This window comes from Mesorhizobium sp. B2-1-3A (assembly GCF_006442655.1).
Classification (GTDB): Bacteria; Pseudomonadota; Alphaproteobacteria; order Rhizobiales; family Rhizobiaceae; genus Mesorhizobium.
Window position 1 is genome coordinate 390522 of sequence record NZ_VFWK01000005.1, and the last position, 115343, is coordinate 505864.

At 62.4% G+C, this 115343-nt stretch carries 108 protein-coding genes and 2 pseudogenes (2 of these 110 cut by a window edge); 61 read left to right on the forward strand and 49 right to left on the reverse strand.

What is annotated here, in order from left to right; translation table 11 throughout:
* The 5 genes in view from FJ977_RS22145 to FJ977_RS22165 are tightly spaced (at most 17 nt apart) and all read left to right on the forward strand, a layout consistent with a single transcriptional unit that may run on beyond the window.
* Positions 1–1172 carry the 3' portion of an ABC transporter substrate-binding protein gene (locus tag FJ977_RS22145; protein ID WP_140774316.1) on the forward strand. It extends 376 nt beyond the left edge of the window, so the window shows 1172 of its 1548 coding nt (coding positions 377–1548); the start codon falls outside the window, past its left edge; it ends in the stop codon at positions 1170–1172.
* A 17-nt stretch (positions 1173–1189) separates the two neighbouring features.
* Positions 1190–2206, forward strand: coding sequence for an ABC transporter permease (locus FJ977_RS22150; RefSeq protein WP_140774317.1), 1017 nt, complete (start codon positions 1190–1192; stop codon positions 2204–2206).
* Complete coding sequence (ddpC, locus tag FJ977_RS22155) at positions 2206–3090, forward strand: D,D-dipeptide ABC transporter permease (RefSeq protein WP_140774318.1); 885 nt, start codon at positions 2206–2208, stop codon at positions 3088–3090. Before FJ977_RS22150 ends, ddpC begins: the two co-directional genes overlap by 1 nt.
* Positions 3087–4082 carry an ABC transporter ATP-binding protein gene (locus FJ977_RS22160; RefSeq protein WP_140774319.1) on the forward strand — a complete coding sequence of 332 codons (996 nt, stop codon included), beginning with the start codon at positions 3087–3089 and terminating at the stop codon, positions 4080–4082. The genes ddpC and FJ977_RS22160 overlap by 4 nt, the downstream gene beginning before the upstream one ends.
* Positions 4079–5089 carry an ABC transporter ATP-binding protein gene (locus FJ977_RS22165; RefSeq protein WP_140774320.1) on the forward strand — a complete coding sequence of 337 codons (1011 nt, stop codon included), beginning with the start codon at positions 4079–4081 and terminating at the stop codon, positions 5087–5089. Before FJ977_RS22160 ends, FJ977_RS22165 begins: the two co-directional genes overlap by 4 nt.
* Here the strand turns inward: FJ977_RS22165 and FJ977_RS22170 are convergent.
* Entirely contained in the window at positions 5086–6555 is a 1470-nt protein-coding gene (locus FJ977_RS22170) for a M81 family metallopeptidase (protein WP_140774321.1), read from the reverse strand. The two genes, FJ977_RS22165 and FJ977_RS22170, sit on opposite strands and share 4 nt — an antisense overlap.
* 151 nt (positions 6556–6706) lie before the next feature.
* Between FJ977_RS22170 and FJ977_RS22175 the strand changes: the two genes are divergently transcribed.
* Positions 6707–7966: an amino acid deaminase gene (locus FJ977_RS22175; RefSeq protein ID WP_140774322.1), complete on the forward strand. Its 1260-nt coding sequence runs from the start codon at positions 6707–6709 to the stop codon at positions 7964–7966.
* 239 nt (positions 7967–8205) lie between these two features.
* Here the strand turns inward: FJ977_RS22175 and FJ977_RS22180 are convergent, their stop codons facing one another.
* The 5 genes from FJ977_RS22180 to FJ977_RS22200 form a co-directional block, all read right to left on the reverse strand.
* Positions 8206–9003 carry a M55 family metallopeptidase gene (locus FJ977_RS22180; RefSeq protein WP_065005242.1) on the reverse strand — a complete coding sequence of 266 codons (798 nt, stop codon included), beginning with the start codon at positions 9001–9003 and terminating at the stop codon, positions 8206–8208.
* Positions 9004–9114: 111 nt separating this feature from the next.
* Positions 9115–10785: a serine hydrolase domain-containing protein gene (locus FJ977_RS22185; protein WP_140774323.1), complete on the reverse strand. Its 1671-nt coding sequence runs from the start codon at positions 10783–10785 to the stop codon at positions 9115–9117.
* 18 nt (positions 10786–10803) lie between these two features.
* On the reverse strand, positions 10804–11676 hold the full coding sequence (locus FJ977_RS22190; RefSeq protein WP_140774324.1) for an ABC transporter permease: 873 nt from the start codon (positions 11674–11676) through the stop codon (positions 10804–10806).
* Complete coding sequence (locus tag FJ977_RS22195; protein ID WP_244735417.1) at positions 11673–12680, reverse strand: ABC transporter permease; 1008 nt, start codon at positions 12678–12680, stop codon at positions 11673–11675. Before FJ977_RS22195 ends, FJ977_RS22190 begins: the two co-directional genes overlap by 4 nt.
* 101 nt (positions 12681–12781) lie before the next feature.
* A complete protein-coding gene (locus tag FJ977_RS22200) occupies positions 12782–14620 on the reverse strand; it encodes an ABC transporter substrate-binding protein (RefSeq protein WP_246683253.1) in 1839 nt (612 codons plus the stop codon).
* A gap of 207 nt (positions 14621–14827) precedes the next feature.
* On the opposite strand from FJ977_RS22200, the gene FJ977_RS22205 reads away from it, so the two are divergent.
* The 3 genes from FJ977_RS22205 to FJ977_RS22215 all read left to right on the forward strand — a co-directional run bounded on the left by FJ977_RS22205 (position 14828) and on the right by FJ977_RS22215 (position 17911).
* Complete coding sequence (locus tag FJ977_RS22205) at positions 14828–15793, forward strand: LysR substrate-binding domain-containing protein (protein ID WP_244735412.1); 966 nt, start codon at positions 14828–14830, stop codon at positions 15791–15793.
* 241 nt (positions 15794–16034) lie between these two features.
* Positions 16035–16961, forward strand: coding sequence for an ABC transporter ATP-binding protein (locus FJ977_RS22210; RefSeq protein WP_140774325.1), 927 nt, complete (start codon positions 16035–16037; stop codon positions 16959–16961).
* Entirely contained in the window at positions 16958–17911 is a 954-nt protein-coding gene (locus FJ977_RS22215) for an ATP-binding cassette domain-containing protein (protein WP_140774326.1), read from the forward strand. The genes FJ977_RS22210 and FJ977_RS22215 overlap by 4 nt, the downstream gene beginning before the upstream one ends.
* 266 nt (positions 17912–18177) lie before the next feature.
* Here FJ977_RS22215 and FJ977_RS22220 read toward each other — a convergent pair whose 3' ends face one another.
* A complete protein-coding gene (locus FJ977_RS22220) occupies positions 18178–19782 on the reverse strand; it encodes an FAD-dependent oxidoreductase (protein ID WP_140774327.1) in 1605 nt (534 codons plus the stop codon).
* Positions 19783–19932: 150 nt separating this feature from the next.
* On the opposite strand from FJ977_RS22220, the gene FJ977_RS22225 reads away from it, so the two are divergent.
* From FJ977_RS22225 to FJ977_RS22240, 4 genes are read left to right on the forward strand one after another with little or no spacing between them, the layout of a single operon-like run.
* Positions 19933–20469, forward strand: a complete 537-nt coding sequence (locus FJ977_RS22225) for a cupin domain-containing protein (RefSeq protein ID WP_140774328.1) — start codon at positions 19933–19935, stop codon at positions 20467–20469.
* An 11-nt stretch (positions 20470–20480) separates the two neighbouring features.
* Positions 20481–21257 carry an aspartate dehydrogenase gene (locus FJ977_RS22230; RefSeq protein ID WP_140774329.1) on the forward strand — a complete coding sequence of 259 codons (777 nt, stop codon included), beginning with the start codon at positions 20481–20483 and terminating at the stop codon, positions 21255–21257.
* A complete protein-coding gene (locus FJ977_RS22235; RefSeq protein ID WP_140774330.1) occupies positions 21257–22069 on the forward strand; it encodes an alpha/beta fold hydrolase in 813 nt (270 codons plus the stop codon). The genes FJ977_RS22230 and FJ977_RS22235 overlap by 1 nt, the downstream gene beginning before the upstream one ends.
* The gene (locus FJ977_RS22240) at positions 22059–23798 is read left to right on the forward strand and encodes a hypothetical protein (protein ID WP_140774331.1); all 1740 of its coding nucleotides are present in this window, start codon (positions 22059–22061) and stop codon (positions 23796–23798) included. The genes FJ977_RS22235 and FJ977_RS22240 overlap by 11 nt, the downstream gene beginning before the upstream one ends.
* 30 nt (positions 23799–23828) lie before the next feature.
* On the opposite strand, the gene FJ977_RS22245 is transcribed toward FJ977_RS22240, so the two are convergent.
* Positions 23829–24575: an SDR family oxidoreductase gene (locus FJ977_RS22245; protein WP_140774332.1), complete on the reverse strand. Its 747-nt coding sequence runs from the start codon at positions 24573–24575 to the stop codon at positions 23829–23831.
* A 102-nt stretch (positions 24576–24677) separates the two neighbouring features.
* Between FJ977_RS22245 and FJ977_RS22250 the strand changes: the two genes are divergently transcribed.
* The 7 genes from FJ977_RS22250 (at position 24678) to FJ977_RS22280 (ending at position 30903) form a co-directional block, all read left to right on the forward strand.
* On the forward strand, positions 24678–25649 hold the full coding sequence (locus FJ977_RS22250) for a thiamine pyrophosphate-dependent dehydrogenase E1 component subunit alpha (RefSeq protein ID WP_140774333.1): 972 nt from the start codon (positions 24678–24680) through the stop codon (positions 25647–25649).
* A gap of 1 nt (position 25650) precedes the next feature.
* Complete coding sequence (locus tag FJ977_RS22255; protein WP_140774334.1) at positions 25651–26625, forward strand: alpha-ketoacid dehydrogenase subunit beta; 975 nt, start codon at positions 25651–25653, stop codon at positions 26623–26625.
* Between the two features lie 11 nt (positions 26626–26636).
* The gene (locus FJ977_RS22260) at positions 26637–27935 is read left to right on the forward strand and encodes an alpha/beta fold hydrolase (RefSeq protein WP_140774335.1); all 1299 of its coding nucleotides are present in this window, start codon (positions 26637–26639) and stop codon (positions 27933–27935) included.
* 79 nt (positions 27936–28014) lie between these two features.
* Positions 28015–28338: an NIPSNAP family protein gene (locus FJ977_RS22265; RefSeq protein WP_140774336.1), complete on the forward strand. Its 324-nt coding sequence runs from the start codon at positions 28015–28017 to the stop codon at positions 28336–28338.
* 1 nt (position 28339) lies between these two features.
* A complete protein-coding gene (locus FJ977_RS22270; protein WP_140774337.1) occupies positions 28340–29206 on the forward strand; it encodes a hypothetical protein in 867 nt (288 codons plus the stop codon).
* Positions 29206–30129, forward strand: a complete 924-nt coding sequence (locus tag FJ977_RS22275; RefSeq protein WP_140774338.1) for a 3-hydroxyacyl-CoA dehydrogenase NAD-binding domain-containing protein — start codon at positions 29206–29208, stop codon at positions 30127–30129. Before FJ977_RS22270 ends, FJ977_RS22275 begins: the two co-directional genes overlap by 1 nt.
* Positions 30130–30153: 24 nt before the next feature.
* Positions 30154–30903 carry an SDR family oxidoreductase gene (locus tag FJ977_RS22280; RefSeq protein ID WP_140774339.1) on the forward strand — a complete coding sequence of 250 codons (750 nt, stop codon included), beginning with the start codon at positions 30154–30156 and terminating at the stop codon, positions 30901–30903.
* Positions 30904–30910: 7 nt separating this feature from the next.
* Here FJ977_RS22280 and FJ977_RS22285 read toward each other — a convergent pair whose 3' ends face one another.
* Complete coding sequence (locus FJ977_RS22285; protein ID WP_181180013.1) at positions 30911–31663, reverse strand: NAD(P)-binding domain-containing protein; 753 nt, start codon at positions 31661–31663, stop codon at positions 30911–30913.
* A gap of 139 nt (positions 31664–31802) precedes the next feature.
* Between FJ977_RS22285 and FJ977_RS22290 the strand changes: the two genes are divergently transcribed.
* The 7 genes from FJ977_RS22290 to FJ977_RS22320 all read left to right on the forward strand — a co-directional run bounded on the left by FJ977_RS22290 (position 31803) and on the right by FJ977_RS22320 (position 38708).
* A complete protein-coding gene (locus tag FJ977_RS22290) occupies positions 31803–32576 on the forward strand; it encodes a GntR family transcriptional regulator (RefSeq protein WP_181180014.1) in 774 nt (257 codons plus the stop codon).
* A gap of 141 nt (positions 32577–32717) precedes the next feature.
* A complete protein-coding gene (locus FJ977_RS22295) occupies positions 32718–33830 on the forward strand; it encodes a branched-chain amino acid ABC transporter substrate-binding protein (protein ID WP_181180015.1) in 1113 nt (370 codons plus the stop codon).
* 150 nt (positions 33831–33980) lie between these two features.
* The gene (locus tag FJ977_RS22300) at positions 33981–34931 is read left to right on the forward strand and encodes a branched-chain amino acid ABC transporter permease (RefSeq protein ID WP_224620706.1); all 951 of its coding nucleotides are present in this window, start codon (positions 33981–33983) and stop codon (positions 34929–34931) included.
* Positions 34931–35926 carry a branched-chain amino acid ABC transporter permease gene (locus tag FJ977_RS22305; protein WP_140774343.1) on the forward strand — a complete coding sequence of 332 codons (996 nt, stop codon included), beginning with the start codon at positions 34931–34933 and terminating at the stop codon, positions 35924–35926. Before FJ977_RS22300 ends, FJ977_RS22305 begins: the two co-directional genes overlap by 1 nt.
* A complete protein-coding gene (locus tag FJ977_RS22310) occupies positions 35923–36753 on the forward strand; it encodes an ABC transporter ATP-binding protein (protein ID WP_140774344.1) in 831 nt (276 codons plus the stop codon). The genes FJ977_RS22305 and FJ977_RS22310 overlap by 4 nt, the downstream gene beginning before the upstream one ends.
* Complete coding sequence (locus tag FJ977_RS22315; protein WP_140774345.1) at positions 36677–37426, forward strand: ABC transporter ATP-binding protein; 750 nt, start codon at positions 36677–36679, stop codon at positions 37424–37426. The genes FJ977_RS22310 and FJ977_RS22315 overlap by 77 nt, the downstream gene beginning before the upstream one ends.
* Complete coding sequence (locus FJ977_RS22320; protein ID WP_140774346.1) at positions 37419–38708, forward strand: FAD-dependent oxidoreductase; 1290 nt, start codon at positions 37419–37421, stop codon at positions 38706–38708. Before FJ977_RS22315 ends, FJ977_RS22320 begins: the two co-directional genes overlap by 8 nt.
* 414 nt (positions 38709–39122) lie before the next feature.
* Here FJ977_RS22320 and FJ977_RS22325 read toward each other — a convergent pair whose 3' ends face one another.
* Together FJ977_RS22325 and FJ977_RS22330 are read right to left on the reverse strand one after the other, a co-directional pair.
* Positions 39123–39473, reverse strand: a complete 351-nt coding sequence (locus FJ977_RS22325) for a RidA family protein (protein WP_140774347.1) — start codon at positions 39471–39473, stop codon at positions 39123–39125.
* A gap of 24 nt (positions 39474–39497) precedes the next feature.
* The gene (locus FJ977_RS22330) at positions 39498–40634 is read right to left on the reverse strand and encodes an FAD-dependent oxidoreductase (RefSeq protein WP_140774348.1); all 1137 of its coding nucleotides are present in this window, start codon (positions 40632–40634) and stop codon (positions 39498–39500) included.
* 436 nt (positions 40635–41070) lie between these two features.
* On the opposite strand from FJ977_RS22330, the gene FJ977_RS22335 reads away from it, so the two are divergent.
* Both FJ977_RS22335 and FJ977_RS22340 read left to right on the forward strand, forming a co-directional pair.
* Complete coding sequence (locus tag FJ977_RS22335) at positions 41071–42072, forward strand: ornithine cyclodeaminase family protein (protein WP_246683254.1); 1002 nt, start codon at positions 41071–41073, stop codon at positions 42070–42072.
* A 4-nt stretch (positions 42073–42076) separates the two neighbouring features.
* Complete coding sequence (locus FJ977_RS22340) at positions 42077–43219, forward strand: aminotransferase class V-fold PLP-dependent enzyme (RefSeq protein ID WP_140774349.1); 1143 nt, start codon at positions 42077–42079, stop codon at positions 43217–43219.
* Between the two features lie 8 nt (positions 43220–43227).
* On the opposite strand, the gene FJ977_RS22345 is transcribed toward FJ977_RS22340, so the two are convergent.
* Positions 43228–44205, reverse strand: a complete 978-nt coding sequence (locus FJ977_RS22345) for a LysR substrate-binding domain-containing protein (RefSeq protein WP_140774350.1) — start codon at positions 44203–44205, stop codon at positions 43228–43230.
* Positions 44206–44357: 152 nt separating this feature from the next.
* On the reverse strand, positions 44358–45620 hold the full coding sequence (locus FJ977_RS22350; protein ID WP_181180016.1) for an amidase: 1263 nt from the start codon (positions 45618–45620) through the stop codon (positions 44358–44360).
* Positions 45621–46040: 420 nt separating this feature from the next.
* Here FJ977_RS22350 and FJ977_RS22355 point away from each other — a divergent pair, with 420 nt between their 5' ends.
* From FJ977_RS22355 to FJ977_RS22365, 3 genes are all read left to right on the forward strand, one after another.
* Entirely contained in the window at positions 46041–46829 is a 789-nt protein-coding gene (locus FJ977_RS22355) for a transporter substrate-binding domain-containing protein (protein ID WP_246683255.1), read from the forward strand.
* Between the two features lie 226 nt (positions 46830–47055).
* A complete protein-coding gene (locus tag FJ977_RS22360; RefSeq protein ID WP_140774352.1) occupies positions 47056–47778 on the forward strand; it encodes an ABC transporter permease subunit in 723 nt (240 codons plus the stop codon).
* A gap of 1 nt (position 47779) precedes the next feature.
* On the forward strand, positions 47780–48466 hold the full coding sequence (locus FJ977_RS22365) for an ABC transporter permease subunit (protein WP_140774353.1): 687 nt from the start codon (positions 47780–47782) through the stop codon (positions 48464–48466).
* 225 nt (positions 48467–48691) lie between these two features.
* Here the strand turns inward: FJ977_RS22365 and FJ977_RS22370 are convergent, their stop codons facing one another.
* The 4 genes from FJ977_RS22370 to FJ977_RS22385 form a co-directional block, all read right to left on the reverse strand.
* Entirely contained in the window at positions 48692–49108 is a 417-nt protein-coding gene (locus FJ977_RS22370) for a hypothetical protein (RefSeq protein WP_140774354.1), read from the reverse strand.
* A 61-nt stretch (positions 49109–49169) separates the two neighbouring features.
* A complete protein-coding gene (locus FJ977_RS22375; protein WP_246683256.1) occupies positions 49170–50165 on the reverse strand; it encodes an HAD family hydrolase in 996 nt (331 codons plus the stop codon).
* Positions 50166–50177: 12 nt separating this feature from the next.
* Positions 50178–50510: a hypothetical protein gene (locus FJ977_RS36340; protein WP_140774356.1), complete on the reverse strand. Its 333-nt coding sequence runs from the start codon at positions 50508–50510 to the stop codon at positions 50178–50180.
* Positions 50507–51298 (reverse strand): DUF2092 domain-containing protein, encoded by a 792-nt coding sequence (locus FJ977_RS22385; RefSeq protein WP_140774357.1) that lies wholly within the window; start codon positions 51296–51298, stop codon positions 50507–50509. Before FJ977_RS22385 ends, FJ977_RS36340 begins: the two co-directional genes overlap by 4 nt.
* 392 nt (positions 51299–51690) lie before the next feature.
* Here FJ977_RS22385 and FJ977_RS22390 point away from each other — a divergent pair, with 392 nt between their 5' ends.
* From FJ977_RS22390 to FJ977_RS22465, 17 genes are all read left to right on the forward strand, one after another.
* Complete coding sequence (locus FJ977_RS22390) at positions 51691–51951, forward strand: hypothetical protein (RefSeq protein WP_140774358.1); 261 nt, start codon at positions 51691–51693, stop codon at positions 51949–51951.
* 161 nt (positions 51952–52112) lie between these two features.
* Positions 52113–52961 carry a hypothetical protein gene (locus tag FJ977_RS35915; protein ID WP_181180017.1) on the forward strand — a complete coding sequence of 283 codons (849 nt, stop codon included), beginning with the start codon at positions 52113–52115 and terminating at the stop codon, positions 52959–52961.
* Between the two features lie 35 nt (positions 52962–52996).
* On the forward strand, positions 52997–53956 hold the full coding sequence (locus tag FJ977_RS22395) for a transporter (RefSeq protein ID WP_181180018.1): 960 nt from the start codon (positions 52997–52999) through the stop codon (positions 53954–53956).
* A gap of 25 nt (positions 53957–53981) precedes the next feature.
* Positions 53982–55193 carry an alpha/beta hydrolase gene (locus FJ977_RS22400; RefSeq protein WP_140774360.1) on the forward strand — a complete coding sequence of 404 codons (1212 nt, stop codon included), beginning with the start codon at positions 53982–53984 and terminating at the stop codon, positions 55191–55193.
* A gap of 134 nt (positions 55194–55327) precedes the next feature.
* On the forward strand, positions 55328–55807 hold the full coding sequence (locus tag FJ977_RS22405) for a DUF202 domain-containing protein (RefSeq protein ID WP_244735399.1): 480 nt from the start codon (positions 55328–55330) through the stop codon (positions 55805–55807).
* 68 nt (positions 55808–55875) lie between these two features.
* A complete protein-coding gene (locus FJ977_RS22410; protein ID WP_140774361.1) occupies positions 55876–57420 on the forward strand; it encodes an arylsulfatase in 1545 nt (514 codons plus the stop codon).
* 83 nt (positions 57421–57503) lie between these two features.
* On the forward strand, positions 57504–58931 hold the full coding sequence (locus tag FJ977_RS22415) for a DUF1254 domain-containing protein (protein WP_140774362.1): 1428 nt from the start codon (positions 57504–57506) through the stop codon (positions 58929–58931).
* A complete protein-coding gene (locus tag FJ977_RS22420) occupies positions 58928–59962 on the forward strand; it encodes a DUF1254 domain-containing protein (protein ID WP_140774363.1) in 1035 nt (344 codons plus the stop codon). Before FJ977_RS22415 ends, FJ977_RS22420 begins: the two co-directional genes overlap by 4 nt.
* Before the next feature lie 39 nt (positions 59963–60001).
* Positions 60002–61513, forward strand: coding sequence for a DUF1254 domain-containing protein (locus tag FJ977_RS22425; RefSeq protein ID WP_246683257.1), 1512 nt, complete (start codon positions 60002–60004; stop codon positions 61511–61513).
* A 34-nt stretch (positions 61514–61547) separates the two neighbouring features.
* On the forward strand, positions 61548–63866 hold the full coding sequence (locus tag FJ977_RS22430) for an arylsulfatase (RefSeq protein WP_140774364.1): 2319 nt from the start codon (positions 61548–61550) through the stop codon (positions 63864–63866).
* 9 nt (positions 63867–63875) lie between these two features.
* Positions 63876–64748 carry a Na+-dependent transporter gene (locus tag FJ977_RS22435; RefSeq protein ID WP_140774365.1) on the forward strand — a complete coding sequence of 291 codons (873 nt, stop codon included), beginning with the start codon at positions 63876–63878 and terminating at the stop codon, positions 64746–64748.
* 334 nt (positions 64749–65082) lie between these two features.
* The gene (locus tag FJ977_RS22440) at positions 65083–66000 is read left to right on the forward strand and encodes a formylglycine-generating enzyme family protein (RefSeq protein WP_140774748.1); all 918 of its coding nucleotides are present in this window, start codon (positions 65083–65085) and stop codon (positions 65998–66000) included.
* A complete protein-coding gene (locus FJ977_RS22445; RefSeq protein ID WP_244735394.1) occupies positions 65993–66376 on the forward strand; it encodes a DUF1622 domain-containing protein in 384 nt (127 codons plus the stop codon). The genes FJ977_RS22440 and FJ977_RS22445 overlap by 8 nt, the downstream gene beginning before the upstream one ends.
* Before the next feature lie 545 nt (positions 66377–66921).
* The gene (locus FJ977_RS22450; RefSeq protein WP_140774366.1) at positions 66922–68499 is read left to right on the forward strand and encodes an ATP-binding protein; all 1578 of its coding nucleotides are present in this window, start codon (positions 66922–66924) and stop codon (positions 68497–68499) included.
* Positions 68500–68522: 23 nt separating this feature from the next.
* Complete coding sequence (locus FJ977_RS22455; protein WP_246683259.1) at positions 68523–69128, forward strand: response regulator; 606 nt, start codon at positions 68523–68525, stop codon at positions 69126–69128.
* Between the two features lie 79 nt (positions 69129–69207).
* A complete protein-coding gene (locus FJ977_RS22460; protein WP_181180019.1) occupies positions 69208–69585 on the forward strand; it encodes a response regulator in 378 nt (125 codons plus the stop codon).
* Between the two features lie 183 nt (positions 69586–69768).
* Positions 69769–71466, forward strand: a complete 1698-nt coding sequence (locus FJ977_RS22465; protein ID WP_140774369.1) for a hypothetical protein — start codon at positions 69769–69771, stop codon at positions 71464–71466.
* Positions 71467–71793: 327 nt separating this feature from the next.
* Here the strand turns inward: FJ977_RS22465 and FJ977_RS36345 are convergent.
* Positions 71794–72099: pseudogene (locus FJ977_RS36345) on the reverse strand (hypothetical protein); the annotation flags it as partial.
* 347 nt (positions 72100–72446) lie between these two features.
* Here FJ977_RS36345 and FJ977_RS22475 point away from each other — a divergent pair.
* The 4 genes from FJ977_RS22475 to FJ977_RS35920 all read left to right on the forward strand — a co-directional run bounded on the left by FJ977_RS22475 (position 72447) and on the right by FJ977_RS35920 (position 75285).
* Positions 72447–73112 carry a response regulator transcription factor gene (locus tag FJ977_RS22475; RefSeq protein ID WP_140774370.1) on the forward strand — a complete coding sequence of 222 codons (666 nt, stop codon included), beginning with the start codon at positions 72447–72449 and terminating at the stop codon, positions 73110–73112.
* Positions 73109–74527, forward strand: coding sequence for a HAMP domain-containing sensor histidine kinase (locus FJ977_RS22480; protein ID WP_140774371.1), 1419 nt, complete (start codon positions 73109–73111; stop codon positions 74525–74527). The genes FJ977_RS22475 and FJ977_RS22480 overlap by 4 nt, the downstream gene beginning before the upstream one ends.
* Before the next feature lie 147 nt (positions 74528–74674).
* Entirely contained in the window at positions 74675–75118 is a 444-nt protein-coding gene (locus FJ977_RS22485) for an FCD domain-containing protein (protein ID WP_181180020.1), read from the forward strand.
* A gap of 29 nt (positions 75119–75147) precedes the next feature.
* Positions 75148–75285 (forward strand): FCD domain-containing protein, encoded by a 138-nt coding sequence (locus FJ977_RS35920; RefSeq protein WP_181180021.1) that lies wholly within the window; start codon positions 75148–75150, stop codon positions 75283–75285.
* 84 nt (positions 75286–75369) lie between these two features.
* Here FJ977_RS35920 and FJ977_RS22490 read toward each other — a convergent pair whose 3' ends face one another.
* The 9 genes from FJ977_RS22490 to FJ977_RS22530 form a co-directional block, all read right to left on the reverse strand.
* Positions 75370–75690 carry a DUF1330 domain-containing protein gene (locus FJ977_RS22490; RefSeq protein WP_140774372.1) on the reverse strand — a complete coding sequence of 107 codons (321 nt, stop codon included), beginning with the start codon at positions 75688–75690 and terminating at the stop codon, positions 75370–75372.
* A gap of 11 nt (positions 75691–75701) precedes the next feature.
* A complete protein-coding gene (locus FJ977_RS22495) occupies positions 75702–77075 on the reverse strand; it encodes an FAD-binding oxidoreductase (RefSeq protein WP_140774373.1) in 1374 nt (457 codons plus the stop codon).
* Positions 77076–77078: 3 nt separating this feature from the next.
* Positions 77079–77858, reverse strand: coding sequence for an aldolase/citrate lyase family protein (locus tag FJ977_RS22500; RefSeq protein WP_140774374.1), 780 nt, complete (start codon positions 77856–77858; stop codon positions 77079–77081).
* Positions 77859–77905: 47 nt separating this feature from the next.
* Complete coding sequence (locus tag FJ977_RS22505) at positions 77906–79357, reverse strand: aldehyde dehydrogenase family protein (protein ID WP_140774375.1); 1452 nt, start codon at positions 79355–79357, stop codon at positions 77906–77908.
* A 46-nt stretch (positions 79358–79403) separates the two neighbouring features.
* Positions 79404–81023, reverse strand: a complete 1620-nt coding sequence (locus FJ977_RS22510) for a choline dehydrogenase (protein ID WP_140774376.1) — start codon at positions 81021–81023, stop codon at positions 79404–79406.
* Between the two features lie 204 nt (positions 81024–81227).
* The gene (locus FJ977_RS22515; protein WP_181180022.1) at positions 81228–82232 is read right to left on the reverse strand and encodes a glycine betaine ABC transporter substrate-binding protein; all 1005 of its coding nucleotides are present in this window, start codon (positions 82230–82232) and stop codon (positions 81228–81230) included.
* 68 nt (positions 82233–82300) lie between these two features.
* Entirely contained in the window at positions 82301–83560 is a 1260-nt protein-coding gene (locus FJ977_RS22520) for a proline/glycine betaine ABC transporter permease (protein ID WP_210243853.1), read from the reverse strand.
* Positions 83553–84524, reverse strand: a complete 972-nt coding sequence (locus tag FJ977_RS22525) for a betaine/proline/choline family ABC transporter ATP-binding protein (RefSeq protein WP_140774752.1) — start codon at positions 84522–84524, stop codon at positions 83553–83555. Before FJ977_RS22525 ends, FJ977_RS22520 begins: the two co-directional genes overlap by 8 nt.
* Before the next feature lie 86 nt (positions 84525–84610).
* A complete protein-coding gene (locus FJ977_RS22530; protein ID WP_140774378.1) occupies positions 84611–85432 on the reverse strand; it encodes an SDR family oxidoreductase in 822 nt (273 codons plus the stop codon).
* Positions 85433–85692: 260 nt separating this feature from the next.
* Between FJ977_RS22530 and FJ977_RS22535 the strand changes: the two genes are divergently transcribed.
* The 5 genes from FJ977_RS22535 to FJ977_RS22555 all read left to right on the forward strand — a co-directional run bounded on the left by FJ977_RS22535 (position 85693) and on the right by FJ977_RS22555 (position 90811).
* Positions 85693–87189 carry an NAD(P)/FAD-dependent oxidoreductase gene (locus tag FJ977_RS22535; protein ID WP_140774379.1) on the forward strand — a complete coding sequence of 499 codons (1497 nt, stop codon included), beginning with the start codon at positions 85693–85695 and terminating at the stop codon, positions 87187–87189.
* 2 nt (positions 87190–87191) lie between these two features.
* Positions 87192–87950 (forward strand): SDR family oxidoreductase, encoded by a 759-nt coding sequence (locus FJ977_RS22540; protein WP_140774380.1) that lies wholly within the window; start codon positions 87192–87194, stop codon positions 87948–87950.
* A 137-nt stretch (positions 87951–88087) separates the two neighbouring features.
* Positions 88088–88798 carry an SDR family oxidoreductase gene (locus FJ977_RS22545; protein WP_181180024.1) on the forward strand — a complete coding sequence of 237 codons (711 nt, stop codon included), beginning with the start codon at positions 88088–88090 and terminating at the stop codon, positions 88796–88798.
* Positions 88799–88820: 22 nt separating this feature from the next.
* Positions 88821–89558: a TetR family transcriptional regulator C-terminal domain-containing protein gene (locus FJ977_RS22550; protein ID WP_140774382.1), complete on the forward strand. Its 738-nt coding sequence runs from the start codon at positions 88821–88823 to the stop codon at positions 89556–89558.
* Positions 89559–89605: 47 nt separating this feature from the next.
* Entirely contained in the window at positions 89606–90811 is a 1206-nt protein-coding gene (locus tag FJ977_RS22555) for an alpha-hydroxy acid oxidase (protein ID WP_140774383.1), read from the forward strand.
* An 89-nt stretch (positions 90812–90900) separates the two neighbouring features.
* On the opposite strand, the gene FJ977_RS22560 is transcribed toward FJ977_RS22555, so the two are convergent.
* The 10 genes from FJ977_RS22560 to FJ977_RS22605 all read right to left on the reverse strand — a co-directional run bounded on the left by FJ977_RS22560 (position 90901) and on the right by FJ977_RS22605 (position 101078).
* Entirely contained in the window at positions 90901–91155 is a 255-nt protein-coding gene (locus FJ977_RS22560) for a hypothetical protein (protein ID WP_140774384.1), read from the reverse strand.
* Positions 91156–91318: 163 nt separating this feature from the next.
* A complete protein-coding gene (gene ugpC / locus FJ977_RS22565) occupies positions 91319–92470 on the reverse strand; it encodes a sn-glycerol-3-phosphate ABC transporter ATP-binding protein UgpC (RefSeq protein ID WP_140774385.1) in 1152 nt (383 codons plus the stop codon).
* 40 nt (positions 92471–92510) lie between these two features.
* On the reverse strand, positions 92511–93914 hold the full coding sequence (locus tag FJ977_RS22570) for an FAD-dependent oxidoreductase (RefSeq protein ID WP_140774386.1): 1404 nt from the start codon (positions 93912–93914) through the stop codon (positions 92511–92513).
* Positions 93911–94780 carry a PfkB family carbohydrate kinase gene (locus tag FJ977_RS22575; protein WP_140774387.1) on the reverse strand — a complete coding sequence of 290 codons (870 nt, stop codon included), beginning with the start codon at positions 94778–94780 and terminating at the stop codon, positions 93911–93913. The genes FJ977_RS22570 and FJ977_RS22575 overlap by 4 nt, the downstream gene beginning before the upstream one ends.
* Positions 94777–95622: a TIM barrel protein gene (locus FJ977_RS22580; RefSeq protein WP_140774388.1), complete on the reverse strand. Its 846-nt coding sequence runs from the start codon at positions 95620–95622 to the stop codon at positions 94777–94779. Before FJ977_RS22580 ends, FJ977_RS22575 begins: the two co-directional genes overlap by 4 nt.
* A 4-nt stretch (positions 95623–95626) precedes the next feature.
* Entirely contained in the window at positions 95627–96487 is an 861-nt protein-coding gene (locus tag FJ977_RS22585; RefSeq protein WP_140774389.1) for a carbohydrate ABC transporter permease, read from the reverse strand.
* Positions 96484–97449 (reverse strand): sugar ABC transporter permease, encoded by a 966-nt coding sequence (locus FJ977_RS22590; RefSeq protein ID WP_140774390.1) that lies wholly within the window; start codon positions 97447–97449, stop codon positions 96484–96486. The genes FJ977_RS22585 and FJ977_RS22590 overlap by 4 nt, the downstream gene beginning before the upstream one ends.
* A gap of 14 nt (positions 97450–97463) precedes the next feature.
* Positions 97464–98789 carry an extracellular solute-binding protein gene (locus FJ977_RS22595; RefSeq protein WP_140774391.1) on the reverse strand — a complete coding sequence of 442 codons (1326 nt, stop codon included), beginning with the start codon at positions 98787–98789 and terminating at the stop codon, positions 97464–97466.
* A gap of 81 nt (positions 98790–98870) precedes the next feature.
* Positions 98871–99884: an SIS domain-containing protein gene (locus tag FJ977_RS22600; RefSeq protein ID WP_140774392.1), complete on the reverse strand. Its 1014-nt coding sequence runs from the start codon at positions 99882–99884 to the stop codon at positions 98871–98873.
* 171 nt (positions 99885–100055) lie between these two features.
* Positions 100056–101078 (reverse strand): LacI family DNA-binding transcriptional regulator, encoded by a 1023-nt coding sequence (locus FJ977_RS22605; RefSeq protein ID WP_140774393.1) that lies wholly within the window; start codon positions 101076–101078, stop codon positions 100056–100058.
* A gap of 156 nt (positions 101079–101234) precedes the next feature.
* Here FJ977_RS22605 and FJ977_RS22610 point away from each other — a divergent pair.
* Positions 101235–101817 (forward strand): annotated as a pseudogene (locus FJ977_RS22610) (tyrosine-type recombinase/integrase); the annotation flags it as partial.
* A gap of 536 nt (positions 101818–102353) precedes the next feature.
* Here FJ977_RS22610 and FJ977_RS22615 read toward each other — a convergent pair.
* Together FJ977_RS22615 and FJ977_RS22620 are read right to left on the reverse strand one after the other, a co-directional pair.
* Positions 102354–102638: a DUF982 domain-containing protein gene (locus tag FJ977_RS22615; protein WP_140774394.1), complete on the reverse strand. Its 285-nt coding sequence runs from the start codon at positions 102636–102638 to the stop codon at positions 102354–102356.
* Between the two features lie 22 nt (positions 102639–102660).
* Positions 102661–102966 (reverse strand): DUF982 domain-containing protein, encoded by a 306-nt coding sequence (locus tag FJ977_RS22620; RefSeq protein ID WP_140774395.1) that lies wholly within the window; start codon positions 102964–102966, stop codon positions 102661–102663.
* A gap of 79 nt (positions 102967–103045) precedes the next feature.
* On the opposite strand from FJ977_RS22620, the gene FJ977_RS22625 reads away from it, so the two are divergent.
* On the forward strand, positions 103046–103252 hold the full coding sequence (locus tag FJ977_RS22625) for a hypothetical protein (protein ID WP_140774396.1): 207 nt from the start codon (positions 103046–103048) through the stop codon (positions 103250–103252).
* A 1249-nt stretch (positions 103253–104501) separates the two neighbouring features.
* Here the strand turns inward: FJ977_RS22625 and ugpC (FJ977_RS22630) are convergent.
* From ugpC (FJ977_RS22630) to FJ977_RS22660, 7 genes are all read right to left on the reverse strand, one after another.
* Positions 104502–105572: a sn-glycerol-3-phosphate ABC transporter ATP-binding protein UgpC gene (ugpC, locus tag FJ977_RS22630; RefSeq protein WP_140774397.1), complete on the reverse strand. Its 1071-nt coding sequence runs from the start codon at positions 105570–105572 to the stop codon at positions 104502–104504.
* A gap of 34 nt (positions 105573–105606) precedes the next feature.
* Positions 105607–106446, reverse strand: coding sequence for a BtpA/SgcQ family protein (locus tag FJ977_RS22635; RefSeq protein ID WP_140774398.1), 840 nt, complete (start codon positions 106444–106446; stop codon positions 105607–105609).
* A gap of 81 nt (positions 106447–106527) precedes the next feature.
* On the reverse strand, positions 106528–107310 hold the full coding sequence (locus tag FJ977_RS22640; protein ID WP_181180025.1) for an amidohydrolase family protein: 783 nt from the start codon (positions 107308–107310) through the stop codon (positions 106528–106530).
* Positions 107307–108251, reverse strand: a complete 945-nt coding sequence (locus FJ977_RS22645) for a carbohydrate kinase family protein (RefSeq protein WP_140774400.1) — start codon at positions 108249–108251, stop codon at positions 107307–107309. The genes FJ977_RS22640 and FJ977_RS22645 overlap by 4 nt, the downstream gene beginning before the upstream one ends.
* Entirely contained in the window at positions 108248–109102 is an 855-nt protein-coding gene (locus FJ977_RS22650) for a carbohydrate ABC transporter permease (RefSeq protein ID WP_140774401.1), read from the reverse strand. The genes FJ977_RS22645 and FJ977_RS22650 overlap by 4 nt, the downstream gene beginning before the upstream one ends.
* A 1-nt stretch (position 109103) precedes the next feature.
* Positions 109104–109973, reverse strand: coding sequence for a sugar ABC transporter permease (locus FJ977_RS22655; protein ID WP_181180026.1), 870 nt, complete (start codon positions 109971–109973; stop codon positions 109104–109106).
* A gap of 198 nt (positions 109974–110171) precedes the next feature.
* Positions 110172–111557, reverse strand: a complete 1386-nt coding sequence (locus tag FJ977_RS22660; RefSeq protein ID WP_140774403.1) for a sugar ABC transporter substrate-binding protein — start codon at positions 111555–111557, stop codon at positions 110172–110174.
* A 153-nt stretch (positions 111558–111710) separates the two neighbouring features.
* On the opposite strand from FJ977_RS22660, the gene FJ977_RS22665 reads away from it, so the two are divergent.
* Positions 111711–112685, forward strand: a complete 975-nt coding sequence (locus FJ977_RS22665) for a sugar-binding transcriptional regulator (protein ID WP_140774404.1) — start codon at positions 111711–111713, stop codon at positions 112683–112685.
* 198 nt (positions 112686–112883) lie between these two features.
* Here the strand turns inward: FJ977_RS22665 and FJ977_RS22670 are convergent, their stop codons facing one another.
* The 3 genes in view from FJ977_RS22670 to argE are tightly spaced (at most 45 nt apart) and all read right to left on the reverse strand, a layout consistent with a single transcriptional unit that may run on beyond the window.
* The gene (locus FJ977_RS22670) at positions 112884–113549 is read right to left on the reverse strand and encodes a dimethylmenaquinone methyltransferase (protein ID WP_140774405.1); all 666 of its coding nucleotides are present in this window, start codon (positions 113547–113549) and stop codon (positions 112884–112886) included.
* Positions 113550–113594: 45 nt separating this feature from the next.
* A complete protein-coding gene (locus FJ977_RS22675; RefSeq protein ID WP_181180027.1) occupies positions 113595–114794 on the reverse strand; it encodes an FAD-dependent oxidoreductase in 1200 nt (399 codons plus the stop codon).
* Positions 114785–115343: the 3' end of an acetylornithine deacetylase gene (gene argE / locus FJ977_RS22680; RefSeq protein ID WP_210243854.1), read on the reverse strand. 635 nt of this gene lie beyond the right edge of the window; the window shows 559 of its 1194 coding nt (coding positions 636–1194); its start codon lies off the right edge, out of view; it ends in the stop codon at positions 114785–114787. Before argE ends, FJ977_RS22675 begins: the two co-directional genes overlap by 10 nt.

A 115343-nucleotide genomic window follows, 5' to 3' on the forward strand; every position in this document is an offset into this window, starting at 1 on the left:
CGGGCGACATGTTCCCGACCGTCAAGGACGTCGTCATTGTCGACCCGCAGACCGTGAAGTTCGAACTGTCGGCGCCATTCGCACCGTTCCTGTCGGCGCTCGCCACGTCGGCCGGGTCGATCATCAATCCGAAGGCGCAAGAGCACGCGGTCAACGGCGACGACGCGAAAGCCTGGCTCGCCGAGCACACCGCCGGCAGCGGCGCTTTCAAGATCTCGGCCTGGGAGCGCAACCAGCAGATCACGCTCGATCCCAATCCCCACTATGCCGGCAAAAAGCCGGCTTTCAAGCAGGTCATCTTCAAGATCGTACGCGAGATGTCATCGCGTCGCTTGCAACTGGAAAACGGAGACGCCGACCTGATCGACCAGGTTCCGGTCGACCAGGCCGAGGCCATGAAATCGAGCGCGGGGGTGACCATCGAGAGCAATCCCAGCCTCTATGTCGTCTATCTCTATTTGAACAACAAGAAAGCGCCGTTCGACAATCCGAAGGTCCGTCAGGCCATATCCTATGCAGCCGACTACAAGGGGCTGGTCGATGGCGTCATGCAGGGCCAGGCCGAACAGATGCGCGGGGCTGTCCCGGACGGCATGTGGGGCCATGACCCGCAGGGCATGCAGTACAGCTACGATCTGGAGAAGGCCAAGCAGTTGCTTGCCGAAGCCGGCGTCTCCAATCTGCACATCAGCTTCACCTATTCGCAGGCTGACTCAGCCTGGGAGCCGGTGGGTCTTGCGCTGCAGGCTTCGCTCGCTGAAATCGGCGTCACCATGGATATGAAGAATGTCGCCGACACGACCAAGCGCGAGCTGGTCGCCAAGGGCGACTACGACATCGCGACCGGCGCCTGGACGCCCGATTTCGCCGATCCGTTCATGTTCATGAACATCTGGTTCGACCCGACCAAGATGGGCGCCCCCGGCAACCGGGCCTTCTATGAAAACCCGAAAGTGACCGATTTGATCACCCAGGCGCTCGCGACCGTCGACCAGAAGAAGCGTGAGCAGCTCTATATCGACGCGCAGAAGATCACCAACGAGGATGCGCCATACGTCCTTCTGTTCCAGAAGAACGACATCTTTGCCATGCGATCCTCGGTGAAAGGGTACGTTTACAATCCGATGCTGATCCAGGTCTACAACATCGCCGATATGTCCAAGTCCGAATAGAAATCGGCGCCGAAGGTATGTCGCTAATTTCAACGATCCTTCGGCGCCTCGTCTTGCTGGTGTTCGTCGTGGCTGGTGTCGCGATCATCACCTTCACGATTTCGCATTTGATCCCCGGCGATCCGGCGCAGCTGATCGCGGGGGACAAGGCTTCAGCCCAGACATTGGCGCATGTGCGGCAAGAGCTTGGCCTGGACAAACCCGTTACCCAGCAGTTCGTCATCTACGTCAAGCAGCTCCTGTCGGGCGATCTCGGCCAGTCCTTGCGGACACGGCGCCCGGTGGCCGGCGATATTGCCCTGTTCCTGCCCGCCACGCTTGAACTCGGCATCGCCGCGCTGGTGATGGCGATCATGATTGGCGTGCCGCTCGGCGTGCTTTCGGCGATCTACAAGGACGGACCGGTCGACCAGGCAGCGCGTGTCGTATCGGTCGCCGGCATTTCAATGCCGGTGTTCTGGTTCGGGCTGGCGCTCATCCTCCTGTTCTATGTCAAGATACCGATCCTGCCGGGCAGCGGCCGCATCACGCTTGGCATCGCCGCGCCGCCGCGCATCACCGGCTTCTTCCTGGTCGACTCGCTTGCCGCCGGCGACCTGAAAGCCTTCTGGTCGTCGCTCTATCACCTCGTCCTGCCGGCCTTTGTCCTGGCCTTCGCCAATCTCGGCATCATCACGCGCCAGATCCGGGCCTCGATGCTGGACGTCCTGCAGGAGGATTATGTGCGCACCGCGCGTGCGAACGGTTTGTCGCGGTCGGCGGTCATCCTGCGGCACGCCTTGCCCAATGCCCTGATCCCGTCGGTGACGCTGCTTGGCCTCGCCTTCGGCGATCTGCTCTACGGCGCGGTGCTGACCGAAACGATCTTCGCGTGGCCAGGCATGGGGAGTTATGTGGTGTCATCGATCCAGACGCTGGATTTTCCCGCGATCATGGGCTTCACCATTGTCGCTTCGCTGGGGTACGTGCTGATCAACCTCGCGGTCGATCTGACCTACATGGTGCTCGACCCACAGATCAGGGAACTCGGCTGATGGCGGCGGATGGCATCGCCACATCGCCCCGGCCGGCATCGCGGCTTCGCATGGGACGGTTGTGGTATCGCGTGAAGGGAAGCCCCCTCACCCTGGTCGGCGCCGCGATCGCGCTGCTGGTGCTGTTTGTGATCGTGGCCGCCCCCCTTCTGGCGCCCTACCCGCCCGACAAGATCTCGCTTTCGGCAAGGCTTGCCGCCCCCAGCCTGCAGCACCTCTTCGGCACCGATGAGGTTGGGCGCGATCTGTTCTCGCGGGTGCTCTTCGGCGCGCGCGCGTCCTGCGGCATCGCCTTTGCCATCGTCATCATCTCGACCGTCATCGGCTCGATCATCGGCTGCCTGTCCGGCGTGGTCGGCGGCATCGTCGATACCGCGATCATGCGGCTGATGGATGTCTTCCTGGCGCTGCCGGCACTCATCCTCGCCATGGCGCTGGCCGCCGCGTTGGGACCGAGCCTGTTCAACGCCATGCTGGCCGTCGCCGTGGTGCGGGTGCCCGCCTATGTGCGGCTGGCGCGTGGGCAGACGCTGTCGCTGCGCAACCGCACCTATGTGAAGGCATCGCGCAGCTTCGGGGCTTCGCCTGCCTACATGCTGCGCTGGCACATACTGCCCAACGCCCTGTCACCCATCATCGTTCAGGCAACGCTGGACCTTGGCGGCACCATACTGACGGCCGCCGCCTTGAGCTTCATCGGCCTCGGCGCCCAGCCGCCGACGTCTGAATGGGGCTCGATGGTGTCGAGCGGGCGCAACTATTTCCTCGACCAGTGGTGGTATGTCACCTTTCCCGGCCTGGCCATTCTGATCAGCGCGATGGGTTTCAACCTGCTGGGTGACGGATTGCGCGACATGCTCGATCCGCGGCTGGGTGGCCGATGACCGAACCCTCCGGCGATGTCCTGCTCGAAATCACCGACCTTTCGCTCGAGTTCCGCACCTATCGCGGGCCGATCAAGGCGCTGAACGGGGTCAGCCTCAATGTCCGTGCCGGCGAGATCGTCGGCATCGTGGGAGAATCCGGGTGCGGCAAATCGGTGACCATGATGGCGGCGACGCGGCTTTTGCCCAAGGGAAGCGCGCACATCACCGGCGGCGGCATCCGCCTGTTCGGCAGCGATCCGATGAAGCTCAGCGAGCGCGAACTCCAGCATGTGCGCGGGCGGCAGGTGTCGACCATCTTCCAGGAGCCGATGAACGCCCTCAACCCGACCCGACGGATCGGCGAGCAGATCGTCGAGGTCATCCGCCGTCACCAGCGCCTCGACAACGCGGCAGCGACGAGCAAAGCCTCGGGCCTGCTGCGCGACATGCTGATCAGCGAGCCGGAGCGGATCATGCAGGCCTATCCGTTCGAGCTGTCCGGAGGCATGCGGCAGCGTGTGCTGATTGCCATGGCCTTCTCCTGCGAACCCAAGCTCATCATCGCCGACGAACCGACGACGGCACTCGATGTGACGGTGCAGGCGCTGATCCTGGGCCTCATCAAGCACAAGGCGATGAGCACGGGAACGGCCGTCGTTTTCATATCGCATGACATGGCCGTGGTGTCGCAGCTTTGCGACCGGTTGTACGTGCTTTATGCGGGACGGGTCGCGGAAGCCGGAACGACCGCGTCTGTGCTGGCAGCGCCAGCCCATCCTTATACACGCGCCTTGATACGCTGCCTGCCGGGACTGGCACCACCCAAGCAGCCACTGGAACAGATCCCCGGTACCTTGCCCGACCTGCTTGACCCGCCTGCCGGCTGCCTCTTTCGGGCGCGCTGCCGCGAGGCGGATGATCGTTGCGTCTCGGTGCCACCGCTGGCTGCCATGGAGCCTACCCGCCGCGCCGCCTGCTGGCGCCGTATCGAGGAGACGCAAGCCGCGTGACCGAGCCTCCGCTCATCTCCGTCGAGAACCTGGAAGTCCGCTACCGCGTCACCTCGGGCTGGTTCGGTGGCGCCGACGTCCATGCCGTCAACGGCGTGTCGTTCAGCGTCGCCGAAGGCGAGACCATCGGCATTGTCGGGGAATCCGGCTGCGGAAAAACCACGCTTGGACAGGCGATCCTCGGCCTGACCGACATTTCCGCGGGTGCGATCAAACTCAGGGGAACCGAACGGGACCGCGCACGGCGCACCCAGTTGCAGATCATCTTCCAGGACCCACAATCGTCGCTCGATCCGCGTCTTCCGGTCTGGCGCCTGATCACCGAACCTCTGCACATTCGCGGCGGCTACACCCGCAAGCAACTGATCGAGCGCGCAACCGAACTGGCCGTCTCGGTCGGCTTGCGGCCGGAGCATGTCGATCGCTATCCGCATGAGTTCTCGGGCGGCCAGCGCCAGCGCATCGCGATTGCCAGGGCGCTCGCCGTCGAACCGGCGCTGCTGGTCCTCGATGAGCCGACCTCGGCGCTGGACGTGTCGGTGCAGGCGCAGATTGTCAATCTGCTGCTGTCGCTGCAGGCGGAGCGCAAACTATCCTATGTGCTCATCTCGCATGACGTGTCGCTGGTGCGCCACGTGGCCGATCGTGTCGCCGTCATGTATCTCGGCCAGATCGTCGAAGAAGGCCCGACGCTCGACGTGCTTGACGCTCCCAGGCATCCCTACACCAGGACGCTCCTCGATGCCGTTCCGAGTTTTGATCGTCCACTGAACTCGATCGCACCGCGCGCCGGCGAATTGCCGAGCAACCGGACACTGCCGACCGGCTGCTTCTTCCGGGAGCGCTGCCCTTCCGCGACGACCGGCTGCGAACTGCCGCAGGTTCTGGTAGCCGCCGACGGATCGCGAACAGTCCGCTGTCATCTGGTCACGCGCGCAAACGACGCGGCCTTACCGCGCACGGCGCCGCGACCGGTGTTTTCCTCCCCGAATGATGCGATTGCTTAAGCCGCGTCGGCCGCGAATGGGTCTTCCACTTTCGGCCAATAGGGCGTCTTGAGCTTCGTGTAGGGGATCGCGGCGAAGTTGGGCTGCGTCGCACCGGGCGGGGCGCAGAACAGGATGCGCTTGGCGATCGGCGCGAAACCAGCCTGGAAATGGTAGTTGGATTTGACGATGACGATGCGTCGCTCGCGTGGATTGAGACCGAGCGCGGTCATGCAGTCGGGATGGAAGACCTGGGTGCGTACCGTGTTGATGATCAGGTCGATGCCGCCGTCGGTGGTGACCCATGCCGCATCCCCGAGCGGCCAGGGCATGGTGCCGAACAGCTGCGTCAGTTCGCGGCCGAGGCCCTTTACTGTAACGCGCAGGTCGACAGGCATACCCGAGAACACGCCACACTTGCCGCCGACCCGCAGGTCTATGGTACCGCCGATCCCGGCCTCGACGCAGAAGCGATAGGCGATCGGGTCCCAGTACATGGCGCTGGCCACGTTCCCTATGCCGCGCTCGATCAGCCGGCGCAGGATGTAGGTGGAGTCCCCCGGCGCGCCGCCGCCGGCATTGTCCGAAACATCCGCGATGACGACCGGCCCGTGCGGCTCGGCGAGCGCGATATCGAGCGCCTCGTCGATGCCCAGGAATTTCGGGATCAGGTCGTTGCGCAAGGCGAAAAGCTGCTTGCCGAACCTTTCGGCGGTCCGTTTGGCAAGCGGCTTGTCATCGTCGGTGACGACCAGCATGCGGGCTCCGACATCCTCGACGTCGCCATGCGGAAAGCCATGTCCAAGCGACACCGACAGTATGCCAGGCTCGGCTTCGGCGGCGGTCATGCCGTCAACGAAGCCGCGCATCGGCTGCTCCTGCACCCGGAAGGTGCTGATCATGCGGCAGTCGTAAAGCGCCATCACCGGCCTGACCTTGCCCTCCACCGCGTCGACGATAATGCGGTAGAGCTCGCCGGCCCGGTCCATGATGTCGGTGTGAGGATATTCCTTGTAGGCGACGATGGCGGTGGCGTTGTCGACCATCTTCTGGGTTGTGTGGCAGTGCAGATCGAGCTCCGCCCCGATCGGGATGTCGGGTCCGACGACAGCTCTGACATGCGCGAGAAGATCACCCTCGGTATCGTCATAGCCTTCGGCGACGAAAGCGCCATGCAGCGCCAGAAGCACACAGTCGACCGGCATGGCGGCCTTGAGCTCGTCGAGGATCTCGTCGCGGAACTGCTCGTAGACATTGCGGATGGTTATGCCTCCGGGCTCGGCGCAAACGCACAGGCTTTCCACGATCTCGTGGCCGTCGGCCTCGCCGCGCTGACGCCACACGAACAGCTGGCAGGACGGCTCGTTCAAAGCCTTGGAGGTGGCGTCGCCCCGCGCGATGCCCATTTCCTCGAAACTATGGTAGCCGGTCGGGATAGGCGCGAACGTGTTGGTCTCGGTGTCCATGCCCGCTATGAAAATGCGCATTCTTTCGCCCTCAACTCGTCTTTCGTTTAAGAAAAAACTTTTCTCATCATCAAACTATTATATAATTTCCGCAAGCACCTGGACCATGTAACAGCTGCGCCAAGCCGCATTCACGCGGCCTCCGGCGGGTGGCAGAAAATCGGAAATTCACATGCATCTTCACCCGCTCGACGATCTGGTGCTCGACGAAACCACCAAGGCCATTCCGCCTGGCGTCGCGGTCCGTCTTCATGATGTCGGTTCGATGGGCTGGAACCTGCTGCGTGGAGATGTGCCGCTGCCCGCAGCGGTCATCAGGGAGTCCGCGCTCGACCACAATTCGCGTTGGATGCAGCGTTTCCTCGCGAAGCGCAACGCGGTCATCGCGCCGCATGTCAAGACCACGATGTGCCCTCAGATCATGCAGAGGCAATTGCGCGACGGCGCCTGGGGCGTGACCGTCGCCACACTGCACCAGATAAAGGTTTGCCGTCGGTTCGGCATCGATCGCATCGTGCTCGCCAACCAGCTTGTCGGACGGCTGGAACTGGACGCTCTGGTCGCCGAGCTGAACGCCTCGCCCGGCCTCGACTTCTACATGCTGATCGACAGCGTCGATGCCGTGCGCCTGGCGAGCGAGGCGGTCGGACGCGCCGGACCGGCCTCGCGGCCGATCCAGGTGCTGGTCGAGCGCGGATATCCGGGCGGCCGGACCGGTTGCCGCGACAACGACACGGCGCTCGAGGTCGCGCGCGCCGCGCATGCGGCGCCGCAACTGCGGCTCTGCGGCGTCGAGGCTTTCGAGGGACTGATCAAGCCGAAGGACGGTGGCCCGGCACAGGCGGTTGCGGATTTCGTCGACGAGATCGGCGCGCTCTACGAAGCATGCGCCGGCGAAAACCTGTTCGAGCGTGCGCCACCGATCGTGACGGCCGGCGGTTCGTCGTTCTACGACATCGTGCTCGATCGCCTCTCCGGCAGCGGCGCGCAGGTGATGACGCGCAGCGGCTGCTATGTCAGCCATGACAGCGGCATCTACCAGGCCGAGCAGAAGCGCATCCTCGCCGCGACCGGCGAGAACGAGGGCCTGGTCAACGCGCTGGAAGTATGGACCCATGTCCAGTCCTGCCCCGAACCGGGGCTGGCCATCCTGACCGCCGGCAAGCGGGATTTCGGAACCGACGCCGGACTGCCGGTACCGCTTCTCGTGTCGCGCGATGGCGGGGCGCCCGAAACGCTGGCGGGCTGCGAAATCTTCGCCAGCAACGACCAGCACGCCTATATGCGCGTTCCGGCGACGGTTTCGGTAAAAGTCGGCGATCGCATCGGACTGGGCGTGTCGCATCCCTGCACAACCTTCGACAAATGGCAGATTCTTTTCCTGGTCGATGATGCCTATGAAATCGTCGGCGCGCTGAAGACCTACTTCTGATCGGAAGCCAGCGATGGCGTCGCGATCATCGCGCCGCCGAAACGATTTCACCCTACTCTGACGACCTGCCCGAACAGCCCGTCGACGATCGAACGGGCCGCGTCGGAGACAAGTCGATCTCACACTGGCGGGCTAGAGCGTTTCGCCGTTTCAGGGAAACGGCGAAACGCTCCATCTCTTTGTTTTTGAGGCAATTCCGGACGGAAAACCGCTCACACTTTTCCTGGAATTGCCCTAACTCATACGACAAACCGTATCGCGCGCTGGATATCGAAGAAATTGTCTGCCTCGAAGCGAAGCGTGCGCGCGGCGGGATGTTCGATGCCCGGGTACCAGCTTCCCCTGTAGGCCTCGATAGGCGTGGTGTATTCGACGATGAGCTCGAACCGGTCAGCCAGCTTCGGCAGGCATTTCGACAGATCGCGCGAAAGCGAGGCCTCCACGGTCTCGCGTATGGCCTTGACCGAGCCTTGCGGCGAGAGGGACGACGTCGCCGGCCCGAAGCCTTCGCTGGTTGCAACGGTTGCGATCTCTGGCACCAGTGCCCTCGCCTCGCCGCACATGCCGGCATCGCCAGACAGAAAGACCGAAGGCACGCCGTAACGGGCGGCGCAGTGCGCGTTCAGCGTATATTCGGATGCCACCTCCCCGTTGATCAGCATCCTGGACACGGTGCCGGTCAACGTGTGTGCCAGCGGATTGGTGTCGGTGCCGGCCTTGTTGTGGTAGCCGGTGTAGAGAGCGGCATCGAAGGTGTCGTCGATGCCGAACATCATCGCATCCGGATGGCCGCTCCAGCCGCGCACGATGCGGACATAGGCTGGAAGCTTGGACAGGATGAGGTTGCGCGCCGTCGAATGGGCGTCCTTTACGACGATTTCGGTGGCACCCGCCGCTTTGGCGCCTTCGCAGGCCGCGACCAGTTCGTCGGTCATGTATTCCCGGAACTCGGCGTAGTCGGGATTGCCCTTGCGCGCCTCGTCCCAATTGGTGATGCCCGCCGTGCCTTCGATGTCGGCGCTGATAAAGACTTTCATGTGCTTGCCTTTCGATTTCAGAGAAGGTCACCGCGCAGGCGGCCTCAATGGCGTCCTGGCTCGTGCGGTGGAGGCGGCCCGCGCAGCGATGGCTGCCCGGGCCGAGGCGTCTCAGGCCGCCATTTCAGCCCGCCGCCGCTCCAGGAACATGGGACCGACGCGAATGCCGCGGCGTCCATTGTCGTCGACGGCATCCAGCTCGAGAATCTCCTCCTCGTAGAGCAGCCCGTGCATGCGGAACCGGCCGGCATCCACCGGCTCGCAGGTATGGGTGCAGAAATACTCGATCAGGCATTTCAGCTGGCCGTGGCTGTAGGTCAGATAGGTGATGTTGAAATCCGGCCCGTACTCGCCCAGATGCGGCGCGATCTCCGGCGGCACCTTCTCGACAGGCAGACTATCGACACGCGACCAGTTCGCCCCTTTCCAGGTCAACTGGTTGGCCTTGGAGAAGGAGAGGTTCATATGCGCGTAGTCGGCACCGCGACCGTAGATGCGCCCGTCGATGACGAAGTCGTTCCCCGAGACCGGGCGGATCTGCAGCGGCACGCCCTCCCCCATCAGATAGAGTTTGCCGTCCTTGTTCTTCACCTCGACGACCTCGCCGCCCACCTCATGACGATAGAGGCCGGGCAGGCTTGCGAACTGGTCCTCGGTGATGCGCGGCGGGGTCTGGCTGCGAAGCGGCATGCGCCCCATGCCGCTATCGGCAAGGGCGATGCGCAAGCCATCGCCCGCGAGCCGGGAGGCTATCTGGTTGGCGAAATCAAGCGTGGCGAAGATCAGGACGCCGAAGCCTGCCCTCGGCAGGAGCATCATCTGCGACGCATAGCCATAAACCGCGCCGCCATGGCCGACGGAGGTCCAACCGTCCATGTCGCCGACGCCGAAGCACAGCCCATACCCGTTGAGGTCCTTGTTGTGACCTTCGGGGCGTTTGCCGATCGGGGTCCACATCTTGCGCAGCGATGCCGGGCTGACAATGGAATCGCCGTTGGGCGCGAAGCCGCCCCGCAGCAGGCACCGCGTATAGCTGGCCATGTCGGAAGTGGTCGAGAAGATGTTGCCGGCGGGCGATCCGCCCAGATTGAACACCGGCGCGGGGCTATCCCCGTCCAGCGTCCACATGTCGGCCGGCGCCAGCCTTTCACGGATGCCGGGGGCCATGCCTGACGACGTGTCGTTCATGCCCAGCGGTTTCAGGATGTTCTCGGTGATGTAGTCGGAGTAGCTCTTTCGCGTCACCCGCTCGATCACCATGCCGACCACGGCAATGCCGGCATTGGAATAATGCATGATGCCGGCGCTGGGATCCTGCTTCAACGTGGATGTGGCAAGCTCGGCGACAGTGTCGGCCAGCGGCGGCTTGTGTGAATCCAGATAGTGTCCGCTCTTGGGTTCGCGCACGATCCCGGCGGTGTGGCTCATGAGCTTGCCCAGGCTGACATGCGAGCCGTGGGGTCCGCTTTCACGGCCGGCGAACGGATTGACCGGGTGAAAACCGGGCAGATACTCCGAGACATCGACATCAAGGTCGACCAGTCCCTTCTCCACGAGTTGCATGATGGCAACCGATGTGAAGGTCTTCGTGATCGAGCCGATGCGGAAACAGGTGTCATCCTTCATGTCGAAGTGGCGATCGTGCCGCTGTATGTGGCCGTGCGTCATGAGGCCGTCCCTGTCGACCAGGGCATAGGAGATCGATGGGATCGCCTTGTCCTCCACCTCGTGGCGGATAAGGTCTTCAAGAAGCTCGATGGCGTGGGGGGAAAGCGAAGACACGGGGGATACTCCCTGATTTCAGTTTGTATGGCGGGGATCGAGAATGTCGCGCAGTGCGTCGCCGACGAGGTTCCACGCCAGCACGAACAGGAAGATCGCGGCTCCGGGAAAGGCGAGCGTGTACCAGTACTGGAACGGATTGCCGGGCTGGCCGACGATCCAATTGCGCGCATAGGCGATGAACTGCCCCCAATCGGCGTAGCCTTCCTCCGTGCCCACTCCGAGGAAGCTCAGGGCGGACGCGGTCAGCACCATCGAACCCGTGGCCATGGTAGCCAGAACCAGCACGGGGAAGAAGGCGTTGGGCAGGATGTGGAACACGATCAGCCTGAAGTCGCCGGCGCCGTAGCTTCTCGCCGCATTCACGAAATCCATCTCGCGGATCCGCAGGATTTCACTGCGCACCACGCGCGCATAACCCATCCAACCGAAAGTCGTCAGCGCGACGGTTATCGGCCCGAGCCCCTTGCCGAGCAGGGCGGTCAGCACCATGGCGGCGATGAGGAAGGGAACCGCCATGAAGACGTCGACGATACGCATCAGCACTTCGTCCACGATGCCGCCGTAAAAGGCCGCGAGCGATCCGACGATCGTGCCGATCAGCACGGAGATGGCGACGACGCCGAGGCCGATCTTGAATGCCGTGCGGGTGCCCCAGATCACGGCGTAGTAGATGTCGTACTGGCCTTCGGTCGTTCCGAAGATCGCCTCGGGCGACGGCGGTTGCGGCGTTGCCAGAAAGCCCGCTCTCGGCGTGTCGTATACCGACATCTGGAATTCCTGCGGCGGTGCGAGCACCGGCGCGAAAATCGCGATCAGCACGAATGCCAGCAACAGCAGCACCCCGACCAGCGAGATCGGATTACGCTTCAGATAGCCAAGCGCTCTCATCGCGTCTTTACCCTCGGATCGAGCAGCGGATAGATCATGTCGACGGCCAGGTTCAGCACCACGAGAACGACCGCGAAGTAGAGCCCGAAGCCCAGCACGGCCGGAAAATCCAGGTTGGCGGCCGTCTTGGCCGCGAACTGGCCGAGGCCCGCATAATCGAAGATGGTTTCGGTAATGACGACGCCACCCATCATGGCGGCAAGTTCCATTCCGGCGATCGTCGTGACCGGAAGCAGCGCGTTGCGCCTGGCATGGTGCAGTTCCACCACGCGCCGGGGCATGCCCTTTGCGCGTGCCGTGCGGACATAGTCCTGGCGCAGCGTTTCCAGCATCGACGTGCGCATGACACGCGTCATGTTGGCAAGATTGACGTAGGTCAGGGTAATGACGGGGGCGGCGAGATGCCTGAGCGAATCCCAGAAAATGGCCAGATTGCCGTTCAGCAGCGCATCGATCGTGTTCGCGCCGGTGTAGCGGGTGAAGCCGGGCGCGGTGACGGCGGCCTGAGCCCACTGGCTGAGGCGCCCGGGCGGGAACCAGTCAAGCGCGGAGTAGAAGATCAGCAGCATCAGCAGTCCGAAGACATAGACCGGGAATGACCAGCCCAGGATGGTGAAGATGCGGATCACATGATCCGGCCAACGGTTGAGATGAATGCCGGCCCGCGAACCCAGGTAGATGGCGAGCAGAAAGCCGGGAATGAACGCCAGCAGGACCAGTTCGAGCGTCGCCGGCAGCAGGGAAGCCAGCGCGTGGGCAACAGGCTGGCGCGCGGTCTCGGACCAGCCCAGATTGCCGGTCAGGATGTTGCCGATCCAGCGTCCGTATTGAATGTAGAAGGGATCGTTCAGCCCATACTGCTCGATCATCCTGCGAATGCTGTCCTGGCCGCCCTTGAGGAAGTCCGGGGACGGCGCGTACGCCGCCAGGCGCTGTGTCGGCGACAGCGACATCTGCAGCGCGAAAAGCATCAGCGACAGGGCGAAGAGAACGACGGGCAACATCAGGAGCCGCCGCAAAGCGTAGTTCAGCACATCAGCATCCGCACCATGAGGAATAGCCGTTTCGCCGGGCGACGATGGCGCCCGGCGAAACCCGAAGCTCTCTAGTCGGCCTTCTTGGTGACGGGATAGAAATCCCAGGCGCCGTAGAGGATCATGTTGTGCACGTAGCCGTCGATGTTGCTGCGGGTGACGATGTACCCGAAGTCCTCCCAGAGGAACTGCGTGGTGGCATAGTCGTAGGACATTTCCTGCAGCTTGGCATAGATCGGCTCACGCACGGCGGGATCGCTCGAGGCCCAGGCCTGGTCGAGAAGCGGCTTGAACTTCTCCGCCATCAGGTCGCGGTAGCCTTGGCCGAGCATGCCACCGACAAGACCGGTCGGGGACAGATAGTAGGTCGCGGCACCCAGCGGGCCACCCGGGTCGGAATAGTCCGGTCCCCAGCCCATGTAGGTGAGCGGCGAGGCAGGCTTCTCACGATTGTTGAGCTTGTCCGAGATGGAGGCCCAGGGCAGCGACTGGATCTTCATCTTGAACTTCGGGTTGATCCGCTGCAGTCCCTGCTGGAGCGCGGAAAGTGCGGCCGTGCCTTGCGGCGTTCCTTCCTGCACATAGGCCGTGAAGGTGAAGCCGGTATCCCACAGCTTGCCGTCGAGGGCCTTCTTGAAATGCTCCGCGGCCTTCTTCGGATCGTAGCTGTAGATCGGCGAGTCCGCGCGGTAGCCCATGATGCCGCGAACGGTCGGGCCCCGCGCCTGCACGGTCTTGCCGAGCAGCGCCTGCTTTATCAGCGCATCGTAGTTCTGGGCATAGTTGAAGCCCTGACGAACATCGATGTCGGAGAAGAAGTCCGGCGGGATGCCGTTGCCGTCCAGCTTGCCGCTGCCGATGGCGGGGTTGTCGGCATCATCCAGTGGCCACGCGAAATAGAGGCCACGGCTGAACACCTTGGGCAAGCCGTCGACGACCTTGACACCGTCCGTCTTGCTGAGCTCGTCCAGGAACTCGACGGGCGTCGTCACGAAGTCGGCATCGCCGGAGAGCAACTGCAGGCGACGCGTGGTCCATTCCGGAACCGTGCGCATGACCACGCGCTCGAGCGAGGCCTTGCCCATGAAGTAATTGTCGAAACGCTTCAGCGTGATGCGGCGATCGGTACGATCCCATTCGTCGAGCATGAACGGACCGGTCCCGTTTTCCTGGGCGAACAGCGGATCGTCGCCGAGCTCGGGACGATAGTACTTCTTCCAGGTATTCCCGTCGCCATCCCAGCCCCCGACGGAGGCGACCCATTCCTTGTCGACGATCGAGGCACCGAACGGCAGCGCCAGGACGCCAAGCGTGGCGGGGAAGGATTTCGGCAGCTTCAGCGTGACATTGTCGCCCTCGACGGTGATCTGCGACGCGAGTTCGTCATATACCTTGCGCAGCGCTTCGGGGCTGGCATCCTTGATGTCCGACACCTTGCCTTCGGCCTCGACCCATTTGGCGACGTCGGTGTACTTGCTCGCCGTCACCACCTCGGTGATGGCGTTGGACATCCACGACTGGCCCATCAGGATGGCGCGCAGCAGCGAGTAACGCACGTCTTCGGCCGTGATCTCGCCATAGCCGGGCTCGATCTTGGCCTTCTGCTCGTCGCTCAGCCCGTCATAGTACTGCCAGGTGATCTTGCCGTCGTCGCCCTTGATGCCGACCTTGTGGGCGTGGACGCCCTTCCGGATCGGGAAGGTGTAGCTGACCGAACCGTCCGCGTTCTGCTTGATCAGGCCGTTTTCGAGGCTCGGCACTTCCGCGGACAATGAGGGCACGAATTCGGAAATCTGGGAGCCGTTGTAATTCAACAGGCGGCTGTAGACGTTGAGCACGCCGTAGGAGCTCGGCGTGTTTGCAATGTAGGCCGGATCAAAGGACTGAACATCGTCAGTCCAAAGAAACACAAACGTTCCGGGATTCTTGGTTTCTGCCACGGCAGGCGACGCAAAAGCGCCTATGCCCATGCAGAACGCTAGTGCCAAGGCACGTTTCATTTTCATGAGTATGTTCCCACAATTGACTCGAGGTCTTTTTATCGTTGCGTGTGAAAGCTAGGAGGAGGCTTGCGCCACTGTCCAATGCGTAGATAGGATCAGTTATGCGAATAATGCATGAGGTCGACCGTGGAGCTGGCGTGGTTTGAAGACTTCCTCGAGATCGCCGCGACGCGGAATTTCTCGACCGCCGCGGCGTCCCGGAATATCTCGCAGCCGGCCTTCAGCCGTCGCATCAAGGCGCTGGAGGCCTGGGTCGGCGCCGAACTCATCGACCGCAGTACATATCCGGTGCACCTCACCAGCGCGGGCAACATCTTCGTTCCGCGCTGCCAGGAAATGCTTCGCGACATGTACCGCCTGCGGACCGACTGCCGCAACGCCGCCGGCGCCAGCTCACGGCTTCTCACTTTCGCCGCGCTTCATACGCTGGCTATCTATTTTTTTCCCAGGTGGATCAGCCAGCCCGAACTGCCAAATGCGCCGGTCCGCAGCAGCATGCACACTGGCGACTTCCTGGAATGCGTCGAGCACCTGTCGTCCGGCAAATGCGATTTCGCCATCACTTACGATCACCCCGACGGACCGCCGGTCCTTGAGGGCGGACCGTTCGAATCGCTTCAAATCGGCAGGGATCGCCTCGTTCTGGTGTCTGGTGTCGACCAGACCGGAGCGCCGCTCTTCGATGTCGATGTGCCGGAGGGTACCAGGATTCCCTACCTCGCCTACTCCTGGAGCGACGGCTATCTCGGCAAGCTGATCTCGCTCATCCAGTCACGCTGGCGGCGTCCTCTCAATCTCAGCATCGTCTACCAGTCCTCGCTTGCCGAAGGCCTGAAGCAGATGGCGATCGCCGGGCAAGGCGTGGTCTGGCTGCCGCAGATCTGCGTTCAGAAATCGATCGCCCAGGGCGAGCTCATCCAGATTGGCGGGCAACAGCTGTCCCTGGAGATCGAGATCAGGATTTTCCGCCGTGTGGGCGCGCGCAGCCGTGACGGCGAAGCGCTGTGGAAATATCTCTCGCGAACCGCCGAGCAGACGCGCGGACGCAACCTGGTTGATCCGACACTGACCATGCGCTGAGCGGACCGAAGGCCCATTCGCGCGTTTAATGCGAAATCCGACAGGGCGATGCAGAGATTGCATAACTCTGGTGGAGCGACCGGGAAGCCTGACAATCGCAGGGAAGATACCGTCCGGCGAGGCATTCCGGGGCATTCCAAGGCACGGCTTCCAGGGGACTTGGCGATGGGCCCCTATTGACAGCCCACATGCTCGCTGCGTTCGATACCCGGTGTCGCGACCATTGCGCCTGGAGTGCCTTTTGACCCTCAAGTCCATCGCCACCGCGAGCCTTCCCGACGATGTGATCCTGTCGGTCGAGAACCTTGAAGTCTGCTTCGGGTCGACGGCGACAAAAGCGGTGCGGGCCGTTCAGGGCGTGTCGTTCCAGATCAGGCGCGGCGAGACGGTGGCATTGGTGGGCGAGTCGGGTTCGGGCAAATCGGTCACGGCCATGACCGTAATGCGCCTGACGGAATATGACGGCGCCAGGATCACGGGCGGCCGCATCCTGATGAGGCTCAAGGACGGCGGCGTGGCCGACCTGGCAAAGCTTTCCGAAAAGCGCATGGAGGGGCTGCGTGGCTTTGAGTTCTCGATCGTGTTCCAGGACCCGATGTCGAGCCTCAATCCGGTGTTCACCGTCGGCGACCAGATTGCGGAGGTGGTCACGAGACACCAGGGCAAGTCGCCGCGCGAGGCGCGCGACATCGCCCTGAATGTGCTCAAGCTCGTGCGCGTGCCCGACGCCGCCCTCAGGCTCGACCAATACCCTCACCAGTTGTCCGGCGGCATGCGCCAGCGCGTCATGATCGCCATTGCATTGGCGTGCCGCCCCTCTTTGATGATCCTCGATGAGCCGACCACCGCGCTCGACGTCACCATCCAGGCGCAGATTCTGGATCTTGTCCGCGCACTGCAGCGCGATATCGGCATGTCCGTTCTTTTCATCACCCATGACATGGGTGTGGTCGCGGAAATCGCCGATCGCGTCTGTGTCATGCTGAAGGGCGAGATCGTCGAATCAGGCTCGGTGCACCAGATCCTCGTGGATCCCCGACACCGCTACACACGCGCGCTGATCTCGGCGGTGCCGAGGCTGGGCAGCATGGCCGACAAGGATGGGCCCGAGAAATTCCCGCTCGTCATATACAATGCCGAAGTCTCGCAGCCGGAGGTTTCGGCATGAGCGTCGCACCGCCCGCAACGGACAGAAAGCCCTTGGTCGAAGTCCGCGAGCTCGTTACGCGTTTCGACCTGAGAGGCGGTCTCTTCGGCGGCATCGCCGGCCGGGTTCATGCGGTGGAGGGCGTTTCCTTCGATATTTTCCCGGGTGAGACCCTGGCGCTGGTGGGGGAATCTGGCTGCGGCAAGTCGACCGTGGCGCGCAGCATCATGCAATTGGACAAGCCCTTGTCCGGCGCCATTCGCTATGACGGCAAGGAGATGATCGGCGCAGGACGGGCAACCCTCGCGGGCTTCCGTCGCGAGGTGCAGATGGTCTTCCAGGACCCGTTCTCCTCGCTCAATCCGCGGATGACGGTCGGGCAGGCCCTGACCGACCCGATGCGCGTCCACCGCATCGCGCGCGGCAGTGAGCTGCGGAAACGGGCGGCGGACCTGCTGGCAAAAGTGCATCTGCCGCCGGAATATCTCGAACGCTACCCTCATGCCTTCTCGGGCGGTCAGCGGCAGCGCATCTGCATCGCCAGGGCTCTGGCCCTCGATCCCCGCCTGCTCATCGCGGATGAAGCGGTCGCCTCGCTCGACGTTACGATCCAGGCCCAGGTCATCAACCTGTTGATGGACCTGCAGCGCGACATGGGCATCGCCATTCTGTTCATCAGCCATGACATGGCCGTGGTCGAGCGCATCGCGCATCGCGTTGCCGTCATGTATCTTGGCGAGATCGTGGAGATCGGCGACCGCCGATCGGTCTTCGGCAATCCTCAACACCCTTATACGCGCAAGCTGCTTTCGGCGGTTCCCGTCGCGGATCCGGCGCGACGAACGGTTGGACGCGAACCGATGTCGGATGAGATCCCCAGCGCGGTACGCGGCGTCGACTTTGTTCCGGTCCGCCTGCCGATGAATGCCGTTTCGCCTAACCATTTCGTGCGCGAGACATCACCGGCCTGATCGGACCATCACGGCTCACATCAGTCACGCGCTACGGCACCGATGCTGCCATCACCACCGACGGCACTATCACCGGCGGTGCCGCCAAGTCGCCTCCCACTCGACGGGGCTTGCTTCCGAAGCAACTGGTCAGCCGAACGATCAGCAAGAAACGCAGTAAGCGGCGGGCACCTGGCGCACAGTGCAAAGAGGAGAGCGTGCGGCGAAACCTGATCCTGTTGTTTTTAAAGGACGACGGTCGGAGATCCGTCTTGTTCGCTACGCGATCACCTGTTCTGATGCAGGATCGTCTCGGCGGCGATGAAGCCCCAGGTCAGGTTGGGGCCGAGCGTGGTGCCGGCCCCCACGGCGCGCGTGCCGATCGGGTTGGCCATCGCAAGCCCCGCCGCGTAGAGGCCGGGGATGATCGAGCCGTCCGGTCTGACCACCTGCGCCCGCTCGTTGGTGCGGGCGCCGCCCTTGGTGCCGAGAATAGAGCGATTGATCGTCATGCCGACATAGGGAGGCTTGTCTATCGGCTTCAGACGGTTCTCCGGGCCATGCGCCTTGTATGCCTCCCAACCGTTTTCGCCGCGTTGGAAATCCGCATCGTGCCCCTTGGCGCAGAAGCCATTCCAGCGGGCAATCGTCTCCTCGAGCGCTGCCGGCGGCAGCCCGAGCTTTGCGGCAAGGCCGGCAATCGTATCCGCCTTCTTCACCCAGTCCCGCTCATAGGAGGCGTACCACCGGAACGGCAACGACGTCCGCGGGAAACGATGGTCGCCCACGAGGTAGCATGGCAGATGGATGGGCGCGCCGTCCGGCCCGCGCGCATCGATCGCCTCGCCGATGTTGAAGGCGTTTTCACTGACAAAGCGCTTTGCGTGACGGTCAACCACGATCGAATGCGGCTCGGCCTGGAAGGTCATCGGCAGACCGTGGGGCTGTCCCTGGTAGCGTGTCGGCAAGCAGGGATAGACGTTCGCCTGGTCCATGCGGTCCAGTTGCGCGCCGACGGACGCCGCAAGTTTCTGGCCGTCGCCCTCGTTGCCGCGCGGACTGCCGATCCGGTCGAATGCACCGGGGAAATGGTGCTTGCGCATCTCGTTGTCCCATTCGAACCCACCGGTGGCGATCACGACGCCTCGGCGCGCGACAATCTTCTTTCGTTGGCCCTCGTTTTCCACCTCAGCGCCGGTGATACGTGAGTCCAGATCCTGCAGCAGGGTGACGGCGCGCGTTCCCAGCCTGAAGGTGACGCCGGCATCAAGGCAGCCCCTGATCAGCCCGGTCATCAGTGCCGTGCCTTGCCCCCCGGAATTGGTCAGCCATCGCCAAAGAAGCTTCGGCCAGAGTTTGAATCCCGCGCGGATCGGGTGATGATAAAGATCCAGGTCGACGATCTCCTGGTAGGTGAAACTGTGCGGCAAGGTGGATCGGCGCAGGCTGGATGCGAACCTGCCCAGGATGCGGCGGCTGACCGGCCTGGGCGAGAGCATGCGGCCGTAGAGCTTGCCACCCGGCGCCTCGGCAAAAGGGTCGGGCTCGTTGATCAGGCGGAAGTCGAGCGGCGTGTTGCCGGAGAGGAAGCGCAGCATATCCGGCGCCGCCTGGGCGAAGGCAGTCCAGAGCGCGTCTTCCTTGCGCTCCCACCCTTCGGGCGCGACGGCGCGCAGATAGGCGAGCGCGTCCTCGCGGCTGTCGGCGATGCCGGCTTCGGCCGCGACATGATTGGCCGGTATCCATACACCGGCTCCGGACATGGCCGATGTACCGCCCAGCCATTCGGTCTTCTCGATGACCAGCACTTTGAGACCGCCCTTGGCGGCCCTCAGGGCCGCTGAGCAGGCCGCCGAGCCCGAACCGATGACCAGAACGTCGAATTCGTCCATTGGCGTTCCCCTGCTTTTCGTAGCCGCGTCACTATAGGAACAGGAAATTAGATCTGTCTACTCTTGTGTCGACACTTTTTGCATTGTAGCTTCCCTGTGGTTGCCAGCGTCCCCGGCATGATCCCGCAGCTCTTTCGACAGGCAGAAACCATGGACGATACCCGCCTCCCAACCGCTCCGTCCGGCATCCATGTTTCCGGATCCGAATCCCGCGAAAGCTACTGGCAGCCGGTACCGGCAAACGGCCATATCGACGTGGCGTTGGCACCGCATATCGTCGGCATGGAGCACCCCTTCGCACTTGGCACGCAATCGGTCGCGCCCGGCGGCTATGTGCGCGAGCACACGCATGACCGAAACGAGGAGACGGTCTATGTCATCGAAGGCCATGGCCGTGCCGTCATCGACGGCAAGGAATATCCGCTGACCCCGGACAGCGTGGTGTTCCTGCCGAAAAATGTCAGGCACATGTTCATCAACGATGGCGAGACGCGGCTGCGCTGGATCTGGCTGATCGTTCCCAATGGTCTGGAGGACTTCTTCCGCCTGATCGGCAAACCGCGCAAGCCAGGCGAGCGCGTGCCGTCCAACTTTCCGCGTCCGGAAAACGTGCTGGAGATCGAGCGCAAGACGGTGTTCGGGGCTGACCTCGCCGACAAGTTCGATCCCACGAAACAGACCTCCTGAAGCAGGCCAGGATGCTGACGATTGGCCTCATCGGCTACGGTGCGATCGCGCACGAGATCGTCCGCGCCTTCCCGCCGGATGCGGTTCGCTGGGTGGCGCTGTTGCGCGAAGGCGCCAGCCGCGCATTGCCGGCACATGTCAGCGCGGTGACGCGGCTTGACGCATTGATCGACGCACGGCCCACGGCGGTGGTGGAGGCCGCGAGCCAGCAAGCGGTGGCCGCCTGCGTGCCCGCGCTTCTTGAAGCCGGCATCCCGGCCATCATCGCTTCGGTCGGCGCGCTGTCCGATCCGGCGCTTGCCGCCCGACTGACTGATGCCGAGCGCATCGGAAGCGCGCGGCTGGTCTTGCCGTCGGGCGCCCTGGGAGGCCTCGACTATTTGCGGGCGATAGCGGTACTTCCCGATGCGCGCGTCCGCTACACCTCGCGCAAGCCGCCGGCCGCCTGGGCGGCGGAGCTGGCTTCCGTCGGCCGTACAACCGACAATGGCGCCGTAACCCTCTTCGAGGGCACGCCCACCGAGGCGGCAAGGCGCTATCCAAAAAACCTCAATGCCGCTTTCGCCGTGGCGCTGGCGGCGGGCGCCGACAAGGTGACGGTGCGTGTGGTTGCCGATCCGGCGGCTGCCGGCAACACCCACGAAATCGAAGTCGAGAGTGCCGCCGGCACGGCCTCCTTCCATCTCGTCAACGCGCCCTCGCCCGACAATCCCAAGACTTCGGCGCTCACCGCGCTCAGCCTCGTCGCGGCCCTTCGCGAATTGCTCGACCGGGAAGGCCATCGCTGATGCCGTTCTTCGCCGCCGCCGATGGTTGCCGCATCCACTACGAGACATCAGGCGGCCATGGCCCGCGCCTGATGCTCATCCCCGGGCTCGGCGGTGATGGGAGGTTCTGGGCCGGCGTCGTTCGGCTGCTCGAGGCCCACCATCGCATCATCGTCACCGACCATCGCGGCGCGGGTCGCAGCGATCGCCCGAACAGCCTCTATTCCATTCCCCTGATCGCCAGCGACATTGCCGGCCTGCTGGCGCAGACGGGCGGTCCCGCTCATATTGTTGGGCATTCGACCGGTGGCGCCATCGCGCAGGTGCTGGCGCTCGATCATGCCGAGATCGGCTTGAGCTATACGATCAGCAGCTCCTGGGCGCGGGCCGACGTCCGCTTCCGCACGCTCTTTGGCGCCCGTGCCGAACTGCTTGATGCCGGCATGGCCGAAACCTTTCAGCGCCTTGGCCATGTGCTGTGCCACGAACCATCCTACCTCGAGACACATGCCGGGCAACTCGACGCGGCGGCGGCAAGCGCCCCGCATACGCTGGCGCCGCTCGCAGTCGCCGCGGCGCGCGTGCGCATGCTGCTCGACCACGATCGCCTTGCCGACCTGCCGCGCATCGCCGCCCCGGTGCAGGTGATTGCGGCCGCTGGCGATATCCTGACGCCGCCCGCCCTTTCGCAGGCTATCGCCAGGGCAATACCGGGTGCCGACCATGTAACTGTTCCCGGCGCGCATTTTCATCCTCTCGCCGATCCCGAGGGTTTTGCCGCCATCCTTCGCCGTTTCATCGCCGGAGCCGAGAGCAAATATCATGACCGCTGAAATCGCCGCAGCTCTCGTCGATCCGCGCCTGAAGCCAGGCGCCGACCTCCTCGCCGAAGGCCGCGCCATGGCGCGCGACTGGCGACTCGGCAGCTGCCTCTTCCTCACCGAAACCGGCATGCCTTCGGAGGCCGCCTGGAAGCGCAAGGCAGCGGCCGAGAAGCGCGTCATGCAGCACGCCCATATCGGCTTCAGAAGCGTCGACCGCACCATCGCGGCGATCGCGGAGGTGCACGGGCAATGCCGCAAGGCTAGGGTGACGGTCGACCGTTTCGGCATCACCCTCGACTGGTCGATGGGCTATCCGCAAGCCATGCGCGCCAAGGCGGCGCGCGGCACCGGCATCGTGCTCACCGGTCCCGAGGATTTTGCCCGCATCACCAATGCCGCACCCGCCGCCGCCCATTTCGGCGACTTCATGCTCGGCCTGCCGGGTGCGCTGGAAAATACCCGCTCGGCCATCGCCGCCGGGGCGACGGCGGTCGGCAATCTGGGGCAGTATTTCACTTTCCGGCTGCCCTATTGGGACGACGATGTGGCGACCACCGAGGCGACCGTCACCGCGCTCGGCCTGATCGCAGCGCAGGATGCCGAGATCCTCGTCCATTCCAATCTCGACGACGGATTTGCCGGGCTGTTCATCGACATGGCCTGCGCGCTGGGCATGGTGCTGATCGAAAAGCACATCGTCGAGGAGCTGATCGGCGCGCGCCTCGCCCATTGCTACGGCCACCATTTCAGCGATCCGCTGTCGCGCACCGCCTTCCATGCCGCGCTGGTGCGGGTCAACGACACGCCGGGCACCATGATCTTCGGCAACACCGTCTCCTACCAGTCGACCCCGGCGGGCAACTACGCCAGCCTTGCCAGCTATCTCCTGGCCGACATACTGGCGGTCGGGCGGTGGCCGTCCGGCCATGCGATCAATCCCGTGCCGGTGACCGAGAACCAGCGCATTCCCGATGTCGACGAGATCATCGACGCGCAGACCTTCGCGCATCGGCTGACGCTGCACGCCCCTTTCTACGACCCGGTCTTCGATTGGACCAAGGCGGAGGCAATGGCCGATGTGCTGGTCGAAGGCGGACGCCGTTTTGCCGACGCCGTCATGAAGGGACTGGCCGAGCGGGGGGTGGATACCCAAGACCCGGCCGCGCTGATGCTCGCCATCCGCCGCATGGGACCGAAGCGCCTGGAGGACCTTTTCGGCCCGGGCGCGGCGAGCGGGCGCGGACGCACGCCACTGATCCATGCCGAATGGGCCCGCGAGCTCAACCACAAGGCGGCAGACTGGGTCTCGACGCAGACACCGTTGGCAAGCCGGGAACCCCTGATCGTCTGCATCGGTACGACCGATGTGCACGAGCACGGCAAGTATCTCGTCGAGCAGGCGCTGGCTGGCCTGGGCGTTGCCATTGCCGATGCCGGCGTGGCCGTTGATCCCGAAGCGCTTGTCGCCCACGCGGCTGAGACCGGGGCCAATGCCATCGCCGTCAGCACCTACAACGGCGTGGCGCTTCGCTACGCGCAGGCGGTGAAGGCAGCGATGTCGGCGCGCGGACTTGTCCTGCCGGTGCTTATCGGCGGACGGCTGAACGAAGTGCCGAAGGACTCCAATTCCGGCCTGCCGGTGGATGTGACCGAGGACATCGCAAAGCTCGGCTGCGTGCCATGCGCCGATCTCGATGCGATGCTTGTCGCCCTGCGCTCCATCCCGAACGGTCGGTGACGCCCGCCATGGTCCGGACGGGCGCGCATCTCACCAGGCTGTCATGCCGCCGTCGACAGTCAGGATCGAGCCGGTCGCAAAGGAGGATTCGTCGCTGGCAAGCCACAGGATCGCCTGCGCGATCTCGACCGGCTGGGCGACGCGGTTCATCGGCGCGCGTGCATTCAACGCCGTGACGAAGCCCTGGGGGTCGGAATGGGTTTCGAGAATCTTGTCGAAATAGCTCGACCAGGTGGTGCCGGGCGCCACGGCATTGACGCGAATCTTCTCCGCCGCGTGGTCGAGCGCCATGGCGCGTGTCAGCGCCGCGACGCCGCCCTTCGACGCGACATAGGCCGCGCGATCGGCAATCCCGACATGGGCGACGTTGGAGGCGGTGTTCACGATCGCGCCGCCGCCGCCCTCGGCCATGACCGGAACGGCATATTTGGAGCAGAGGAAAACGCCCTTGAGGTTGACGGCCATCAGCGCGTCCCAGTCCTGCGCCGCGGTGGTGACGACGGAGCCGCGTATGCCGTAGCCGGCATTGTTGACGAGCACGTCTATGCGCCCGAACGCCTCCCGCGCGCGCGCCACCATCGCCATGACGGAACTCTCGTCCGAGACATCGGCCTCCATCGCCAGCTGACCCGTTCTATGCGCAACCTCCCGTGCTTTGGCGCCGTCCCGGTCAACGACCAGGACACGCGCGCCCTGCTGCGCGAACAGTTCCGCCACGGCCGCGCCGATGCCGGCCCCCGCGCCTGTCACGATCGCCATCTTGTCCTTCAAACGCATTGTTGATCCTGTTTTCCAGATTGTTTCGTCTCCATCTTGCAGAACCCCTTGCAAAGTGTCGACACTTTTGTATTTAATTTCGACACGAGATCGGAGATATCAGTGAAAAACACTCCTTCCGTCGAACAGCACCTGGAAATCTATCGCCGCATGCTGCTGGTGCGGCATCTGGAAGAGAGCCTTGGCGCGCTCCACAAGGAAGGCCGCACGCGCGGTCCCATCCATCGCTGCGACGGCCAGGAAGCCGTCGGTGTCGCGGCAACGGCGGTGCTGGAGGCGGGTGACAAGGTCGCCACCACCCATCGCGGCCACGCGGTCTATATCGGCAAGGGCATGGCCATGCGCCCCGTGGTCGCCGAAATCCTCGGCCGCGCCACCGGCGCCTGCGGTGGACGCGCCGGCCACATGCTGATCGCCGATGCCGAGAAGGGCGTCATCGGCGGCAATGCCATTGTCGGCGCGGGCATCCCGGCGGCAACCGGCATGGCGCTTTCAATGCAGATCCTCGGCACCGGCAACGTCGCCATGTGCATCTTCGGCGACGGCGCCGCCCAGACCGGCATCTGCCACGAGGCGATGAACATGGCCGGGCTGTGGAAGCTGCCTGTCGTCTTCGTGCTCGAGCACAACCAGTTCGGCCTGACCGTCCCGTCCGACGTTCAGTCGCCGGTCGAGGATCTGTCGATCCGCGCCGCCGGCTACGCGATGCCGGCCGAGATCGTCGACGGCAACGATGCAGTCGCCGTCTACCGCGCCGTGTCAGCCATGACCGAGCGTGCCCGGCGCGGCGAAGGCCCCGGCATGGTCGAATGCAAGACTTATCGCATCGAAGGCTTTTCCACCTCCGACATGGGCGGCTACCAGAAGCCGCAGGACATCGCCGCCTGGAAGGCACGCGACCCGCTGCTGGTTTCGCGCAAGGCACTTCTTGGCGATGTCGACGAGACCAAGCTCGCCGACATCGAGGCGGCGGCCAAGGCCGAGGTGGCCGAGGCCTTCGAGACCGCGCTGTCGGATCCCCTGCCGGAATTTTCCGTCGACGAAGCCTGCAATCCCTACAGCGGAGCGCACTGACATGGCCATGATGCGGTATGCCGAGGCGCTCAACGCGGCGCTGCGCGAAGAGATGCAGGCCGATCCTTCCGTCTTCCTCTTCGGCGAGGACATCAGCCGCTATGGCGGCGTCTTCAAGGTGACGAAAGGGTTGATGGAGGAGTTCGGCGAGACGCGCGTGCGCGACACCCCGATCTCCGAACAAGCGATGACCGCCATGGCGGTGACCGCGGCAATGACCGGCACCCGTCCGGTGCTGGAAATCATGTATGCGGACTTCATACCGCTGACGCTCGATGCGCTGGTCAACCAGGCCTCGATCTACAACTACATCTGGAACGGCCAGGTGAAGATGCCTTTCGTGCTGCGCACGCAGGGCGGCGGCGGCGCCGGTGCCGGCGCGCAGCATTCCAAGGCGCTCGATTCCATGCTTGCCCACATACCCGGCATCAAGGTCGTCGCGCCGTCGACGCCCGCTGACGCCAAGGGCATGCTGAAGGCCGCGATCCGCGACGACCAGCCGGTGGTCTTCCTCGAGCACAAGCTGCTCTACAACATTCGCGGCGAGGTGCCGGACGGCGATGTGACTGTGCCGCTCGGCAAGGCCGCGACCATGCGCGAGGGCAGCGACATTTCGATCTTCGCCACCTCCAAGATGGTGGTCGAGGCACTGAAGGCCGCCGACCTGCTCGCCGCTGACGGCGTTTCGGCCGAAATCGTCGACCTGCGGTCGCTGCGCCCGCTCGACGTCGACGCCATCGTCGCCTCCATCTCGAAAACGCACCATGCCGTGGTGGTCAATGAAGGCTGGCGCTTCTGCGGCTATGCCGCCGAGCTTTCGGCAACGATCATGGACCACGCCTTTGACGAGCTCGACGCGCCGGTCGCACGCGTCACCCTGCCGGACATGCCGATCCCCTACTCCGAACCGCTGGAAACGGCGATGCTGCCGAATGCCGAAAAGATCCGCACTGCCGCGCTGAAGACGCTGAAGTGACGGAGGCGGCGATGACAACCCATCCGATCACGATCGACAGCGCCGGTGGCGAATACATGGAAGCCGTGCTCGTGATCGCCTGGGCGGTGAAGCCAGGCGATCCAGTCAAGGCCGGTGATCTGGTCGTCACCGTCGAGACGGCCAAGGCCGCGACCGAAATCGAAGCCGACCGCGACGGCTGGCTGGCTGACGTCTTCTTCGCCGAAGGACAGGAAGCGCCGGTGGGCGCCGTGCTCGGCACGATCGCGGACGAGAAGCCCGTAGCTGGAGAGACAGCCTCGCGCGGGCCGGCGGCAGCAGCCGCCACGGCAGCCAACCCGCGCGAGCTTGTGGCTGACGAAGCCTCTGCCTCCATCCGGCAGCCCGGCAGCCGCCCGATCGCCAGCCCGCTAGCAAGGCGGCTTGCCGCCGCGGCCGGGCTCGACCTTGCCGCCATTTCGGGAAGCGGGCCGCGCGGACGCATCAAGAAGCGCGACATCGATGCCACCCTTGCCGCTCGCACGAACCAACAGGATGCCGCGGTCCAACGGACGCCGGCCCCGGGTCGGACATCGTCTGTTGCCGCGCCGACGGTGGCCAGACAAGCCATGCCTGTGGTTTTCATCCATGGCTTCGGGGCGGATCGCTCCGTGTGGCGGCAGGTCGTTCCGCTGCTCGGGTCGGGGATCGAGACAATCAGCCTCGACCTGCCCGGCCACGGCGGTGAAGCCTCCACGACGGCGGGCAGCATCGAAGAGATCGCTTTCCTCCTTTCCGATCGGCTGGAGGAAATGGGCGTGGGCAATGCCCATCTCGTCGGCCATTCGCTCGGCGGCGCGGCGGCTCTCGCGCTCACCCGGCTTGGCCGCCTTGCGGTCCGCTCTGTCACGCTTCTCGCTCCCGGCGGGCTCGGCCCCGAGATCAATTCGGGCTTCCTTGCCGGGCTCGCCCGCGCAACAACCGTCCAGGCGCTGGAGCGGTGGCTGGCGGTCATGGTCGGCGACCCCTCGGCCTTGCCGGGCGGCTACGCGCAGGCCGCGCTGCGGCAGATCGAAAAGACCGGCAATCGCGACAGGCTCGCTGCGATGGCAGAAAGCCTGTTCCCCGACGGCACGCAAGGCTTCGATCTTGGCGGCGCGCTCGCGGAACTCGCCGTCCCGACGCGGCTCATCTGGGGCAGGCTCGACCGCATCATCCCGGTCGCCCATGCGGCGCGCGCGCCGGGCTTTGCCGCCGTCCATCTTCTCGATGGCATCGGCCATGTCGCGCAGATCGAGGCGCCGGCTCTCACGGCACGGCTGATAACCGAGACGGTGCGAAGCGCCGGCTGAGCCGTCGGCCGCTGAAGGCAGACAGACCATTTTGACCGGCGCCGGGGCGCCGGAGCAGATGCCAGAAGGAGTGCCAGAGATGATCTTCGACCACCGCGTTTACACCGCCCGCCCGAACAACCTGTCGCATTTCCTCACTCTCTACGAGGAGGTCGGCCTGCCGATGCAGCGGCATTATCTGGGCGAACCTTTCGGCTTCTTCCAGACGCATATCGGCGACCTCTCGCGAACCGTGCATCTGTGGAAATATGACAGCCTCGCCGACCGGGAAGAGCGGCGCGACCGCATGGAGGCCGACCCGGAATGGCAGGCCTACCGGCGCAAGGTGATCGAGACCGACTATCTGCTCGATATGCGCAACCAGATCCTCAAGCCCGTTTCGTTCTTCAATCCGGGAAAATAAGATGGACCTGATTTTCTCGGCCGAGGGGCAAAGCTGGCCGCTGCGGCTCAGCGGCAATGCCGACCGCACCCGCCGTGCCTTGCTGTCGGCGCTGCCGATGCGCCTGCAACTCCATACGCCCAAGATTGCCGGCAGCCATATCTACTGGCATGCGCCCTTCGTGGAGGATGTCGAGGGCGCCACACATGTGCTCGCCGCGAGCGCCGGCGCCTTCATCTACTGGCCGGTGCGGCAGTTCCTCGAAATCACCTTCGCGCCGCTTCAGGCGGAGAATGCCGAGATCACCGTTCTCGGCCATCTTGACGCACCGGTGGAAGGCATTGCCGAGCTCGCCGCGACACTGAAGCGGGATCAGGGCCGACGCATTCTGGAAGGCACGCTGGTCCAATCGGATGGCGGCGCAGCCGAGCCGTCGGCGCCGCCGCCGCTCCCGCAGGATATCATCGCCGCGCGCAAGGCGTTGTGGGCGGCTTGTCCCGCCGATATCGGCAATGTCACCGCGTCCCGCGCGATCATGCACCCGGCCGGTCCCGTCTTCACGGCGGAGTCGGAAGCGCGGGTGCTGCACGAGCTGCTGTGGTGGATCCGCGCGGCGCGCGGCAGGGACGAGGCCGTGCGGCGGCAGACGGCCGCGCTCGCGCTCAACAAGACCGGCACCCGCCTGCGCGACTTCTGCCACATGGAAGAAACGCCGGCTCTGCTTTTTCGGCTCGAGGCGGCGATGGGCGACGGCCATCCTTTCGATGCCCTGATCGACGAGGCAATCCTGGTCGCCGGCCGGATCGGCGCCTGGCTCGATCTCCTGATTCCATGGAACGACCTCAACGAGGCTTTTCGCGTCGCGCTTGATGGCAGAAAGGCCGGCTGATGGAAAAGCTGACTATCGGCATTGTCGGCTTCGGCGTGATCGGTCAGCGCTGGGCGGCTTGCTTTGCCCATGCCGGCCATGCGGTTCGCGTGTTCGATCCCACCGACCGGCGCGAGGCGGCATTCAGCGAGGTGTTGCCCGCCCTCATGGCCGACCTCGACGCGTTGAAGGGACGCTCGCCGGCGCCCGGTACGCTCCGTCTTTTCCCGACGCTCGCCGAGACGCTCGAAGGCGTCGGCTTCGTGCAGGAGAACGGCCCTGAAAACCTGGCCCTCAAACGCCGGCTGCTCGCCGAAATCGAAGACCATGTCGGTGACGAGGTCATCATCGCCTCCTCCTCCTCGGCGCTGCTGGTGTCCGAAATGCAGGCCGAGTGCCGCCTGCCCGGCCGCATCGTGCTCGGTCATCCCTTCAACCCGGCGCATCTGATGCCGCTGGTCGAGATCGTCGGCGGCAAGGCGACCGATCCACAGGCGATCGCCCAGGCGCGCGCCCTCTATGAGGCGATCGGCAAGAAGCCGGTGACGCTCAACCGGGAAGTGACCGGTCATATTGCCCTGCGCCTGATGGGCGCCATGTGGCGCGAGGCGATCGCGCTGGTGCGCGACGGCGTCGCCTCCGTCGAGGACGTGGATAGAGCCTTCATGTATGGGCCGGGACCGAAATGGACGCTGCAGGGCTCTTTCATTTCCAACAGCCTCAACGCCGATGGCATCGAGGATTTCCTGCACAAATATGGCCCGACCTATCAGGCGATCTGGGACACGCTGCTCGATGCCAAGCTCGACGGCGAGACGATCCGCGCGATCACGGCTTCGACGGATGCAGCCGTGGGAGAGCGCAGCCAGCGCGAACTGAAGGCGGCACGCGAGGCCGGCCTCGTCGACATTTTGAAAACGGTTACCGAACGCGGCGCGCTTTGATCATAGCGGCTTTGGAGAGCAACCATGGATTACCATACTGCCCTTGTCACCGGCGCCTCGAAGGGCATCGGCGCCGCGATCGTCGAGAGTCTGGTGGCCGAAGGATTGACCGTCCATGCGCTGGCGCGCAGCGATGACGCGCTGCGGGTCTTGCAGCAACGGCTCGGGCCCCGCGTCAAGCCGCTTGTCGCTGATGTGCGCGACCATCATGCGATCGCCTCGGCACTCGGTTCGGCGGGAATCGACGTGCTGGTGAACAATGCCGGCGGTCTGGCCACGGTGCGTCCCCTTCAGGAGCAGAGTGCCGAGGAGACGGCCGAGGTTGTGGCGCTGAACCTCACCGCGCCGTTGCAGCTCATCCGCCTGTTGCTGCCTGGCATGATCGCGCGCAAGCGTGGCCACATCTTCAACCTGACAAGCACGGCGGCCGGCGCCGTGTTTCCCGGCACGACGACCTATGGCGCGGCCAAGGCCGGCCTCTCCCAGGCTGGCCGCATCCTGCGCTTCGATCTCGCCGGCACCGGCGTGCGGCTGACCGAGATCGCGCCCGGCCGTGTGGAAACGGATTTCTACCTGAAGGCCTTCGACGGCGACCGCGAGGGCCTGCGCAAGCGCATGTACAGCGAGCAGCGGCCGCTGGGCCCGGCCGATATCGCGGCCGTGCTTGTCTCAGCGCTGCGGATGCCGGACCATGTCGACATTGCCGAACTGACCGTCACGCCGAGCGAACAGGCCAGCGGCGGCCACATTTATCCACCAGCCCCGCAGCGGTGACCGCGCATCAGCCAGATCGGGTCAATTTGTCGAGCACGGCCGCGCAGGCCTCCTCCCAGGCCGCCGGCACCCCGCGCGCCGAAAGAACCTGCAGCCCCCGCTCGGTGATGCCGCCCGGCGTCACCAGCTCTTCGAGCATCTGGTCCATCGGCTCGCTCTTCTCCGCAATCAGCCGCCCGGCCGCCACGAAGGTCATTGCCGCCAGCCGGCGTGCGATTGCCGGGTCGAGACCTCTGGCGCTTGACCAATCGGCCGTGTTGCGGATCAGATCCTGCGCCCAGCCGTACACGGCGGCGCTGACCGTCGCCACCTCGAAGTCCGTTTCGCTGGCAAGGGCGATCGAGGGGCCGAGCCGGTCAAGAACCGCCCGCGCCTGCTCGATATCGGGGAAGTAGGCCGTCGGACTGGAGGCAATCTCCGAAGCGGTGAACGGCATGGCGCGCACAGCGCGTGCGGGCGCGACATCGAGCCGTAACAGCGGAACCCCGGCGCAGACCGAAACCACCACCTGGCCTTCGCGCCACGGCAAGCCTTGAACCGCATCCGGCGCATGGCTGGGCCGCACGGACAGAATGACGACATCGGACCGTTCGACGAGATCGCGATTGTCCACCGCCAATTGAAAACCATGGCGGGCGGCAAGTGCCGCGGCCTTGCCGCGCGGCGACAGGATGACTGCCGCCGGGTCAATCCCGGAACGCAGGAACCCGGCCAGCATGGATGTCGCCAGATGCCCGACGCCAAGAACACCGATGATCATGCTTGTCTCCCGAGCCTTGTCTCCCAAGCCTTGTCTCCCAAGCCTGCAACCTGTGGCTTGCCATTCCTGTGAAGTTGGGAAAGAAAGATGCACCATAAAGTGTCGACACAGCCTGCAGACAAACCGGATTGGAACCTTCATGACCGAACGAGCCGAGACTGGCGCCGATAGCGACTCGTCCGTTGCCAACGAGGCCGAGACGCGCCGCAGCGCCGACAGCAGCGAACGCGCTTATCTCACCATCCGCAAGCTTCTGGTCGAGTTCAAGCTGAAGCCTGGCGAACGCATCAACGAGGTCCAGCTTTCGCGCAGCCTCGGCGTGTCGCGCACGCCGATCCGCGAGGCGCTGAACCGGCTTGCCTCCGAGGGCTTCGTTTCGCTCACGCCCAATCGCGGCTTCTTCGTCCGGAGCCTCAGCACCGAGGGCCTGCTCGATCTCTACGAGCTGCGCTCTATCATCGAATCCGCCGCCTTCAAGTTGATGTGCGAGCGCGCTGACGACAGCGAGATCGACCGTTTGCGGCAGTATTGGGAAGCAATCGTCGATGTCTACCCGAACCAGCCTCCGGATATCATCCTGGCCGAGGACGAAGGCTTTCATCTGCTCATCGCCGAACTGTCCGGAAATCCCGAACTCGTCGGACAGCTCAGCTCCATCAATGCCCGTATCCGCTTCATCCGGCGCATCCAGATCGAACACCCCTCGCATGACAAGGCACAGATCACCTCCCATTCGGCCATCGTCGAAGCCGCCGTCAAGCGCGATGCCGAGAACGGCGCGAAACTGTTGCGCGAACATATCGAAATGACCGTCTCCGCCACGCAGCAGGCGCTCAAGGACGCGCTGCTCAAGGTTTTCGCGCCCGACAACGGCGCCGAGTTGAAGCGTCGCCGAAGGGCTCGCGACGCATAATCGATATCTGAGCACAAAATTGAACGCAATAGTGTCGACACTTTCTTGACGGCGCTCTCTTTGTCTGCTTCGATGGGCTTACACGGGGAAGAAGACCGGAACGGCCTCCCCTGTCGTAGTCAGCAGCTAAGGGGAACCATGATGAAAAAATCTATCGCCACACTTCTTCTGGGCGCCTCGCTTTTTGCGGCGCCGGCCATGGCCGAGCAGATCACCGTCGGAATGTCCGCGCCACTCTCGGGCGCGCAGGCCTATTTCGGCAGCACCTGGCACAATGGCTTCAAGCTCTACGTCGACAAGCTGAACGCCGATGGCGGCGTCAATGGCGTCACCATTGCCTATGACCAGCAGGACGACAAGGCCGACCCGCGCGAGGGAACGCTCGTGGCCCAGAAATTCTGCGACAATGACAAGGTCGTGCTTGGCCTGGTGAACTTCAATTCCGGCGTCGCCCAGTCGACGCTGCCGATCTATGAAGACTGCACGCTGCCGACCATGACCTTCGGCTCCAATCCGTCTCTCACCAAGCAGGGCTACAAGTTCATGGTGCGCCCGGTGGCCAACGATCTGGCCGGGGCATTGCTGCCGGCCGAATATGCGCTGGGCAAGCTCGGCGCCAAGACTGCCGTGATCGTCAACGACAAGCAGGTCTTCGGTCAGGGCATTTCCGAAATCTTCGCCAAGAACTTCGAAGCCGGCGGCGGCAAGGTCCTCGATACCATTGCCGTGGCGCCGTCCGACGTGGACTTCACCGCCGTGCTGGCCCAGATCAAGTCCAAGAAGCCCGATGCGATCTATCTCGGCGCCGTCATGCCGCAGCTTGCGCTGTTTGCCAAGCAGATGCACGAGCAAGGCATCGCCGCCGCGCTGATGGTGCCGGACGGCGGCTACACGCCGGACCTCATCAAGCAGGCCGGTGAAGCCAATATCCAGGGCACGCTTGTCGCGATCCAGGTGCCGCCGATGGATGCCTCCCCCGAGATCGCCGATTTCGCCAAGCTCTACAAGGCGAAGTATGGCGAGGAAGCCGGCCCGTACTCGATCTACGGCTATGTGCAGGGCCAGATCCTGGAACAGGTGCTGAAGACGACGAAAGGCCTGACGCGTGAGGACCTCAACGCGGCATTGCATGCGGTCAAGGCGAAGACGGTCGTCGGCGAACTGGAATTCGACGACACCGGCGAACTCAAAGTCGCCCCATCCTACCTCTACAAGGTGGAGGGAACGGGCTTCAAGCTCGTCGGTTCGAAGTAGCAGCCAGACCGCCGGAGCCGCATCGCGACGTGCGAAGCGGCTCCCTCACCTGTTGACGGGCGTGCCTGCCGCAAGTACGGGCGGCCTCGTCGACCATTCCCCTTCCCGGTTCGACCGGTCCATGGGGTTGCAGGCACAGGACGCCGGCCCATGCTGGGAAACCTTATCCAACAAACGGTAAATGCCCTGACCATCGGCTCGATCTACGCCCTGATCGCGCTCGGCTACACCATGGTCTACGGCGTGTTGCGCATGATCAACTTCGCCCATGGCGAGATGTTCATGCTCGGCGCCTATGTCGCCTTTCTGGCGCTCAGCCTGCTGGTCGGCGATGTCGGGATGTCGGGCGCGCTGGCGCTGACCGCGGCCTTTCTCGTGGCGATCTTCCTCGTCGGCCTCATCGGCGTCGGCATCGAAAGGGTCGCCTACAAACCGCTGAGAAGCTCCACCCGGCTCGCGCCGATGCTCTCCTCGCTCGGCGTTTCATTGTCGCTCGTCACCGGGGTGCAGATCCTGGCCGGCCCACAGCCGGTCGCCTTTCCCAGCTTCTTCCCCGTCGTCCGCTATCAGGTGATGGGCGGCACCATCACCTTGATGCAGATCGGCATCCTGATCGCCGCCTTCGTGCTGATGTTCGGCCTGCATGTCCTGGTCAACCGGAGCCGTATCGGCATCATCGTGCGCGCCGTGTCGGAAAGCCGCCCGACCGCGCAGCTGCTGGGCATCAACGTCAACGGCGCCATCTCGATGGTGTTCTTCGTCGGGCCGCTGCTGGGTGCTGCCGGCGGCATCCTCTATTCCAGCTATTATGGCATCATGTCGCCCAGCATGGGCGCCGTCATCGGGCTGAAGGCCTTCACCGCGGCCATCCTGGGCGGCATCGGCTCGATCCCCGGCGCCATGCTCGGCGCCTTCATCCTGGCTTTCATCGAAGTGTGGGGAACCGCGCTGCTGCCCATTGTCACAAACGGCGTGCTCGGCACCGAGTATCGCGACGTTCTCGCCTTTGCGATCCTCATACTCGTGCTCCTGGTCCGTCCCGCCGGCATACTCGGCGAGGCCGTCTCCGAGGAAAGCATCGTGTACAAGAGGGAATTCTGATGGCCGCCGTCGACACCCTGGCCACGGCCCGGCCGCGTGCGAACCGGACCATCTCCTGGCTCGTCCTAGCCATTGCGATCGCGCTGATCGTGGCCACGCCCTTCCTGCCCAACTACCATGTGCGTGTCCTCAACAGCCTGCTGATCTACATCCTGCTCGGCATCGGCCTGAACATCGTGATCGGCTATACGGGACTGCTGGATCTCGGCTTCGTCGCCTTCTACGCGGTCGGTGCCTACAGCTATGGGCTGCTGGCAAGCCCCCAGCTCGGCCTGCATATGCCGTTCCTGCTCATCCTGCTCGTCGCCGCCTGCCTTGGCGCGATCACCGGCATATTGCTCGGCATTCCGGTGTTGCGATTGCGCGGCGACTATCTGGCCATCGTCACGCTTGGCTTCGGCGAGATCATCCGCATCATCATCAACAATCTCGACTGGCTGACCGGAGGGCCGCAAGGCATTGCCCGCCTCGACAAGGCCTCGATCCTCGGCATTCAGATCGCCCGGCCGATCGATTTCTTCTGGCTGCTGCTGATCACCGTGCTCATCGTCGGCACCGTGGTCTGGCGGCTCGAACGCTCCATCCTCGGCAAGGCGTGGGCGGCGATCCGCGAGGACCAGGACGCCGCGCGCGGCATCGGCATCAACACCACCAATGCCAAGCTTGCCGCTTTCGCCACCTCGGCCACGATCGGCTCCATCGCCGGCGCGATCTTCGCCGCATCGCAGCGTTTCGTCAGCCCGGAAAGCTTCACGCTGCAGGAATCGGTGCTGATCGTGCTGATGATCGTGGTCGGCGGCATCGGCAACATCTTCGGCATCGTCGCCGGCGCGGCAATCCTGATCCTGCTGCCGGAGCTGCTGCGCGAATTCGCCGAATGGCGCATCCTCTTCCTCGGTCTTTTGATGATCTCGCTGATCATCGCGCGCCCGGCCGGCATCGTGCCGCGCAGCTTCGGGCCGGAGAAACTGATCCGGGGGCTTTTCGGAAAATGACACTGGTCTTTCAGAGCCTTCGCAAGGTGTATGGCGAGGTCGTCGCCATCGACGACGTGTCGACCGCCTTCGCCCCCGGCATGATCCACGGCGTCATCGGACCGAACGGCGCCGGTAAGTCGACGCTGATCAACATGACGGCGGGTTCCTACACGGTGTCCTCCGGCTCGATCACGCTCGACGGCAAGCGTCTCGACAAGCTCAAGAAATACCAGATCGCCAATTCGGGAATTGCCCGCACCTATCAGAACATCCGCCTCTTCGACCAGATGACAGCCATCGAAAACCTCGAGGTCTGTTTCTATCCCGCCGAGGTTGCGGCCGCCTGGAGGGAAGTGATCTGGCCACCCTATGCCAGCGCCCAGCGCCGGCGCCGGCGTGAAAAATGCATGGAAATCCTGCGGTTTTTTGACCTTCAGTCCTATGCCGACGTCGATGCCGGGGGCCTGCCCTATGGCCGACAACGCATGCTGGAAATCGCCCGCGCCTTGGTCGCCAATCCGCGCGTCCTGCTGCTCGACGAGCCCGCCGCCGGATTGAACCACCACGAGACGGCGGAGCTGACGGCAAAACTCACCGCGTTGCGTTCGCCCGACCGGATCATGATCGTCGTCGAGCACGATATGGATCTCGTCATGACGCTCTGCGACAGCATCATCGTCATGCATCACGGAAAACTGCTCTTCCGGGGCACGCCCACCGAGGTGCAAGCAAGCACCGACGTCCAACTCGCCTATCTGGGAACCGCCAATGACATCGACGACATCCGAGCCGCTGCTCAGGATCGCCGGGCTCAGCTCGGGATACGGGCGCGTCGGCGTTCTTGAGGACATCAGCATTGACGTCGATCCGCACGAGATCGTCGTCATCCTGGGTCCCAACGGCGCCGGCAAGACGACGCTGCTCAACTCGATCTCCGGCGTTGCGCGGCCCACCGCCGGCAGCATCGCCTTCGAGGGCCGCGACATCACCGGGATGCGCCCTGAGCAGGTCGTGCGTCTCGGCATCACCCACTGCCCGGAAGGCCGCCAGATCTTCCAGCGCCTGACGGTGGAGGAGAACATGGTCGCGGCCCATATCGGTCGCGGCGGAAAGAGTTTCGAGGCGTTGCGCGCCGAGGTGTTCGAGCTGTTTCCGGTGCTCAAGGAACGGCGCAACGGCATGGCCAGCCGCATGTCCGGCGGCCAGCAGCAGATGCTGGCGATCGGGCGCGCGCTGATGGCCGAGCCGAAGCTTCTGATGCTGGACGAACCGTCTCTCGGTCTCGCGCCGAAGATCGTCCACCAGATCTTCCGCATCATCCTGGACCTGTCGCGCAACGGCATTTCGATCCTGCTCGTCGAGCAAAACGTTCAGCTGGCGCTCGAATGCGGCGACTACGCCTACCTGCTCAACACCGGCAAGGTGAAGCTGCATGGCCCGGCGCAGGAAATGGCCGCGCATTCAGCCCTGAGGGAACACTATCTCGGCGGCGCCAGCGAGGACGTCCTTCATGTTTGAGGTCGACTGGAAGACGCCGCATCTGTGGCGCAAGACCGCGAACAGACGCCCGGCCGCACCGGCGCTGCAAGGCGACCTGAGGACGGACGTGCTGGTGGTCGGCGGCGGCTTCACCGGCATGGCCGCGGCACTCGGCGCGCGCGACAGCGGCGTCAACGTCATCCTGCTCGAGAGCAACGAGATCGGATCGGCGGCGTCGGGCCGCAACAACGGCCTTGTCATCTCCCACCATTCCAAGGCCTCGCCGGCGGAGTTCGAGGCGGTCTACGGCAAGACGATCGGCGAGCGCTACAATCGCATGGTCGCGGATGCGGCCGGCGTCGCCTTCGGCCTGATGCAGCGCTTCAACATCGACGCCCACCAGGTTCAAGAAGGCTGGATCCAGCCCGCGCACACCGAGGCCACGCTTGCCCGCGCGCGCCAGTTCCACGAGGAGTGGAAAGCCTTCGGCGCCAATGTCTCCTGGCTTGACCAGGCCGAAGCCACCGCGCGCATCGGCAGCCCCTATCTTGGTGGCTGGATGGTGCACAATTCCGGTCACATCAATCCGTTCGCCATGACCATTGGCCTTGCCGGCGCCCTTGAGCGCGAAGGCGTGACCATCTTCGAGAACGCCCCTGCGTCTCGCATCGAGAAGGTGGACGGCGGCTGGCGGGTCTTCACCGCGACGGGAAGCGTCACGGCGCCGGAAGTGGTGCTTGCCACGAATGCGCTTACCGGCGACCTCTGGCCTGGGCTGAAGAAGACACTGATGCCGTTCAAGGTCTTCCAGGCCGCGACAAACCCGCTGCCGGAAGGCCTGCGCACCAAGATCCTTGTCGGCAACCCCGCAGTGTCCGACATGCGCAACGACATCCGCTATTTCCACTACGACGTCGACGGCCGGCTGGTGAGCGGCGGCACGCATACATTCTGGTTCGACGAGGCCGACCGCGGCCGCGCCAAGGTCTCGAACATGCTGGGCAAGGCTTTTCGCGCATTCGGCGGCGAACCGGAGATCGTGGAATACTGGCATGGCACCTTTGCCGTGGTGCCTGATCGCAGGCCTCGCCTCTATCGCCTGGCGCCCGGCCTCGTGTTTGGCGGCGTCTATTCCGGCCGCGGCGTGGCACTGGCAATGTCGCTTGGCCAGGAAATCGGCCGCTGGGCAGCGGGCCGGCGCCGGGACGAGCAGATGCCTTTGCCGGTCACCAACATGAAACCGGTTCCGTTCCATCCGGTCGCCGTGCAGGTCGCCAACCGCATGCATCTCTGGAACCGCTTCAAGGATCGAAGCTCTTGATGACATTATAGGCCGACGACGCTGATTTCGCGGGCAGGCGGCTTGATGGTCCAGCCAAGGTGTTGCGCTGGCACTTCATGCCAGTGGATGGCGCCAATCCCGCGACGCCCACCAGGATTTGAACAAAGCACGACCTTTTGGTGGATGCAGCAGGCGACTTGTTGGCGGCATCGGCGTTGGAGCTGCCGACAGCTTTTTCCAGCGATGTTTGCCCGCCGAAATGTCGAGCGCGGGATTCGCTTTACTGCGATGTCGGAAAATATGGAGGCGCGAGGCACCGACACCTGACGATGTCGGAGCTAACGACTGGAATGTGGAGCGTCGGCGGCGCTCTGTTGGTCGGCCGAAGGGGGCGCGCGCGGCGACGGCTTTAAAACCGGAGCTGATCCCTGACTTGACCGAAGAGCGCCCTTGTCAGCTCACCGCAGTAAACTGTATCTCAATGCGGATATCGGGCAGCGCGAAGCTTGCTCCGACAGTGGCCCGCGCCGGCGGTTCGGCGCCGTCGAGCCAGTCGACCCAGGCCTTGTTCATCGCATCGAAATCGCCGGCGTCCTTCAGCCATATCTGCGCGAACAGCAGTTGCGATCGATCGGAACCGACCCTGCCCAGAAGGGCGTCGGCCTTCTTCAGTATCTGTCGCGTTTGGCCGGCTGTATCGGCTTGCCGGTCATCGGCGGTGAGGCCCGAGAGATAGATCGTCCCATTGTGAACGACGATCCGGCTGAGCCGCTCGTTCTTCTCGTGTCTTTCGATTTTCGTCATCGTGCGCCTGCGCTCGAAGAAAAATCATGCGTGCGCGGCGGCGGCGTGCTTCGCGCTCGCCTGGAAAAAGCGCTGCGGGCGGAACGTCTCCATCTCGTCATGGAGCTTGCCGCGCACGACCTCGTCGGCGACCACCTTGCCCAATTGCGGGCCGATGGTGACACCGCTATGCGTTACCGCCATATAGTGGCCGACGACGTCCGGCATCGCGCCGGCACAGGTGTAGCCGTCTTCCGGGAAGGGCCTCACCGTGGTGCGGATGGCTTCCACGCCCGCGGCGCGAAGCGAAGGCAGGACCTTGCTTGCTGCCTCCAGCAGCGTCCTCGCCTCATCGCCGCTCGGGCTGATTGTCTCCGGCTTCTTGAAGGTCAGGTCCACCGAGACCTTGTGGATCATGATGCGGCCGGCGCCGTCGGGACGAATATCCAGATCGTCGGCATGCAACTGGCTGCGCAGCGTCAACGCCACCGGCGGGGTGAAGGCGAGCACGCCGATCGTCGAGGAGAGCGGGATGCCCTGGGCATCGCCGAGCCGTTGGCTTGACCAGCCGCCGGTGCAGTTCACCACGGCATCGGCACGGTGGCGCTCGCCGTCCGCCGTGCGTACCGCGCTGACGCGGCCGCCTTCGGTTTCGATCTCGGTCACGCGCGCATCGACCCTCACCTCGGCGCCCCAGCGCTCCTTCGCCGCCCGCAAAAGCCAGGCCGCATAAAGGACCGGATCGACCCAACCCTCCTCCGGATAATACGAGATCGGACAATCACCGATGGCCGTGACGTCGATATCGGGCTCCATCTCGGCTACCAGCTTCTTGTCGATCCACTCGACGCCGTAGCCCCATTCTTTCATCTGCCGGAAGTTCTCGAAATAATCGTCCATCGATTCCGACACTGTGCGCCAATCGAAACTGCCGCTTTGCGTAAACCAGGGAGCGACACCGAAGTCGCGCTTCAGCTCGAGATGGGCGCGCATACCCGCGACATTGAGATCGAAATAGGGTCGCGGCCGCTTGGTCGTCGCATTCGTCCAGGCGAAGCTTACCGCCGATGTGCCCCCCGCTATCCTGCCGGCCTCCAGCACCAAGACGTCCGCCCCCGCCTTGGCGCATTCATAAGCGGCGGAACTGCCGACGATGCCGGAACCGATGACCACGACACGCATATGGATAACCTCCGATAGAAATATTACTCTTCACGCCAACCAATTTCCTAATAGTGGCGAGATTGTTATGTGCTTATTTGCTATCATGCCGGTCGTCTAAGCTCGTATGCGTTATTCATACTGCAGATATTGGCGATTTTATTCGTTTCAGCTGCAGATGAATTTCGACGGAAATCGGAGTCGGCACTTCAAATTGCCCGGAAACATTGCAACGGGCGGGCGATTGCGGTCAATTGAACTGGCCGCTGCCGTTGATCGCCAAAAGTTATGAACCGGCGCCTGCCGCTCTGCGACGCTGCATTTACCGGCGCATGATCCGGCATGGGCAACTTCTCGTTCCAGGTTGTGAAAGTCGTGCGCAGCCGCTTGCGAAGGCGGTGCTACGCTCGGCGAAACCTGGCGCAAACGGAGGTCGTCGAATGGACGAGACTGCACGGTGAATGCCGAGACCGAATTCCTCCTGATCGACAAGATGACGATCCGGCAGGTCTTGACCATGGCCGACGCGCTTGAAGTGACCGAGGCGGCGCTGCTCAAGACTTCAAACGGCGCGGCCCGCCAGCAGATCAGGCGCACGCTCGACCTTCCGGGCGCGGCCGGCACTTGCCTGTCGTTGATGTATGCCGCGCTTGACGACCAGCCGCTGTTTGGGGCGAAGGTGCTGTCGGTATTTCCGGACAATTTCGCGCACGGGCTCGCGTCTCACCGCGGCGGTGTTTTCCTGTTCGATAAGGATCACGGGCGGCCTGCGGCTCTGATCGACGGAGGAGAGTTGACAGCCTGGCGGACCGCGGCGGCTAGCGCGGTCGCCACGAGGGCGCTGTCGCGCCGGGGCAGCTCGACGCTGGCGATCCTCGGCTATGGCGAGCAGGCTCGCCGGCACGTCGAGGCCATTGCCGATGTGCGGCCAATCCGCGTGGTCCATGTCTGGGGTCGAGATCTTGCGAAGGCGCAGCGCTTCGCCGAGAGCCTGTTGACCGCCGGCTTCGAGGCGCATGCGCATCGCGACGCCAGTCGAGCCGTTCGCGAGGCCGACATCGTCTGCACGACGACATCTTCCGAGGTGCCGGTGCTGTTGGGCGAATGGCTGCCGCGTGGTGTCCATGTCAACGCGGTCGGCGCGAGCGTGGCGTCATGCCGCGAGATCGACCTCGAATGCGTGCGCAGATCAAAGATCTGGGTGGATTACATGCCCATGGCGCTCGTCGCCGCCGGGGAGTTGGTCGAGGCGATCGAGGGCGGCCAAATCGGCGGCGACCATATTCGCGGCGAGATCGGCGAAGTGCTGGCGGGCGCGAAGCCCGGCCGCACCAGCGACGCCGACCTGACGCTCTACCGGTCTCTCGGTGTTCCCGCCCAGGACATCGAACTCGCCAATCTCGTCTATGCCCGCGCCCGCGACGCCGGCCGGGGTACCTCGATCGATTTCAGGTTGTGACGCCATGTTGAACTGCCAGCGCGATCTCTTTTCCATCCCCCGTGAGACGGCTTACCTGGACGCCGCCTACATGTCGCCGATCCCGACCGCTGCGGTCGCAGCCGGAGAGGCTGGCGTCAGGGTGAAAGCCGCGCCCTGGAAGATGACTATCGCATCCTATTACGACGAGGTGGAGCAGGCCCGGCAGCTTGCCGCCTCGATGGTGGGCGCCGCTACCGACGACGTCGCCATCGTGGCCGCCACCAGCTACGGCATGGCGATCGCGGCCGCCAACGTGGCGGTTCCGCCGGGTTCGGCTATCCTGCTCATGGAGAACGAGCACACTTCGCACCGATATGTCTGGTATGATCTGGCGCAACGCTCGGGCGCGCTTGTCGACATCGTTCCGCAACCGGCCGACGGAGATTGGACCGGCGCGATCGTATCCGCGATCCGCACCTCCAGCCGCCCCATCGCGGTCGTTGCCGGCACTCTCGTCCACTGGTTCGAGGGCATGGCGATCGACCTCGAGATCGTGGCGGAAGCCGCACGGGCGGCAAGCGCGGCCCTCGTTGTCGATGGCACTCAATGGGTTGGCGCGGTGCCTTTCGACGTCCGTCGCGTCCGGCCGGATTTCCTGGTCTTTGCCACCTACAAATTCCTGCTCGGCCCGTATCGTCTGGCGTTCCTTTATGCCGACCCGCGCTGGCACGAAGGAGGACGCACGCTCGAACACCATTCATGGAATCGCCTGGGTGGCGACCGGTCCGACTTCTACAAGGCCACGGTGGCCGAGTTTCTGCCCGGCGCGCGGCGGTTCGACATGGGCGAACGCTCCGACTTCGCCGTCCTGCCTATCGCAATCGCCGCGATGGAGCTCATCCGCGACTGGACGGTCGAGCACGTTTTCGAGCGTCTTCGTCACCTCAACGGGCTGATCTGGGCAGAGGCGGAAAATCACGGCCTGCCGGTGGTGCGTCCGCGGCATCCGACGCCTCATATCTCGATCCTCGATATCGGCGATCGGCTCTTGCCGAATGCGGCGCAGGAACTGAAGCGCGCTGACGTGCATGTCACGCTGCGCGGCACGAAGATGCGTGTATCCCCCCATGTTTACAATGACGAAGCCGATATCGAGCGCCTCTTCCTGAGCCTGCCGCTCCGCTAGAACCCTTGCTAATCCTGCCTTGTCCCAAGAGCCACTACCCCGGCGCCCACGCTGTTCATAAAGCTCCGCGTCGTCTGGATGAGATGCTCGGTGAAAGCGTCAGCCGCCGTCGACGCGATGACGCCCCACGGCCGATACACGCTGAGATTCAGATCGAGGTGCGGCCGGAAATCCCTGATCTCGATCGGCAGGTCGCGCGCCATCCACGCGGAGAGCCGATCGACGACCGTCACGCCCGCGCCCGACGCGACCAAGGCGATGCAGGCGCTGGACAGGCTGGCCTCCACCTTCAGCAGGCGCCTGACACCGCGCTCGTCGCACAGGGCGTCGAGTTGCCGCCGCATCGGATCGGCCGAGCCCATCGAGATGAAGTCGAGACCGTCGAGGTCGTCCGCCTGGATGACTTCGAGCTGCGATAAACGATGGCCCGCGGGCATGACGCAGACGGGCGGTGTCGCGGTCAGCGCCCGCCTCACGATAGAAGGGTTCTCGTCCGACGCCGTGACGCCGATACCGATGTCGAGCTGATTGCGGCTTGCCCTCTGCACCACCGTCGCGGAGCTGCGGATATCCAGCGAGATGGACACGGACGGATGGTGGCTTGAGAAGCTGGTTATGATGGATGGCAGCAGCGTGGACCCGAAAGCAGGCAACGCGCAGATGTTCAGCCTGCCGCTGCGCAGCTCGCGGATTTCCTTGGCGGCACGCGAGATACCGCGCGCGGATTCGAAAACCCGCTGCACTTCCGCATAAAGCATGTGCGCTTCAGGAGTAGGGATCAGTCGCTGCCGGCTTTTCCTGAACAGCTGAAAATCCGCCTTCTCGGTGAGCTGCTGGAGCATTTTGCTGACAGCGGGCTGCGTGATGTCCAGCGCGTCGGCCGCCTTCGTCGTCGTCCCGTGCAACATGACCGAAGCAAAAATCTCGATCTCGCGGGGCGTGAACTCCACGTCCTTTGCAACCGTGTCTTTCTCGCTGAACTTCATGGCCGCTGACCCTGCCCCGCCGATAAATCGATGCGCCGTCCGAGCAAGCCACGGCAAAGCCGATGTTAACTGGCGATAGCGGGCGTTCCAATAGCCAAGCGAATGAAGTTCATTCCGGCAGGTTATGAACTTTGACGACCTGCGAACGCCAGTCAGGTGCCGGTCAACGTCTCGGCAAGGTCGAGCAAGGCGGCATCCCGGCCGGGAAGAGCGGCAAGCTGTACCGACACGGGAAGGTTATGGGCAACATCCAGCGGGACTGCCAAGGCCGGCATGCCGAGCATATTTGCCCAGCGGCGAAACCGGCCGCCTGCCATCCCCCATGACACCATTTCACCCTTCACCTGGGTAAGCTCGTCCGACAGCCGGGGAGCCGAGCCGGGAGCCGTCGGGATTGCCAGGGCATCCAGGTCCGCCATTTTCACCATGAAGCGCCGACGCGCATCCTCGCGGATCCCGACGGCTCTGTCGTAGGCGTCCGCGCCGATGCCGACGCCGTCCTCGAGGAAAACGCGAACCGCGTCGCCGACCAGATCCGGGTTCCGCCCGATCGGATCCTGGTAGGTCCTGGCAAATTCGTATTGCAGGATCGTCAGGCCCGCGGCCACGAATTGCTCTCTGTCGTCGAAGGCGATTTCCACCGTGCGAACGAAGGGCTGATCGAGCAGCGCGGCCAATGCCGTCTCGATAGTGTTGTCCACAGGTGCCCCGGTCAGTTCGGGGCACACGGCGATCGTCATGCCGGTCCTCTTTACGCTTCCGCTGCCCTGCGGCCGGCTGAAGCGCTTTCCGGCCAGGGCCTCGGTGACCAGGCGAACATCCCTCGTCGAGCGCGCCAGCACGCCGACGCAGTCCAGCGAGGGCGCGATACCCATCACACCCTTCGCGTCGATCAGACCATTGGTCGGCTTATAGCCGAACAACCCCGTCGCGGCCGCCGGAGACCGGTTCGAACCGCCGCTGTCGGTGCCGATCGCCGCCGCACAGAAACCCGCGGCAACCGCCGCTGCCGATCCGCTGCTGGTGCCGCCCGTTCCGCGGCTTGCATCGAGCGGATTGACGACTTTGCCGAACCAGGGATTGTCATGCCCGCCAACGCAGAACTCATGAAGGTTGGTCTTGCCGATGATGATTGCGCCTGCCGCCTGGAGGTTGGCGACGCAGGCCGCGCTATTCTGGGCGACCTGGTCACGCAACAGCAGGGATCCCGCGGTCGTCGGCCAGTGCATCACATCAACAACGTCCTTGATCGCGATGGGCACGCCATGCAGCGGACCGCGCCAGCGACCTGCCTGAATTTCGCGCTCTGCCCGGAGCGCGGCATCGAGGGCGTCGGCTTCGTTCACGAAGATCATCGCCCTGATTTGCCCGTTCAGCGCATGGATCCTCTCCAGACAGCCTTCCACGATCGTCACCGGCGAAAGGCCGGAAGCGATTCTTTCGCTCAGGTCCTCGACAGATCCGGAAAGGCCACTTCTCATTTGGCAAACTCAAGTCGCACGAGACCTCGCTGTCGGCGTCGCAGTCACCCAAGGACGGGATCGGATCGACGATGGCACAGCCCGGATTTGGCGGACAAGTGTCGCACCTATTTCCTTCAGAATGAGGCTGGTGAGGAAAACTCATGGTTGGATCGACGGAAGCGACCGAAGAGGGTTTCGGCACAGTCGAGGCTCAGGCCGGAATGCGCCGTTCGCGCCCCTGCCGTTGTCATAACTATTGGTGATGAACCGCGCGGCAGAGGGCATTAGATCGCCTTGACTTGAACTGTTAGCGTTTTTGAAGACCACCCTGCGAAATGACAATTCAGCAGGAAACAAAAAAGGGGAACCGTCATGAAAAAACTGGCAGTTATCGTATCACTAATCGCCGCGGCCTTTGGTGCCGCCGCCACGTCCTCAGCGACCGCCGAAGACGTCATTCGCTTCGGGGTAGCCGCCGAGCCATACGCACCCTTCTCGGTCAAGGATGCCAGCGGCAAATGGCAAGGCTGGGAAATCGACCTGATGAATGCCGTCTGCACGCAGATGAAGGCGAAGTGCGAAATCGTCGACATCGCCTGGGACGGCATCATTCCCGCACTGCTGGCCAAGAAGTTCGATGTCATCTGGAGCTCTATGTCGATCACGGACAAGCGCAAGGAGGTGATCGACTTCACCGACAAGTATTACTATTCGCCGAACGTACTTGTCGGCGCCAAGGCCGACACGCGGCAATTCGATGTGGCAAAGCCGGACACGTTCAAGGGCGTCGCCGTGGCGGCGCAGAGTGCGAGCCTGCAGGCGACTTACATGCAGGATAAGTTGAACGGCATTGGCGAAGTAAAGATCTATCCGACGCTCGACGATGAAATCGCCGACATGCAAGCCGGCCGTGTGGACCTGATGGCGGCGGCGGGTATCCAGATCCAGGACTTCCTGAAAAAGCCCGAAGGCCAGGCCTATGAAATCAAGGTTACCCTGCCGCATGAAAAGATGTTCGGCGACGGGGATGGCGGCGGCCTGCGCAAGGAGGACACGGTTCTTAGGGACCGCCTCAACGCCGCGCTGAAGGCCGTGAAGGCCAGTGGCGAGTATGACACGATAACCAAGCGATATTTCGATTTCGACATCTACGGCGATTGATCATCGGATGCAGGGCCTGGAGCCGGATGATTTCAGGTCGTATCGACCTGAAATCTGAATCCGCCTCTAAGTCAAAGAAGTAGGCACTTCACCGTTTCACGGAAACGGCGAACCACTCCAACTCCTTGTTTTGATGCAGTTCCGGACGGAAAGCCGCTCACACTTTTCCTGGAATTGCTCTAGTGCCGGCCATCCCGTTCCGGCCGGCACCATTGGAACTTGCCGCATGGATTCGATCGTGTCTTGGCTGACCTTGCTCGGCTTCGGAGACAAGGGCTGGGGCGATGAATTGCTTCGCGGCGCCTTGCTAAGCGTCGAGATTTCGATAAGCGCCTACATCGTTGGCCTGACGCTTGGCCTTGCGGGTGCGTTGGCCAAGCTTTCGAAGCGCCGGACAGCTGTCTTTGTCGCCACCGCCTACACCACCATTATCCGCTCCGTCCCCGACATCCTGATTATTTTTCTCGTCTACTATACCGCCACCGACGCATTGCGTTCGGTCGTGACCCTTGCCGGATTCACGTCCGAATTCCAGATGAACGGATTTGTGGCGGCGACTTTGTCGCTCGGGATCGTTCAGGGAGGCTACAGCACGGAAGTTCTTCGCGGTGCGATCACCGCCATCCCGCGAGGCCAGGCCGAGGCGGCCCACGCGCTTGGTTTGACCCGCAGCCAAGCCTTCTTCCTGGTGATCCTTCCGCAGATGATCCCATTGGCGCTGCCAGGGCTAGGCAATTTGTGGCTGGTCGTCCTGAAAGAAAGCTCGCTCGTCAGCCTCATCGGTTTCACGGAGCTCGTTCTCGCCGGCAAGATGGCCGCTGGGGCGACGCGCGATTACTTCCTGTTCTATTGCGCGATCGCATTCGTGTTCCTGGTCATGTCAGGCCTGTCGGCGATGCTCTTCCACGCCCTGGAAACATCAACCGCCAATACCGGGAGGCGCGGATAGCGTGACAGAATTCGGGCAATATCTCGCCGCCCAGCTCCTGGCCGGCATCCAGACCACCGTCGTCCTGTTTATCGGCTGCGCGCTGGTCGGCAATCTGCTGGCCATCCCGGTCGCCCTTGCCCGGTTATCGGCAAGGCCATGGCTTCGCTACCCGGCGGTCGCCTTCATCCTGGCTTTCCGTGGCACGCCGCTTCTCGTCCAGCTCTACCTTTGCTACTTCGGCGTCGGCCAGCTCCTCGGCGGTATCCCTTCGATAAGGTACAGCCCATTTTGGCCCCTTCTTCGAGGCGCTTATTGCTACGCGTTTCTTACCCTGTCCCTGAACACCGCGGCCTATTGCGGCGAAATATGGAGAGGCGCGATACAGGCTATTCCTGACGGTCAGCGTGAGGCCGGCCAGTCGCTTGGGCTGTCGAAAACACGGATCATGATTTCCGTTCTATTGCCACAGGCCTTCCGGTTAGCCCTGCCGGCGATCGGAGGGCAGAATATCCTGCTTCTGAAGGGGACCGCCCTGGCCTCGACGATCACCGTCTTCGAACTCATGGGTGCAGCGAACCTGGTTCGTGCGCAGACTTTTAGGATCTACGAGCCTCTGTTCGCCGCCGCGTTGGGATATTTCCTGCTGGCCGCAATTGTGACGACCGGCTTCGGTTTCTTCGAAAGGCGCCTTGCCCGACGATATTGATGATCGAAATGTGCCGGAGAACGAGCGACCGCTTCCGGGATCGCTCACAGGCTGAAGGCGGCGCAAGAAGCGCCGATCGCCACGACGAACATGATGACCGGACCACGCGATCGGGAAGGCAGCACGTCCGTCAAACAGGCTGCCGTGAGCGATACCGGATCCAAACAACAGGGCGGGGCCGAAAACAGCGCGGAAGCCTGTTGGCCAGGGCCGCGCACGGTCACTTCAAAATTCGCATTTGTAATAGATGACGGAAATCTCTGGAAATTGAGGGTCGAAACGCTCGAAATGGGTCTTGTCGATGACACGGAAGGATGCTGAGAAACTGCTGAACAGAACCGCATCCGAGCAGCTCAGCAGTACCGAAAAGCGATCGCCATTCTGTGAGATTTTCTCCGCCTTGCAACTGGAGTTGGGTCCGAGGACCCTGCTGCCGGAGACGATGATTCCCGTCGTCAGGGAAGAACTCCGGTCCTTGTATTCAAAACCTTTGCCCCGCTTCTCGAAATTGTCTTCACATCCCGTCCCGTTCATCGTCCATGCGCCTTGCAGTGCCTCCATGGAGGCAGCTGCGACATGGCCCGCTCCTCCGGCAAACAAGACAATGCCAGCCATTGCGCCACGAAACGGTTTTCCGTTCATTGTTCTCTACCCCGACGTATTCAGATCCCGTGCATTGAATTCCCGATGAGGCCCGTGCCTTTCAGGAATGAAAGACCGCTTTCCAGTCCTGCTTCATGTCAACGACGACCCAATGGCCGTTCACAGCTTCGTCCAACGCCTTGTCCAACTTTCCGACCGAAGAGACGCGATCGTAGGCATATTCACGATCGGCGTCGGTGTGATGCACGATCCCCATAAATCGCGGGCCGCTTCCAGCCGCGGTCCATTGCAACATCTGCAGATCGCCGTCGGAATTACCGAACGCAAAGATAGGTCTGCGGCCAATGAATTTGTTGATGCCGACAGGTTTGCCGGGACCGTCATCGACGAAATCGACCTTGGCGTCCTTGATCAGGGCCGGCTTGCCGTCCGCTCCGACGACGTATCTGGTCATGCCCGATGAGCCGACGATCCTCTCCGGCGGGACGCCATAGACCGCTTCCATCCAGGGACGCATGAAATCGACACCGCCACCCGAGACCACGAAGATCTTGAAATCGTTCTGGCGCAGGAGCTCGAGCAGTTCCAGCATCGGCTGGAAAACAAGTTCAGTGTAGGCGCGATGGAAACGGGGATGCCTTGCCGTTCTGGTCCAATCGAGGACGGCGCGGTCAAACTCGTCGGTGGTCATACCGGCATGCGTCGCCGCGACGATCTCGAATATTCCTTGCTCGCCAGAGCGAACCAGACCTTTCAGGTCATTGGAGATCACAGACTTGAAGGGCTCCTGCGTCTGCCATTGCGGGTGGTCCGGCGCGAGCAGCTTTATCTGATCCAGCGCGAAGGCGAGTTGAGAATAGATCGGCTGTTCGCACCACAGTGTTCCGTCATTGTCGAAAACCGCGATCCGTTCATCCGCGATAACGAAATCACGGCCGGATGGCGTCGTGACCTTGGCGACAAAGTCCATGATCGATGCCTTGGCAGGCCCCTCATGCCATGAAGCGAGAGGTGCTGCCTGAGCGCGAGCGGACACGACGCTGGAGAGCGGCAGTCCGGCCGCCAGCATGCCGGCAAGCACCGTGCGTCTATCCATGATCGGGCTCATCTACCGAACGACGACTTCGACGTATACGCCACCAGTCCTCGCATAATAAACGCCACCGCAATTGTAGTAGTAGTGACCGTAGTAGAGACCGTAGACGCAGGCTGGCGGCAGCACCGCAATCTGCCGTGCAATGACGCGCCTTGTTGTTCTGCGCGCCGTACGGCGCGCCACTCCGGCATAGGACAGCGGCGTCAGCGGATGACCGAACCTTGCCTGCGCGGTCGAAACAGGGTTGAGAACCTCGAGGAAAGCGAGGTCGGAAACAGGTCCGATTTCAGCGCACAAAAATCCACCGAAAATCGATGCCGTCAGGAGTTTGCCGAACCTGGTCATTGCTGGTCTCCGTCGTCTTCAGGGCTTGGGACCTCGTCGATCTGCGCGATTTCGCTCAGGTCGACTTTCTTGGCGTCGGCCGGTGCCTTGAATTTGAAATCGTTCGCCGCGACATCGGAATCGAATTTCCAATCCCTGGTCTGGAGGGTGTATTGCGGCGCCTGCGAGAGGTGCTTGCTGGTGATAACATAGCGCCTGGGGATTGGCTGATCGCCGGCCTGAATCCATATCTGCCAGTCGACGTCGTGCGATCGGAAGGCGAGATACTCGCACTCGACGCCATCGATATAGGCGCTTGAAATGTGTCGGGCGTCGGTGACCCCGTCCATAAGGGTATCGAAGACGTTTGACGCCAGAATATCGGCTCCCGGCGGATCAATGCCGGCACTCGAAAGTCGCTCACCAAGGTCATCCAGCGTGCCCTTGGCCTCCACCTGGCTATAGACGTTCAAGTTCTTGCCGAGGATCGACAAGGTGGTGCCGTCGAAGACGGTTTCGACATCGGCAAAACCGCCAATCCTCGACACGGCGATCTTGTCGGGCCTGGCGACCTCGACCTTGCCCGAGCTGGCGAACTGCAGCTTTTCGAAATCGCGCGTGACGACTTCAATCGAGGAATCGTAGCCGAAGGAAAAACTCTTCTGCTTGGCCATGTAGTCCGACATGGCCTTGAGTATGTCTTTCGCATCGTCAGCCATCGCGTTGCTGATCGGCAGGATGGTCAGGGCGCCGGCAAGCAGCCAGCCACAAGGACGGATAAAGCTTTTGGAAACGAGATCTCTTGGCATCGCGGACTCCAACGGTTTGGTGTCGCGCCGGCACAGACTTCAGGCTGCGAAGTCGATGACTGCGGTTTGGATGCGCTGGCTGACAAGGGATGCAGGCCTCGGAGAAGCCCCATCCGATTGACCGAGCGCGTCAGGCAGTCAGAGTAGGAGATGGCCCCGCAGGCACAATACTTGGCTGCCACATATACCGATACGAAACGGTAACAAGCAGGCCTTCCGGGAGATTGACCGATGGAAACGCCGCCAGAAGCCGGATAGCGCTGTTGAACGACCCGGGCAGACCCGGAGAAAACTCGATTGTAACAGTAAAGTGCTGGCGCGCCTCCCCGAACTGCGGTGATGTTTGATGGAATGCCTCCCACGCACGAGGTCCTTCATCCGGTTTGAAACCCATGGCCATGCCTTCGGAACGCGACCACGATCGTCGGGGCTTGCTAAGGCTCATGATCAAGATGCCGGCTTTGCGCGGCATGCTTCAAATCCTCAGCGCGACGGATCCTCATCTGCTCGGCCTGTGTGGCGCTTACGAGGACGCCAACGTGGCCCTGGATCGGTTGAGAAAGGAAAAGGGAAACGCGAACCGCGATGCGATTGCCGAATATGAAGAGCTTTGCACCGAGCTGGAGACCGACATTATTCGCATGTGCCAGTGACATCCGGCGATAAGTGACATCCGGCGCTGAAGTGATATCCGGCGATAACGTGAGCGTGGCCTCTGTAACTGTAACGTACTTCGCTTCCCGGCATTCCGATTCAATTGTGTGATGCGCCAAAAGCTTCGGCGCGCAGCAGAGGGTCGTGACCGGGTATGTTCATGGGACGCATTCGCTCCGGCGCCGGTGCAATCCTGCCGGCGGGCACCTTCCGCCCTCAGGGGCTCGAAGCAGCAGCTCCCGCATCCGGCTCGAATTGTCGTGCGCTCGCCTTTGCCATTGCGCTAGCTTTTGCCGGACACGCCGAGGCCCAGGAGGCCAAGGATACTTCGGGGACGAACCCTGCCGTCCTGACAAGGACGCTGTCATTCTCGAACGAGTATAGATTCCTGCCAGGGGACGAATATTACAACATCACGAACGTCCGTTATACCGAGCCGTTTTTCGACGGAAAGGCTTCGGTTCGCCTGACCTTGCCGCTCGACGCAACCAACCTGGGCGGCGACGACGAATTCGGCCTCGGCGACATCTCGGCGAAGCTCAGCTGGATTCCATATTTAAGCAGGCGGCAGGCATTTATCCTCAGCACCGAGATCTACGCGCCGACCGCCTCCGAGGACGTGCTTGGCACCGGCAAATGGGTCGCAGCGCCCGGATTGACCTGGGCCTATTTTGCCAGCCCGGAAGTCATAATCGCGCCGGCCTATATCCAGAGCTTTTCATTTGCCGGCGACAGCGACCGGGCCAACGTCAATCGCGGCGATTTCGACCTCTACGTCGTCTACAAGCCGCATGCCAAACGCTGGTGGCTGACGTCGGACCTGACCGCGAGTTACGATTTCGAAGCCAGGACCGAACCCATGTCCTGGGAGGTCGCCCTGGGGTTCAATCTGGGCAGGATGCCGAATGGCGGCGCCATCAACGGTTATATCAGGCCAGGCATCGGTATCGGGAACGACCGGCCGTACGACTTCAATATGGAGGTTGGTGTTTCGTTGGTGAGTTTTTAGCGGCCAATGAAAACCTCGGCATGGAGAGGGAGACGATGACTGAAGCAAGATCACTTGCCTGGCTGGTGACCGCGACAGCGGTTCTTGCGGCGTTCGCTTCCGTGAAGGAAGCAAATGCCACCGAGGCCGTCGCGGGCCGCTATATCCCCGGCGCCTTCGCCGGCCCTGGCGCGGGCATTGTGCCGCCCACGCCGGGAGCCGCCTATTGGGCAATGTCCAACATCTATTACCATGGCGAAGCGAGTGGCCAGGTTCCATTCGGCAACGGCTCGGTCGCGGTCGGTCTCACCGGTGACATCTATTCCATGATTCTGGCCGGGGTTTACGTGCCCGAGTTGCACTTGCCGGGAAACTGGACTTATGCCGTCCAGCTTGCCGTTCCACTGGGTCGAACGGCTGCCTCGGCGGAGCTTGGCCCCTTGGAGGCGGATCAGCATGTTACCGGGCTCGGCGACATCGCTTTCGCCCCGCTGGTGTTTGGCTGGCACAACGACGCCATGAATAGCTGGGTGTCGGCATCCCTGACGATCACCGCGCCCACCGGCGAATGGAAGGAGGGGGACCTTGCCTTCATCGGCCTCAATTACTGGACGTTCACCCCGGCGATCGGATTCACCTACCTCATCCCGGAACATGGGCTGGACCTCTCGGCCAAATTCGGCGTGGATATCAACACCAAGAACCAGGACACCGATTACTACAGCGGTGCGACGGCCCATCTGGATCTCTCGGTGACGAAGGCCTTGACGGAGAACCTGTCCGTGGGGGCGATCGCAGGCTTCCTGGACCAGATCGAAGATGACCGCAGTGCGTTCGCCGACGCCCATGACGGCTTCAGGGGTCACTCGATCGCGGTTGGACCGCTGGTCAAATACAAGGCCAAGTTCGGAGAGAAGACCGAGGTCGATCTCAGCTTGAGATGGGCCCATGAGGTCGAGGCCGAAAACCGCATGAAAGGCGACGCTGTATTCTTCGACATTTCCGGGAAGTTTTGAGCGGTGACAAACCAGGTGCTGCTCGATGCGCAAGTGGATTAGCGGATCTGTCGCGGCTTTGTGCCTGCTCACGCTGACGGCGTGCGCAGGAGGACCGAAAGGCGTTTTGGCACCGGTAGCGGCGAATACGCGTTCAGCATCGGCGTCTGACGTAACGATGCTGGTGGCGACCAGCCGCAAACCTTCGGGCGATCCTGCAACATTGTTCACGGGCGAGCGCAGCCCGACACTTTCGTTGACCGACCTGACCATTTCAATTCCGCCGAACCGTGTATCCGGCACCGTCGAATGGCCGAGGAGATTGCCACCGGACCCCCGGAAGGAATTCGCCGTCGTCGCGGCGAAGAACCTTTCGATCCCGCAGGCGGGCGACTGGCTACACTCCCACAATTCGAACGGCCATGTGCTCGTCTTCGTGCATGGCTTCAACAACCGCTACGAGGATTCCGTTTTTCGGTTCGCGCAATTCGTCCATGACTCGGGGGCGAAGGTCACGCCCATCCTCTTCACCTGGCCATCGCGCGCGAGCGTCCTGGACTACAATTACGACAAGGAAAGCACCAACTTTTCCCGCACGGCCTTCGAGCGGGCATTGAAGGCTTTGGCCAATGATCGCACCGTGACGGACATCACCGTCATGGCCCACTCGATGGGGACCTGGCTCGCCATGGAAGGGTTGAGGCAAATGGCTCTGCAGGATGGCCGGGTCTCTGCGAAGATCAGGAACGTAATTCTTGCATCTCCCGACCTCGACGTGGATGTCTTCGGGCGCCAGTGGACCGAACTCGGACCAGAGAAGCCGAAATTCACGATCATGATCTCGCGGGACGACCGCGCTCTGGCAATCTCGCGTTTGATTTCCGGCGATGTCGACCGGGTGGGCCAGATCGATCCGTCAAAAGAGCCCTACAAGTCGAAGCTGCAGGCGGCGGGAATAACGGTCATCGACCTGACCAATGTGAAGACGGACGACCGCCTGAATCACAGCAAGTTCGCCGAGAGCCCTGAAATCGTGGCGCTGCTGGGATCTCAATTGGCCTCCGGTCAAATCCTCACCGACTCCAGGGTTGGCCTTGGCGACGGACTGGGCATGGTGATTGCCGGCACGGTCGGTACGGTTGGCAAGGTCGCGGCAACGACGGTCAGCGCTCCCATCGCGATCGTGGAGGGAAAAGGGAATACCCCTCCCCCCGATCAGCTCGGAACGATCCTGAAGGCCGATCCGGCGGCGGATTGAGCCGAGGCCTGCCCCACAATCAGACGCGGCGGTTCGGCCCTCCCGACACGTATCGTTACCGTAACGTACTTCGAAAGTTTCCGCCGCGCTCCAACAGTGCCGGTCGACTTCTCTCCGTTCGCAGGACACCTGCAATGAGCGTTGAACCCGTTACCGCCGGATCCGGTTCCGACAAGATCTCCGTCGAGCTTTCCGCGCGGCGCACCGGCATGTCGTTCCAGCGGACGCGCATGAGCGCCGATCGTACGCTGATGTCGGTGATCCGCACCGCGCTGTCGCTGATCAGCTTCGGCTTCACCATCTACCAGGTATTTCAAAAGCTCAGGGATGCCGGCACGCTGGCGCACGCGGCCGCCCCCCGCAATTTCGGGGTGACGCTGGTGCTGCTCGGCATCGTGATGCTGATCATCGGCATCATCTACCATGTGCAGTTCATGGTCGGTCTGCGCCGCGAGCGCAACGACATGCGCGAAGCCGGGCTGATCCATGGCGACAGCGGCTATCCCGTTTCCTTCACGCTGGTCACCGCGGTGATTCTGCTGGTGGTCGGCCTCGTGGCGATCTTCAGCATGGTTTTCAACGTCGGCCCGTTCACCGACGCGTCAGCTGGCTGACGGCTTCGAGCGAAGAAAACCGGCTCGATCCATGTAGCCGGGCAGATTAACCACAGGAGGCAGGAAAGATGGCGAAATCACCAAAGGCCGGCAAGCCGAACATCCTCGTCATATGGGGCGACGATATCGGCACGGCCAATCTGAGTTGCTACACGCATGGACTGATGGGCTACAAGACACCCAACATCGACCGCCTCGCCAAGGAAGGCCTGATGTTCACCGACGCCTATGGCGAACAGTCCTGCACCGCCGGCCGGTCGTCCTTCATCACCGGCCAGAGCGTCTACCGCACGGGTCTTTCAAAAGTCGGCCTGCCAGGCGCCGATGTCGGGCTACAAGCCGAAGACGCTACAATCGCCGAACTTTTGAAGCCGCTCGGCTACGCGACCGGTCAGTTCGGCAAGAACCATCTCGGCGACATGAATAAATACCTGCCGACGGTGCACGGCTTCGACGAGTTCTACGGCAATCTCTATCACCTCAACGCCGAGGAAGACCCGGAAGAGCCAGACTATCCCAAGGATCCGCGATTCAAGGAAAAGTTCGGCCCCAGGGGCCTGCTCCATTGTTGGGCGACGGACAAGGACGATCCTACGGAGCAGCCGCGCTGGGGCCGGGTCGGCAAGCAGAAGATCGAGGATACGGGGCCGCTGACACGCAAGCGCATGGAGACGGTCGATGACGAGGTCGTGGAGAAGGCAAAAGACTTCATCAAGCGGCAGCACGCCGCCGACAAGCCCTTCTTCGTCTGGCTGAACACCACGCACATGCATGCCAGAACACACACCAAGCCGGAAAGCGTCGGTCAGGCGGGTGAAGGCCAGTCGCCTTATCACGACACGATGATCGACCACGACAAGAATGTCGGTCAGATGCTGGATTATCTGGACGAGCTCGGCATCGCCGACGACACTTTCGTCATGTATTCGACCGACAACGGCCCGCATATGAACACCTGGCCGGACGCCGGCATGACGATGTTCCGCTCGGAAAAGGACACCAACTGGGAAGGCGCTTTCCGCGTGCCGATGCTGGTGCGCTGGCCCGGCAAGGTGCCCGCCGGCGAGGTGACCAACGACATCGTGCAGCATCACGACTGGCTGCCGACCTTCTGCGCCATAGCCGGTGACGCAGACATTCCTAAAAAGCTGCTCAAGGGCCACAAGGCGGGCGACAAGACCTTCAAGGTCCACATCGACGGCTACAATCTTCTCGACTTCCTGACGACGGAAGGCGTGAAAAGCCCGCGCGAGGGCCTCGTTTATTTCGATGACGACGGCAACCTCGTCGCCCTGCGCATGAAAGTCTGGAAGGTCGTGTTCATGGAGCAGCGGACGGAGGGCACGCTTAAGCTCTGGATGGATCCGTTCGTCGTTCTACGGTGCCCCAAAATATTCAATCTGCGGACTGATCCGTACGAGCGAGCCGACATCACGTCGAACACCTACTTCGATTGGTATTTCTCCAAGGGCTACATCATCATGGCCGCCCAAGCCGTGGTGCAGCCTTTCCTGGCCACCTTCAAGGATTATCCGCCGCGCCAGAAGGCCGCGAGCTTCACACTCGACCAAGCTCTGGAAAAGATGGCCGCGAGCTTCAACAGCGGGCACTGAAAAATGTGCTGCGGCGGCAGGCGGAAGCCTGCCGCCTGCCTTTGTTCAACCACGGAGCCACCAACGGAAGTCCGGAGGATGCCATGACCTTCCGACATTTGCTTGCAGGTGCGTTCGTTGTCGGGATCTCAATATCTTCGGCAGGGCCTTGCGCCGCGAAGGCGACTTGGACCGCTGCCGAACTCGCCGCGCGCGCCATCCAGCGCCGCGCTGTCGAGGCGGTCATCTGGGGCATGCCCGCCGTCAACTATGACCTGATGCTGCAGGAGGCGATCAAGGCCAAGGGCGGCAACAACCAGATCGTCTACTGGTCGCGACTGCCGAGTTGGAAAAACCAGACGCTGACGCCGAACCCCGACGCAGTCTATCTGATGGCATTCTTCGACACCAAGGATGCGGGGCCGATGGTGCTCGAAGTCCCGCCTGCCGATGGAGGGTCGCTCACCGCCAACATCGACAACATCTGGCAGGTCGCGCTGGAGGACGCCGGCCCCTCCGGCGCCGACAAGGGCAAAGGCGGCAAGTATCTGATCCTGCCGCCAGGATATGCCGAGAAGATCCCCGACGGTTACTTCCCGCTGCAGTCGGACACTTACAACGGCTATGCGCTGTTGCGCTCGACCCCGGCCAGCGGCAGCGACGCCGACGTCGCCAAGGCGGTGGCCTACGGCAAGCGGATCAAGCTCTACCCGCTCTCGCAGGCAGCCAGTCCGCCGCAGTCAACATTTGTCGACGTGATCGACACGGTGTTCGATTCGACAATCCAGTACGACCTGCGCTTCTTCGAGTCGCTCGACCGTATCGTGCAGAGCGAGCCCTGGCTGGAACGGGACAGAGCGATGATCGACCAGCTGAAGTCGATTGGCATCGAGAAAGGCAAGGCCTTCAGGCCCGACGCAAAGACGAAGGCGAGCCTCGAAGCGGCCGCGCGCGAAGCACAGTCGTGGTTGGAGCTCAAATACGAAACCGCTTTCGCGCCCTACTATGAAGGCCACCGCTGGGTCGTGCCGGCTTTGCCCGAGGGCATCGAAGGGCAATCCACGAACTACGACAAGCGCGACCTCTATCCGACGGATGCCAGGGGGCTCACCTATTCGTTGGGCTTCGTCGGCATCAAGCACCTGGGCGCCGGCCAGTTCTACCTGATGACCATCAAGGACAAGAACGGGCAGGACCTCGACGGCGGGAAAACATATCGCCTCACCGTGCCGGCGAACGCGCCGGTCAAGCAATACTGGTCGGCGACGGCCTATGATCGCGCGACCCATGCCTTCATCCGCGACATGAAGGGGTTCAGCCGTTCCTCGCAAACGCCTGATCTCAAGAAGAACCCCGACGGCTCCGTCGATGTCTACTTCGGTCCCAAGGCTCCCGCCGGCAAGGAAGCCAATTGGGTGCCGACAGCGTCAAAAGGCAAATTCGAAGTGATGTTCCGCCTTTATGGGCCGGAAAAGCCATTGTTCGACAAGAGTTGGGTACTGCCGGACATAGAGAAGGTTACCGCGCGATGAGCACAGAGAGGAACACCAAGAACGCGACCTTGATCGCAGCGCTGGCCGTCATCTGCACGACGGGGCTCTCGCTCGCCCAGAGCACCGTGCCGGTGACGGTCGACAATTTCACCCGCGCCGAAACCGACCTCTACTTCAACAATTCCGTAACCGGCGGCGGATTCGGCGGATGGCATCATGTTCGGGAACTTCTACCCATCGATCACCAGACGGTCATTCGGGGCAACCGGGATACGCTCTATTCGACGCGTGTGTTCGATCTCGACGCAGGGCCGGCGACCATCACCCTGCCTGATGCCGGACAACGCTTCATGTCGCTGCAGATCATCAGCGAGGATCAGTACACGACCACCGAATATGGCGCTGGGCCGCATACGCTCGACAAGGCGAAAATCGGCACGCGTTACGCGCTCGCCGGCATTCGCACCCTGGTCGACCCGAACGATCCCGACGATCTGGGACGCGTCCATGCGCTGCAGGACGCAATCCAGGTTTCGCAGCCGGGCGGACCCGGCAAGTTCGAGATTCCGAACTGGGACAAGGTGAGCCAGAAGAAAGTCCGGGACGCACTGCTTGTTCTCGCGAGCACTGTCACCGACACGCGACGCGCCTTCGGCACGAAAGAGCAAGTCGACCCCGTCCAATATCTGATCGGGGCAGCTTCGGCATGGGGAGCAAACGCGCCGCGCGACGCGATCTATCTCAACGTTGTTCCGACCAAGAACGACGGAACCACCAATTATACGTTGAAGGTCAAGGACGTTCCTGTCGACGGGTTCTGGTCGATCAGTCTCTACAACGCTCAAGGCTACTACGAGAAGAATTCCTACGACGCCTACACGCTCAACAACATCACCGCCAAAAAGGATGGGGACGGAGCTGTCACGGTCCGGCTTGGCGGCTGTGACGGCAAGATACCGAACTGCCTGCCGATCGTGAAAAACTGGAACTACATGGTGCGCCTCTACCGGCCGCGTGCCGAGATTTTGGATGGCAAGTGGACATTCCCGGAGCCGCAGCCGGCCAAATAACAAATTCCGAGGCCGCCGGCGCTGTCTTACGAATTCCGCATGTCGAGCAACTGTCGGAACACCAGCTTGAATTGGGAGGGAGAGATGACACGTCAGACTGCTGTACTCGCCAAAGCCACGGCCAGATCATCCGAGACGGATGCCGCCGGGCTGAATCCGCAACCTCTGCCGCCGTCGCCGAGCTGGGCGCGTGCACTGCGGCCAGGTCCGGATGCGCGCGTGAAGATCACCGAGGCCTATGCCGCCCACGTGGCGCGTGACGCCTTTTTCTGGGCCTGGCCGCTGGTCAACATGTACAACCGCCGGCTCGCGTTTTCGAAGATGAAGGAAAATAGATATTTAGGCCCGTTGCTCGAAGCACCGCTGAACACGCTCACCATGCTGACGGACTACGTCAATCCTGAAGAGCGCAACGTCGCATGCCCGAACCAGGACGTGGTCTACGGCTTGGGCCTGGTGGCGCTGGATGTCTCACCGGTGGTGATCCAGGTGCCGGATTTCGGCGACCGTTTCTGGGTCTATCAGATCGTCGACCTGCGCACGGACAGCTTCGCGCAACTCGGCAAGATGCACGGCACCACGCCCGGCTTCTACTTGCTGGCCGGTCCCAACTGGCAGGGTGAAGTGCCGAAGGGCATCACCAAGATGTTTCGCGCGTCGAGCAACACCGCCCTCGCGGCGCCGCGCATTGCCCAGGACGATACGCCGGACGACAAACGAGCGATCCAGTCGGTATTGCCGGGGATCGTGATGTATCCGCTCGCGGACTATGACGGGCGGATGAAAAGCATCGACTGGAACAAGCTGCCGAAAGTCCCCGGCGCGCCTCCAGGCGAAGAGGAAACGCGTTGGGTGTTCCCCGACAAGTTCTTCGAGGAGCTTCCGACGGTGCTTGCCGATGCGCCGCCACTGCCCGGTGAAGAAGCGCGCTACGCGCAACTGCTCGCGGTGCTCGCCGCCGCCAAGGACAATCCGAAAATGAAACAGGCGATGATCGACGCCGCCAAGGATGCCGAAGAGAAACTGGTGACCCCGCTGTTCCAGTTTCGCAACTACGGCCAGCAACTGCCGCACCACTGGAGCACGATCTCAAACGAATCCGCGTTCGGGACCGACTATTTCACGCGGACCGCGGTGGCGAAATCGAACATCCTCGTCAATTCGCCGGATGAAACGAAGTACTTCTACCAGGACCTCGATTCGTCCGGCGCGCGCCTCAACAGCGCCAATCGCTACACCGTGACATTTGCCAAGGACGACTTACCGCCGGTGAATGGTTTCTGGTCGCTCTCGATCTACAACCAGCATCATTTTTTCATCGCCAACGCGATCAACCGCTTCTCGGTCGGCACCAAGAACAAGGATCTGAAGCTTGCCGCCGACGGGTCGCTGACGATCTCCGTGCAGTCTGACGCGCCCACGGACCCCGCGCAGCGCGCCAACTGGCTGCCGGCGCCCAAGGGCGATTTCTCGCTCTACCTGCGCGCCTACTGGCCAAAGACCCCGATCATCGACGGCTCGTGGACGCCGCCTCCGGTTGAGCGGAAGTAGCGACGGCAGCGAACACCAAAAGAGGAGGACAGCAATGACACGTTCATTCAAGGGCAAGATCGCGCTGGATATCCGCAACTCCAAGCCCGACTGGGAAGCCTTTCTCGACAACAGGGCGCCGAAGGACGCCCCCAACGTCCTCGTGATCCTCTATGACGACACCGGCCAGGCGGCCTGGTCACCCTATGGCGGTCGCATCGAGATGCCGACGCTCGATCGGCTGGCGAAGAATGGACTGATCTATACGCAATGGCATACGACGGCGGTCTGCTCTCCGACACGTTCGTGTTTTCTCACCGGCCGCAATCACCACGCCAACGGCTTCGGCTCGATCTCGGAGGCCGCGACAGGTTTTCCCGGCTATCAAGGCCACATCCCGCTGGAGAACGGCACCATCGCCAGCATCCTGCGCGACGCAGGCTGGAGCACCTTCTGGATCGGCAAGAACCATAACGTGCCGGTCGATGCCTTCGGCATGAGCGCGTCGAAGAAGAAGTGGCCGCTAGGCCTCGGCTACGATCGCTTCTACGGCTTCATCGGCGGCGAGACGAACCAGTGGTACCCCGAACTGATCGAGGATAACCATTTCGTCGACCAGCCCAGTCAACCCGAGGACGGCTACCACTTCTCCAGGGACATCGCCGACAAGGCGATCGCCTTCATCCGCGACTCCAAGCAGGCGGATCCGGCGAAGCCCTGGTACATGTGGTACTGCCCAGGCGCCAACCACGCGCCGCATCACGCGCCACAAGATTTCATCGACAAGTACAAAGGCAAGTTCGACGACGGCTACGAGGCTTATCGCGGATGGGTTCTGAAGCGGATGATAGAACGCGGCATTCTGCCAGCCGATACGGAACTCACGCCAATCAATCCGATGCCGCCGGCAGTAGCGGCGGAGGGTGACATGGTCCGGCCCTGGAACACTCTGTCGGATGATGAGAAGCGCCTGTTCAGCCGCATGGCCGAAGTCTACGCCGCCTTCTCGGAATACACCGACGTCCAGATCGGCCGGCTGGTCGACTATCTCGAGGAGTCGGGACAGCTTGACAACACGCTGATCTTCTACTGTGCCGACAACGGCGCATCGGGTGAAGGCAGCCCCAGCGGCTCGGTCAACGAGAACCTGTTCTTCAACGGTTTTCCAGATGATGTGAACCGCAATCTCGCCATGATCGACAGGCTGGGATCGCCCGACACCTACAACCACTATCCGACCGGCTGGGCGACAGCCTTCTCGACGCCTTACAAGATGTTCAAGCGTTATGCCTCCTTTGCAGGCGGCACCTGCGATCCGCTTGTCATCCACTGGCCGAAGGGGATCAAGGCCAAGGGCGAGGTGCGCCACCAATACCATCATTGCACAGACATCGTGCCGACGATCCTGGAAGCCTGCGGCGTGAAAATGCCCGAGACAATCGACGGCGTGAGGCAGTCGCCACTCGCCGGCGTTTCGATGGCCTACACCTTCAATGAAGCCAAGGCCCCGACCAGCAAGGAGACGCAGTATTACGAGATGGCCGGTACGCGCGGCATCTGGAGCAAGGGCTGGAAAGCGGCCGCTCTCCATGCGCCGATGCCGTCCGATCAGGGTCATTTCGACAAGGACGTCTGGCAACTTTTCCACACCGACGTCGACCGCTCCGAAGCACGGGATCTGGCTGCCGAGCAGCCGGAAAAGCTGAAGGAATTAATCGATCTCTGGCTGTCGGAGGCCAAGAAGAACAACGTCCTGCCGCTCAACGACCTGAACGTGCATGACCAGCACGCAGCCGAATACCACGCGCCCAAGCGCGACCGCTACGTCTACCAACCCGGTACAACCGAGGTTCCTGAAGCAGCAGCAGCTCCCACGCTTGGTACTTCGTTCAAGATGCTTGCCGAGGTTGAGTTCACTGGCGACAGCCAGGGCGTTATCGTGGCGCAGGGCTCGCGCTTCGGCGGCTACTCGCTTTTCGTCAAGGGCGGCAAGCTGTTCTTCATCTACAATTTCCTCGGCATCCCTCCGGAGCAGCGACTGGTCTGCGACGCGCCCAAGCTCGGAAAGCACGTGGTCGGTGTCGAGTTCGTCAAGGAGCGCATCAGTGAGCATTTGGAAGCGCTCGGACAGATGACGCTGTACGTCGACGAGGAAGTGGCGGCGCAGGCGGCGTTCCGAACCCAGACGGGTCGCTATGCCCTCTGTGGCGAGGGCTTGTGCATCGGCTATGACGGTGGCGACGCTGTCAGCAGCGAGTACAAGCCGCAGTTCCCGTTCACAAACGGGCGTGTGATCAAGGTCGTCTTCGACATCGCCGACGACGTCTATCTCGATCTGGAACGGAAGTTCGCCGCCGCCATGGCACGGGACTGAGTAAGCAGGATGACGATCGCGCAACTGATCCCCATGGCCATCAATCTCTCGATGGCGCTGATGGTGCTGGCGCTCGGACTGCAGGCGAGCTGGACGGACGTGATTTCCCTTTTGCGCCAGCCGTCCCTGCTTGCACGATCCGTCCTCTCCATGAACGTGATCATGGTGCTCCTGGCGCTGGCGATGGACGCCTTGTTCGGCCTTCATCCCGCCGTCAAGATAGCCCTTGTCGCGCTGGCACTGTCGCCGGTGCCGCCGATCCTGCCCAACAAGCAGACCAAGGCCGGCGGCGAAGTCTCCTACACAGCAAGCCTGCTTGTCATCATGGCAGCGCTTTCCGTGCTGATCGTGCCGCTCGGGATAGCCCTGATCGGCGCGATCTTCGGGCTCGGCATCGCCGTGCCCGCCGGCACGGTCTTGTCCATCGTGGTGACCGGGATCCTCGTTCCTCTCGTCATCGGGCTTCTGGTGCATCAATTCGCACCCGACTTTGCATCGCGCCTGGCAAGGCCGCTTTCGCTGTTTGCCACGGTATTGCTCGTGCTGGCCTTCATTCCTGTCCTGATCAAGATCTGGCCGGCGCTCACGGCAATGGTCGGCAATGGCACGTTGATCGCCTTGGTCGTGTTTGCCGTTGTCGGCATCGCGGTCGGCCATGCGCTTGGCGGCCCCGTAGCCGACAATCGCACGGTGCTGGCGCTTGCGAGCAGCGCCCGCCATCCCGGCGTCGCCATGGCCATCGCGCATTCGATCTTCCCGGAAGAGAAAGCCGTGATCGCCGTCGTGCTATGGCACCTGATCGTCAGCGCCGTCGTGTGCATTCCCTATGTCAAATGGCGCACCAGGCTCCATGCCGCCACCCAGTCAAAGGCAATGCGATGATGAGCCCGGTGAAATTTCCCAGGCACAGCTGGATGGGTGGGTGAGTTCGATGCTTCCTCGTCGTGATCCCCGATTGGCCAGGATAGACACATGGGTCCATGCTTTGGCCATTGGCGGGCTGGCCGCGATCTATCTGTCCTCATTGTTTTTGGGACCAACGAACCGAGTCGAGCAGAGCGCCAGATCCAGCCCCGCCGGCACGATCGACAGCCGCGGTTTGTCCGTGACCAGGGCGCAAGGAGGTTGAGGGATGAACGAGGTCACCAGACCTGAGGGGATGGCAATCGACGAACCGGAAGGGATGCCGGTCTCGAAGAGTTCGTCGACCGACGGCATGATCTGGATTTCAGGTGGCTCGTTTCTGATGGGCTCCGACAAATTCTATCCCGAGGAAGCACCGGTCCATCGCGTGAAAGTCGATGGTTTCTGGATGGACCGATTTACGGTGACCAATGGCGATTTCGAAAAATTCGTCGCTGAGACCGGCTATGTGACACTGGCTGAAAAGCCGGCCAACCCGGACAACTATCCCGGCGCCTTGCCGGACATGCTCTCGCCGTCCTCTACCATGTTCAAAAAGCCGGCCGGCCCGGTCGACATGCGCAACCATTACAACTGGTGGGTCTATGTGCGCGGCGCCAACTGGCGCCATCCACGCGGCCCGGCCAGTTCGATCAAGAAGCTGGCGGACCACCCGGTGGTGCATGTCGCCTATGAGGACGTTCAGGCCTATGCCCGCTGGGCAGGCAAGGAATTGCCAACGGAGGCCGAATGGGAGTTTGCCGCGCGCGGCGGCCTCGATGGCGCCGACTATGTCTGGGGCGACGACCTCACGCGTGACGGCCAGCACATGGCCAACACCTGGCAGGGCGAGTTCCCGTACCACAACACAATGGATGATGGATACGAATACACCGCACCGGTCGGCTCGTTCCCGGCCAATGGCTACGGCCTCTTCGACATGGCCGGTAATGTCTGGCAGTGGACGACGGACTGGTACCAGGAGCACGGCAGCATCGACAGCCCGTGCTGCACGGCGGAAAACCCGCGCGGTGCGGCGCGCGAGGCAAGCTACGACCCACGCCAGCCCGATGTGAAAATCCCGCGCAAGGTGACCAAGGGCGGTTCGCATCTCTGCGCGCCGAACTACTGCCGGCGCTATCGTCCCGCGGCACGCATGGCGCAGCCGGTCGATACCTCGATTTCACATCTCGGCTTCCGCTGCGTCGTACGCGGAAAGAGGAATGGATAGAACGCCGATGATTGAGGAGTGGCTTCGGACCCTGACGGAGTTGTTCGTTCCGCTCATCGATCTTCTGGCGCTGATTATCATAGCGACCGGCACGATCCAGGCCTTCATCAACAGCATTCGCGTGGCGTTGTCTCATCCGGAAAATGATCGCGCCGCCCGCTCCGTCTGGATGCATTATTCGCGCTGGCTGATCGCCGGCCTGACCTTTCAGCTTGCCGCCGACATCATCGAGACCTCGACGACGCCAAGTTGGGACGACATTGGCCGCATCGGCGCGATCGCCGTCATCCGGACCTTCCTCAATTTTTTCCTGGAGCGTGATCAACGCGAGATACGCGAACTGCAGAACGATCCAGAGCACCCGAAAGCGGCATAATGCGAACACGTAGCTTCGGTTCAGCCGAGCTGAAAATGTCCGCCTGGGTTCACCGGCGAGGCCAGCCGATCCGAGGTGTCAATCCATTGTCTCGCTTCTCGCGTGATGCTGTGCCAGCGCCATCCGGCGCGGCAAGAGGTGCGGCGAAGGGTTGGCAGGTGGTGACATGAAGCCGGCGGGCAGACCGTATTTCCAGGTAAAGTGATCCGGTTTTTCATTCCGCCCTGCACCAAACCAGTGCTGCAAACACTTGCGTTGTAATGTTCATCGTCCGTCACCCACCTCATTTAGATACTTTTAACCAATCGCTCCGCTAAGCGTGGGCGGTCCTTGTCATTCCTTTCCGGCCATCGCCGGCGACTGTAAGAGAGATATGAGCTGATGTTATCTCGCCAGAGATATAGACAAGGCACGCTATGGGATTAATTTAGAGAGGGAACAAGAACGGCGCAGACGCATTGGTCCGAATCGACGGTCTCTAGGCCCTGGAAGCTTTCCTTATCGGCAAAGCAGCCTCCATCCACAGATCTCGGGGCGAACACAAAATGGGGATACTTCTGGAGGAACGACCTTTACTGATTTCGACGTTTCCGCCAGATCCGCGACAAGAGCGTCTGGCGGTGGTTTTCGTCGTTCTGATGTCCTTGGTTTTCATTGGCTCATTGCCCCTTCGGAATTTACAGCTTTCTCGGCTCGATCTATTTGTCCCCATTCTTGATACTATTCTATTTATCATCGATCTGATCACCGCCGCATTGCTCTACGCTCATGTGTCCGTTCTCGGCTCCCGCTCGCTGCTGGCCCTGGCAAGCGGATATCTGTTCACAGCGCTTGTCATTGTCGTACACGCGCTGACGTTTCCCGGTGCCTTCAGCCCAACCGGGCTGCTGGGCGCGGGGATACAAACGAGCAATTATTTGCAGATCTTCTGGCGTGCCGGGCTGCCTTGCGCCGCGGTTGCATATGCCCTCCTCAAGGAAGGTGAACCCCGAAGCCATCTGGCTGGCAACTCAACGGGTATCCTTATTCTCGCAAGCGTCGCCATTGTCTTTGTCGCCGTGTGCGGCCTGACCTTGCTGGTGACGGTCGGTGGCGCCTTGCTGCCGGATATCATGGTCAACGGGGAGCGCAGGATCTGGGCGGTCGACGCCCCCTTCATCATCCCGCTCGAGATTGCCGCAATCGTGCTTGTGTGGCGGCGACGCCGCTCGGTCCTTGATCTCTGGTTGCTGGTCGTGTTGTCGGCGTGGTTGATCGCCAGCCTTCTGGTCAGCACGACGGCTTATCGATTCAGCCTTGTCTGGTATGAGAGCCGGTTCTACGGACTTCTGGCCTCGTCGTTCGTTCTGCTCGGCTTGCTCACGCAGACCACGACTCTATACGCACGGCTCGCCATATCCACGATCATGCAACGCAGCGAACGGGAGAGCCGGCTCATGCAAGTGGATGCCACGCTCGCGGTGGTTTCGCATGAGGTAAATCAGCCGCTAACCGCCATCACCCTGAATGGCACCGCCGGATTGCATGAACTGGCCAAAGAAAATCCGGATAACTCTACGCTGGAGGTGATATTGAAGGATGTCGTCAGGGACGGCCATCGCGCAAGTGAGATCATCAATGGCATCCGTGCCATGTTCAGGCGAGATGATAGTGAAGCCGAAGAGCTTGATGTCGTCGTGCTCATCGAAAATGCTCTGACACTGGTCAGCGGCGATGTTCACGAACACGGGGTCGTCATCGAGACCGAACTTGGCTCGAAACTCTCCAGCATCAAGGGCAACAGGATCCAGTTGCAACAGGTTATTGTGAATTTGGTCATGAACGCCGTCGAAGCGATGGATGCGATCACGACGCGCCAGCGGTTGCTATCTGTCAGGGCCAATGGCGACAGCGACCGGATCGTGATGGAGATTGAGGATTCCGGTCCCGGGATCGATCCGGAGATGAACGATACGATTTTCGATCCATTCGTTACATCAAAGTCCAAAGGCACCGGGCTGGGCCTGTCGATCTGCCGCACGATTGTGGAAAGCCACGGCGGACGGATATCGGCGGTCAACAATTCCAGGGGCGGTGCGAAGATGGTGGTGTCGATTCCCGCGTATCGGCCGCAAGACCAATGAGCATGCCGAGGTCGAACGTTTTCGTGGTCGACGATGATCCGTCGGTCTTGATTGCGTTGGCGCGGCTCCTGACGGTCAAGGGTTACGAAGTCCGTACTTTTTCCTCCCCTGGCGCGTTCCTCGAAGCGCACGATCCCGATATCCCTGGTTGTGCGGTCGTGGACGTGTCAATGCCGGGGTTGAACGGTCTCGAACTGCAGGCCGCGTTGAAAGGTTCCGACGACATCGCCCGCCCTGTCATCTTCGTCTCTGGCCAGGGTGATGTTCCAACGAGCGTGCGCGCGATGAAGGAAGGAGCCGTGGACTTCCTCACCAAGCCCATCGACGAAACGGCTCTTATCAATGCCGTCGAAGCGGCGATCGGAAAGGATACCGATCTTCGCCGGGACCGGATCGGGTTCACGGAAGTCCTGAAGCATTATGCATCGCTGACTTCACGGGAACGGGAAGTGCTTTCGCACGTCGTGGCGGGCAGGCTCAACAAGCAGATCGCCGCCGATCTCGGCGTCGCCGAGAAGACCGTCAAACTCCACCGGGGGCGCATGATGTCCAAGATGGGGGTGCGCTCCCTTGCCGAGCTTGTCCGGATATCGGAGCGGCTGGGCCTGGATTTACCGCCTGGCCGGTAGTGCGGCCTGATAGACCAAAGGCCGACTATAAATAGCTCTCGCATCTGAGATAATCGCAGGGTCAGGCCAGGGGTGGTGCGTGAAGATTGCGATTGTCGATGATGATGTGTCGGTCCGAAAAGCGCTTGCACGTGTGCTGACCGCCGATGAAATCGAGACGTCGACATTCGCCTCCGGTGCCGAGTTTCTGGATTCGTTGCGTGAACAGATTCCCGATTGCCTGACGCTCGACCTGCAAATGCCGGGAATGAGCGGCCTTGAAGTGCAGCAGGCGCTTCGCGATGCCGGTCTGTCTACCCCCGTGATAGTCATCACCGGTAACGATGATTCCACCGTCGTCAAACGTACCCTCGACGCAGGCGCGATCGCATGCCTGGTCAAGCCGGTCGACCTGGGCCTGCTGCTCGACGCCGTCCAGCGTGCCGTTGCTGGAATCCGTGCAAAGCCGGTTGGCTGATCGAGTTCAAACGCGGTTCAATTGAACTGCGGCTCCTCTCGTCACGAAGGATGGACCAAGGTCCAGCTTGGCCCCGATTTGTATTCGGCAGAAAATCTGCCGTGGCGAAGTATCCCATTGGATGGACTTCAACACCTACGCCAGTCAATTCGCTGAACACGCAAGAAAGTCGAGGGACTTGTTGTGGAAGCTGACGGCAGCGATCTGGACACCTCGACCGTCGAGCCGACGGTTACATGCGAAGAAGCGCGTGCCGAATTGGCGCGATTGCTTTCCGATCCACAATTTCATTGCGCCGACCGCAACAAGCGGTTCCTGCAATTCATTTCGGAGGAGCTATTCGAAGGACGCCAAGACTCGATCAAGGCCTATACAGTAGCCGTGGATGTGTTCGGAAGGCCGGCCAGTTTTGATCCAGGAATAGATCCAATCGTTCGTATCGAGGCGACGCGCCTGCGCGCGTCGCTGTCTCGCTATTATGAATTGAACGGCCATCGGCATGACATCCACATCGATCTGCCGAGGGGACGCTATGTTCCGGATTTCGTCAAGGACAGAAGGTCGGCAGGCGGTGCGAACACCGAACCAGAGGCAGTTCCGGATCCTCCTGTCTCGGTTCAACAACCAGATCCCGCCTTTCGCCAACCTTACCCAAACGGCCGGGCGAGATGGTCGGCAATCGTCCTTGGCGTTGTCGGCGGACTTCTGCTGGGCGCCACGCAACTGATTTCTTTCTTGCATGTCCCCAATCGACCCGAAGCCGTATCGGATCAGCCGACGGTCGCCATCAGCACCATGGCAACCGACCGGGCAAACGGTTCCGAGGCAGGGCAGTTGCGTGACGCGGTTACAGCGGCTTTGTCACGCTTTCAAACGCTGCGTATCTCGACAGAAAACAGCTCCGCGGAGGAGAACGCCCGATATGGGATCGTTCTCAAATACGATTCATCGAATACCCTTCCCTACCTGTGGTGGCAGGTCGTCGACAAGATCAGCAACGAGGCACTTGCCACCGATATCGAGTATGTGTCCAAGGACAGCCCCTCCTGGACCGACCCGTCGAATCGCTTGATTGGTAACCTTGCGAACCGGATCGCGGGCGACACCGGAATCATACATACGGCTCTGGTCAACGCCGAACTGGCCAAGCCATCGCTTGGCAATGGCTGCGTCCTGCGCGCGCATATGGCGCTGAAAGCTGCCGACAGGCCGTCGCTTGATGCCGTCAGATCATGCCTGGTCAAGACGATCGAACTGCGCCCGAACGATGCTGACGCCTACGCCATGCTGGCGATGGTTCTGCTCGCGTCTTCGGGCTGGGACAAGGATAACGATCCGACCGCTCGGGCCCTCGACCTGGCTGACAAGGCCGCGGCCCTGGAGCCAGATTCGGTCCTTGGCGCCTTCGCCCAGATGATGGCTCGTTACAGGAACGGCCAGCCGGATGCCGCGATCGCATCTGGCCGGCGAGCCATGGATCGCAACCCCTTCGATGCCGCGATTGCCCTGAAGCTCGGCGGAATCCTGTTCCTGACCGGTAGATGGGACGAGGGCATTTCGCTGTTGAGTGGAGCCGACGGCACTCAGGACGACACAATTCTTGCTTTTGACGCCTATCGACGTGGTGCCTACGATGAGGCGCAGCGCTATCTTCAGCAAGTTCGCGCTTCGGGTTGCTATCTGACCGAAGTGGTGTGGATTGCAACACTCGGCAAGGTTGGACGAACAGAGGAAGCGGCTCAGCATATTGCGGCACTGCGTCGGGTACAGCCGCGCTTCGAGGAATCTGTTTCCGACGCGATGACGTCTCGTTCAGTGGCACCGTCTCTCGCTGAATCCCTGAAGTCAGGACTTGAGGCGGCAGGCCTGCATCCTCGCTAAGACCGAACATTTAAGCGGATCGCCGTCGATACCGCGAGAGCGATCGACCTGGGCGAGGAAAAGCGCGGTCAATGGTAATGGTGCGCCCGCTGGGTCGACGTCCCCTATGAGAAATCAATACTTTAGCGGATGGTCCGCCAACCCATTTCCTTCGAACGCGGTTTCTCCTCCTTCCACAAAAGGGCCGATAAACTCGTGACGAACGCGGCTGGTTTTGGCCGGAAGCGGTCAGTCCGCTTTCGGGATGAAGGTGATAGAAGCTGCCGTTCAATTGTCGATCAGAGCGGTTGGCGGCGCGGAGAAACTGCTCCGCGCCGTCGAAGAAGCTTATCGGTCGGGCGCGCCCGGAAAGGTTGCCGCAACTTCGTGTCCGTGTAGCCGGTCGAGCAGGCCGCGCGGGCCCGGACGCGGTGGCCGCAGGCTTTCAGCCCTGCCGTCAGCATGGACGAGCAGGTCGCCATGAAGGAAGCCATCGTCGAAATGGCCTTGGACAGTGAGAGTTTCGCCGGCAGCGACCAGCTTGCCGCCCTCCCCTGCGCGGCCGGTTTCAACCAGCGCACGGCCGCTGCCGTCATCGATGACGAACTTGTTGCCGAAGATTTCGGCCACTTTGCCTTTGACAGCCACGGTACTGTACGGCGCGAGGGTGGCGATGGTTGTCGGCTGCATCAAGATCACGTTGTCGCGCGGCACCGCCAATATGGCCGCGCCTGCTCCGGCAACCAGTCCGACTGCGATCAGTCCGACTGCGAACAAGCCGGTAAGATAGGGCCTGCGCCTATGATGGGACGGCGGGAGGGCAGCGGTCGCCTCATGGGTAGTTTGGGATGTATCAGTCATATTGGGCACCTTCAGTTGCTGTGGAATGCCGTCGGTTTTACACCTCCGCCTGGAACCGAGCCTGAACCAGGCCGTTCAGCTTCGGTTCAGCCGCAGGGCCTAGCACCGACGCCAACGCGCGTGGCAGGAAAGTCAATGAAATGAAGGTGCTGCTCGTCGAAGACGATGAATCGATCGCCAGCCAGCTGGGCGAAGCGCTGCGCGACGAGAATTTTGTTGTCGACATCGCCCGCAACGGCGAGGACGGCCAGCATCTCGGTGACACCGGCGCATACGATGTCGCGGTTCTCGATCTTGGCCTGCCAAAGGTCGAGGGCAAGACGGTACTCAAGGCCTGGCGCGCGGCTGGGCGTAACCTGCCGGTGCTGATCCTGACGGCGCGTGACGGCTGGTCAGAAAAGGTCGACGGATTCAAGGCCGGCGCCGACGACTATCTGACCAAGCCGTTCCGGACCGAGGAACTGATCATGCGGCTGCGCGCCCTGGTTCGCAGGTCAGCCGGCCATGCCCAGGCGAAAATTGTTTGCGGACCACTCGCCTTCGACGCGCAACTCGGCACTTTCGAGCTCGACGGGCTGCCGTTGAAACTGACGGGACTTGAGTGGCGGGTCCTTTCCAGCCTGATTTTGCGGAAGGAGGTCGTGGTAACTCGTACCAATCTGCTCGACCGTGTTTATGATGGCGATGCCGAGGTCGAATCCAATTCGTTGGAAGTGATCATTGCAAGGCTGCGCCGCAAGATCGGCCACCATCACATAGCCACGGTGCGAGGTCTCGGTTATCGGCTGACGGCAGACGAAAAATGATATGGTTGCCGCGTTCACTGGCCGGCAGATTGCGGCTTGCGGCGACAGTCGCTGTTATCGCAGCACTGCTGATTGCTGGCATCGTCATCGCATTCATCCTGCAGCGTTTCGTCGTTGGCCAGATCGACCAGCGTCTGGACGCACAGATTTTCGCCGTTGCGTCAGCCTTGCAGCGCGATGGCGAAGGCGGGATGACCGTGACACCTGTCTTGAATGGGCCACCCTACGATCGTCCGCAATCGGGATGGGTATGGCAGGCATCCGGACCATCCGGTGACGCCGTCTCGGCCTCGCTGGCCGGTGTTGGTCCCGTCAAGCTGCCTGCCGTCGTCCCAGGCCACTTCGATAATTTTGTTGGCTTCCGGGACTGGTTTGGGCTGCTGCGTTCGCTCGGGCGCCCAAGAACCGCCGAAGGAGCAGGAGCCGGCGACGAAATGCTCCATTGGCGTACTCTTGAAGTGCCTTTTGGGACGGAAAGGGTGACCATCGCCGCAGGAGCCCCTTTGCGCGCGATTTACGGACCCCTTCGGGAAGCGCTGCTGCCCTTGGCGCTGGCTCTGTTGACGTTAGGCTTGCTGTTATGCGGCGCTCTCTTCGCGCAAGTCCGGCTTGGCCTTCGCCCCCTTGCCAGCTTGCGAGAGGGGCTCGCCGATATCCGCGCAGGCAGGCGAAACGCGCTGCCAACTGATCAACCCAGCGAGATCGGCCCGTTGGTGGAGGAAGTAAACAGCCTGCTTGCCGACAATGCCGAAGGCCTGGCACGCGCCCGACGCCACGTTGCCAACCTGGCGCATGGTCTCAAGACACCGTTGGCGGCACTAAGTCTGGCCTTGGAACCACGACCCGCAAGGGCTTCGTCTGATGCGATCGTGACATCTGGTGCTCTAGGAATGCGCGATCAGCTCGGCTTGATGGAGCGGCTGATCCGCCACCATCTGGCTCGTGCTCGCGCCGCTGCACTTGCCGGGCCCGCCCGGGCCAGTACGCCTGTTCGCGACAGGCTCTCCGACCTCACCAGCATGATCGCCAACATTCATCGCGAGCGCGCCATCGGCTTCGAGATGTCGGCGATGTCGGACTTTGCCGTGGCTGTCGAGACACAGGACTTCGACGAGATTTTCGGCAACCTCCTCGACAATGCCTGCAAATGGGCTCGTTCGCGCGTCGCAATTTCGGCATCCAGCGACGATGGCAATGTCACCATCACCATTGAGGATGATGGTCCCGGCATCGACGCGGCTGCTATGCCGGAAGCGATGCGCCCGGGTCGGCGCATCGATGAGGCGGCTCCCGGTCATGGATTCGGCTTGCCGATCGCGGCCGAGCTTACCGAACTTTACGGCGGACATCTCAATCTCTCGCGACGTTCGGAAGGAGGCCTGCGGGTCGCAGTCCGGCTGCCGAAAGCCCTCTGACTTCAATTGTCGTCTGATGTCTGCCGGCGACCAACGGAGTGCCCATCGCCAAGACAAGGAGAGGCTTTGGCATGGGGTGCAGCCCGGGCCGCCAGCCAGTCGAGCAGCATCATGCCGATCAGGAACAGATAGACGTCAAGACCACTCGTGCTGCCGCGCGAGGAAGAGCTCTGCGCCATGCTCGGCGTCAGCCGCACCTCGGTGCGCGAGGCGGTCAAGGTACTGTCGGCGAAGGGGCTGGTGGAGGCACGGCGCAGGGTCGGCGTGCGTGTGCTCTCGCGCGACGACTGGCGGCTGTTCGATCCCGTGGTGCTGAGTTGGCATCCCGATATCCAGAACGACAGCGAATTGATTTCCGGCCTGATCGAGGCACGCCGCATTTTTGAACCGGCCGCCGCGGAGCTTGCGGCACGGCGCGGCACCGGCTCCGACCTCGCAGCGATCGAGGCGGCCTTCAACGCCATGCGCGATTCGATCCCGCATGACCTCGATGGTGTCTGCCGGGCGGACCTGGCCTTCCACCGCAGCGTGATCGCGGCCAGCCACAACGTCGTTTTGAAGGGGTTGATCGGGATGCTGAAGCGGCGCTGAGCGCGTCCTTCCTCGTCACCAACAAGCTGATGGAAGCGCAGTCGCGGGCGCTTGCCGCGCATCAGGCCGTGCTCGAGGCGATCCGCATGCGCGACACGGCCGGCGCCAGGGCCGCGATGAACCGTCTGCTGGACATCGCCGCTGATGACTTGCGCGCGAGCCTGTAGCCGAGCACGGTTGTATCACGTTGCCATGTCGCCCCGAGTCGAACCGTGCGGGTCCATTGCGGTCGGCGCTGAAGCCCGCTGCCTTCAAGCAGGCTTCCAGGGCCCGTCGCGCAAGCCCTCGACCATGATGAAATCGGCCTCTGCTATGCCTTCGCGGAAGCTACGGGCATACTGATACTCCTCGGACTCGTAGCAGCTGACGGCAGCTTCGAAGGATGGGAACTCCCAGATTACATTGCGCGATCGCCCGGATCCTTCCATGACCTGGACACGCCCGCCTCGCGCCAGGCACACGCCGCCGAACTTTCGGAAGGCAGCGGTGTTTGCCTCGACATACTTCTTGTACTGCTCTGCGTCTTGCACGTCGACGCGAGCGATCCAATAGCCCTTCGGCTTGGTGTCCATAGGAGCTCCGTTCAGATGATCTTGCCAGGATTCAAGATGCCGTGGGGATCAAGGGCGGACTTGATCATGCGCATGGTTGCGATCTCGTCGGCACTGCGCGAGTGATCGAGGAAGGGCTTCTTTGCCACTCCAATCCCATGTTCAGCGGAAATCGATCCGCGGTAGCGGCGGATCAGGCCGTAAATCAGCTTCTGGACCTCGGCTTTTCTTTCAGGATTGGCCAGACCGGTGGTCACGTGAAGGTTGCCATCCCCGAGATGACCGATGACATGCAGGCCGAGGTTCTCAGGAACTTCCTTGGCCAGCAAGGTTGCAGTCTCGTCAACGAAGGCTTCCATGGTCGAAATCGGCAACGAGACATCGAAGTCGAGCATGACCTTGAACAAGTCGATCTCAGGCTGAAACTCTTCGCGGATGCGCCAGATGTCCGCACGCTGGCGCGACGATTGGGCGACCACGATGTCGCTCGCCGCGCCGCTTTCGAGCAGCCCGGCCATCGTTGCTTCGAATTCCGTCGCGTCGCTGTCCGGGGCGAACCCTTCCGCTTCGCAGAGAACATAGTAGGGAAAGCCGATCGGCAGCGGCGGCGCCGCCGGACAAACGGCAGCCACGTTGAAGTCATAGAACTCGCGCCACATGATCTCGAAGGACGACAGCGTGCCGCGCAGCGCTTGTCGCATCGTGCGCAGCGCACCGACCACGGCTCCGAAGCTGTCGAAGGCGAGCAGGGCCGTGTTGACCGTTTGCGGAGCCGGGTGCAGCCGCAGCACCGCCTTGGTGATGACGCCAAGCGTCCCTTCCGCGCCGATGAACAGATGCTTCAGATCGTAGCCGCTGTTGTCCTTTGTGTAAGGCACAAGGTGGCTGAGCACGGTGCCGTTGGCGAGCACGCACTCCAGGCCAAGCACCTGGTCGCGGGCTACGCCGTAGCGCAGCGCCTGGAAGCCGCCCGCATTGGTGGACAGCACGCCGCCCACCGTCGCGCTGCCCCGAGCCCCGAGATCAAGCCCGAAGCGCAAGCCACTCTTTTGCGCGGCAAGCTGCAGGTTCTCCAGCACGACCCCAGCTTCCGCCTCTACGGTCATGCCATCCGTATTGGGCGGCTGCAGGCGGTTCAGCCGTTCCAGCGACATCAGCACCATGTCGGGCGTGGCCAGCGTGGCGTGAACGAGATTGGTGCGCCCTCCCTCGACGATCACCGGCTGGACGCGGCGATCGCAAAAGGAGAGCACCGCGGAAACCTCTTCGACGCTACCGGGCTTCACCAATCCCAGAGCCGTTGTCGGCACGTTGTTCCAGAAGTCCTGCGGACGCGAGCGCAGTTCCTCGCCGTCCACCACATGGTGCTGCCCGACGATGCTTCTCAGTTCGGCAAGGCGTGCCATGCCTCAGCCGCCCACTTCTGTTGCGAGGTCGGCAAGCAGGCGCCGGCCAGATTGCGCGAGGAAGTCCAGGTCCGATCCGGTCGTGAACAGCGAGTAGCCAAGCATGCGCAGCTTCGAGAGCCGGTCAGGAGAAGAGAGGTCGATCGCCGCGATCTTGCCATGCGCCTGCGCAGCCTTCGCGATACGATCGAGCACCGATAGCAACTCGTCGCTGAGCACGCCAACGGTCAGGCCCAGTGAACTGGCGAGATCGGCAGGGCCGACGAACAGGACGTCCACCCCCTCCATTGAAGCAATCGCATCCACATTCTCCAGCCCGAGCGCGCTTTCAATCTGGACGATCAGCGTGGTCGCCGCGTTCGCCTCACGCAGGTACTCGTCGGCATTGTCGTAGAAGCCAGAGGCGCGCCAGGGGCCAATGCCGCGTCGTCCCAAAGGCGCATACCTTGCGGTGGCGACGATCTCACGCGCCTGTTCCGCCGTTTCAACCATCGGAATCATGACGCCGGCCGCACCCGTATCCAGCGCGGTCTTGATCTCGGAAACGGATAGGGACGTCGTCCTGAAGATCACCGGCATCCTGTGCAAGTCCGCCGCGGGCAGCAATGTGGCAAGGTGCTTGGCGTCGACGGAGGAATGCTCCGCGTCGACCAGCAGAAAGTCGAATGGAAGCCGAGCCAATACCTCCACCACCGTCGGCTCCGGCAGGCCCACCCAAGGGCCGAAGACCGGAGCCTCGCCCTTCATTTTGCTTTTGAGACTCTTGCCAAGTTCAATGATCATAGAGGGATTCCCTAGCTCGGGATAACGTGTGCGGGATCGGCGGCTGGTTACGGCTGCGCGCCCATGACTGCCTTGAATTCGAGGAACTCGGCCAATCCGAACTCGCCGTACTCGCGGCCATTGCCGGACTGCTTGAAGCCACCGAACGGTGCGGCGGTGTCCCAGGCCGGGTAGTTCAGGTGGACGTTCCCTGCGCGCAGCTGCGCGGCCACATCCAGGATCCGTTTCTGATCCGTGCCCTGAACGTAGGCCGCAAGCCCATAGTCGGAATCGTTCGCAATCCGGATTGCTTCCTCTTCCGTATCGTAGCGCATCATCACCAGCACGGGTCCGAACACCTCCTCCCGCGCGATGCGCATGCCAGGGGTCACATCGGCAAAGACCGTCGGACGCGTGAAGTAGCCCTGGCTGAGGTCGGCCGGGCGACCGGGACCGCCGGTGACAAGCCTCGCACCTTCCGCCATCGCCATCTCGATCATAGCCTGGACGCGATCGAACTGGGTCTGGCTGACCAGCGGCCCCAAGGTGGTCTGCTCGTCGCCGGGATTGCCGACGCGCTGTGCTTCCGCCGCCTGTTTGGCCACCTCGACGGCTTGAGAATACCGTTCCTTGTCCACCAGCATGCGGGTCGGCGCATCGCAGGACTGGCCGGTGTTGAGCATGCATGAATCGACGCCATTGCGGACGGCGGGCTCAAGATCGGCGTCCGGCAAGATGATATTTGCCGACTTGCCGCCGAGTTCTTGGTGAACCCGCTTCACGCTGTCGGCCGCGGCCTTTGCAACGGCAATGCCGGCGCGGGTCGAGCCGGTGATCGACACCATATCGACCAGCGGATGCGTGGAAAGCGCTGTCCCGACCAATGGTCCGTCGCCATGTACGAGGTTGAACACGCCAGGCGGAACACCGGCTTCCTGCAGGATCTCGGCGAAGATCACGGCATTGAGAGGTGCCACCTCGCTGGGCTTCAGCACTATCGTGCAGCCCGCGGCCAAGGCGGGGGCCACTTTGCAGGCGATCTGGTTGATCGGCCAGTTCCAAGGCGTGATCAGCGCGACGACCCCGATCGGCTCGCGCACCAGCAGCGTGCTGCCGCGCATCTCGCGGAACTGGAAGGTACGCAGCACCTCGATCATCTTCTCGAGATGGGCTGCGCCGCTTGCTGTCTGGCCGGATAGCGAGAGCGATGCAGGCGCCCCCATCTCCATGGTCAGCACCTCGGCGATCTCCTTCTCGCGTTTGCGGAACCCGGCACGGACGCGCTCCAGCAGGGCAAGCCTGTCCTCGCGGGTGGTGGCAGAGAACCGCGGAAATGCCGCATGCGCGGCGCGCACGGCATCGTCGACATCCTGCGCGTTCCCCATGGCGATCCTGGCGCAGGGCTGCCCGGTTGACGGATTGATCACGTCAAGAGTGTCGGTCCCGTGCGGATCCATCCATTTACCGCCAATCAAGAACTGGAGCGCGTGCGGCGAGTTGTAGGTCTGTGGGTCGGTCATTCTCGTTGTTTCCTAAGGTGGCGCCGGCGGTGCCGCAGATGGATGGCTAGGCCGCGTCCGCCCGAGCCAGCGGCTTCTTGCCGAGGACCATGTCGGCGGCCTTTTCGGCGATCATGATCGTTGGAGCGTTGGTGTTGCCGGTCACCAATGTGGGCATGACCGAAGTGTCGACCACGCGCAGGTTGCGCACGCCGTAAACTTTCAGCGATGCGTCCACCACGGCAAGGGGATCGGTGTCGGTGCCCATCTTGCAGGTGCAGGCTGGATGGTAGCCCGAGATTGCGTTGCGGCGAACATAGTCGAGGAGCGCGCCATCCGACTGGATCTCCGGCCCAGGTCCGATCTCCGCCTTGCGGTAGGGGCTGAAGGCATCCTGTTCGCCGATCTCGCGCGCCGCCCGAATGCCTTCCACCATCTCGCGACGATCTTTCTCTTCCGAGAGGTAACGAGGATCGATGACCGGCGCGTCGGACATCCGGTCTGATCGCAGGCGGATGAAGCCACGGCTGTCCGGCCGCATCTGGTTGATGTCAATCTGATAGCCCGCCGCCGCCTGTTTGCGGTGGCTCTTCGGATCCTCGATCAGCAGCATCGGCGTGAAGAAGAACTGGAGTTCAGGCGCGCCTCCCGGATCGCTCGCCTTGAACGCGCCGCAGCTCCAGAAAGGATGCGCTCCCGGCCCGGACTTGGTGAGCAGATAGCGGATACCCAGCATCACGCCGCGATCGATGCGCTGGTAACGGTCGAAGGTCGCAGCCGGGTTGGTGGTCTCGTATTGCACCGGCAGGGCAAGGTGGTCCTGCAGGTTGGCACCGACGCCGGGCAGGTCCACCGCAACGGGAACAGACACGTCGCGCAGGTTCTGCTCCGGCCCGATGCCGGACACCATCAGGAGTTGCGGCGAGGTGATGGCGCCGAGCGCGACGATGACTTCGCCGCCTCGAACCTCTTTGGCCTTTCCGTTGCGCCGTACCTTGAGGCCGACCGCCCGCCCCCCTTCGACAACGATCCGCTCGCAAAGCGTGTCGGACATCACTGTCAGGTTCTTGCGGTGCAGAATCGGGTGGATGTAGGCCGAGGCGGCATCGCTGCGGCGGCCGCCGCTCACGCTTACATCGTAGATGCCGAAGCCGTCCTGGTGCGCGCCGTTGAAATCCGCGTTGCGCTTGTAGCCCGCCTGCTTCGCAGCTTCGAGGAAAGCGAGATCGATAGGCGCCGCACCGCCGGCGTAGCTCGTGCGCAGCGGCCCGCCCGTGCCATGGAAGTCGTTGTCGCCGCGGTGGCTGTCTTCCATGCGCTTGAAATACGGAAGAACGTCCGCATAGGACCAGCCATCCAGCCCGCGCTGGCGCCAGCCGTCATAATCCGAGGGGTTGCCGCGGATGTAGACCATGCCGTTGATCGCCGAAGAGCCGCCGAGCCGCCTGCCGCGCGGCCAGTATACCTGGCGACCGAACATCTCGGCTTGCGGCTCCGTCCGGAATGCCCAGTCATAGGCCGGCTTGCCGAAGATGAAGCCATTGGCGGTTGGCATGCTCACGAAGATGCTGCGGCGAGCCGAACCCGCTTCGACCAGCAGGACCCTGTTGGCCGGATCCTCGCTCAGCCGATTGGCGAGCACGCAGCCTGCCGAACCGCCACCCGCAATGATGAAGTCATAGGTCATGTTAGCACCTTGCGCAGCAATGCTGCCGCTTACGGAGACGCACAGAAGGAGGCCGACGTCAGGCTGCGCCGGCCGGCCGTCGCGAGGGGCGGCGGCAGAACCGGTGCCGGACAGGCAGACGGGGGCACCGTTGGCGCCCGGCCCCAGCCAGGCGTATCCAGTCCCGATGCCGCCGCCTCCAAGCCAGAAAGGCGGAAGGGCTTGCTACCGCACGCCGGCTAGCCATTCGTTCTCGATCTTCGGCTTGTTCGCGTCGATCCACTCCTTGGCGACCTGCTCAACCGGCTTGCCGTCGACTTCCATGGCCAGGATCCACTTGCTGACATCGTCGGTACTGAGTTTCACCTGTGTCAGGAACTGCGCGATCTTGGGGTCACGGCCGGCGAGTTCCTTGGAATGGGCGACATACACGCGGGTCGGCGGTTGGCTGCACTTGATGTCGCTGGCTTCCAGCCAGTCGTTGCGTTCGCCTGGTTGGTAGAAGGTGTAGCAGCCGTTTGCGTTATAGCGCTCCGTACCCTTCGCGCCTTCGGTGGTGTAGCCGGTGAACGCAGGCTCCTCGAGCTTCACAAGCTCATAGGCGGCAAAGATCCACTCGGGCGTCCAGTAATAGAAGGCGATCGGCTTCTTGCTGGCATAAGCATCCTTCAACAATGCCAGCTCCACGGCTTGGTCGAGCGTGGTCAACTCCATCGTCTTGTCGAAGCCGTATGACTTGGCGCGCACCTGCGTCTGATTGGTGGACTCCCAACCGGCCGCGCCGGCCCAGAGTTCACCCAGCCCATTGCCGTCCGAATCGAAGAGTTTCGCGATCTCCGGCTTGGCCAGATCGGCGAGAGATTTCACGCCGTATTCGTCGGCAACGTATTTGGGGATGAAGATGCCCTCCGTCCCCTCGTACGGTGTCTTGTTGAAGATGATCGTTTCGGCACTTCCAGGAATGACATAGTTCTTCATCTGGGCAGGCAGGTGATCGCTCCAGACGTCCGCCACGACATCAACGCTGCCGTCTCCCTTGTTCATGCTCTCGTAGAGCGCCTCCTGGGAGGCAGCGATCGTGCTCACATCGGCATCGAGGTATTCGGTCATGACCTGGTTCAAGACCTGCTCAATCGCGCGTGACCCGAGCCAGTCCAGCTCACCGATCACGACCTTGGTCTTGGCCTCCGCCACACCGCCCGCAAGGGCCAGGATGGCTAGCGCGGCCACGCCGCTCGTCATTAGTTTGCGAAACATGTCTGCTCTTCCCCTTGTTGTTTTGTGTGTCGAGAGTGATCTCAATTCTCGCTATCTTCGGTTCTGCGCGCGCGACCGCGCACCATACGGTCGAGCATCATGGCGCACAGCACGATCGCGATGCCCGCCAGGAAGCCCTGACCTGTCTTGAGCATCTGCAGCGAGCGGATGACATCCAGCCCCAGCCCGCCCGCGCCAATCATGGCGGCGACGACCACCATCGACAGGCACATCATGATCGTTTGATTGATACCCAGGCGGATCGACGGCACCGCCAGGGGAAGCTCAACCTTCAGCAGGGCTTGCATCGGTGTGGCTCCGAATGCGTCGGCTGCTTCCTTGACGTGCTTGGGAACCTGGCGGATGCCGAGCGCCGTGAGGCGCACGACGGGCGGCAGCGCGAAAATCACGGTGGCGATGACGCCTGGCGGCTTGCCGACCGAGAAGAAGGCCACGGCCGGGATCAGGTACACGAAGGTCGGCAGCGTCTGCATGATGTCGAGCACCGGCTCGAGCACGGTCAGCGCGCGCCTGCTCTTGGCGCAAAGGATTCCGAGCGGAAGCCCGATGATGATGCAAATGATCACGGCTGTCGCGATCAGCGCCAGCGTGCCCATGCTCTTTTCCCAAAAGCCGAAGATGCCGAGATAGAGAAGGCATGCCGCGGTGAACAGCAACGCCCGCCAGCCCGAGAGCCAGAGCGCGGCAAGCAGGAAAACAAGTGCGACCACGGGCCAAGGCGTGCCCACGAAGATTGTTTCGATAAAGGTCAAAGTATACCGGAGGCCTACGGTCAGGCTGTCGAAGAAGCCAACCCAATTGCGCTTCATCCAGGTGACCGCATTGTCGAACACCAGCGCTGTCGCGTTGTCCCAGCCTCGCGGAGCGGGAAACTTCACGAGGTAGTCGACGGGTGCCGGCGACACGAACCGGTAGAGGGTCAGCCCGTAGGCGAAAACCAGGATCGCCGTGCCGATCAGTGTGCTGGCCGTGGCAACATGCGACCGGTGGTGACGTTCTCCGCGAGCCACGCTATAGGCGCCAAGCAAAGCCGTGCCGATCCGTACGCCCAGGATGACCAGTGCGCCGAACCAGGCGCCGACGCTTTGTCCCGCGACGACCAACCCGCGCACGAACACCACCAGGCCGATCGCCTCGACGATGGCCGATGCCGCGAACAGGCCCCACATGGCATGGTGCGCGGCCCAGAGCGGGCCGCCCAGAAACGCATTGACAAGCGTCCGTTGGTTCTGCCGGCCGGCCTTTGCGGGATAGGATATGTCGATCGCCTGGTCAGCCAACGCTCTGCCTTCTGCTCATGCCTTTGAGAACCGCAAGGCGGTCGACAAGCCCAACCAACTTGCCTGAAAGATCGATGATCGAAATCGGATGATCGCTGCCAGCGGCCAGCCCTGCGAGTTCGCCCAGAGTAGTGTCCGGCGCGGCGCGGGGAGCGGACGGATCAAAGGAACCTTGCGCTTCCACCATGATATCCGATGCCCGCACAACCTTCAGTTCGGAGACGCCGGCAACGAACTCGGCAACATAGCTGTCGGCCGGGCGAGCGATGATGTCGCCAGGCGTTCCCACCTGAACGACCCGGCCGTCGCGCATGATGGCGATCTTGGTGCCGACGCGCATCGCCTCATCGAGGTCGTGGGTGATAAAGACGGTGGTCTTGCGCATCTTGCTGGACAGTTCGATGAACTGGTCCTGCAACTGGCGCCGGATCAGCGGGTCAAGCGCGCCGAACGGCTCGTCCATCAAGAGGATGTCGGGGTCGCCCGCAAGCGCGCGTGCCAGACCGACGCGCTGCTGCATGCCACCCGAAAGCTCATCGGGAAAGCGGTTTTCCCAACCAGCAAGGTCGACCAGCTTCAGCATCTCCGCCGCACGCTGAAGCCGTTCGGCTCGGCGGACCTTGCGAAGCTCCAGTCCGAAGGCCACGTTTTCGATCACCGTGCGGTGCGGAAGCAGTGCGAAGTTCTGGAACACCATCGCGATTTTGGAGGCGCGAAGGGCACGAAGATTTTTGGCACTGAGATCGCAAACGCTCTGGCCATTGATCAAGATGTCGCCCGAGGTGGGTCGGATCAGCCCGTTGATGTGACGGACAAGAGTGGACTTGCCGGAGCCGGACAGACCCATGATGCAGAAGATCTGGCCAGCCGGAATGGAGAGGTTGACGTCCGCTACACCCACGACGCAACCGTACTTCTGGAGTAGATCCTTCTTGGCCGTTTCACTCTGCTTGGTAGCCGCCATCGCCTCGCTGGCACGGCTCCCAAAGAGCTTCCAAACGTTGCGGCATTCTATGGCCGGCTGCACTGAACTGGTCTGGACGCTAGAAATCACCAGTAGCTCCCAAGCGAAACAGTGATGGCCTGGCCGTTGATGCCACTGGAAGCAGGCGCGACAAGAAAGGAGATCACGTCTGTGATTTCCTGCACACTGACGATCCTACCCGCCGGGTTGGCTTCATTGCGCTCGGCCCATACCTCTTCCACGTTCATGCCGCGCCGCTCGGCCTCGAATTCGGCATCGCGCTCGGCCATGTCGGTACGCACCCAGCTTGGCAGCACCGCGTTGCAGGTTCCTCCGAAGGGAGCGATATCCTGAGCGACCGACCGCATCAGGCCGATCACGCCATGCTTGGAGGCGCAATAGGGCGCCATTGACGGCGCGCCGACTTCGCCGGCCGTTGAGGCGAGCAGGACGATCCGGCCCCAACCTGCTTCACGGATGTTGCGCGCAACCAATTGGGACAGCTCGAAGCCGCTATCGAGATTGACGGCCATGGTCTCGCGCCAATCATCAAGGCCTTGGTCGAAAATCGGCTTGTCAAGATAACCGCCGCGCCCTGCCTCATGAACGAGGATGGTCGCAGGTCCGAGCGCATGGGCGGCTTCGGAAATCTCGGCGCAAGCGCCAGGGCGGCTTAGCGAGAGCGCAAAAGGAGTTATTCCACGAGTCTGGGAAAGCGTTTCCAGCAAGTCACCATCCCGCGCCGTCGCGAGAACCTTGACGCCTTGCTCCGCCAGCGCGATCGCGGCGGCGCGACCCATGCCGCGGCTTGCCCCGGTGACGATGGCGACGCTTCCAGCCAGGTTCCGGACGGGCGCGGAAGTCATGCCGACACGCCACACCGGGAGATCGGACGCAAGCCGCGGCATGCCGATTTCGAGCGCCAGGCGCTTGCTGATTTTGTCTGACCTGAAGCCGGCGCACTCATCTGATACCGCGATCTTTCCCGAATTCCGATAGCTTTCCACCTTTGCGACAATGTCGCAAGTTAAATTTACGAATTCTCTCTATTGCGATCTTACTGTATGAAAACATTAGGTAATTTTGTTGTTATTGACTGCCTAAGCAATCGCATATAGATGGCTTCGCATGTTTTGTCACTGGGTGCAAGGCTTGGCGGAGAACTGAGATGGATGATCGCAAAAGCCTGCAGTCGCAGCCTCTTTCCGTCGCGATCGCCGGGGCTGGCGCTGGCGGGTTGTGCATGGCCATTCGGCTGAAGCAGGCCGGCATTCCCTTCATCGTGTTCGAGAAGGCGGATCGCGTCGGCGGCACCTGGCGTGACAACGACTATCCGGGTTCCGGGTGCGATATCGTCTCCCACCTTTACTCGTTCTCGTTCGAGATGAATCCGGACTGGAGCCGCCGCTTTGCCAAGCAGGATGAAATCCAGGCCTACTTCGAACGGATCGTGGAGAAGTACGGCCTTGGTCCGAGCATCCACCTATCGACGGAATTGAGCAGCGCGGAGTTCGACGAGACCGTATCGGTCTGGCGGCTACGCACCGCGGCAGGCGAGGAGTACCAGGCGAACTGCCTCGTGACCGCGACCGGACAGCTCAACCTGCCTGCAACGCCCGCGTTCCCCGGGCTCGAAAGCTTCGGCGGCCCCATCTTCCACTCTGCCCGCTGGGATCACGGGATCGATCTCGAGGGCAAGCGGATCGCCGTCATCGGGTCCGGTGCAAGCGCGATCCAGTTCTTGCCGGAGATCGCGCCGAAGGCGAGCAAGCTGACGCTGTTCCAGCGCTCGCCCAATTGGGTCATCCCCAAGCCGGATCGCGCGATCTCCCCTTTTGAAAAAAGGATGCTGAGGGCGTTCCCCTGGCTGATGAAGGTCCAGCGCTTGTTCGACTACTGGTCGATCGAGCAGACGTTTCGTGCCTTCCTGAAGGGCAGCCGGCTTGGTCTGGCATGGCAAAAGCAGAGCCAGCGAAGCCTGGAGGAGGCGGTCAAGGACCCGGAATTGCGCAGCGCGCTGACGCCGGACTACCCCGCCGGCTGCAAGCGCATTCTATTGTCCAACGAGTGGTTCAAGACGCTGGCGCGCCCGAACGTCGAGCTTGTTCGATCAGGCATCGAGGGTCTGGACCAGGCAGGGATCCGCACCGGGGGCGGGCACCGCAATGCCGATGTGATCATCCTTGCCACGGGCTTTGAGACGCAACGCTTCCTCGCGCCCATGACGATCAAGGGGCTTGGCGGCCTCGACCTTCACGAGGCGTGGGCCGGCGGCGCCACGGCGCATCGCGGCATAACGCTGACGGGCTTCCCCAACCTCTTCATGCTCTATGGTCCCAACACCAACCTCGGGCATGGCTCGGCGATCTTCATGCTCGAATGCCAGGTTCTGTATGTCATGCGCTGCCTGAAAGCGATGCAGGCGCGACGGACCCGTTTCATGGCCCCGCGCAAGGCAGCAATGGAACGCTTCAACAAGAAGCTTGATGTGGACCTGCAGCGCACGGTTTGGGCCGCGGGCTGCTCGAGCTGGTACAAGGATGCTTCCGGCCGCATCCTCAACAACTGGTCCGGCAGCACCGTGCGCTATTGGTGGGAAACGCTCTGGGTGCGCCCTGACGAATACGACTTCGTTTGTCCCTCTCGTCTGGCGGCGGGAGGTTGAGCATGTACGAGCTGGGCGGCAAAATCGTTCTGGTCACCGGCGGCGCCTCGGGGCTCGGCCGCGCCTGCGTTCAGCGCTTCCGGCAGGAGGGCGCCACGGCGATCGCCGCCGACATCGCGCAATCGTCGGCGGACCGAAGTGGCAGCTCGATCCACCTGGATGTCACGTCAGAAGACAGCTGGCGCGCCGCCATTGTCGAAATCCTCGAGCGTTTCGGGCGCATCGACGTGCTGCTGAACGGGGCCGGCGTCGCCTTTGATGGCGACGATGTGCTGAACTGCACCGCGGAAATCTGGCGCAAGACCCTGTCGGTGAATCTGGACGGCACGTTCCTCGGCTGCAAGCTCGTTTCCGCGGCAATGCGGGAAGGCGGCGGCGGGTCGATCATCAACATCGCTTCGGTGAACGGCGCAACCGGCGACGGCGGCATCGTGGCGGAAGGTGTGGCTGCCTATGCCTCGAGCAAGGCAGCCGTGCGTATGCTGTCGAAGTCGGCGGCACTCGATCTCGCCGCGCGCAAGACGAATGTGCGGTGCAACGTGATCCTGCCAGGATACTTCGCCACGCCCATGGTGCTCGATTACCTGGCAAGCCATCCCGATGGCGATGCGGCACGGGCGCGGATCATTGACGCTCACCCGATGGGCCGCCTGGGACAACCGGAAGAGCTGGCGGGGATTGTAATGTACCTCGCTTCCGACAGGTCCGCCGCTGTCACCGGCGGCGAATTCGTGGTGGACGGAGGCTATCTCGCGCGCTGATGCTCCCATCTCCAGCCCTTGCAGTGCCTGCGCGTCACGCCGTCCACTCCCCGCCCCTTCGAACAACAGAGGATCGCAGCATGACATCCGGACCTTGGCCTTCCAACCAAGAAGGTTTTACCGGCAAGGTCGCCATTGTGACCGGCGGCGTCTCGGGCATCGGCCTGGCAACGGTGACGCGGCTGCTGCATCTCGGCGCGACCGTGGTGGCAACCGACATCGCGCCAAGGCCGGATGGCTTTCCCAAAAGCGAGAACGCGCGCTATGTACGGCACGATGTCACGGATCGTGCCTCCTGGAAGAATGCCGTCGATCGAGTGGTCGACGAGTTCGGCCGGATCGACATCCTGGTCAATTGCGCGGGCATCCTGCGGGAAGGCACCCTTGAATCCACCACCCTCAAAGAATGGCGGCAGGTAATGGCCGTGAACGTGGAGGGCACCTTCTGCGGCGTTCAAGCGGTGATCCCGCACATGCCGGCGAGCGGCGGGGCGATCGTGAACCTCGCTTCCGTGTCGGGCAGCCGCGCCGATGCGAAGCTCGTTGCCTACACGACCAGCAAGAGCGCCGTGGTAAACCTGACGCGCGAAATAGCGCTGGATTGCGCCCGCCGCGGCACCAACATCCGCTGCAACAGCGTCAGCCCCGGCGTGGTCGATACCACCATGATCGAGAACTTCTTCGACGCCAGCGTGGATGTCACGCTTCCCGAATGGCTCGATACGCAGCCTTTGCGGCGTTCCATCGCGCCGGCCGAAATTGCCGACATCATCGTTTTTCTGGCAGGGTCGGACTCCACCTTCGTGACCGGCGCCGATTTTCCTATTGATTGCGGTGCCACCGCTTGACCCGCATAACTTCGAGGGGCTGATGCCGCGCGTACCCAAGACCGAAGCCAAGCCTGCTCACCCGCTGCTGCGGCGCCGGAAAACAGCCGAGGATTCCCGCGAGGAGCTGATCGAAGCGGCCATCGAGGTGATCGGCCGCAAGGGGCTCTCGCGCACGACGCTGGCCGATGTCGCGACCAAGGCGGGCATCGGCTATGGCAACGTTACCTTCCGCTTCAAGACCAAGGCAGCTTTGCTGCTGGCCGCGCTGGAGAAGGTTTCGGGTGAATACATGAACTGCCGCGAGGAGGCCGCGGTTGCCGTGGCCGATGGGACAGCCGCCCAGCGGATCGATGCGATGATCGTGGCAAGCTTCAGCCGGCGCGTGACCAGCCAGAAGAAGATCGCGCTGTGGCACGCTTTCTTGTCGGAACGGCACATCCATTCCGACTATCGCAAGCTCTTTGCCGAACTGCGCGAGCGCGAATACAGCCTGACCAAGGCGATCTTCGAGGAGATCGTCGCGGCCGAGCCGAACAAGCGTGCCGACGCCCATCTCGCCGCGGTCGGCTTGAACTCGCTGATCGAAGGTCTCTGGTTCAACATGCGCTCGGTACCCAATCCGCTGAAACCGGGCGAGGCGCAGCACATCGCTCGTGTCTTCCTGGGCTCGCTGTTCCCGGTGGCGTTCGGCGACATTCTGGCGCAATCGCACCAGCGGGAAGCGGCGTCTGCTCCGGAAGGCGACGAGGAGCCCGAGCCCGCGATGCTGCACGACTGACTGGCGGCTGCGATGAACAACCTGGATGCTGGTTTGGTGAGGGTGCTTTGAGGCGGGTCATCTCGATTTCGGATCTGCGCGAGCATGCCAGGAGGCGGCTGCCGAAGATCCTGTTCGACTGGATCGATGGCGGCGCGGGCGACGAGCGTGGCCTGCGCGAGAACGAAGCCGCATTTGATGCATATCGCTTTCTGCCGCGTTACATGCTGGACGTGTCGCAGCGAACGCAGCGCAAGGCGCTGTTCGGCAAGACTTATGCGTCACCCTTCGGCATTGCGCCAACCGGCTATGCCGGACTGTTCCGACCAGGAGCCGACCTGATGCTCGCACAGGCGGCAGAACAGGCCGGCATTCCCTTCATCATGTCTGGCACCAGCGTCTCTTCCATCGAAGATGCGGCCAAACTCGCTCCGAACAGCTTTTGGTACCAGCTCTACGCCGCGGCCGACGTCGAAATCACCAGGCACCTGATCGGCCGCGCTGAGCGGGCAGGCTGTCAAGTCCTGGTGGTCACCATCGACATCCCGATCGCCGGCAAGCGAGAGCGCGACCTGCGCAATGGCTTTGAGTTCCCGCTCAGGATGACGCCGCGGCTTGCCTGGGACGGCCTTTGTCATCCCGCGTGGACGCTTGCTTACCTGCGCACCGGCGGTTTGCCCGTCATGCAGAACTGGGCGCTCTACGCGCCCCCGGGATCAAGCGCAATTGAGGTGGCGGAGTTTGCCAACACCCATGCTTACTGCGTTCAGACCTGGGAGCACTTGAAGCTCTTCCGTGACCTCTGGCCCGGCAAGCTCGTGGTAAAGGGCGTGATGCACCCGCACGACGCCACGATGGCCATGCGGCTGGGGGCCGACGGCATCTACGTCTCCAACCATGGCGGGCGGCAGTACGACCGATCGGTTGCCGCGCCCTCGGTACTGCCGATCCTGCGCGAGATTGTTGGCCCGGACATGCCGCTGATGATGGACGGAGGTGTGCGTCGCGGCTCGGACATCTTCGCCGCGCTTTGCCTAGGCGCCGACTTTGTATTCGCCGGCCGGCCAACTCTCTACGGTGTCGCGGCACACGGTTCCTGGGGAGCCGAACAGGCGATCACGATCCTGCGTGACGAACTCGGCAATCTCATGGGACAAATAGGCTGCCTTGACCTGGAGCAAGGCAATCTGGGGCTGTTCCTGGTTTCCATGATGAAAGCCCAGGCTCAACTTGCCAGTGCAATGTTCCCAGAGATTCGCCAAGAAGGGCTTTAACTCTGTCGACGGTGCCGGGGAATGACCGCCTTCGAGATGAGCTGTATGGACCTTGCGCAGCGACAATGCAGCGCGAAATGTCGTTCGCTTCACCGCAAGTCTTCTGAGTGGGGCGAAAGGCGCCAGCGCCCTGCCGACTCGAACCCCAGAACGAAAACTTCGATCAAGTTGCACCACTGCGGATCGAGACATCCAGCGTCGTCATGTTGCACGCGCAATGCGGCCAGCACGAGTTCAATATACCTTGTGCAGCGCTGAAGCTTCTTCAAATGCACCGCCATGCAAAACGTAACTGGTGAATTGACGGCATTGCAATTGCCACGCGTCATCGTGATGTCGAACACTTGAACATGTCTTTGGAGTGGATATTCGCATCGAGCCGTGGCGAACAAACAGAAGGGCTGGCATAACCAGGACATCGCCGTTTTTGATCTGGCGTTGGATATGGACCGCCAGGCGCTCACGGCTGAATTTATCGATCACGTCTGCATGTGGAGAGTCTTGCGGTCACGGGCGCGATCCGCTGTTATGACTAGCGTCGGTTGAACTGTCGCGCCGGCTCACAACCGGAATGGCATTTCCTGCGGCGTCGAAAACATGGATATCCCGTCGCCGCGCGGTGAAATCGACGCTCTGCGAGCGTGCAATGGAACTCTCCCCATCCACCTTGACCAGGAACTTCTCGCTGACGCCGGGCAGATCCACATAGAGGATCTGCACCTCGCCGAGATGCTCGACGAGATCGACGGTTCCGGTAAATGCCGGCTCGGCCACTTTTCCCTCGGCGATCCGCAGGTTTTCCGGGCGGATGCCGATGCTGACGGCCTCACCTTTCGAAAGCCTGCCGGGTTCCGCCGCCAGTTCGAGGGTGACGCCGCAATCGAGCCGGCAACGCGCCGACGTCCCGGTGCGGTGGACGACCGTTCCCTTCAGGATGTTCATCGCCGGCGAGCCGATGAACTGGGCGACGAAGAGGTTCGCCGGCTTCCGGTATAGTTCGGTCGGCGTGCCCAGCTGCTCGATGCCACCGTCCTTGAACACGACGATCCGGTCCGCCAGCGTCATCGCCTCGACTTGGTCGTGGGTGACGTAGATCATTGTCACGTCGGGCATGCTCCGCTTCAGCTTGGCAATCTCGATGCGGGTGGCGACGCGCAGTGAGGCATCGAGGTTGGAGAGCGGCTCGTCGAACAGGAAGACACGCGGATTGCGCACGATGGCGCGGCCGATCGCCACGCGCTGCCGCTGTCCGCCGGAGAGCGCCCTAGGCTGGCGTTGCAGGTATTTGTCGAGCTGGAGGATTTCGGCCGCCTTGCGCACCCGCTCATCGATCTCGGCCTTCGACATCCCGGCGATGCGCAGCCCGAAAGCCATGTTCTCGTAGACCGTCATATGCGGGTAGAGCGCATAAGACTGGAACACCATCGAGATGCCACGCTTCGAGGGCGCGACGGCATTGATCCGCTCGCCGTCGATGACGAGGTCGCCGGAGGTGATCTTCTCGAGGCCGGCGATCGAGCGCAGCAACGTGGACTTCCCACAGCCCGACGGACCGACGAAGACGATGAATTCACCCGACTTTATCTCAAGGTCGATGCCGTGCAGGACTTCCAGGTCACCATAAACCTTGCGAATGTTTCTCAGCGACAAATCGGCCATCGTTCCCATTCCATTGGTTTGATTTTGGAGGCATGCGCCGTCAGGGAGCGAGCCCGGCCAGGAATCGCGTCACCGCGTCCGGCCTCCTGTTGAGGATTTCGAGGTCGTTCTTTCGCCGGATGGCGCGACGCACGACCCGCGCGCCGAGATAGCGCAGGGGCTCGGGCGGAAGCCGGGTGCGCTTGCCGATGCCGACCAGCCCGCACCGGCTCCACGCGTCGTCACGCCCCAGCACGAGACTTGCCATGATGCGGCCGGCGACAGGCGTCTGCGCGATGCCCGTGCCGTTGAAACCCATCGCGTAGAAGATGTTGGCGTGGTCCTTCAAATGCCCGAAGACCGGCAGGTGCTCCGCCGTGCAGTCGATCGGGCCGCTCCAGTCGCAAAGCACCGGCACGTCCTTGAGTTGCGGGTAGACCCGGTGCAGTTCCCGGATGTTTTCCGCTCCTCCGTCGCTGCCACGGTTGAACCGGTCATCGATGCGGTCGTCATAAGCGATGCCGCCCGTGCCCCGCCCGAAGATGACGGCACCTTCCGGCGTGCGCTGGTAATAGAGCACATGGTGCTGGGCGTCGCAGATCGAGGCGCCGTCGGTCCAGCCGATCCGCTCGAGAATGTCCGGCACGGGCGCGGTAGCGATGACCTGGCTGCTCACCACGTAGAGATAGGGATGCAGCTCCGGAATGGCCGAAAGCCAGGCATTGGCTGCGAGCACGACCTTGCCGGCGGAAAGCACGCCGCCGGCCGTGCGCAGTCGAGGCCGCGAACCGGGCGCGATTTCGACGACCGGGCTCCGCTCGTGGATGACGATGCCTCTTTCAAGGGCGAGCCGGCGCAGGCCGATGGCGAGCTTCGCGGGCTGCACGGTCCCTGCCCTCTCCTCGACGATGCCGACATAGGAGGCGTTCGAGCCGGTGCGGCGCAGGATGTCGGCACGCTGGAGCGGCTGGAGGCGCTCTTCGCCAAGCGCGAGGCAGAGGTCGCGGGCGGCGGCCCAGGCCCCTTCCTGAGCGGTCGAACTTGCCGTCCACAGCCAACCGTCGAGCCTGAGGCCCATCTCCATGGTGCCGGAGGCCTGGAGGCCGTTCAGCTCCTCGATGGCGTCGGCGGTCGCCCGGCAGAGCATCAGTGCATCGTCCTCGCCGACAAGCGCGCGCAGCATGTCGATCTCGGCGAACCAGCTATGAACCTGCCCGCCATTGCGGCCCGAGGCGCCGGAGCCGCAGAAATCGGCTTCGAGCACGGTGACGCGCTTTTCCGGCGCCTGCTCCTTGATCCGCATGGCCGTCCACAGGCCGGCATAGCCGCCGCCGACGATCGCCACGTCGCAGTCCGCTCCGCCCTGCAAGGGCGGCGTCGCGGCGTCGGCCTCTATGCTGCGCAGCCAGTAGGAGCGATCGGCCTTCGCCGCCGGGACGGGCGGCCGCATCGTGATGGTGCTCATGTCCCGGTCCTCTGCGTGCCGCGGATGGCATCGTCATATTTTGCAAGCAGCCATTGCGGGATCGCCCGGATGGGCTGCGGGAAGCCGCCGAGATGGGTGCAGGTTTCCGACGCTCTTTCGGCGGCGAGCTCGAGAGCGGCTCTGCCCGACTGGTCGGCGAGGAAGCGCGAGGCGATGAAGGTCGCGATGAAGCTGTCTCCCGCGCCGCAGGTGTCGATGACGGCGACCGGCACCGAACCCGCCTCGGTCACGCTGCCGCCATCATCATAGAAGGAGCCGCGCTTGCCGCAGGTGATCACGACCTGGCGCGCGCCTGCAGCCCTGAACCGCGCGATCAGCGGTTCCATAGTCTCGGCCGGATCGTCCGGGCCTGAGGCGAAGACCAGCGGCACGCCTTCCAGCGAAAGGTCGAAATGCCGGGTGGAAACATCGATGCTGAAGGGCATGCCATCCGCGACGAGCCTGCGGACCAGCTTTTCGCTGGAGTTCGTCCCAAGATGCACCCAATCGGCCTGCCGCAGCATCTCGTAGCGTTCGGCGCTCGGAACGTAATCCTCTCCCACGCCGAGCGATTCGAGAACGAAGCGCCGTTCGCCGGCATCGTCCGTGAGCAGCGTTACGGCGGAAGAGCCGGGGCGTATTTCGACATCGTTCTGGTCGAGCCCCACCTCCCCGATGGCCTCGAGCATGATGTCCGCTTCCGTATCCTGCCCCAGCGCCCCGAAATAACGGGCGTTCAGCCCGTGCCGCCGCCATTGCACGGCGACATTGAGCGCGTTGCCGCCCACCGTGACGAAACCCTTGGTCAGGTAGGCGTCGAGACAATTGTCGCCGACGGCGATCAGCTTGGGATTGGCCTTCGTCATTCTTCGTCAGCCCGATCGAGATGAGGTGCGATCGCATCCAGGCATCGCCGCCAGGCGGAAACGGGATCGAGCGCATAGGATCCGTTGCCGAAGGGCTCGAAGGTCAGCGTGCCGGCAAACCCTTGCGCGCGAAGCTGGCCGAGATGGTGGTCGAGCGGCAGGCTGCCGTCGCCCCAGGCGAGATGCCCGGCCGGCGTCCCGTCGACGACATGGACATGCGCGACGCGCTTTCCGAAGCGCTCGAAATAGCCGCCGACACTGTCCCCCGCGGTCGCCATGGCAACGAGATCGAGCACAACGTCGACATCGTCGCCGTCGAGCGCACGCCAGAGGGTGTGAAGCTCATCCGCATTGGTGACGATGTTGCTTTCGAGGCGCTGAAGCGGCTCCAGCAGGCAGGAAACGCCGAGCGACCTCGCACGCGCCGCGATCCGGTTGATCGACGCGACCGAATGCTCCCAGGCGGTTTGCCTGCTTTCGCATTCGAAACCGCGGCCCGGCGTCAGGAAGAGATAGGTCGCGCCGAGTTCCGCGCTGATATCGGCCGCGCGCATGAAGCGCTCGACGCTGGCCTCCCGATAGGCGCCGTCGCCGGAAGCGATGTTGATCGGATAGAGAACCTGCTCCGGCGTGAAGCAACGGACGGTCAAGCCGTTGTCGGCGAGGATCGACTTTACCTCGGCGAGCCGCGCGCGGTTGCCGTGGAAGAGGTCGAGATGCGGGGCGATGCCCCAGAATTCCATCCGGTCGAAGCCCATCGCGCTGAGCTTTTCGGCGGTCCAGCGGAAGGGGTGGTGCTGAAAGGAGAAATTCGCACCGATAAGCTGTTTGCGTTTCAACATTGCCCTATTTCCCGATGCCTTCGGCAAGCCCGCGGATGAAGAAACGCTGAGCGGCGAAGAAAATCATGACGATAGGAAGCGCCGAGAGCGTCATGGCGGCGAAGACGACGGCATAGTTCGTGCCGTGCTTGGCCATGATGGACGTCAGGCCGACCGGCAGCGTCTGAAGGTCCGCGCCGCTGGTGAAGATCATCGCGAAGAGATACTCGTTCCAGGCGAAGAGCACGTGCAGGATGACACAGGACACCAGGATCGGCTTGCACAGCGGCAGCGTCACCTTCCAGAAGATCTGGCCTTCGCTGGCGCCATCCATGATGGCAGCCTCGTCGAGGTCGCGCGGCAGGCCAAGCATGTAGGCGCGGATCAGGAAGGTCGTGAAGGGGATGCGGAAGGCGGTGTAGAGGATGATCAGCGCCCAGTAGGTATTGTAGAGGCCGAGGTCCTGCATCATGCGCACCAGCGGGATGACGGCGACCGTCGGGCTCAGCATCAGGCCGCCAAGCACGATGCCGACGAAGAACGGCTTGCCCGGGAGCTTCGAGCGGGTCAGGCCGTAGGCGGTCCAGGCACTGACCAGCACGGTGCAGAAGGCCGATCCGATCGTGACGATGACGCTTGTCGCGATATAGTTGCGAATGCCCTGATTCCAGGCGGCGATGTAGTTCGTGATGTTGAAGCCGCTTGGCAGCGCGAACGGATTGCCGAAGATCTCCGCATTGGTCTTGAAGCCGTTCAAGGCCATCCAGAACAGCGGATAGAGCACGACGATGCCGAGGCTGGTAAGGAAGGTGACGAGGCAGACCTTCGCCAGCACGGCGACGAAGTCCGTGCGCTCCATCTGGCGCGGCTGATAGGAGTGGCTCACAGCTCGACCCTCCGCCTTTTCGTGTACCAGAGCTGTGCAAAGCCGGTCACGAGCGTGATGACGAAGATGACCGATGCGATCGCCGCGCCGTAGCCGAAGTCGTTCTCGATGAAACCCTGCTGATAGAGCCAGGTGCCGAGCACCTGGCTGCTGTTGTTGGGCCCGCCACCGGTCATCACCATGACCTCGTTGAAGACCTGGAACGCGCCGGTGATGGTGATGATCACCATCAGGCCCGTCATCTCCCGGGTCAGGGGAAAGGTGATGCTCCACAGGCGTCGCCAGGTTCCCGCCCCGTCGATGGTCGCCGCGTCGTAGAGGTCGCGCGGGATCTTCTGGATGGCGATGGCGAACAGCAGCGTCGAATAGCCGAAGCCCTGCCATTGGCTCATGGCTATGATGGCATAGATGGCCGTCCCTTCCTCGCCGAGCCAGGCACGCGACCATCCTGCAAGGCCGACCTGCGTCAGCGCAGAATCCAGAAGGCCTATGTCGGGCTGATAGATGAAGTAGAAGAGAAGGCCGGTCACGGTGATCGAGATGGCCGACGGCACGAAATAGACGGCGCGCCAGAAGCGACGCCATCTCTCCTCGGCGAGCCCTTCGATCAACGCCGCCAGCACGAAAGCGCCGAAAACCTGGAAGATGACCGAGATGACGGCATAGAGCGTGTTGTTGACGATCGAGATCCAGACCACCGGATCGGCTTGCAGGCGGCGATAGTTTTCCAGTCCGACGAAAGCGGTTTCGCCGGTGAAGATGTCCTGGTTCTTCGTGCTGACGACAAAGTTGTCGATGATGGGATAGTAGACGAACCAGAGGATCAGCACGAAGGCGGCGAGGATCCAGCGGAACGACCAAACGGCGGCCAGAGGGCCGAGCCAGTCCCTCTCGGACCGGCTCGGCCCGGCAATGCCGATTTTGACGGCTTCACCCTTGTGCCCAGGCTGCATGGCGGTCATCGCTGGCCAAATCCCTACTTCGACGGAGCTGCCGCTTCCTTCACCCGTTCCATGACCTGTTCCGGGGTCATCGAGCCGCCGATCAGCGCCTGCAGGCCGGACAGCCAGGCAGCCGCCACGCGCGGCGGGTTCGCGGTATCGAGCCAGGGCATGAGGTAGGAGGAATCGGCGATCACCTTCAGGCCGTTGACAACGGTCGGGTTCATGGTCTCCGCCGAATAGCCGCCGACCGTTGCGCTCGGCTGGCCATAAGGCGGCGCCGACAGAACCTTACCGTTTTCGGCCGAGGTGACGAAGCGCATGAAATCGATCGCGAGAGGGACGTTCTTCGAGGCCGCGTTGATCATGTAGCCTTCCGGCGCGCCTTCGATGGCCTTGACGTCGCCCTTGGCATCCTTGGGGACCGGCAGCTTGAAGAAACCGAAATCCTCGCGCTTGAGCGCGCCGTCGGCCGTCGACTGATCGAACTCGATGATCTCCTGATAGTACATGGCGGACTTGCCGTTGCTGAACTGCTGCAAGGCCGAGGCATAGGAGGAACCGTTGGTGCCCGAGCCGTCCGAGCATTCATCAATGATCCGCTTGTACTGCTTCAGGCTCTCGACATAGCCGGGGTCGGTATATTGGGCGGTTGCCGGAACGAAATCCTTCTCAAGGGTCGCCTGCGGCACATTGTAGGCAAGGAGTTGGCCCGCATAGTGCACGCCCGGCCAGCCTTCCTTATTGCCGAAGGAGATCGGCGTGACGCCGGCCTTCTTGAGGGCCGCGCAGGCGGTCAGCAAGTCGTCGAATGTCTTGGGCTCGGCAATGCCGGCCTTTTCGAACAGGCTCTTGTTGTAGCCCATGAACTTGGCGTCGAGATAAAGCGGAATGCCGTAGAGCTTGCCATTGTACTGGAAGGCGGAGACGGCGGCTGTCGCGAGCGTCTTGCCCCATTCCGTGTTCGGCCCGATGACGGGGGTGAGATCGACGGCGCGGTTGCCGCGCACGAAGTTCTCGCCCCAGCTGCCTGTCCAGGTGAAGTAGACGTCCGGCAGCGAATTGGAGGCGACCAGCGCCTTGGTCTTGCCCTTTACGCTGTCGTCGCTCTCCTGGATAAGCTCGACCTTCACCCCGGGATGAAGCGCTTCATATTTCTTGGCGGCGTCGACGAAAAAGGGAGAAAGCTGCTGCAGGCCGAATTTCGTCAGGACGCTGACCGTGCCCGAGTAGTCGACCTTCGCATTGGGATCGGCAACGACCGCGTCGGCAGCGGATGCGGCACTGACGCCGCCGATGACGAAGGCGGCGGCAACGATGGCCGCGAGGCTGGGCGTGCTCAAGAAAATATTGGCTTTCATTTCGCAGTTCCTCTCTGTTGTTTTGTCTCGTAAGGCATGCAGGCAGGCGTGCGGTCCGGCGGCGACGCCGGACCGCAAAGCTCAATATTCGACGCGCTTGTAATAGCGGCGCGTGGTCAGCGGATGGTCGCGCAGCACCTCCAGATGCGCGCTGAGGCGCTCCAGCATGGTTGCGAGGACGATCGGCGAGATGAGGCCGCGCGTTTTGGCCGAGATACCCAGCAGGGTGGCGGAAGCCGCATCGAGGACGCGCACCTTGTTTGTGTAGCGCTTGGCGAAGTTCTCCACCCGGTCGGTCAGCGGACGGAACGCGTCCTCGCCCTTGAAGATGAACAGGCTGACGCCCGGCTCCACCAGTTCGAGCGTGCCGTGGAAGAAGTCGGATGCCTGCACCGGGCGGGTGCGGATCCACTGCATCTCCTCGAGGATGCACATGCCGTAATAGTGCGCTTCCGGCCAGACGGAGCCGGCGCCGGTGAAGATATGGTAGGTTTCGTCCTTGATCTCCCTTGCGAGGGCGGCGGCTTCGGCCTCGTAGCCTTCCTTCACCGAAACCAGCAGCTTCGGCAGCAGCGCCAGCTCGGCCACGGTCGCGTCGAAATCGGCAAATTCGCCGCGCTCGGCCAAGAGGGCCAGCACGATGAGAAGGGTCTGGAGGTAGAAGGATTCCGAAGAGGTGTCGTCCTCGGCAAAGTTGGTGAAGTTGTAGTCGGCGTCGCGGCCGAGCGGGGTATCCTTGTGGCCGGTGAGCGACAACGTCTTGACGCCGCGCTCCTTCAGGAAGGCGAGAAGCTGCACGCTTTCCTTGGTGGTGCCGGAGAGTGAGGGCAGAACGACCAGCGCCTTACCGTCGAGGCCCGCCGGCGGCTCCAGCACCACCTGGGCGGGATAGGCCGCGGAAACCGGGAAAAGCGTCGTGTTGCGCGCAAGCTCAATGGCCGGCAGGGTCAGAAACTGCACGCCGCCGGTTCCCATGAAGAAGATGCGTTCCAGACCGCCGTCCAGCAGGTCGCGCATCAGGACACGCACGTCCTTGGCGATTGCAACCGCGCCGCTTTGGATCTTCACAAAGCGATCCCTATCGAAGTTGAGCATTTGAACCTTCCCGTTTTGCGTTCCACCCCCGAACCACGCGGGCGTCTTCACGTAATGATCTTGAGATTATCATTCTGAGATGTGTGAGATCGATCTCACATGCATTTAACGCACGAGAATTCCGTATTGGCAAGTAGGCTTTCAAAAAAATAGGACAGGCGTTTTCGAGGTTCAGCCGCCGCGCCGACTGACCGAACCACGAATGATCAGCTTGGTTTCGAACCGGACTTTTCGCGGTGGATCAGTTTTCCCGGCAAGCCGATCGAACAGGAGCCGGGCCGCCGCGCGTCCTATTTCCGAGACCGGCTGCGAGACGACGGTGATCTGCGGATCGGTGAATGTCGCCAGGTTGAAATCGTCGAATCCGATCAGCGAAACGTCGTGGGGAATGGAAGTCCCCATCGAACGAAAGGCAAGAAGCGCGCCCTGCGTCATGAGGCTGTCGACCGTGAAAAGCGCCGTCGGCGGTGTCTTCTGGCTGAACAAACGTATCGTTGCGTCGACAGCATGCTCGACCGTCGATTGCGAGACCGCGATCATCCGTTCGTCGGACCCGATGCCGCCGGCCGCAAGCGCCGTCTGGTAGCCGGTCATGCGCTCGCGGGAGGTGAAGATGCGCATGTCGTCCTGCAGCAGCCCAATACGGCGGTGGCCCATGGCGATCAGATATTCGACGGCTTTGCGCGCTCCTCCCTCATTGTCGACCACGACACTGTCGCAGTCGACGCCCTCGGCGACACGGTCGATCAGGATCAGTGGCACGTTTTCCGCGATCAGGCCTTGCAGATGCGCATTGTTCTCGGCTGATGTCGGTGCAACGATGAAGCCTCGGATAGAAAGCGACTGGAGACTCGCCAAGAGCGAGATCTCTTGATCCAGTTCCTCCTCGCTGCTGCCGATGACGAGATTATGCCCCCATTCGCGGGCAAGCACTTCGATGTCATGGGCTATGCGCGCGAAGAACGGGTTCTGGATGTCGCCGAGAATGCAGCCGACAATCGGCAGCTGCCCACTGCGCAATGCCTGCGCCAGGCGATTGCCTCGATAGCCGAGCTTTCCCGCCGCCGCCTGCACCTTCTTGGCAGTCTCGTCGCCAACATAGCCATAGCTGTTCAGGGCGCGGGCCGCGGTTGCGCGCGATACATGCGCAAGTGCCGCCACATCCTTCAAAGTTGCCGGTTTGCTCCGCGCCATGCGACCCTTCGATTCTTCGGGCAGGACCCTTCCTGCGGTCGCTGTTGTAGCTTCGGGTCTCCGGCTAGCAAAGGCCCCTGTCGCGATGGAAAAGGCCGCAGCCTACTTCGCGAGGCAAGTGACATGAGGTTCTCTTTCATCGCGAGGCACCGGAGCAAAGAGAAGTACGAGGAACGGCATACAATCGGTACGCCCGCTCGGACCTGCTATGCCCTTGGCTTCTGGCTCGGCAATCGCCGCGGCGACATCGCCAACCTTGAGTGGGATGATCTCGTCACGGAGGAGATCGAATTGTTCGACGGCTCGCTCGAATTGGAAGAACCGAAATCGCCATGGCGGAAGGGAGATGTTCATACCGGTCGTTGACAAGTTGGCGACAACCTTGGAACCGCTTGACCGGTCGAAGGGTGGCACTGTCCTCAAGACCGCGTATGGGAAGCCGTTCTCGGAAATAAGCCTGACAGGCATGATGCAACACTGGACGCGGCAAGCGGATATCGCCGAAGGATATACGCTGCATGGGCTACGCCGCACCTTCGGAACCTATCTGGCAGAATGCAACATCCAAGCGCGCGCCATCATGGACGCCATGGGTCATTCCTCAATGACGGTGACCGACGACTACGTGCGCGACGCTAACAAGAAGCGGATCGCCGCCGATATCGCGAGAGCCGTCAACCTGCGTGAGGAAAAGCGCGATCAGATGAAGCGGCGGACGAGTTTGCGGATCGTAAGGTGATAAAGGAATCGCGGAATGGCTAAGAGAGGCGCCTTTGATCATTTCAGGCAGTTCGCCGCGCCCGTGGGCAAGGTGTGGAGCAAGCCGTGGGCAAAGCCACATTTTTGCCAATAAAATCAATGGTTATGGTGGGCCCGGAGGGACATCGTCTTCGTCGGGAAATCAGTACGTTGGCGGCTGGTTCGCCAATCCGTTTCCTTCGTATTCTCTCGTATGGTCTGGCGAACCTCAAGATCAGGGCGATGAGTAGCTTTCAATGCAATCGGTGTTCTGTCCTATCCTACGAAGGTCGATGAGCACATATTGATCGAGGTGGTAAGCGCGGCCGGTTTGGGGTTCGTCAACCGACTGACCAACGTCTCGGCGTAAGATGGCATTCTCCGCCTCAACTATTTTCACAACGTGGGATCCGTGCATTCATCCGGGCCGTTGCACACCAAAGCTGCCGGCGACAATCGACCTGTCCTCAGTACGCGGATCATTCGCCGGCGCAGTGGGCGGCAGCACATGACCGCCGCCCCTGAGGCGCTTAGAGATCAAAGATGCGATGGCCATCCGGTGGGTGCCGGCATCGACATCATTCCGTCTTCGACCAGGATGTCCTTCCTCCTGGCGAACTGAACTAAAATGCCTCGCGCAGTCTCGGCGTCGATCTCACCAGCCAATGCAGCTTTGCAGGCGCGGATCGCAGCCTTCTGTTCCGGACTATTCCGACACCAGTCCATGACGAACTGGTAGGCATCCACCACAGAATTCAACTGTCGAGGGAAGCCAAGCCCGACCCATACGCGGACTGGCTTTTCGAAAGGTTGGGAAAGCATCGTTTTCCTCCTCTCGTAGCGATCAGGTGGCCACTTCGCCGGTGTGACCGGCCTTCGCGCCGACCATCCAGGGCACCGTTGTAGAGACATCCTCAAGAATTTTTGCTGAACGGGCGAACCCAGCCAATGCGTCGCGCGCAATTGTCGACGGAATCTGCCCGTCGAAGGCTCGTTGACAGGCTCGCTTGGCAGTTTCATAGATCACGCCGCGCCGGTTTCGAGGCCATTCGTCCAGAAAGTCGAATGCGTCCTCCAGACATGATATTTCTTGGATGAGACCTTCTGCCACTCTCACGAACACAGGGCTGTCTAATGTCCTATCGCTCATCTTAACCTCCAATTCTTTGAACGATTTCAGACGGTTGAGGAATGGTCGCTTAAAATTGGGAGCGACCGGGAAAATATATGTGGAAGCCGATTTTCGTCGTCAAGACCCGTCGGAAAGCATTTTCGGCACTGCTCGTGGCATCGCAAATCGCGCCCACAGATTCTACGCCCTGCCGATCTTTCGCGGTAGCAGACTATACAGCTATGCGTTAGCGGCGGCTTTTCGCTTGGGCGATATCGCCATTGGTCTTCGTCGCCTCTGTCACTGGGAAAAAATACTCAAGTGACAGGCCGATTGCGGGTCGTGGAGGCGTTCCTACCGCCTCTTCCGCCAGCCCAGGCAGTCGGCCTGTTGTGCAGTTCATGGGAGAGACCGCGACATCATTGAAATAGGCGCTAACGATAACCGCGAAGGGCGGGCAGCTTGGCCCGCCCGCTCTCTTGAATTGGAAATGGACGCCTCCGATATCCTCCTCCTGCCGAAGGCGCCGGCCAGTCGAGATTTGGATGAGTGTCGTGGGGGGCGGTGGATACGGCATTATGATGATCTACGAGCATTTGCAGATTCCGCAGAGTTCACGGCTTCACGCCGCGCGAATGTGCAATCCGACCCTCTCGCAGGGTGCCGCTACTGATAGACACATGGTTAGAGGCGCGTGTACCAGTCAGGCCCCATTAGCAGCAAAGCGATCGACACTGACAAGTGGAAAGCCGCGAGTGTGGCGAGCAACATCAACAGATACAGAGTTGAGCGCCACAACATGTCAAATCTGACCCCAGGTTGAGCCGAGAACTGCGCACATCCGCGAACAGGTTATTTGGCTTAGCTAGAGCAGCGGACAGGCACTTCAAATCACATAGCCGTTACGTTCTGGAGGTTGATCGAATGAGCACTCGTGTCCAGCGGTTCAACCCTATGTGGGTACCACCGGGCGTCTGCCTATCGTTCGTCGAATGCCAGAAGCAGTCATTCTGCCGTCGGCCGCATTTCAGTCATGCTGATTGCATGCCAGTATTGCCGTATCTGGGGGCAAATATCCTTCCAGTGGTCGGCGGTTGCCGATACTCCGGCGTTCAGCAGATTCGTCAAAAAATCTCAGAGGCGCGGAATCGACGCTGCATTGCGGCGTAGGGAGGTCTATGTCTTGCCCAACAACGCCGTCGCAGGACAACTCGCCACATCTGATTTCGATCACTCGTCGCACGCCGATACAGCCTGCGGCAGGGAAAGCCGTAAGCCACCGATTTTTGGGGAGAATTTAGTTCGAAGCTTCCAAATCGTGATCCACCATGCCCGCGCGGTATCGAGCGGGATCGCTGTCTACCAAAGTGACCAAGGACGAATTCGTTCGATTTATCAGGTACTTGTGCGCCAAATTTGGGCAGGGGTCTGTAGCTAGGGTGTGTGCCTAGTGACCACTTGTGATCATCCACACTTGGGAATGGTCGCATTTTCTCACTACCCTGACGTCCCGATCAACCACGGATTCCCACGGAGCCGATACGTCGGCGCGTAAGGACTGACCCCGCTGTGCTTCAGATGACTCTTCCGCTCTCCGCGTCGAAGACGTGAAGGGCTTCGGCCGGAAATGACAGCCACAGACGGTCGCCGTCGCGCGAGGCGAAATCGGCCTTGACGATAGCGAGGATGTCGGTTCCCGCCGCATCGACCACCAGATGCGTCTGCGGCCCTGTCGGCTCCGCCACTTTCAGCGTGCCGGCAAGATCGCCGGCCCGACGGTCCACGATCACACTTTCGGGCCGAATGCCCAGCACGATGCGGTTCGTCGAAGAAGCGTAGGCGCGGGCCGGCAGGGCGATCTCCGAACCATCGCCAAGCACGGCTTTGATGCCCGCCGCCGTTCGGCGAAGCTCGGCCTTGACCACGTTCATTGCCGGCGAGCCGATGAAGCCGGCGACGAACAGGTTGGCCGGCCTGTTGTAAAGTTCGAGCGGCGAGCCGACCTGTTCGATGTTGCCGCCGTTGAGGACGACGATGCGATCCGCGAGCGTCATCGCCTCGATCTGGTCGTGCGTGACATACACGGCTGTCGTGCGGACGCGATGATGCAGGAGCTTGATTTCACCGCGCATCTGCACGCGCAGTTTGGCGTCGAGATTGGACAGCGGCTCGTCGAACAGGAACACCGATGGGTTGCGCACGATGGCGCGGCCCATGGCGACGCGTTGGCGCTGGCCGCCGGACAGTTGGCCGGGCTTGCGATGCAGGAGGTCGGTGAGGTCGAGCATGCGCGCGGCCTCGGCGACGCGGGTGGCGATCTCCGGCTTGCCCTTGCCGGAGAGCTTTAGGTTGAACGCCATGTTCTCGGCCACCGTCATGTGCGGGTAGAGCGCATAACTCTGGAAGACCATCGCCACGTTGCGGTCGCGCGGGCTGTCGTCGTTGACCTTGCGCCCGTCAAGCAGGATGTCCCCGCGCGAGGCGCTCTCCAGCCCGGAGATGATGCGCAGCAGCGTCGACTTTCCGCATCCGGAGGGACCGACGAGCGCCACGAACTCGCCATCCCCTATGCTGAGGTTGATGCCGCGGATGATGGCGGCAGCGCCGAATGATTTCTCGACGCCGCGCAGTTCGATGGATGCCATGGATCAGCCCCTCTCTTCCGGACCGGTGTGGATGTCAGCGGACCTTGCGTACCGCGTCCATCAGCGCCTGGACCTTGGCCAGCACGACCCTGTCGCCGTGCATCTTGCCGTTGCCCTTGACGTAGCTGCCGACGATGGCGCCGTCGGCGACAGATAGAAGCTCGGCGGCGTTGTCGCTGCTGAAGCCGCTGCCGACCAGGATCGGCCCGACGGCGCCGGCGCGGATCTGCTTGACTTCGGCGGGCGCCGTCGGATGGCCGGTGCGGGTACCGGTTGCAATCAGGATGTCGGCGCCGAAGAACTCGACGTCGCGGGCCTGGTCCTCGATGTCGCGGTCGCCGACGATGGCGTGGCTGCCATGCTTCACGTGCACGTCGGCCAACACGACGATATCCTCCGCGTCGAGTTCGCGCCGGTAGCGCATGGCCTGGGCCGAGGCACCCTCGATGATGCCCTCATTGGCCACATAGGCATTGGCCCACTGGTTGACGCGTACGAACTGCGCGCCCGAGCTCTTGGCGCAGGCAAGAGAGGCCTTGGCGGCGTTGGCGACGATGTTGAAGCCGAGCGGAAGCTTCGTGGCGCGGCGGATGCGATCGCCGATGACCGACATGGCGCCGACCGTCTCAAAGCCGATGTCGTCAGGCTTGCGGAAAGGGATGTCGCCGGCATTCTCAAGCAGGATCGCGTCGACGCCGCCTTCCTCGAGGATCAGCGCTTCCTCGACCGCCTGGTCATAGACAGCCTGCAGCGACCCGTTCCGGTAGTAGGGCGAGCCGGGTAGTGGCAGCACATGCACCATGCCGATGATTGGCTTGCTGGTGCCGAACAGGCGCTGCAGTACCGGCGTGTTTTTCGTGTCGAGATTCGACATCTTCTTCTCTCCTTGGCTTCCGGTGGTTGGGCGCGCCGACGACGACAAAGTCGGCCGATGCGCCTTCGTGTTCTTTTGTCCTCAAGCGATGCGCCAGATGCGCGCCGCATTCTTCCAGAAGACCTTTTCGAGGTCCTCCTCGCCCAGGCCGATGACGCGCAGCTTCTCCTGCTCGACGCGCGGCGACTGATAGGGCACGTCAGAGCCATATTGCAGGCGATCGACCGAGACATTTTTCAGGAAGGTCATGATGTCGAACGGATAGGCCTGCGACATATCGACATTGATGTTGGGGTATTCCTGGCAGGCGAGAATCGCCTCCCACAGGAAGGCGTGCATGCCGATATGAGCGAGCACGAAGGTGACGTTCGGATAAGCCTTGGCCGCCTGCGCCTGGAGATAGGGCAGGTCGCGCGGCGCATCGCCCGAATGCATGAGAACGGTGAGGTTGTGCTCCTCAGCCTTGTCCAGCAGCGGACCCATGACCTTCATGTCGTTGGGCCGGTAGAAATCATAGCCGGCCACCAGCTTCAGGCCGCGGCAGTTCCATTCGCCGACATAGCGGTCGATGAGCTCCTGGGTGTGCGTGGCGCCGAAGGTCGGGTCGATGCGGGCAACGCCGACGATGCGGTCTGGATATTTCAGCGCGGCGAGGCCGACATCGCCATTGGCCTCGTTGTAGTCGGCATCCCAAGGCGGCGTCTGCCGGCGGTCGTGCGGGAAGAGCACGCCATGCGACGCGCCCTGCTCGTCGAGCAGGCGGATGACGCTTTCGGGTTCGCCCCTGACCAGATAGGGGACGCAGGTGTTGGCGGCGACGTTCTTGTCAGTGCCGTAGTGCATATGGGCGTCGATGACTCTCACAGCGATAGCTTCCTTCCAAAGTTTGCCTCGAAGCGCTGCGCCACGCGTTGCGGCGAGGGCAGGTTCGACTGGCATCCCCATTTCTCGATGATGAAACTGGCGACGGTGGCGCCGATGCGCGCCGCTGTCTCGTGCGAATGGCCGCCGATCAGGCCCTTCAGCGTGCCGGCGACGAAGGAGTCGCCCGCACCGGTGGAATCGACGAAGGCATCGGGCGCGACCGAGGGCATGTCCTGGCGGCCATCGGCGGTGTACCAGGCGCTGCCTTCGCCGCCGCGCGTCACGATCACCAGACGCGGACCATGCGCCAGTATGTCGGCCGCCGACGCGACGCCAAGCGCCTGCATCAACGCGTCGGCCTCGCCACGGCTGAGGAACAGGACCTCGCAGGCTTCCAGGAAGCGTGGCGCAAGATCGCCCGCGGTGGCGACCATGCCGTTGATGGCGGTCAGCGCGCCGGTCTTGCGGGCGTGCTCAATGGCATTGAGCGTATAGGCGCCGAACATCTCGCTGATGACGACGGCGCCGGAACGGTCGATCTCGCCATAGGGCGTGTGCCAGTCATCCTGCTTCTCGGCGACGCCGAGATGGGAGACGCAGAAACCGCCATTGGCGGCATCGAAGAAATTGAAGCTGTGTCCGGAACGGGCACCCTCGATCACGTCGACGCCGGCGAGGTCGACGCCGTTGCGGGTCATGTGGTCGGCGTAGCCCGAGCTGCGGAAATCGTCGCCGACGACCATGCCGAGCCCGACCTTCATGCCGAGCGAACCGGCAACCGCTGCGATGTTGGCGCTGCAATCGCCGAAATGGATGGTCTCGACTTCTTCCATGGGCATGTCGAGCGGCACGGTCTCTCCGTCGCGCGGCAGCCGCTTCATGCGCAGTAGATGATCGAAGATCGTCCACGACCCGATGGAGAAGAGTTCCAGTTCCTTCATTTCACCGCCCCCATGGTCAGTCCGCGGGTAATCTGTTTCTGGAACAGCACGGCGGCGATCATGCCGGGCAGCGCCGAAACCATCGCCGAAGCCGCCATCATGCCCCACTTGATCTGGTCGAAGGTCATGGCCTGCAGAATGCCCATGGTGACCGGGCGCGTGCTGCCGCCGGCGAGCACGAGGCCGAAGATCATGTTGTTCCAGCTGAAGATGAAGGCGATCATCATGGCGCTGGCGATGCCCGGCCTCGCGATCGGCACGACGATCCTGGTGAGCATGGTCCAGATGCGGGCGCCGTCGATGCGCGCGGCCTCCTCGATCTCGATCGGCATGTCGCGAAAGAAGCTCGCCAGGATCAGGATCATCAGCGGCAGGGTGATCAGCTGGTGCACGAGGATCATGCCGACATAGCTGTCGTAGAGGCCGATGCGCGTGTAGATGACGTAGAGCGGCAGGATGACGGCGAGTTCGGGCGCGAAGCGGAACGACAGGAAGGTGAAACGCAGCTTGTCCGACGTCTTGTCCCGGCGCCGTGCCAGTGCATAGGCTGCGGGGATGCCGAGCAGCGCCGAGACCACCACTGCGCCGCCCGAGATGATGACAGAGTTCATCAGGAACTTGAGGAGGTCGGGGACCTGGCCGCCGGCGCGCTGCGCCTCGTTGCCGAACAGCACCTCGACATAGTTTTCGAGCGTGGGTGTGAACAGGAAACGCGGCGGATAGGCGATGATGTCGCCGAAGTTCTTGATCGACATCATGAAGATCCAGACCAGCGGGAACAGCACGAAGCCGGCGAAGGCGAGGTAGCAAAACGCGAGCGCGAGTTTTTGCGCGAGCGTGCGAAGGAACATGCTAGAGGCCACGGTTCTTCGCCTCCTGCTTCTGCCAGAAAGCCAGCAGCGCGCCGCTGATCGTGTAGCAGACCAGCCAGAGCACGAAGACGATGGTCATCGCGCGGCCGAGGCTCGACCAGCGATAGGCCTCTTCATACGCCATGACATGCAGGGTTCGTGTGGCGTCGAGCGGCCCTCCCTTGGTGGTGGAGTAGATGATCTCCAGCGACTTCAGGGAATCGGAGACGCGAAACAACACGACCAGCAGCAGATAGGGGGCCAGCAACGGCAGCTTCACATAGCGGATGACCTGCCAGGCATTGGCGCCGTCGATGCGTGCGGCCTCGACAACCTCGCCCGACACGGACTGTAAGCCGGCGAGCAGGATGATGGTGGCCAGCGGGGTGAACAGCCAGGTGTCGATCACGATGATCGACATCATCGCCGTCGACGGGCTGGTGAGCCAGGACAGCGGCTCGATGCCGACCTGCGCCAACAGCCAGTTCAGCACGCCGCTCTGGGGATGCATCATGGTCTTCCAGATGAGGCCGGCGACCACCGGCGGCACCAGCAGCGGGAGCACGACGGCCGAGCGGAAGAAGGATTGCAGCCGGCCCGGAACGTCAAGCAGGATGGCGAAGGCGAGCCCGAGCGGCAGCTGGATCGCCAATGCCGCGCCGGCATAGGTCAACGTATTTGCAAGGCCGTTCCAGAACAGCGGCGTCTCGAACAGGTTGATGTAGTTGTTAAGGCCGACGAATTTCGAGGCCGGGATGTAGAGCTTCTGATTGGTGAGGCTGGTGTAGATTCCACTTAGGAACGGATATGTCGTCGACATGAGCAGGATGAGCGCCGGCGCCAGCATGGCGTAGTAGGCGGTCTTGCTCATCCATGTCTTGTCAGCTTGGGCTGTGATGCGGGCCATGGGACCTGAACTGTTCTGGTTGCTGGTGTCACATTGCCCGTGGGCGATTTTCGTCGATGGGGCGCCGTGTGGGATGCGGCGCGCGAGCGAGCTTGCGCGGGGCGGATTCTGTTGAGACCCACCGGGCGCTCCCGGGTCAAGCCCGGGAGCAGGGCTTGACGATTATTCGTCGAGCATTTTCTGGATATCGGCCTGCGCGTTGCACAGATTGGTCTTCACGTCGCCCTGGCCAAAATAGGATTTCTGGATCGCCTCGGCCCAGCGGTCGAGCATGCGGGTCAGCTCGGGATGCGGCGGGAAGCGGATGGTGGCGACCTCGGCTTCGGTCTTGGCGGCCTGGATGTACTGGCCAGGCGTCTCACCCCAGCTCTCCATCAGCTTGGCCACTTCCGGCGCATCCCAGGCCGATTTGCGCACCGGGTTCATGTTGCCGGCCAGATGCGTCTTGATCATCGTCTCCTTGGACGTCACCCACTGCATGAACAGCCAGGCGGCGTCCTTATGGGTGGACGCGGAATTCATCGACAGCGACCAGATCCATGCCGCGGCGGCCCGCTTGCCGTCGGGGCCGAGCGGGGTCGGCGCATAGCCGACATCGCCGGCAATAGCGGATTGCTTGGGGTCTTCATAGGTCGGTGCGAACAGGTTCGCCTCGTTGAGCGAGAACACATACTGGCCCGATGCGAAGCCCTGCATGGCCTCGTACCACGTGAAGGCGCCGGCCCCCTCGGGTGAGGCCTTCTTGATCAGGGTGACGAAATCCTGCGTGGCCGCGATGCTCTTGTCTGAGCAGATCTGCAGCTTGCCGTCCTTGTCCAGCATCTCGACGCCATAGGATTGCAGCATCGTGCCGAAGGTCAGGTAGGGCAGATCCCAGTAGCGATCGAAGCGGGTGATGATGCCGTGCATCTTGCCGTTGGGGCCATCGATGGCCAGCTTGTCGGACATGGCCAGCAGGTCGGCATAGGTCTTGGGCACCTGGAGGCCGAGCTTCTTCAGAAGGCTCGGGCGATAGGCCAGCTGGTAGGATTCGAAATTGATCGGCAAAGTCCACAGCGAACCCTCGCCGATGCCCTTGAGCGGGGTGAGGTCCCAGCGGCCGGCCGACAGGATGGAGGGAATGAAATCATTGACGTCATAGTCAGCGGCGGTCTTGTCGGTATTGGCGATCAGGCCATCGAGCGGCTCCAGCCAGCCGGCGGCGGCATACTGCCAGTTGTTGAGCGGCGAGGTCATGAAGACGTCGTAGGTGCCGGTCTTGGATGACAGGTCGGCAAGCAGCTTTTCAAAACCGGACTGCTCGGCCAGTTCCTCATAGGTCACCTTGATCCCGGTCTTGGCGGTGAATTCCGGCAGCAGCGGCTTCAGGCTTTCGACGAACGGGTGCGAGATAAGCATCAGGTTGATGGTCTGGCCGTCCGCGGCCTTCCAGTTCATCTCGGCGTTGGCTGGAGCGGATGCGAGCGACAGGGCCGAGGTCGCGACGAGAGCGGCAGCAACAGTCGCGCGGCTGCGGCTCAAACCGCGCCGGATTAAGGACGAAAACATTGGCAGTTCCCCTTGTTCAAGGCGTGAGAGCGGACACTTTGAATTTTTGTTGGCGGCGCTTGCACTTTGTTGCAATGGCTGCACAAATGAAGCTAGATGAGCTGAAATGGCCGGTCAACCACAAAAGTGCACGCCCTGCACGAAAGTTTACACATGGCGCATAATGAAGAAGACCTGCTGGTGCAGCTCGCCTGGCTCTATTACGTGGGCAACAAGAATCAGGAGGAGATCGCCAACCAGCTGGGCCTGTCACGCTTCAAGATAAACCGCATGCTGGCGCGGGCTCGTGAAAAAGGGCTGGTCAAGATCGCCATCCAGCATGAAACGGCGCAATCGCTCGATGTTGCCGGTCGGATTCAGGCGGCGTTCGATCTCAGGGAATGCATCGTCACGCCGGCGATTGCAGTGCACGGCGGCAATGCGGACGAGGACGAGAACAATGCACGACGCGCAGTCGGCATCGCGGCAGCGTCGTTCCTGGAGAGGCGGCTGCGCGTGCCAGAGCCGGTAACGATCGGCCTCGCTTGGGGGCGCACGATCGCCGCGATGGTCGACGAACTTCCAAAGCTCTCCAAGGCTGACCTGAAGATCGTCTCGCTGATGGGTTCGCTCAGCCGCAATGCCAGGACCAACCCGTTCGATTGCGTCCATTCCCTGGCACAGCTTTGCGAAGGCGAAGCCTATATCCTGCCGGCCCCGTTCATCGCCGACAGCGAGGCCGACTATCAGGTGATCATGAGCCAGAAGCTTGTCCAGCAGGCCCTCAAGCTTGCTCGCTCGGCCGATTTCTATATCGCCTCCTTTGGCGACTGCTCGAAACAGTCCTTCATCTACCATCACGACCTGCTGCACGACGACGAGATCGACCAGGTCATCAAAGCCGGTGCCGTCGCCGACATGTTGGGCAAGTTCTTCGACAAGGACGGCGCCCTGCTGGACAATACATTGAACCGCCGCACGCCGAGCGTGTCGTATGAGGATATTCGAAGCCGCGACGTTGTCCTGCTGGCGGCCGGTCTGTCCAAGGCGAAGGCGCTTGTCGCCCTGCTGCGCTCGGGCACGATCAACCGGCTGATCGTCGATGGCGATCTTGCGGCCGGCCTTCTTCCGCTGACCGACCGCGGCTAGGTCCGTTTCTCCATCGCGGCCCGATGACTGCCCAGTCTTCGTAGCGACCCACCTGCATTTGCTTGACGCCAGCGACCTCACGTCTTGCGCGTTCCGCAATGACGGGCGCTTCGGCAGCCTTGATCAGGTGCCGGTGTATTAGGTCAAGACCGCGGCCAGGCGTCTTTCACCCTGGTCAGGACACGATCAAGATTCGGCTCATATCGCCTCTGGAACGCTGAAGACATCGATCAGTGTCTTGCCGGAGGCGAGTTCCCTCACCCACTGTTCTTCCATGCGGGCTCTTTGCTGCGCCAGCTCGAGAAGCGCCCCGGCGTCGCCCAGCGGGATGACGGCAATGCCGTCATTATCCCCAAGTATGATGTCTCCGGGCCCTACCGCGACGCCTCCGAAGACGATGTTGTCGTTGACCGTGCCGCGCTCTTTCGAAAGCGGGCCTTTGGCCGTGTTGCCGAGCGCGTAGACAGGAAAATCGTTCCAGCCGGCGATCGTGTCGATATCCCGGACCGCTCCGTTGACGATCAGGCCCGCGACCCGCTTGCGCCGCGCCAGGCCGCAGAGGATTTCGCCGGCATAGGCTGTGTGCAGGCAGCCGCAGGCGTCGACGGTGACGACCTCGCCCTGGCCGGCAGTGTCGATGGCGTGCAGCATCGCCCCGAAATCGGAACGGTCGCACCTGGCGGTGACTGCTTGTCCGACCATTCTGGTGCCCATGGCGAGTGGCCGGAGTGGCTTGATGCGCGGGTCGACCACGACATGCCCAGCGCTGATATCGGAAACGATCGTGACAGGTATTGCGGCCCAGTCCGCCAGCACGTCCGGCGCCAGCCGCTCAAATGCGGTCCTGAAAATCCTTGTCGGCATGCTTCCTCCCTGTCGGATTGTTTCGACCAACGCCCCTGCCTCACGCTACGCGGCCACCCGAGTGAAACGCCGTCGCGCAAATCCTTCAACAGGATAGACAAGCTCCTGCCCGCTTGCCAGTTGAGCGACGATCCTGCCGGAAAATGCGCCCGCGAGGTTGCCGAAGAAATGCCCGGTATTGAGGATCAATCCCTGGAGGCCACTCGCGGCATCGATGACGGGCAGGCCATCGGGCGTCTGGGCGACGATACCTGCCCATTGCCGCAGGATCGGCAGGCTGGCCATCGCCTGAAAATTGCGGCTCATGATCGAGCATGCCATCGCCTGCCCGGCCACTGTCGCCCGGGCATCGTCGCTGCCGATCTCGTAGGCGCAACCGAACTGCAGCGATCCATCGGGGAAGCTTGCGATCTGTTCGGTAAAGCCGAGTTCGGGGCGCAAGAGTTCCACCGGTTCGCGCGCCAGGCTTGTCGCATCGATGCCCGGCGGCGTGAAGAAGCGGAACAGCGATTGGCCCGAGATCACAGGCCTTATCCTGAAAGGCGCCGGCGCGGTCTCTGCCGCTTCAAAACGCGTCGGCGTCAAGGAAATGTCGAGCCCCAACGGTTCGAGCAAAAGGTTGGACCACGGCCCGGTGGCCACCACCACGACGCCGCTTGAGATTTCCGTGCCATCCGTCAGCCTGACACCCCGGCAGGTCGAACCCGTCAGGACGATACTTTCAACCCGCGCCGGCGCAAAGATGCTGCCGCCTCCGTTTTGGAAAGCATCGGCAAGGTGGCGCACCAGAAGCCGCGTGTCCTGGTGCGCGTCGAGAGGATTCCAAACCGCTCCGGAGACCTCCGGCGAAATGTCAGGACAGAGATCGCGAAGAGCTGGCCGGTCGAGCAGGGACACCGGCAACCCGGCGGCAACCCGGTCCGCGACGAAGGCGCGTGCCACCCGCTCGAAGGCGTCGTCGCGCCAGGTGATCAGCCCGCCGCTGGCGCGGAAGCCGAAATCCGGCAGCTCGTCGGCAAGCGTTTCGGCGAAGCGGCGTCCGGCAAGAGAAAAGTCCATGGCCAGCCCTGCCGCCTTGGTCTGCAGCCAGAGAAAGCCAGGATTGCGGCCCGACGCGCCCCAGCCGGGATGATGCGTGTCGACCAGCGCCACCGAGAACCCGGCCTGGCGCAGATAATAGGCGCTGGCCGTGCCGGCTATTCCGGCGCCGACGACGATCGCGTCGAAACCGCGCTTCACAGCCACGGCAGTTCGCCGTCCTCGAGTTGGCCCGCCAGGCGATCGACAAAGGCACGGCAGCGTTCTATTTCGGCAAGATCGAGATATTCGTCCGGCTTGTGGGCCTGCTCGATGGATCCCGGTCCGCACACGACCGAGACCACCCCGGCCGAATTGCTGAACAGGCCAGCCTCGGTGCCATAGGCGACCTTGACGTGATCGTTGCGCCCGACTAGGCGCTTGACGAATGTCACCGCTGGATGATCCGCCTGCGTCGACAGGCCGACGAATTCGACAATCGGCTCGACGATGATTTCTGCCTCGGGCGCGATCGCCCGCATCCGGGGCAGGATCATGGTTTCGGCATGGCTGCGGATGCGCTCGATCAGGGCACGCGCATCGACCTCGGGCAACGAGCGGATGTCAAAGCCGAATTCGCAGCTGTTCGGAATGATGTTGAGTGCCGTGCCGCCGGAGATGGTCGTCACCGACAGGGTGGAATGGCTGATATCATAGACATGATCGTGCGGTCCGCCATGGGCGTGTTCGCAAGACAGGCTCTTGATGAAGGCGATC

Excerpts from the sequence above, each read along its gene's own strand:
- FJ977_RS22240 (WP_140774331.1), top strand. The coding sequence starts at position 22,059 with ATGACCGCTGAAATCGCCGCAGCTCTCGTCGATCCGCGCCTGAAGCCA.
- FJ977_RS22315 (WP_140774345.1), top strand. The coding sequence starts at position 36,677 with ATGACATCGACGACATCCGAGCCGCTGCTCAGGATCGCCGGGCTCAGC.
- FJ977_RS22275 (WP_140774338.1), top strand. The coding sequence starts at position 29,206 with ATGGAAAAGCTGACTATCGGCATTGTCGGCTTCGGCGTGATCGGTCAG.
- FJ977_RS22500 (WP_140774374.1), bottom strand. The coding sequence starts at position 77,858 with ATGATCATTGAACTTGGCAAGAGTCTCAAAAGCAAAATGAAGGGCGAG.
- FJ977_RS22480 (WP_140774371.1), top strand. The coding sequence starts at position 73,109 with ATGATATGGTTGCCGCGTTCACTGGCCGGCAGATTGCGGCTTGCGGCG.
- FJ977_RS22550 (WP_140774382.1), top strand. The coding sequence starts at position 88,821 with ATGCCGCGCGTACCCAAGACCGAAGCCAAGCCTGCTCACCCGCTGCTG.
- ugpC (WP_140774397.1), bottom strand. The coding sequence starts at position 105,572 with ATGGCATCCATCGAACTGCGCGGCGTCGAGAAATCATTCGGCGCTGCC.
- FJ977_RS22495 (WP_140774373.1), bottom strand. The coding sequence starts at position 77,075 with ATGGCACGCCTTGCCGAACTGAGAAGCATCGTCGGGCAGCACCATGTG.
- FJ977_RS22490 (WP_140774372.1), bottom strand. The coding sequence starts at position 75,690 with ATGGACACCAAGCCGAAGGGCTATTGGATCGCTCGCGTCGACGTGCAA.
- FJ977_RS22265 (WP_140774336.1), top strand. The coding sequence starts at position 28,015 with ATGATCTTCGACCACCGCGTTTACACCGCCCGCCCGAACAACCTGTCG.
- FJ977_RS22255 (WP_140774334.1), top strand. The coding sequence starts at position 25,651 with ATGGCCATGATGCGGTATGCCGAGGCGCTCAACGCGGCGCTGCGCGAA.
- FJ977_RS22595 (WP_140774391.1), bottom strand. The coding sequence starts at position 98,789 with ATGAAAGCCAATATTTTCTTGAGCACGCCCAGCCTCGCGGCCATCGTT.
- FJ977_RS22410 (WP_140774361.1), top strand. The coding sequence starts at position 55,876 with ATGGCGAAATCACCAAAGGCCGGCAAGCCGAACATCCTCGTCATATGG.
- FJ977_RS22535 (WP_140774379.1), top strand. The coding sequence starts at position 85,693 with ATGGATGATCGCAAAAGCCTGCAGTCGCAGCCTCTTTCCGTCGCGATC.
- FJ977_RS22340 (WP_140774349.1), top strand. The coding sequence starts at position 42,077 with ATGTTGAACTGCCAGCGCGATCTCTTTTCCATCCCCCGTGAGACGGCT.
- FJ977_RS22325 (WP_140774347.1), bottom strand. The coding sequence starts at position 39,473 with ATGACGAAAATCGAAAGACACGAGAAGAACGAGCGGCTCAGCCGGATC.
- ugpC (WP_140774385.1), bottom strand. The coding sequence starts at position 92,470 with ATGGCCGATTTGTCGCTGAGAAACATTCGCAAGGTTTATGGTGACCTG.
- FJ977_RS22190 (WP_140774324.1), bottom strand. The coding sequence starts at position 11,676 with ATGAGAGCGCTTGGCTATCTGAAGCGTAATCCGATCTCGCTGGTCGGG.
- FJ977_RS22370 (WP_140774354.1), bottom strand. The coding sequence starts at position 49,108 with ATGAACGGAAAACCGTTTCGTGGCGCAATGGCTGGCATTGTCTTGTTT.
- FJ977_RS22530 (WP_140774378.1), bottom strand. The coding sequence starts at position 85,432 with ATGCCGCGGCTTGCGTCCGATCTCCCGGTGTGGCGTGTCGGCATGACT.
- FJ977_RS22160 (WP_140774319.1), top strand. The coding sequence starts at position 3,087 with ATGACCGAACCCTCCGGCGATGTCCTGCTCGAAATCACCGACCTTTCG.
- FJ977_RS22430 (WP_140774364.1), top strand. The coding sequence starts at position 61,548 with ATGACACGTTCATTCAAGGGCAAGATCGCGCTGGATATCCGCAACTCC.
- FJ977_RS22175 (WP_140774322.1), top strand. The coding sequence starts at position 6,707 with ATGCATCTTCACCCGCTCGACGATCTGGTGCTCGACGAAACCACCAAG.
- FJ977_RS22420 (WP_140774363.1), top strand. The coding sequence starts at position 58,928 with ATGAGCACAGAGAGGAACACCAAGAACGCGACCTTGATCGCAGCGCTG.
- FJ977_RS22665 (WP_140774404.1), top strand. The coding sequence starts at position 111,711 with ATGGCGCATAATGAAGAAGACCTGCTGGTGCAGCTCGCCTGGCTCTAT.
- FJ977_RS22570 (WP_140774386.1), bottom strand. The coding sequence starts at position 93,914 with ATGAGCACCATCACGATGCGGCCGCCCGTCCCGGCGGCGAAGGCCGAT.
- FJ977_RS22435 (WP_140774365.1), top strand. The coding sequence starts at position 63,876 with ATGACGATCGCGCAACTGATCCCCATGGCCATCAATCTCTCGATGGCG.
- FJ977_RS22415 (WP_140774362.1), top strand. The coding sequence starts at position 57,504 with ATGACCTTCCGACATTTGCTTGCAGGTGCGTTCGTTGTCGGGATCTCA.
- FJ977_RS22180 (WP_065005242.1), bottom strand. The coding sequence starts at position 9,003 with ATGAAAGTCTTTATCAGCGCCGACATCGAAGGCACGGCGGGCATCACC.
- FJ977_RS22355 (WP_246683255.1), top strand. The coding sequence starts at position 46,041 with ATGAAAAAACTGGCAGTTATCGTATCACTAATCGCCGCGGCCTTTGGT.
- FJ977_RS22320 (WP_140774346.1), top strand. The coding sequence starts at position 37,419 with ATGTTTGAGGTCGACTGGAAGACGCCGCATCTGTGGCGCAAGACCGCG.
- FJ977_RS22620 (WP_140774395.1), bottom strand. The coding sequence starts at position 102,966 with ATGAGCGATAGGACATTAGACAGCCCTGTGTTCGTGAGAGTGGCAGAA.
- FJ977_RS22360 (WP_140774352.1), top strand. The coding sequence starts at position 47,056 with ATGGATTCGATCGTGTCTTGGCTGACCTTGCTCGGCTTCGGAGACAAG.
- FJ977_RS22670 (WP_140774405.1), bottom strand. The coding sequence starts at position 113,549 with ATGCCGACAAGGATTTTCAGGACCGCATTTGAGCGGCTGGCGCCGGAC.
- FJ977_RS22405 (WP_244735399.1), top strand. The coding sequence starts at position 55,328 with ATGAGCGTTGAACCCGTTACCGCCGGATCCGGTTCCGACAAGATCTCC.
- FJ977_RS22205 (WP_244735412.1), top strand. The coding sequence starts at position 14,828 with ATGAGGTCGACCGTGGAGCTGGCGTGGTTTGAAGACTTCCTCGAGATC.
- ddpC (WP_140774318.1), top strand. The coding sequence starts at position 2,206 with ATGGCGGCGGATGGCATCGCCACATCGCCCCGGCCGGCATCGCGGCTT.
- FJ977_RS22395 (WP_181180018.1), top strand. The coding sequence starts at position 52,997 with ATGACTGAAGCAAGATCACTTGCCTGGCTGGTGACCGCGACAGCGGTT.
- FJ977_RS22235 (WP_140774330.1), top strand. The coding sequence starts at position 21,257 with ATGCCGTTCTTCGCCGCCGCCGATGGTTGCCGCATCCACTACGAGACA.
- FJ977_RS22475 (WP_140774370.1), top strand. The coding sequence starts at position 72,447 with ATGAAGGTGCTGCTCGTCGAAGACGATGAATCGATCGCCAGCCAGCTG.
- FJ977_RS22345 (WP_140774350.1), bottom strand. The coding sequence starts at position 44,205 with ATGAAGTTCAGCGAGAAAGACACGGTTGCAAAGGACGTGGAGTTCACG.
- FJ977_RS22540 (WP_140774380.1), top strand. The coding sequence starts at position 87,192 with ATGTACGAGCTGGGCGGCAAAATCGTTCTGGTCACCGGCGGCGCCTCG.
- FJ977_RS35920 (WP_181180021.1), top strand. The coding sequence starts at position 75,148 with ATGGAAGCGCAGTCGCGGGCGCTTGCCGCGCATCAGGCCGTGCTCGAG.
- FJ977_RS22195 (WP_244735417.1), bottom strand. The coding sequence starts at position 12,680 with ATGTTGCCCGTCGTTCTCTTCGCCCTGTCGCTGATGCTTTTCGCGCTG.
- FJ977_RS22285 (WP_181180013.1), bottom strand. The coding sequence starts at position 31,663 with ATGATCATCGGTGTTCTTGGCGTCGGGCATCTGGCGACATCCATGCTG.
- FJ977_RS22655 (WP_181180026.1), bottom strand. The coding sequence starts at position 109,973 with ATGAGCAAGACCGCCTACTACGCCATGCTGGCGCCGGCGCTCATCCTG.
- FJ977_RS22580 (WP_140774388.1), bottom strand. The coding sequence starts at position 95,622 with ATGTTGAAACGCAAACAGCTTATCGGTGCGAATTTCTCCTTTCAGCAC.
- FJ977_RS22450 (WP_140774366.1), top strand. The coding sequence starts at position 66,922 with ATGGGGATACTTCTGGAGGAACGACCTTTACTGATTTCGACGTTTCCG.
- FJ977_RS22245 (WP_140774332.1), bottom strand. The coding sequence starts at position 24,575 with ATGCGTTTGAAGGACAAGATGGCGATCGTGACAGGCGCGGGGGCCGGC.
- FJ977_RS22225 (WP_140774328.1), top strand. The coding sequence starts at position 19,933 with ATGGACGATACCCGCCTCCCAACCGCTCCGTCCGGCATCCATGTTTCC.
- FJ977_RS22295 (WP_181180015.1), top strand. The coding sequence starts at position 32,718 with ATGAAAAAATCTATCGCCACACTTCTTCTGGGCGCCTCGCTTTTTGCG.
- FJ977_RS22390 (WP_140774358.1), top strand. The coding sequence starts at position 51,691 with ATGGCCATGCCTTCGGAACGCGACCACGATCGTCGGGGCTTGCTAAGG.
- FJ977_RS22385 (WP_140774357.1), bottom strand. The coding sequence starts at position 51,298 with ATGCCAAGAGATCTCGTTTCCAAAAGCTTTATCCGTCCTTGTGGCTGG.
- FJ977_RS22660 (WP_140774403.1), bottom strand. The coding sequence starts at position 111,557 with ATGTTTTCGTCCTTAATCCGGCGCGGTTTGAGCCGCAGCCGCGCGACT.
- FJ977_RS22280 (WP_140774339.1), top strand. The coding sequence starts at position 30,154 with ATGGATTACCATACTGCCCTTGTCACCGGCGCCTCGAAGGGCATCGGC.
- FJ977_RS22525 (WP_140774752.1), bottom strand. The coding sequence starts at position 84,524 with ATGGCGGCTACCAAGCAGAGTGAAACGGCCAAGAAGGATCTACTCCAG.
- FJ977_RS22305 (WP_140774343.1), top strand. The coding sequence starts at position 34,931 with ATGGCCGCCGTCGACACCCTGGCCACGGCCCGGCCGCGTGCGAACCGG.
- FJ977_RS22645 (WP_140774400.1), bottom strand. The coding sequence starts at position 108,251 with ATGAAGGAACTGGAACTCTTCTCCATCGGGTCGTGGACGATCTTCGAT.
- FJ977_RS22220 (WP_140774327.1), bottom strand. The coding sequence starts at position 19,782 with ATGGACGAATTCGACGTTCTGGTCATCGGTTCGGGCTCGGCGGCCTGC.
- FJ977_RS22300 (WP_224620706.1), top strand. The coding sequence starts at position 33,981 with ATGCTGGGAAACCTTATCCAACAAACGGTAAATGCCCTGACCATCGGC.
- FJ977_RS22215 (WP_140774326.1), top strand. The coding sequence starts at position 16,958 with ATGAGCGTCGCACCGCCCGCAACGGACAGAAAGCCCTTGGTCGAAGTC.
- FJ977_RS22310 (WP_140774344.1), top strand. The coding sequence starts at position 35,923 with ATGACACTGGTCTTTCAGAGCCTTCGCAAGGTGTATGGCGAGGTCGTC.
- FJ977_RS22375 (WP_246683256.1), bottom strand. The coding sequence starts at position 50,165 with ATGGATAGACGCACGGTGCTTGCCGGCATGCTGGCGGCCGGACTGCCG.
- FJ977_RS22270 (WP_140774337.1), top strand. The coding sequence starts at position 28,340 with ATGGACCTGATTTTCTCGGCCGAGGGGCAAAGCTGGCCGCTGCGGCTC.
- FJ977_RS22290 (WP_181180014.1), top strand. The coding sequence starts at position 31,803 with ATGACCGAACGAGCCGAGACTGGCGCCGATAGCGACTCGTCCGTTGCC.
- FJ977_RS22170 (WP_140774321.1), bottom strand. The coding sequence starts at position 6,555 with ATGCGCATTTTCATAGCGGGCATGGACACCGAGACCAACACGTTCGCG.
- FJ977_RS22260 (WP_140774335.1), top strand. The coding sequence starts at position 26,637 with ATGACAACCCATCCGATCACGATCGACAGCGCCGGTGGCGAATACATG.
- FJ977_RS22600 (WP_140774392.1), bottom strand. The coding sequence starts at position 99,884 with ATGCTCAACTTCGATAGGGATCGCTTTGTGAAGATCCAAAGCGGCGCG.
- FJ977_RS22400 (WP_140774360.1), top strand. The coding sequence starts at position 53,982 with ATGCGCAAGTGGATTAGCGGATCTGTCGCGGCTTTGTGCCTGCTCACG.
- FJ977_RS22575 (WP_140774387.1), bottom strand. The coding sequence starts at position 94,780 with ATGACGAAGGCCAATCCCAAGCTGATCGCCGTCGGCGACAATTGTCTC.
- FJ977_RS22440 (WP_140774748.1), top strand. The coding sequence starts at position 65,083 with ATGATCTGGATTTCAGGTGGCTCGTTTCTGATGGGCTCCGACAAATTC.
- FJ977_RS22425 (WP_246683257.1), top strand. The coding sequence starts at position 60,002 with ATGTCGAGCAACTGTCGGAACACCAGCTTGAATTGGGAGGGAGAGATG.
- FJ977_RS22230 (WP_140774329.1), top strand. The coding sequence starts at position 20,481 with ATGCTGACGATTGGCCTCATCGGCTACGGTGCGATCGCGCACGAGATC.
- FJ977_RS36340 (WP_140774356.1), bottom strand. The coding sequence starts at position 50,510 with ATGACCAGGTTCGGCAAACTCCTGACGGCATCGATTTTCGGTGGATTT.
- FJ977_RS22615 (WP_140774394.1), bottom strand. The coding sequence starts at position 102,638 with ATGCTTTCCCAACCTTTCGAAAAGCCAGTCCGCGTATGGGTCGGGCTT.
- FJ977_RS22510 (WP_140774376.1), bottom strand. The coding sequence starts at position 81,023 with ATGACCTATGACTTCATCATTGCGGGTGGCGGTTCGGCAGGCTGCGTG.
- FJ977_RS22330 (WP_140774348.1), bottom strand. The coding sequence starts at position 40,634 with ATGCGTGTCGTGGTCATCGGTTCCGGCATCGTCGGCAGTTCCGCCGCT.
- FJ977_RS22650 (WP_140774401.1), bottom strand. The coding sequence starts at position 109,102 with ATGTTCCTTCGCACGCTCGCGCAAAAACTCGCGCTCGCGTTTTGCTAC.
- FJ977_RS22150 (WP_140774317.1), top strand. The coding sequence starts at position 1,190 with ATGTCGCTAATTTCAACGATCCTTCGGCGCCTCGTCTTGCTGGTGTTC.
- FJ977_RS22635 (WP_140774398.1), bottom strand. The coding sequence starts at position 106,446 with ATGTCGAATCTCGACACGAAAAACACGCCGGTACTGCAGCGCCTGTTC.
- FJ977_RS22605 (WP_140774393.1), bottom strand. The coding sequence starts at position 101,078 with ATGGCGCGGAGCAAACCGGCAACTTTGAAGGATGTGGCGGCACTTGCG.
- FJ977_RS22505 (WP_140774375.1), bottom strand. The coding sequence starts at position 79,357 with ATGACCGACCCACAGACCTACAACTCGCCGCACGCGCTCCAGTTCTTG.
- FJ977_RS35915 (WP_181180017.1), top strand. The coding sequence starts at position 52,113 with ATGGGACGCATTCGCTCCGGCGCCGGTGCAATCCTGCCGGCGGGCACC.
- FJ977_RS22590 (WP_140774390.1), bottom strand. The coding sequence starts at position 97,449 with ATGACCGCCATGCAGCCTGGGCACAAGGGTGAAGCCGTCAAAATCGGC.
- FJ977_RS22445 (WP_244735394.1), top strand. The coding sequence starts at position 65,993 with ATGGATAGAACGCCGATGATTGAGGAGTGGCTTCGGACCCTGACGGAG.